The 113,858-nt window shown below is 72.9% G+C and carries 102 protein-coding genes, 1 tRNA gene and 1 pseudogene (2 of these 104 only partly in view); 59 read left to right on the top strand and 45 right to left on the bottom strand.

Annotation, left to right across the window (positions count from 1 at the left end):
- Both ACFYON_RS20255 and rsrA read left to right on the top strand, forming a co-directional pair.
- Positions 1-293, top strand: the 3' portion of a protein-coding gene (locus ACFYON_RS20255) for a sigma-70 family RNA polymerase sigma factor (RefSeq protein ID WP_354871559.1). The gene continues 517 nt to the left of window position 1, outside the view; 293 of the gene's 810 nt are visible here — the last part of the coding sequence; the start codon falls outside the window, past its left edge; the stop codon is at positions 291-293.
- Positions 294-295: 2 nt separating this feature from the next.
- Complete coding sequence (rsrA, locus tag ACFYON_RS20250; protein WP_354871556.1) at positions 296-583, top strand: mycothiol system anti-sigma-R factor; 288 nt, start codon at positions 296-298, stop codon at positions 581-583.
- 82 nt (positions 584-665) lie between these two features.
- Here the strand turns inward: rsrA and ACFYON_RS20245 are convergent, their stop codons facing one another.
- A complete protein-coding gene (locus tag ACFYON_RS20245) occupies positions 666-740 on the bottom strand; it encodes a 50S ribosomal protein bL37 (RefSeq protein WP_369752275.1) in 75 nt (24 codons plus the stop codon).
- A gap of 240 nt (positions 741-980) precedes the next feature.
- Between ACFYON_RS20245 and ACFYON_RS20240 the strand changes: the two genes are divergently transcribed.
- Both ACFYON_RS20240 and ACFYON_RS20235 read left to right on the top strand, forming a co-directional pair.
- Complete coding sequence (locus tag ACFYON_RS20240) at positions 981-1,196, top strand: biotin/lipoyl-binding carrier protein (RefSeq protein ID WP_043328500.1); 216 nt, start codon at positions 981-983, stop codon at positions 1,194-1,196.
- Positions 1,193-1,705, top strand: coding sequence for a GNAT family N-acetyltransferase (locus tag ACFYON_RS20235; protein ID WP_387189150.1), 513 nt, complete (start codon positions 1,193-1,195; stop codon positions 1,703-1,705). The genes ACFYON_RS20240 and ACFYON_RS20235 overlap by 4 nt, the downstream gene beginning before the upstream one ends.
- Positions 1,706-1,712: 7 nt before the next feature.
- On the opposite strand, the gene ACFYON_RS20230 is transcribed toward ACFYON_RS20235, so the two are convergent.
- Positions 1,713-2,288 (bottom strand): TetR/AcrR family transcriptional regulator, encoded by a 576-nt coding sequence (locus ACFYON_RS20230; RefSeq protein ID WP_387189151.1) that lies wholly within the window; start codon positions 2,286-2,288, stop codon positions 1,713-1,715.
- Between the two features lie 119 nt (positions 2,289-2,407).
- On the opposite strand from ACFYON_RS20230, the gene ACFYON_RS20225 reads away from it, so the two are divergent.
- On the top strand, positions 2,408-4,000 hold the full coding sequence (locus ACFYON_RS20225) for an MDR family MFS transporter (protein ID WP_357708235.1): 1,593 nt from the start codon (positions 2,408-2,410) through the stop codon (positions 3,998-4,000).
- Between the two features lie 89 nt (positions 4,001-4,089).
- On the opposite strand, the gene ACFYON_RS20220 is transcribed toward ACFYON_RS20225, so the two are convergent.
- On the bottom strand, positions 4,090-5,691 hold the full coding sequence (locus ACFYON_RS20220) for a tetratricopeptide repeat protein (RefSeq protein ID WP_354871545.1): 1,602 nt from the start codon (positions 5,689-5,691) through the stop codon (positions 4,090-4,092).
- Positions 5,692-5,875: 184 nt separating this feature from the next.
- Between ACFYON_RS20220 and ACFYON_RS20215 the strand changes: the two genes are divergently transcribed.
- Positions 5,876-6,904 carry an SIS domain-containing protein gene (locus tag ACFYON_RS20215; RefSeq protein WP_354871713.1) on the top strand — a complete coding sequence of 343 codons (1,029 nt, stop codon included), beginning with the start codon at positions 5,876-5,878 and terminating at the stop codon, positions 6,902-6,904.
- Between the two features lie 25 nt (positions 6,905-6,929).
- A complete protein-coding gene (locus ACFYON_RS20210) occupies positions 6,930-8,492 on the top strand; it encodes a histidine kinase N-terminal domain-containing protein (protein WP_354871543.1) in 1,563 nt (520 codons plus the stop codon).
- Here ACFYON_RS20210 and ACFYON_RS20205 read toward each other — a convergent pair.
- A complete protein-coding gene (locus ACFYON_RS20205) occupies positions 8,467-10,338 on the bottom strand; it encodes a glycosyltransferase family 39 protein (RefSeq protein ID WP_387189152.1) in 1,872 nt (623 codons plus the stop codon). The two genes, ACFYON_RS20210 and ACFYON_RS20205, sit on opposite strands and share 26 nt — an antisense overlap.
- Positions 10,339-10,738: 400 nt before the next feature.
- Between ACFYON_RS20205 and ACFYON_RS20200 the strand changes: the two genes are divergently transcribed.
- The 4 genes from ACFYON_RS20200 to ACFYON_RS20185 are packed head-to-tail and all read left to right on the top strand — an operon-like array spanning position 10,739 to position 14,080.
- Positions 10,739-12,448: a nitrite/sulfite reductase gene (locus ACFYON_RS20200; protein WP_354871541.1), complete on the top strand. Its 1,710-nt coding sequence runs from the start codon at positions 10,739-10,741 to the stop codon at positions 12,446-12,448.
- Entirely contained in the window at positions 12,445-12,603 is a 159-nt protein-coding gene (locus ACFYON_RS20195; protein ID WP_349880492.1) for a hypothetical protein, read from the top strand. The genes ACFYON_RS20200 and ACFYON_RS20195 overlap by 4 nt, the downstream gene beginning before the upstream one ends.
- Positions 12,600-13,349, top strand: a complete 750-nt coding sequence (locus ACFYON_RS20190; protein ID WP_354871538.1) for a phosphoadenylyl-sulfate reductase — start codon at positions 12,600-12,602, stop codon at positions 13,347-13,349. Before ACFYON_RS20195 ends, ACFYON_RS20190 begins: the two co-directional genes overlap by 4 nt.
- Positions 13,331-14,080: a sirohydrochlorin chelatase gene (locus ACFYON_RS20185; protein WP_387320980.1), complete on the top strand. Its 750-nt coding sequence runs from the start codon at positions 13,331-13,333 to the stop codon at positions 14,078-14,080. The genes ACFYON_RS20190 and ACFYON_RS20185 overlap by 19 nt, the downstream gene beginning before the upstream one ends.
- A gap of 62 nt (positions 14,081-14,142) precedes the next feature.
- Here ACFYON_RS20185 and ACFYON_RS20180 read toward each other — a convergent pair whose 3' ends face one another.
- Both ACFYON_RS20180 and ACFYON_RS20175 read right to left on the bottom strand, forming a co-directional pair.
- Positions 14,143-14,400: a WhiB family transcriptional regulator gene (locus ACFYON_RS20180; protein ID WP_013288358.1), complete on the bottom strand. Its 258-nt coding sequence runs from the start codon at positions 14,398-14,400 to the stop codon at positions 14,143-14,145.
- A gap of 444 nt (positions 14,401-14,844) precedes the next feature.
- Positions 14,845-15,795 carry a diacylglycerol kinase family protein gene (locus ACFYON_RS20175; RefSeq protein WP_354871532.1) on the bottom strand — a complete coding sequence of 317 codons (951 nt, stop codon included), beginning with the start codon at positions 15,793-15,795 and terminating at the stop codon, positions 14,845-14,847.
- A 43-nt stretch (positions 15,796-15,838) separates the two neighbouring features.
- Here ACFYON_RS20175 and ACFYON_RS20170 point away from each other — a divergent pair, with 43 nt between their 5' ends.
- On the top strand, positions 15,839-16,240 hold the full coding sequence (locus ACFYON_RS20170) for a hypothetical protein (RefSeq protein ID WP_354871529.1): 402 nt from the start codon (positions 15,839-15,841) through the stop codon (positions 16,238-16,240).
- A 55-nt stretch (positions 16,241-16,295) separates the two neighbouring features.
- Here ACFYON_RS20170 and ACFYON_RS20165 read toward each other — a convergent pair whose 3' ends face one another.
- The 3 genes from ACFYON_RS20165 to sodN form a co-directional block, all read right to left on the bottom strand.
- On the bottom strand, positions 16,296-16,703 hold the full coding sequence (locus ACFYON_RS20165) for an ATP-binding protein (RefSeq protein WP_354871527.1): 408 nt from the start codon (positions 16,701-16,703) through the stop codon (positions 16,296-16,298).
- 32 nt (positions 16,704-16,735) lie between these two features.
- Positions 16,736-17,191: a GNAT family N-acetyltransferase gene (locus tag ACFYON_RS20160; RefSeq protein WP_354871708.1), complete on the bottom strand. Its 456-nt coding sequence runs from the start codon at positions 17,189-17,191 to the stop codon at positions 16,736-16,738.
- Positions 17,192-17,259: 68 nt separating this feature from the next.
- Complete coding sequence (sodN, locus tag ACFYON_RS20155) at positions 17,260-17,664, bottom strand: superoxide dismutase, Ni (protein WP_013288353.1); 405 nt, start codon at positions 17,662-17,664, stop codon at positions 17,260-17,262.
- A 78-nt stretch (positions 17,665-17,742) separates the two neighbouring features.
- Here sodN and ACFYON_RS20150 point away from each other — a divergent pair, with 78 nt between their 5' ends.
- From ACFYON_RS20150 to ACFYON_RS20140, 3 genes are all read left to right on the top strand, one after another.
- Positions 17,743-18,081: a S24 family peptidase gene (locus tag ACFYON_RS20150; RefSeq protein WP_354871523.1), complete on the top strand. Its 339-nt coding sequence runs from the start codon at positions 17,743-17,745 to the stop codon at positions 18,079-18,081.
- Between the two features lie 157 nt (positions 18,082-18,238).
- A complete protein-coding gene (locus tag ACFYON_RS20145; RefSeq protein WP_354871520.1) occupies positions 18,239-19,414 on the top strand; it encodes an NADP-dependent malic enzyme in 1,176 nt (391 codons plus the stop codon).
- 83 nt (positions 19,415-19,497) lie between these two features.
- Positions 19,498-20,451 carry a zinc-binding dehydrogenase gene (locus ACFYON_RS20140; protein WP_354871518.1) on the top strand — a complete coding sequence of 318 codons (954 nt, stop codon included), beginning with the start codon at positions 19,498-19,500 and terminating at the stop codon, positions 20,449-20,451.
- 53 nt (positions 20,452-20,504) lie between these two features.
- On the opposite strand, the gene ACFYON_RS20135 is transcribed toward ACFYON_RS20140, so the two are convergent.
- The 3 genes from ACFYON_RS20135 to ACFYON_RS20125 all read right to left on the bottom strand — a co-directional run bounded on the left by ACFYON_RS20135 (position 20,505) and on the right by ACFYON_RS20125 (position 23,277).
- Entirely contained in the window at positions 20,505-21,470 is a 966-nt protein-coding gene (locus ACFYON_RS20135) for a chlorophyllase (RefSeq protein ID WP_354871516.1), read from the bottom strand.
- A gap of 40 nt (positions 21,471-21,510) precedes the next feature.
- Positions 21,511-22,044, bottom strand: coding sequence for a nucleotidyltransferase domain-containing protein (locus tag ACFYON_RS20130; protein WP_354871513.1), 534 nt, complete (start codon positions 22,042-22,044; stop codon positions 21,511-21,513).
- A 123-nt stretch (positions 22,045-22,167) separates the two neighbouring features.
- Complete coding sequence (locus ACFYON_RS20125) at positions 22,168-23,277, bottom strand: alpha/beta hydrolase (RefSeq protein WP_354871511.1); 1,110 nt, start codon at positions 23,275-23,277, stop codon at positions 22,168-22,170.
- 157 nt (positions 23,278-23,434) lie between these two features.
- On the opposite strand from ACFYON_RS20125, the gene ACFYON_RS20120 reads away from it, so the two are divergent.
- Entirely contained in the window at positions 23,435-23,608 is a 174-nt protein-coding gene (locus ACFYON_RS20120; RefSeq protein WP_354871509.1) for a hypothetical protein, read from the top strand.
- 37 nt (positions 23,609-23,645) lie between these two features.
- Here the strand turns inward: ACFYON_RS20120 and ACFYON_RS20115 are convergent, their stop codons facing one another.
- Positions 23,646-24,764, bottom strand: coding sequence for an acetate kinase (locus ACFYON_RS20115; protein WP_355094970.1), 1,119 nt, complete (start codon positions 24,762-24,764; stop codon positions 23,646-23,648).
- On the bottom strand, positions 24,761-26,836 hold the full coding sequence (pta, locus tag ACFYON_RS20110; RefSeq protein WP_355094967.1) for a phosphate acetyltransferase: 2,076 nt from the start codon (positions 26,834-26,836) through the stop codon (positions 24,761-24,763). The genes ACFYON_RS20115 and pta overlap by 4 nt, the downstream gene beginning before the upstream one ends.
- Before the next feature lie 94 nt (positions 26,837-26,930).
- Between pta and ACFYON_RS20105 the strand changes: the two genes are divergently transcribed.
- Together ACFYON_RS20105 and ACFYON_RS20100 are read left to right on the top strand one after the other, a co-directional pair.
- Entirely contained in the window at positions 26,931-27,467 is a 537-nt protein-coding gene (locus tag ACFYON_RS20105) for a hypothetical protein (protein ID WP_357708251.1), read from the top strand.
- Complete coding sequence (locus ACFYON_RS20100; protein WP_355094463.1) at positions 27,460-29,769, top strand: bifunctional polysaccharide deacetylase/glycosyltransferase family 2 protein; 2,310 nt, start codon at positions 27,460-27,462, stop codon at positions 29,767-29,769. Before ACFYON_RS20105 ends, ACFYON_RS20100 begins: the two co-directional genes overlap by 8 nt.
- 6 nt (positions 29,770-29,775) lie before the next feature.
- On the opposite strand, the gene ACFYON_RS20095 is transcribed toward ACFYON_RS20100, so the two are convergent.
- From ACFYON_RS20095 to ACFYON_RS20075, 5 genes are all read right to left on the bottom strand, one after another.
- Positions 29,776-29,955, bottom strand: coding sequence for a DUF6104 family protein (locus ACFYON_RS20095; RefSeq protein ID WP_030503218.1), 180 nt, complete (start codon positions 29,953-29,955; stop codon positions 29,776-29,778).
- 63 nt (positions 29,956-30,018) lie between these two features.
- Complete coding sequence (locus ACFYON_RS20090; protein ID WP_387189157.1) at positions 30,019-33,762, bottom strand: multifunctional oxoglutarate decarboxylase/oxoglutarate dehydrogenase thiamine pyrophosphate-binding subunit/dihydrolipoyllysine-residue succinyltransferase subunit; 3,744 nt, start codon at positions 33,760-33,762, stop codon at positions 30,019-30,021.
- A 257-nt stretch (positions 33,763-34,019) separates the two neighbouring features.
- Positions 34,020-34,844 (bottom strand): ABC transporter permease, encoded by an 825-nt coding sequence (locus tag ACFYON_RS20085; RefSeq protein ID WP_387189158.1) that lies wholly within the window; start codon positions 34,842-34,844, stop codon positions 34,020-34,022.
- A complete protein-coding gene (locus ACFYON_RS20080) occupies positions 34,841-35,782 on the bottom strand; it encodes an ABC transporter ATP-binding protein (RefSeq protein ID WP_387188214.1) in 942 nt (313 codons plus the stop codon). The genes ACFYON_RS20085 and ACFYON_RS20080 overlap by 4 nt, the downstream gene beginning before the upstream one ends.
- Before the next feature lie 138 nt (positions 35,783-35,920).
- Positions 35,921-36,577: a hypothetical protein gene (locus ACFYON_RS20075; protein WP_387189159.1), complete on the bottom strand. Its 657-nt coding sequence runs from the start codon at positions 36,575-36,577 to the stop codon at positions 35,921-35,923.
- A 229-nt stretch (positions 36,578-36,806) separates the two neighbouring features.
- Between ACFYON_RS20075 and ACFYON_RS20070 the strand changes: the two genes are divergently transcribed.
- From ACFYON_RS20070 to ACFYON_RS20040, 7 genes are all read left to right on the top strand, one after another.
- Positions 36,807-37,637 carry a DUF4097 family beta strand repeat-containing protein gene (locus ACFYON_RS20070; protein ID WP_354871487.1) on the top strand — a complete coding sequence of 277 codons (831 nt, stop codon included), beginning with the start codon at positions 36,807-36,809 and terminating at the stop codon, positions 37,635-37,637.
- Positions 37,634-38,254, top strand: a complete 621-nt coding sequence (locus ACFYON_RS20065; RefSeq protein ID WP_354871484.1) for a PadR family transcriptional regulator — start codon at positions 37,634-37,636, stop codon at positions 38,252-38,254. Before ACFYON_RS20070 ends, ACFYON_RS20065 begins: the two co-directional genes overlap by 4 nt.
- A gap of 64 nt (positions 38,255-38,318) precedes the next feature.
- The gene (locus tag ACFYON_RS20060) at positions 38,319-39,020 is read left to right on the top strand and encodes a response regulator transcription factor (protein ID WP_043328553.1); all 702 of its coding nucleotides are present in this window, start codon (positions 38,319-38,321) and stop codon (positions 39,018-39,020) included.
- Positions 39,017-40,579, top strand: coding sequence for a HAMP domain-containing sensor histidine kinase (locus ACFYON_RS20055; protein WP_354871481.1), 1,563 nt, complete (start codon positions 39,017-39,019; stop codon positions 40,577-40,579). The genes ACFYON_RS20060 and ACFYON_RS20055 overlap by 4 nt, the downstream gene beginning before the upstream one ends.
- Positions 40,580-40,641: 62 nt before the next feature.
- On the top strand, positions 40,642-42,153 hold the full coding sequence (locus ACFYON_RS20050; RefSeq protein WP_387320977.1) for a trypsin-like peptidase domain-containing protein: 1,512 nt from the start codon (positions 40,642-40,644) through the stop codon (positions 42,151-42,153).
- 134 nt (positions 42,154-42,287) lie between these two features.
- Entirely contained in the window at positions 42,288-42,959 is a 672-nt protein-coding gene (locus tag ACFYON_RS20045) for a BON domain-containing protein (protein ID WP_354871476.1), read from the top strand.
- A gap of 131 nt (positions 42,960-43,090) precedes the next feature.
- Complete coding sequence (locus ACFYON_RS20040) at positions 43,091-44,152, top strand: glycosyltransferase family 4 protein (protein WP_354871706.1); 1,062 nt, start codon at positions 43,091-43,093, stop codon at positions 44,150-44,152.
- 4 nt (positions 44,153-44,156) lie between these two features.
- Here ACFYON_RS20040 and ACFYON_RS20035 read toward each other — a convergent pair whose 3' ends face one another.
- Complete coding sequence (locus ACFYON_RS20035; RefSeq protein WP_354871473.1) at positions 44,157-45,653, bottom strand: protein kinase; 1,497 nt, start codon at positions 45,651-45,653, stop codon at positions 44,157-44,159.
- 181 nt (positions 45,654-45,834) lie between these two features.
- On the opposite strand from ACFYON_RS20035, the gene ACFYON_RS20030 reads away from it, so the two are divergent.
- From ACFYON_RS20030 to ACFYON_RS20015, 4 genes are read left to right on the top strand one after another with little or no spacing between them, the layout of a single operon-like run.
- Positions 45,835-46,668 (top strand): patatin-like phospholipase family protein, encoded by an 834-nt coding sequence (locus tag ACFYON_RS20030; RefSeq protein WP_354871470.1) that lies wholly within the window; start codon positions 45,835-45,837, stop codon positions 46,666-46,668.
- Positions 46,669-47,691 carry a 1-acyl-sn-glycerol-3-phosphate acyltransferase gene (locus ACFYON_RS20025; protein WP_355094460.1) on the top strand — a complete coding sequence of 341 codons (1,023 nt, stop codon included), beginning with the start codon at positions 46,669-46,671 and terminating at the stop codon, positions 47,689-47,691.
- 58 nt (positions 47,692-47,749) lie between these two features.
- A complete protein-coding gene (cutA, locus tag ACFYON_RS20020) occupies positions 47,750-48,070 on the top strand; it encodes a divalent-cation tolerance protein CutA (RefSeq protein ID WP_354871465.1) in 321 nt (106 codons plus the stop codon).
- Positions 48,071-48,117: 47 nt separating this feature from the next.
- Complete coding sequence (locus tag ACFYON_RS20015) at positions 48,118-51,540, top strand: SCO7613 C-terminal domain-containing membrane protein (RefSeq protein ID WP_387320975.1); 3,423 nt, start codon at positions 48,118-48,120, stop codon at positions 51,538-51,540.
- Positions 51,541-51,590: 50 nt separating this feature from the next.
- Here ACFYON_RS20015 and ACFYON_RS20010 read toward each other — a convergent pair whose 3' ends face one another.
- Positions 51,591-52,370, bottom strand: coding sequence for a glucose 1-dehydrogenase (locus ACFYON_RS20010; RefSeq protein WP_355096053.1), 780 nt, complete (start codon positions 52,368-52,370; stop codon positions 51,591-51,593).
- Positions 52,371-52,655: 285 nt separating this feature from the next.
- Between ACFYON_RS20010 and ACFYON_RS20005 the strand changes: the two genes are divergently transcribed.
- A complete protein-coding gene (locus ACFYON_RS20005) occupies positions 52,656-53,708 on the top strand; it encodes an acyl-CoA desaturase (RefSeq protein ID WP_354871456.1) in 1,053 nt (350 codons plus the stop codon).
- Positions 53,709-53,827: 119 nt separating this feature from the next.
- Positions 53,828-54,976 (top strand): FHA domain-containing protein, encoded by a 1,149-nt coding sequence (locus ACFYON_RS20000; RefSeq protein ID WP_355096055.1) that lies wholly within the window; start codon positions 53,828-53,830, stop codon positions 54,974-54,976.
- Between the two features lie 61 nt (positions 54,977-55,037).
- On the opposite strand, the gene rocD is transcribed toward ACFYON_RS20000, so the two are convergent.
- From rocD to ACFYON_RS19975, 5 genes are all read right to left on the bottom strand, one after another.
- Positions 55,038-56,252, bottom strand: coding sequence for an ornithine--oxo-acid transaminase (gene rocD, locus ACFYON_RS19995; protein ID WP_354871704.1), 1,215 nt, complete (start codon positions 56,250-56,252; stop codon positions 55,038-55,040).
- Complete coding sequence (gene ddaH / locus ACFYON_RS19990; protein ID WP_355096059.1) at positions 56,252-57,067, bottom strand: dimethylargininase; 816 nt, start codon at positions 57,065-57,067, stop codon at positions 56,252-56,254. The genes rocD and ddaH overlap by 1 nt, the downstream gene beginning before the upstream one ends.
- 287 nt (positions 57,068-57,354) lie before the next feature.
- The gene (locus ACFYON_RS19985; protein WP_357708261.1) at positions 57,355-58,269 is read right to left on the bottom strand and encodes a thrombospondin; all 915 of its coding nucleotides are present in this window, start codon (positions 58,267-58,269) and stop codon (positions 57,355-57,357) included.
- 135 nt (positions 58,270-58,404) lie between these two features.
- A complete protein-coding gene (locus ACFYON_RS19980; RefSeq protein WP_355095968.1) occupies positions 58,405-59,862 on the bottom strand; it encodes an RICIN domain-containing protein in 1,458 nt (485 codons plus the stop codon).
- A gap of 5 nt (positions 59,863-59,867) precedes the next feature.
- Positions 59,868-60,611, bottom strand: a complete 744-nt coding sequence (locus tag ACFYON_RS19975; RefSeq protein WP_355095964.1) for a cellulose binding domain-containing protein — start codon at positions 60,609-60,611, stop codon at positions 59,868-59,870.
- Between the two features lie 244 nt (positions 60,612-60,855).
- Here ACFYON_RS19975 and ACFYON_RS19970 point away from each other — a divergent pair, with 244 nt between their 5' ends.
- The gene (locus ACFYON_RS19970; protein WP_354871446.1) at positions 60,856-61,665 is read left to right on the top strand and encodes a DNA-formamidopyrimidine glycosylase family protein; all 810 of its coding nucleotides are present in this window, start codon (positions 60,856-60,858) and stop codon (positions 61,663-61,665) included.
- Positions 61,666-61,693: 28 nt separating this feature from the next.
- Here ACFYON_RS19970 and ACFYON_RS19965 read toward each other — a convergent pair whose 3' ends face one another.
- The 4 genes from ACFYON_RS19965 to ACFYON_RS19950 form a co-directional block, all read right to left on the bottom strand.
- Positions 61,694-62,566, bottom strand: a complete 873-nt coding sequence (locus ACFYON_RS19965; RefSeq protein ID WP_354871444.1) for an aminoglycoside phosphotransferase family protein — start codon at positions 62,564-62,566, stop codon at positions 61,694-61,696.
- A gap of 97 nt (positions 62,567-62,663) precedes the next feature.
- Entirely contained in the window at positions 62,664-64,085 is a 1,422-nt protein-coding gene (locus tag ACFYON_RS19960; protein ID WP_357708264.1) for a WGR domain-containing protein, read from the bottom strand.
- A gap of 70 nt (positions 64,086-64,155) precedes the next feature.
- Positions 64,156-65,532 (bottom strand): FAD-dependent oxidoreductase, encoded by a 1,377-nt coding sequence (locus ACFYON_RS19955; RefSeq protein WP_354871439.1) that lies wholly within the window; start codon positions 65,530-65,532, stop codon positions 64,156-64,158.
- Between the two features lie 41 nt (positions 65,533-65,573).
- Positions 65,574-66,722, bottom strand: a complete 1,149-nt coding sequence (locus ACFYON_RS19950) for a glutamate--cysteine ligase (protein ID WP_354871436.1) — start codon at positions 66,720-66,722, stop codon at positions 65,574-65,576.
- A 184-nt stretch (positions 66,723-66,906) separates the two neighbouring features.
- Here ACFYON_RS19950 and ACFYON_RS19945 point away from each other — a divergent pair, with 184 nt between their 5' ends.
- The 4 genes from ACFYON_RS19945 to ACFYON_RS19930 all read left to right on the top strand — a co-directional run bounded on the left by ACFYON_RS19945 (position 66,907) and on the right by ACFYON_RS19930 (position 71,272).
- Positions 66,907-67,182 carry a DUF6412 domain-containing protein gene (locus ACFYON_RS19945; protein ID WP_091422448.1) on the top strand — a complete coding sequence of 92 codons (276 nt, stop codon included), beginning with the start codon at positions 66,907-66,909 and terminating at the stop codon, positions 67,180-67,182.
- Positions 67,183-67,316: 134 nt separating this feature from the next.
- On the top strand, positions 67,317-68,063 hold the full coding sequence (locus ACFYON_RS19940; RefSeq protein WP_354871434.1) for a membrane protein insertase YidC: 747 nt from the start codon (positions 67,317-67,319) through the stop codon (positions 68,061-68,063).
- A 78-nt stretch (positions 68,064-68,141) separates the two neighbouring features.
- Entirely contained in the window at positions 68,142-69,566 is a 1,425-nt protein-coding gene (locus tag ACFYON_RS19935) for a carbohydrate-binding protein (RefSeq protein WP_354871431.1), read from the top strand.
- Between the two features lie 140 nt (positions 69,567-69,706).
- Positions 69,707-71,272, top strand: a complete 1,566-nt coding sequence (locus ACFYON_RS19930) for a cellulose binding domain-containing protein (protein ID WP_354871429.1) — start codon at positions 69,707-69,709, stop codon at positions 71,270-71,272.
- A 13-nt stretch (positions 71,273-71,285) separates the two neighbouring features.
- On the opposite strand, the gene ACFYON_RS19925 is transcribed toward ACFYON_RS19930, so the two are convergent.
- Together ACFYON_RS19925 and ACFYON_RS19920 are read right to left on the bottom strand one after the other, a co-directional pair.
- Positions 71,286-71,948, bottom strand: coding sequence for a DedA family protein (locus tag ACFYON_RS19925; protein ID WP_354871427.1), 663 nt, complete (start codon positions 71,946-71,948; stop codon positions 71,286-71,288).
- 57 nt (positions 71,949-72,005) lie between these two features.
- On the bottom strand, positions 72,006-72,611 hold the full coding sequence (locus ACFYON_RS19920; protein ID WP_354871425.1) for a DUF1349 domain-containing protein: 606 nt from the start codon (positions 72,609-72,611) through the stop codon (positions 72,006-72,008).
- 53 nt (positions 72,612-72,664) lie between these two features.
- Here ACFYON_RS19920 and ACFYON_RS19915 point away from each other — a divergent pair, with 53 nt between their 5' ends.
- On the top strand, positions 72,665-74,317 hold the full coding sequence (locus tag ACFYON_RS19915; protein WP_354871422.1) for an alpha-amylase family protein: 1,653 nt from the start codon (positions 72,665-72,667) through the stop codon (positions 74,315-74,317).
- A gap of 60 nt (positions 74,318-74,377) precedes the next feature.
- Positions 74,378-75,136, top strand: a complete 759-nt coding sequence (gene fabG / locus ACFYON_RS19910) for a 3-oxoacyl-ACP reductase FabG (protein WP_354871419.1) — start codon at positions 74,378-74,380, stop codon at positions 75,134-75,136.
- Between the two features lie 26 nt (positions 75,137-75,162).
- On the opposite strand, the gene ACFYON_RS19905 is transcribed toward fabG, so the two are convergent.
- Both ACFYON_RS19905 and ACFYON_RS19900 read right to left on the bottom strand, forming a co-directional pair.
- Entirely contained in the window at positions 75,163-75,579 is a 417-nt protein-coding gene (locus ACFYON_RS19905; RefSeq protein WP_354871417.1) for a hypothetical protein, read from the bottom strand.
- Positions 75,572-75,982 carry a hypothetical protein gene (locus ACFYON_RS19900; RefSeq protein ID WP_355094357.1) on the bottom strand — a complete coding sequence of 137 codons (411 nt, stop codon included), beginning with the start codon at positions 75,980-75,982 and terminating at the stop codon, positions 75,572-75,574. The genes ACFYON_RS19905 and ACFYON_RS19900 overlap by 8 nt, the downstream gene beginning before the upstream one ends.
- A 131-nt stretch (positions 75,983-76,113) precedes the next feature.
- Between ACFYON_RS19900 and ACFYON_RS19895 the strand changes: the two genes are divergently transcribed.
- Positions 76,114-77,010 (top strand): Gfo/Idh/MocA family oxidoreductase, encoded by an 897-nt coding sequence (locus ACFYON_RS19895; protein ID WP_354871413.1) that lies wholly within the window; start codon positions 76,114-76,116, stop codon positions 77,008-77,010.
- Between the two features lie 441 nt (positions 77,011-77,451).
- A pseudogene (erm, locus tag ACFYON_RS19890) lies at positions 77,452-78,237 on the top strand (ErmE/ErmH/ErmO/ErmR family 23S rRNA (adenine(2058)-N(6))-methyltransferase); the annotation flags it as partial.
- 239 nt (positions 78,238-78,476) lie between these two features.
- Here erm and ACFYON_RS19885 read toward each other — a convergent pair.
- Positions 78,477-79,259 (bottom strand): class I SAM-dependent methyltransferase, encoded by a 783-nt coding sequence (locus tag ACFYON_RS19885; RefSeq protein ID WP_354871411.1) that lies wholly within the window; start codon positions 79,257-79,259, stop codon positions 78,477-78,479.
- A 46-nt stretch (positions 79,260-79,305) separates the two neighbouring features.
- On the opposite strand from ACFYON_RS19885, the gene ACFYON_RS19880 reads away from it, so the two are divergent.
- The gene (locus tag ACFYON_RS19880; RefSeq protein WP_354871408.1) at positions 79,306-79,878 is read left to right on the top strand and encodes a TetR family transcriptional regulator; all 573 of its coding nucleotides are present in this window, start codon (positions 79,306-79,308) and stop codon (positions 79,876-79,878) included.
- 80 nt (positions 79,879-79,958) lie between these two features.
- Here ACFYON_RS19880 and ACFYON_RS19875 read toward each other — a convergent pair whose 3' ends face one another.
- Positions 79,959-80,120 carry a DUF2795 domain-containing protein gene (locus tag ACFYON_RS19875; RefSeq protein ID WP_354871406.1) on the bottom strand — a complete coding sequence of 54 codons (162 nt, stop codon included), beginning with the start codon at positions 80,118-80,120 and terminating at the stop codon, positions 79,959-79,961.
- 90 nt (positions 80,121-80,210) lie between these two features.
- Here ACFYON_RS19875 and ACFYON_RS19870 point away from each other — a divergent pair, with 90 nt between their 5' ends.
- Positions 80,211-81,467 (top strand): erythromycin esterase family protein, encoded by a 1,257-nt coding sequence (locus tag ACFYON_RS19870; RefSeq protein WP_354871404.1) that lies wholly within the window; start codon positions 80,211-80,213, stop codon positions 81,465-81,467.
- A 36-nt stretch (positions 81,468-81,503) separates the two neighbouring features.
- Here the strand turns inward: ACFYON_RS19870 and ACFYON_RS19865 are convergent, their stop codons facing one another.
- The 3 genes from ACFYON_RS19865 to ACFYON_RS19855 form a co-directional block, all read right to left on the bottom strand.
- Positions 81,504-83,684 (bottom strand): MMPL family transporter, encoded by a 2,181-nt coding sequence (locus ACFYON_RS19865; RefSeq protein WP_354871402.1) that lies wholly within the window; start codon positions 83,682-83,684, stop codon positions 81,504-81,506.
- A 26-nt stretch (positions 83,685-83,710) separates the two neighbouring features.
- Positions 83,711-84,256 carry a TetR/AcrR family transcriptional regulator gene (locus tag ACFYON_RS19860; RefSeq protein ID WP_354871400.1) on the bottom strand — a complete coding sequence of 182 codons (546 nt, stop codon included), beginning with the start codon at positions 84,254-84,256 and terminating at the stop codon, positions 83,711-83,713.
- Positions 84,257-84,347: 91 nt separating this feature from the next.
- Positions 84,348-84,938, bottom strand: coding sequence for a PadR family transcriptional regulator (locus tag ACFYON_RS19855; RefSeq protein ID WP_354871397.1), 591 nt, complete (start codon positions 84,936-84,938; stop codon positions 84,348-84,350).
- A 56-nt stretch (positions 84,939-84,994) separates the two neighbouring features.
- On the opposite strand from ACFYON_RS19855, the gene ACFYON_RS19850 reads away from it, so the two are divergent.
- The gene (locus ACFYON_RS19850) at positions 84,995-86,173 is read left to right on the top strand and encodes an FAD-dependent monooxygenase (RefSeq protein WP_354871395.1); all 1,179 of its coding nucleotides are present in this window, start codon (positions 84,995-84,997) and stop codon (positions 86,171-86,173) included.
- Between the two features lies 1 nt (position 86,174).
- On the opposite strand, the gene ACFYON_RS19845 is transcribed toward ACFYON_RS19850, so the two are convergent.
- On the bottom strand, positions 86,175-86,576 hold the full coding sequence (locus ACFYON_RS19845; RefSeq protein ID WP_354871393.1) for a helix-turn-helix domain-containing protein: 402 nt from the start codon (positions 86,574-86,576) through the stop codon (positions 86,175-86,177).
- Positions 86,577-86,665: 89 nt separating this feature from the next.
- Here ACFYON_RS19845 and ligD point away from each other — a divergent pair, with 89 nt between their 5' ends.
- Positions 86,666-87,625, top strand: a complete 960-nt coding sequence (gene ligD / locus ACFYON_RS19840) for a non-homologous end-joining DNA ligase (RefSeq protein WP_354871390.1) — start codon at positions 86,666-86,668, stop codon at positions 87,623-87,625.
- Positions 87,626-87,712: 87 nt separating this feature from the next.
- On the opposite strand, the gene ACFYON_RS19835 is transcribed toward ligD, so the two are convergent.
- Both ACFYON_RS19835 and ACFYON_RS19830 read right to left on the bottom strand, forming a co-directional pair.
- A tRNA-Arg gene (locus tag ACFYON_RS19835) sits at positions 87,713-87,784 on the bottom strand.
- Between the two features lie 75 nt (positions 87,785-87,859).
- The gene (locus ACFYON_RS19830) at positions 87,860-88,555 is read right to left on the bottom strand and encodes a winged helix-turn-helix domain-containing protein (RefSeq protein WP_354871387.1); all 696 of its coding nucleotides are present in this window, start codon (positions 88,553-88,555) and stop codon (positions 87,860-87,862) included.
- 244 nt (positions 88,556-88,799) lie between these two features.
- Here ACFYON_RS19830 and ACFYON_RS19825 point away from each other — a divergent pair, with 244 nt between their 5' ends.
- From ACFYON_RS19825 to ACFYON_RS19805, 5 genes are all read left to right on the top strand, one after another.
- Complete coding sequence (locus ACFYON_RS19825; protein ID WP_354871385.1) at positions 88,800-89,309, top strand: hypothetical protein; 510 nt, start codon at positions 88,800-88,802, stop codon at positions 89,307-89,309.
- Between the two features lie 38 nt (positions 89,310-89,347).
- The gene (locus tag ACFYON_RS19820) at positions 89,348-91,159 is read left to right on the top strand and encodes an ABC transporter ATP-binding protein (protein WP_357708275.1); all 1,812 of its coding nucleotides are present in this window, start codon (positions 89,348-89,350) and stop codon (positions 91,157-91,159) included.
- Positions 91,160-91,169: 10 nt separating this feature from the next.
- Positions 91,170-91,712: a MauE/DoxX family redox-associated membrane protein gene (locus tag ACFYON_RS19815; protein ID WP_354871380.1), complete on the top strand. Its 543-nt coding sequence runs from the start codon at positions 91,170-91,172 to the stop codon at positions 91,710-91,712.
- Entirely contained in the window at positions 91,709-92,197 is a 489-nt protein-coding gene (locus ACFYON_RS19810) for a S26 family signal peptidase (RefSeq protein WP_354871377.1), read from the top strand. The genes ACFYON_RS19815 and ACFYON_RS19810 overlap by 4 nt, the downstream gene beginning before the upstream one ends.
- A gap of 96 nt (positions 92,198-92,293) precedes the next feature.
- Entirely contained in the window at positions 92,294-92,494 is a 201-nt protein-coding gene (locus tag ACFYON_RS19805; RefSeq protein ID WP_354871374.1) for a hypothetical protein, read from the top strand.
- Between the two features lie 340 nt (positions 92,495-92,834).
- On the opposite strand, the gene ACFYON_RS19800 is transcribed toward ACFYON_RS19805, so the two are convergent.
- The 3 genes from ACFYON_RS19800 to ACFYON_RS19790 form a co-directional block, all read right to left on the bottom strand.
- Positions 92,835-94,742 carry a BTAD domain-containing putative transcriptional regulator gene (locus ACFYON_RS19800; RefSeq protein ID WP_354871371.1) on the bottom strand — a complete coding sequence of 636 codons (1,908 nt, stop codon included), beginning with the start codon at positions 94,740-94,742 and terminating at the stop codon, positions 92,835-92,837.
- Between the two features lie 160 nt (positions 94,743-94,902).
- Positions 94,903-95,568, bottom strand: coding sequence for a DUF305 domain-containing protein (locus ACFYON_RS19795; protein ID WP_354871369.1), 666 nt, complete (start codon positions 95,566-95,568; stop codon positions 94,903-94,905).
- Between the two features lie 9 nt (positions 95,569-95,577).
- Positions 95,578-96,402 carry a DUF3105 domain-containing protein gene (locus ACFYON_RS19790; protein ID WP_387320973.1) on the bottom strand — a complete coding sequence of 275 codons (825 nt, stop codon included), beginning with the start codon at positions 96,400-96,402 and terminating at the stop codon, positions 95,578-95,580.
- Positions 96,403-96,501: 99 nt separating this feature from the next.
- On the opposite strand from ACFYON_RS19790, the gene argS reads away from it, so the two are divergent.
- The 10 genes from argS to ACFYON_RS19740 form a co-directional block, all read left to right on the top strand.
- Positions 96,502-98,169 carry an arginine--tRNA ligase gene (gene argS, locus ACFYON_RS19785; RefSeq protein ID WP_354871364.1) on the top strand — a complete coding sequence of 556 codons (1,668 nt, stop codon included), beginning with the start codon at positions 96,502-96,504 and terminating at the stop codon, positions 98,167-98,169.
- Positions 98,170-98,173: 4 nt separating this feature from the next.
- Positions 98,174-99,583: a diaminopimelate decarboxylase gene (gene lysA, locus ACFYON_RS19780; RefSeq protein WP_387320971.1), complete on the top strand. Its 1,410-nt coding sequence runs from the start codon at positions 98,174-98,176 to the stop codon at positions 99,581-99,583.
- Entirely contained in the window at positions 99,580-100,884 is a 1,305-nt protein-coding gene (locus ACFYON_RS19775; RefSeq protein ID WP_354871359.1) for a homoserine dehydrogenase, read from the top strand. Before lysA ends, ACFYON_RS19775 begins: the two co-directional genes overlap by 4 nt.
- A gap of 112 nt (positions 100,885-100,996) precedes the next feature.
- The gene (gene thrC / locus ACFYON_RS19770) at positions 100,997-102,046 is read left to right on the top strand and encodes a threonine synthase (protein ID WP_354871357.1); all 1,050 of its coding nucleotides are present in this window, start codon (positions 100,997-100,999) and stop codon (positions 102,044-102,046) included.
- Between the two features lie 125 nt (positions 102,047-102,171).
- Entirely contained in the window at positions 102,172-105,411 is a 3,240-nt protein-coding gene (locus ACFYON_RS19765) for an efflux RND transporter permease subunit (RefSeq protein ID WP_354871355.1), read from the top strand.
- 115 nt (positions 105,412-105,526) lie between these two features.
- A complete protein-coding gene (locus tag ACFYON_RS19760) occupies positions 105,527-106,348 on the top strand; it encodes a polysaccharide deacetylase family protein (protein ID WP_354871353.1) in 822 nt (273 codons plus the stop codon).
- 10 nt (positions 106,349-106,358) lie between these two features.
- Positions 106,359-107,603 (top strand): MFS transporter, encoded by a 1,245-nt coding sequence (locus ACFYON_RS19755; RefSeq protein ID WP_354871350.1) that lies wholly within the window; start codon positions 106,359-106,361, stop codon positions 107,601-107,603.
- A gap of 64 nt (positions 107,604-107,667) precedes the next feature.
- Positions 107,668-108,570, top strand: a complete 903-nt coding sequence (thrB, locus tag ACFYON_RS19750; RefSeq protein WP_354871347.1) for a homoserine kinase — start codon at positions 107,668-107,670, stop codon at positions 108,568-108,570.
- Between the two features lie 335 nt (positions 108,571-108,905).
- A complete protein-coding gene (rho, locus tag ACFYON_RS19745; protein WP_387320969.1) occupies positions 108,906-110,978 on the top strand; it encodes a transcription termination factor Rho in 2,073 nt (690 codons plus the stop codon).
- Positions 110,979-111,117: 139 nt separating this feature from the next.
- A protein-coding gene (locus ACFYON_RS19740; RefSeq protein WP_355094752.1) for a phosphodiester glycosidase family protein crosses the window boundary here: on the top strand, positions 111,118-113,858 show its 5' portion. Its footprint extends 706 nt past the window's final position; only the first 2,741 of its 3,447 coding nucleotides appear in the window; it begins with the start codon at positions 111,118-111,120; its stop codon lies off the right edge, out of view.

The raw sequence follows: 113,858 nt of genomic DNA, 5'->3' as shown, positions 1-113,858 counted from the left end.
TGCGCTCGGCCGAGACGGAGGCGCTCGACCGGCTGCCGGACAGTGACGTCAAGGAGGCCCTCCAGCAGTTGCCGGAGGAGTTCCGCATGGCCGTCTACCTGACCGACGTCGAGGGCTTCTCCTACAAGGAGGTCGCCGACATCATGGGCACGCCGATCGGCACCGTGATGTCCCGTCTGCACCGTGGCCGACGTAATCTGCGAAAGCTGCTGGAGCAGTACGCGGCGGAGCGGGGTTTCAGCGCCGCCTCGTCGAAGAAGGGTTCGACCGCCGCCGCCGGCCGGGAGGTGTGACCGTGAGCTGTGGACGACCGCACGAGACGGACTGCCACGAGGTCCTCGCCGAGGTCTACCTCTACCTCGACCTGGAGTGCGCCGAGGAGCGCCGGGTACTGATCCGGCACCACCTGGACGAGTGCGGGCCGTGCCTGCGCGAGTACGGCATCGAGCAGGAGGTCAAGGCGTTGGTTGCCCGGTGCTGCGGCAACGAGGCGGCGCCGGAGAAGCTGCGGGAGCGGCTGCGCCTGCGGCTGACCGAGCTGGTGGTCTTCGAGACCACCCAGTCCCGCGAACTGGCCGACTGAACGACAGACGCGACGGCCCGGGTCCGATCACGGACCCGGGCCGTCGCGCATGTCCGGCGCCTGCGCCGCGCTGATCCGATGATCAGGAGTTGGGGCGCTTGCCGTGGTTGGCGCTGCTCTTCTTACGGGCCTTCTTCTTGCGGGCCTTCTTCGCCATGCTCTGCCTCCTTGTGCTGGTCACGGTTCCGTCCGCGGCTGGGCGCGGCGGAGGTCGCGGGTGCGGCCCTCCGGGCTCGCCGATGGCCGACCCGCACGATGCTAGTGCCGTGGCCGCCCGCCGGGGCGCGGTGGGGCGGATCGCGCGCCGGTGGTGCGCGGGCCGGCGTGACCGGCGTCATGATTGGATACCGTTCGCAGGATTGTCGGGGAGCTGTCGGGGGAGAGGGAGGGCCGCAAGATGGCCGAGGAGATCCGTGCCGAGATGGTGGCCAACGTCTGGAAGGTCGTCGTGTCGGCCGGCGACACGGTGTCCGAGGGCGACACCCTCGTCATCCTGGAGTCGATGAAGATGGAGATCCCGGTTGTCGCCGAGTCCGACGGCGTGGTGCAGAGGCTCGCGGTCAACGAGGGTGACGTGGTGCAGGACGGCGACCTGATCGCGGAGATCGGTTGACCGGCCTGCGGGTGCGTCGCGCCGAGCCGGCGGACCTACCGGCCGTGGCCCGGCTGACCGTTGCCGCGTACGAGGCGGACGGCCAGCTCAAGGACGAGACCGGGTACACGTCGGTGCTCGCCGACGTGGCCACCCGCGCCGAGACCGGCGAGGTGCTGGTGGCCGTCGACGACGCCACCGGCCACGTGCTCGGCGCGGTGACGTTCGTGCTGCCCGGCACCCCGTACGCCGACCTCGCCGGCCCTGGCGAGGGCGAGTTCCGGATGCTCGCGGTCGATCCGGCCGCCCAGGGCCGGGGCGCGGGCGCGGCGCTCGCGTCCGCGTGCGTGGCGCGCGCGACGGAGCTGGGCTGCACGGCGGTGGTGATCTGCGTACGCGCCGGGATGGCGGCGAGCGCACACCGCCTCTACGAGCGGCTGGGTTTCGTCAGGTGCCCGGAGAAGGACTGGATGCCGATGCCCGGCATCGACCTGCGCGGCCTGCGGCTGGACCTGACCGCGGCCCGCTGAGCGCGGCTCAGGAGTCGCTCTCCGCGCCGATCTTGGCGAGCAGCTCGTCGGCGACCTCGAGCGCGATCCGCTTGCGCTCGTCGTCGGTGATGCCGGGCGCGCGTACCGCGAACCAGCTGGTGTGCACCGCGAACAGGGTGAGCGCGGCGCGGAGCTGGGCGGCGGGTGAGTTGTCGCCCCGGCACAGCTCGTGCGCCAGGCGCATCATCCGGTCCCGCATCTGCTGGCCCGCGACGAGGCTCTTGAGCACCGTCTGGTTCTGCTCGAAGAAGCGCATCACCTGGGGCAGGTCGCCGGCGAACATGCTGTCGGCGTACCGGCCGAGCAGGGTGCGCCGGGTCGCGAGGGTGGGCGGCTGGTCGGCGGCCCAGGCGATCAGCTCGTCCATCCGGCGCAGCCGGTCGTCGACCAGGCTGGTGACGATCTCGTCCTTGCTCTTGAAGTGGTAGTAGAGCGCCGCCTTGGTCACGCCGAGCCGCTCGGCGATCTCCCGCAGGGACGTCTTCTCGTAGCCCTGCTCGGTGAAGAGTTCCAAGGCGACGGCCTGGATTCGCTGCCGCGTGCCACCTGTGGTCTCCCTCACCAGCCGACATCCTTTCAAAGCGCTTGACGTGTGCCCGTCGTCAGCTTACCGTCCGGCTAGTAAGTGAACTAGCCGGGCGGCAAGTAAGTTGATCACGTGACCTGCGGGGGAGCCTACCGATGAGTCAACCAGCCCAGGTGACCACCAGACCCAATGTCCGGGTCGTCCTGTTCGGCCTGATGATCGCGATGATGCTCGCGATGCTCGACAACATGATCGTCAGCACCGCGCTGCCGCGGATCGTCTTCGAGTTCGGCGGCGCCGACCACTTCACCTGGGTGGTCACCGCGTACGTGCTGGGCACCACGGTCTCCACGCCGATCTGGGGCAAGCTCGGCGACCTCTACGGCCGCAAGTCGGTCTTCCTCACCGCCGTCGTCGTGTTTCTGGTCGGCTCCGCGCTCTGCGGCATGTCCGGCTCCGGCGTCTTCGGCGGCACGGACACCGGCATGATCGAGCTGATCGCGTTCCGTGCCGTGCAGGGCCTCGGCGCGGGCGGCCTGATGGTCGGCGTCATGGCGATCATCGGTGACCTGGTCCCGCCCCGTGAGCGGGGCCGCTACCAGGGCATGATCGCCGGCATCATGGCCATCGCCATGGTCGCCGGCCCGCTCGTCGGCGGCTTCATCACCGACAACCTCTCCTGGCGCTGGGCGTTCTACGTCAACCTGCCGTTGGGCGGCGCGGCGCTGCTGGTCCTCGCCACCACCATGCACCTGCCGAAGTACCGCACCGAACACAAGATCGACTGGCTGGGCGCCGCGCTGCTGTCCGTCGGCATCACCGCGATCGTGCTGGTGACCACGTGGGGCGGCAACGAGTACGACTGGATCTCGCCGCAGATCCTCGGCCTCGCCGCGCTGGCGGTGCTCGCGCTCGCCGCGTTCGCGCTGGTCGAGCGGCGCGCGCCGGAGCCGATCCTGCCGCTGAGCCTGTTCGCCAACCGCAACTTCGCGCTGATCTCGGTGATCGGTTTCCTGCTCGGCTTCGCCATGTTCGGCGCGATGAACTTCCTGCCGCTCTACCAGCAGACCGTCCAGGGGGCGTCGGCCACGAACAGCGGTCTGCTGCTGCTCCCGCTGATGTTCGGCATGCTCGTGGTGTCGCTCGTGGTCGGCCGGACCATCACCAAGACCGGCCGCTACCGGATCTTCCCGATCGTCGGCGGCGTGGTGATGACCGCCGGCCTGGCCCTGCTCAGCCTGCTGGACGTGGACACCAGCAAGGCGCAGTCCTCGCTCTACATGATCGTTCTCGGCGTCGGCATGGGCTTCCTGATGCAGACCTCGATGCTCATCGCGCAGAACAGCGTCGAACAGAAGGACCTCGGCGCGGCCAGCGGCGCGGCCACCTTCTTCCGGTCCATCGGCGGCTCGTTCGGCGTCTCCCTCTTCGGCGCGATCTTCGCCAACCGCCTCGCCGACTCCGCGGCCGGCCCCGCGTTCGCGGGCTCGGGTGGCGGCGAGGGCGGCGCGATGAACCTGGAGGCGCTCAAGAAGCTCACCGGCCCGGTGCGCGAGGCGGTGCTCGGCGGCCTCTCCGACGCCATCTCGCACGTCTTCTTCTGGGCGGTCCTGTTCACGGTCGCCGTACCGGTGCTCGCCTGGTTCATCAAGGAGGTGCCGCTGCGCGCGACGAACGACGCACCGCCGGCCGGCGCCACACCGGAGGACGAGGCCGAGGCCGCGCTCGGCCGGGCCCCCGTCGCCTGACGCACGCACGGTCGCGGCCCCGCCGCCCCCGAGGGGGTACGCGGGGCCGTGCCGCGTCTGGCCGCGCCGCGTCTGGCCGCGCCGCGCGGTCAGCCGCGGCGGAACAGGGCGGTGAGGCGTCGCCAGAGACGCCGCAGCGGTCCGCCCTCGGCGTCGGCGATCAGCCCGTCGGCAGTGGCGCGTGCCGCCGGGTCGAGTGCCGGGGTGGCTCGCGCCAGGTACGCCAGCGACACCGCCACCGGGGCACGCCGAGCGGATCCGGCCGCCACCTCGGCGATCCGCCCGGCCACCAGCGTGGCCACGTCGGCCCGCGTGTCCGGGTGCACCCAGGCGGCGGTGACCAGGGCGAACAGTGCCGCGTCGGCGGCCGGGCCGAGATCGCCGACGGCCAGTTCCCGCAGCACCCGACGGCGGGCGGACCGTTCCCACGGCTCGTCGGTGCGGTGGTGCAGCAGGCCGAGGCAGGCCCAGACCTGCGCGCAGCGCGTCCACAGTGCCGGGTCCTGCCCGCCGAGCACCCGGCCCAGCGCGGTCGCCGGCGCCTCCGGCGGGTGTGCCAGAAGGGCGAGCAGGTCGGCGAGGTCCAGTGTGGCCAGCCCGACGGCGGCGTCGTACGCGGCTGGTGGGTGCGGCCACGCCGGGTGCGCGAGCTGCTGGAGCCGCCGTACCGCCTCGGCCGAGGGGGCGGGGCCGTCCGGGGCCGGGGCGTCGTCGCCGGCCGCCGTCACCTGCCCGAGCCAGGGGCGTCCCCGGCAGCACTCGGCGAGATCACCGTGCTCGTGCGTGTCGTCCGGGTGGTCGCGGACGAAGTCGGCGAGCGCCACCAGGTGGTCCACGTTCCCGTCGCGCAGGTAGCGCAGCCGGTGCGCGGTGTGCACCGCGCAGTCGAAGTCCGGATCCTTCGCCAGCGCCCGGTCGACCCAGCCCAGTGCCGCGTCGAGCCGGCCGTGGTCGGCCAGCGTCCCGGCGATGTCCGCGTAGACCGCGAGGTCGTCCGGGTCGAGCGCGACAGCGCGTTCCAGCGCGGCGAGCGCCTCGCCGGTGCGGCCGGCGCTGCGGTACGCGTACCCGAGCCACACCTCGCCGAGTTTGGTGGGCTGTGCGCGTACCCCCCGGGTGGCCCAGGTGACGGCGAGGGTGACCTCGCCGAGACGCCGGGCCAGCGCGGACGCCGCGCCGAGCAGCAGCGGATGGGCCGGATGGACGGTGATCGCGTTGCGGGCCAGCGTGAGGTACGGCTCCAGCGGCTCGCGCAGCCGGCGCGGCGCGGGGTCGGGCGCCGCCGCGCAGACCTGCATGAGGATCCGGGCGGTGCGTTCGGGATCGAGGCGTTCCGGCAGGTCGGCGGCGGTCACCCAGGGTACGGCGGCCCACGGGGCGACGGGCGCGTAGCCGGTGGCGGCGGCGAGCAGGTCGAGCCCTTCGGCGGGGCGGCCGGCGGCGGCGAGCAGGTGCGCGCGGGCCACCACGGCGCCGACGAACGCCTGCTGACCGAGCGGGAAGAGGTCCAGGTCGCCGCCGCTCGCCGCGTTCAGCCGGGCGAGCGTCTCGTGCGCCTCGGGCAGCGTGGGGGAGCGGACCAGCGCGGCGGCCACGTGGTCGGCGGCGTGCCGCAGGTCGCCCTCGTCCAGCGCCAGCCGGGCCAGCGCGAGTTCCTCCTCCGCCGAGAGCGCGGCGTCGTCCTCGGGCACGTCGTCCTCTCGCCGGTCGGGTCGGTCAGCCGGGCAAGCCTAGGGGATCTTCCGTCGATTAGTGATCCACTGCGCACTCCTGTTCGTTGCGTTGATCTAGATCGTCGAAACGTGCAAGACTGAGCATCGAACGCGCGGGAAACGCGCAGAAGGAGGTTCTGGAGTGACGCGAGCAGGGGCCGGTATGGCCGCCGACATCGACGAGCAGCCGGCCGGTTACGAGCGTCTGCTCTCCACCGAGCACGCGGCGGCCGTCGCCGAGGTGGCGGCCGTCGTCGCCGAACGCCGCCCCCGGCACGTGGTCTTCACCGCCCGGGGCACCTCCGACCACGCCGCGCTCTACGCGGCCTACCTGACCGAGATCCGCCTCGGGCTGCCCGCCGGACTGGCCTCACCGAGCGCGATCACCGTCTTCGGCGCCCGGCCCGACCTCTCCGACGCGCTCGTCGTCGGCGTCAGCCAGAGCGGCGGCTCGCCCGACCTGGCCGAGGTGCTGCGGGTCGCCCGCGCCTCCGGCGCGCTCACCCTCGCCGTCACCAACAACCCCGGCTCGCCGCTCGTGGAGACCGCCGAGCTGAGCGTCGACATCGCCGCCGGCCACGAACGCGCGGTCGCCGCCACGAAGACCTACACGGCCGAGCTGCTCGCGCTGCTCATGCTGATCGAGGGCGTACGCGCCGGCGACGGCGTGCTGCCCGCCGAGGAACGCGCCGCCCTGAGCCGCCTGCCCGAGCTGGCCGCGCAGACGCTCGCCGACGACACCCCGGCCCGGCTCGCCCCGCGCTACCGGTTCGCCGCCCAGCTCGTCACCACCGGCCGGGGCTACGCCTACCCGACCGCCCGGGAGGCGGCGCTGAAGCTGATGGAGACCTCGTACCTCCCGGCGCTCGCCTTCTCCGGCGCCGACCTGCTGCACGGCCCGCTCGCCATGACCGACCCGGACGTCCCGGTGCTCGCCGTGGTCGGCTCCGGCCCCGGGGGCACGTCGATGCGCGAGGTGCTGCCCCGGCTCGGCGAGCGCCGCGCCGACGTGGTGGTGGTCGGCTCCGCCGACGTCGGCGAGACCCGGATGGCGGTGCCCGAGGTCGACGAGCGGTACGCGCCGCTGCTCGACATCCTGCCGCTGCAACGGCTCGCGCTGTCCCTGGCGCTGGCCCGGGGCGAGGACCCGGACGCGCCGCGCGGCTTGAAGAAGGTCACGGCGACGATGTGAGGCCCGGCGTGGCACGCTGTGTGGCGTGTCCACCCTCCGTGACCTCGCCGAGGAGCACACCGCGCTCCGTCCGGCCGACATCGACCACCTGCACCGGATCGCCGGCGACTGGCAGTTGCTGTCCGACCTGTCCTTCGCCGACCTGCTGCTCTGGGTGCCGGTGGACGGTGACGGCACGTTCCTCTGCGTGGCCCAGGTCCGTCCCACCACCGCGCCGACCGCCTACCTGGACGACCAGGTCGGGCGCATCGTCGGCGGGGCCGAGGTGGCCCACCTGGAGGTGGCCCACCGCCAGGGACGGATCTGGCGCGAGGGCGACCCGGTCTGGTACGGCGACGTCCCGGCCCGCCACGAGGCGATCCCGGTCCGGCTGCGCACCGGCGACGGTGAGGCCGGCGAGGTGATCGCCGTGGTGGGCCGGGACACCAACCTGTCCACCGCCCGCACCCCCAGCCAGCTCGAACTGAACTACCTCACCACCGCCGACGACCTGGCCCAGATGATCGCCGACGGCACGTTCCCGCCGCCCCGGCACCCGGGCGAGACCACCTCGGCGCCCCGGGTCGGCGACGGCCTGGTGCGGCTCGACGCCAACGGCAAGGTCACCTACGCGAGCCCGAACGCGCAGTCCGCGTACCGCCGCCTCGGCTACGCCTCACATCTCGTCGGGGAGGACCTCGCCAAGCTGCACCGCCGGCTCGCGGGCGATCCTCTGGAAGGCACCGACGCGGGCAACGCCGTGCTCGCCGCGCTGCGCGGTGAGGCGCCACCCCGCCGGGAGATCGACGCCCGTGGCGCCACCATGCTCACCCGGGCGCTGCCGCTGATGCCCGCCGGAGTGCCGATCGGCGCGCTGGTCCTGGTCCGCGACATCACCGAGGTACGCCGCCGCGACCGCGCTCTGATCACCAAGGACGCCACCATCCGGGAGATCCACCACCGGGTGAAGAACAACCTCCAGACCGTCGCCGCGCTGCTGCGCCTCCAGGCCCGCCGGGTGGCCATGCCCGAGGCGCGGGTGGCGCTCGAAGAATCGGTACGCCGGGTCGCCTCGATCGCGCTGGTCCACGAGACGCTCTCCATGTCCAGCGACGAGGCGGTCGAGTTCGACGGCATCGTGGACCGGGTCGCCAGCGCCGCCACCGAGGTCGCCGCCACCGAGGTGAGCGTCGGTATGCGCCGCCGCGGCACCTTCGGCGTACTGCCCGCCGAGATCGCCACCTCGCTGGTGATGGTGCTCAACGAGTTGCTGCTCAACGCCGTCGAGCACGGCTTCCCGCCGGCAGACGAGGACGCCGGGCCCGCACCCGCGGACGCGCCCCGGCCCGAGGTGGTGGTCTCCACGCACCGGGCCCGCAAGCAACTGCACGTCGCGGTCACCGACAACGGCCGGGGACTGCCCGAGCAGTTCGACGCCGAGCGCGGCGGAAACCTGGGTCTCCAGATCGTCCGGGCGCTGGTGACCGGCGAGCTGCGCGGCACCATCGCGCTGCGCAACGGCGCCGACGGCGGCACCGAGGCGACCATCGTCGTACCGCTGGCCCGCGGCACCACCGACCGCCTCACCGGACGAGCAGGGCCACCGTGATCCCCGGGCGCGGCCACACCTGCCGCACCGTGTAGCCCGCGCGCAGCGCGTCGCCCTTCGCGCCCGGCACCGCCGCCAGCGGGTCCGCGCGCCGGCCGGTGACCACCAGCCAGACCCGGTCCACCCCGGCCAGGCAGCGCGCCGGATCGTCGCACTCCACGGCCCAGAGGCTCGCGTTCCGACGCTGGTCGCGGACCACGAGCACGTCGCGCGGCAACCTCGACCCCAGGTGGTACGCCATGCCCAGATCGGGGAACAGCCAGCCGTTGCGGGACGCGTAGACGATCGCGTCGCCCGGCCGCTGCTCGGCGCGGACGACCCCGGCGGCGCCCGCGTAGTCGACCGGTGCGCCGCGCGGCCACTCGTGGGTGCGGCGCAGGGCCGCCTGATCGGGCAGCCCGAGCAGCCCGGCCAGGACCACCACCGCGATTCCCGCCGCGATCCGTACGCGTGGCGACGTCGGCCCTTGCTCTGCTTCCCTGGGCGCGGCAGTGCGGCCGGCTGCGGCGGGTGTCGCCGTGCGCTCGGGTTTGGCGGGCGTCGCTGTTCCCGGTGTCCGGGCCGGCGCGGGAGTGACCCGCGCGGCAGCCAGCGCGGCGCCGGCCAGCACGCAGGCGAACGGCACGGTGAAGACGAGGTAGCGAGTCACCCAGAGCGGCACCGTCGTTCCGGCGGCGAAGACCAGCACCACCGGCAGCAGCACAGCGGCGGTGGGCAGCAGCGCCCGGCGACCCAGCCGGGCCGCGCCGAGCGCCGCGAGCGCGAGCACGAACCCGCCGACGACGCCGCTCTGCGACAGCGCGCCCGGTAGTGCCGCCAGGTCGGGCAGCCGCGCCGGGTCCACCCAGTCGAGCTGTCGACCGCGCTGCCCCCGGGCGACCAGCGCCAGCGGGGTGACGAGCACGACGACCGGCACCAGCGCCAGCAACCACCCGGCCAGCACCCGTCGGCCGGGCGCCGACGCCTCCCGAGCCTCGCCGGTCACGTCCTGCGGTTCCGCTTCCGGCGCGTCCGTGCCGTGCTCCCTTCTCCCGGGATGCGGTGACACCCGTGGCGTTCCACCGGCGCTCGATCTCGTGGCTGGGTGGAACGCTGTGGGTGTCTGCGGGGCGCCGTGACACCCGTGGCGTTCCACCGGCGCTCGATCTCGTGGCTGGGTGGAACGCCGTGGGTGTCTGCGGCGTGGCCGGCTCGCGTCGGGCATCTCGGCTCGGAACTGGCCGGGCGGATCGACGACCGCCGCGGGGCCACGTGCGGCGGTCAGCAGCACCACCACGGCGTGGGCGGCGAGCAGCGTGAGCGCGAGCAGGTGGAACAGGCCGAGCGCGGCGACCGCTGCGGCGTACCCCGCCCAGCGCCACCGCCCTCCTCGGCGCAGCGCCTCGACCAGCAGCAGCGTGGCCAGCACGGCGAGCAGGGTCGCGAGGGCGTACGGGCGGGCCTCCTGCCCGTACCGGGAGGTGACCGGCAGGACCGCGAACAGCAGTCCGGCCAGCAGCCCGGCGCGGCGGCCGACGAGCACCGCGCCGAGGCGGGCGGTGAGCGCGGCGGCCACTGCCATGGCCAGCGCCGACGGCAGCCGCAGTGCCGTCGGCGATGTGCCGGCAATCGCCGTCCAGGCATGCATGAGCAGGTAGTACGGCCCGGTGGCGGCGTCGATGGTGCGGGTCATCCGGGCCAGGTCGGAAAGCGGGCGGGTGGCCGCGCTCCAGGTGGCCAGCTCGTCCCGCCAGGGTTGGGCGTGCCCGATCCCGGCCAGCGTCACCACGAGCGTGAGCAGCCCCGGCACCACCCACACCGCCCAGCCGGGAAGGGCGCGAACAGACGCGGGCGGGAACCTTCTCACCCCCGTAGCGTCACACGCCCGCTCCCGCTCACCCGCCCGCTCCACCATTTCCCAATCAACGGTGCGGGGGCAGGGAGGGCGGGAGGGGGAAAGGTGTGAGTCGATCTCGGGGGGCCCGTGATGTGGGATCACAGTGCGGAGCTGTGGTCGCGCGGGGTGTGGTGTGGCAGCATGAGGCACATGACCGCCGCTGTCGTCCGCCGCTTCGTGGCTCGCCGCCACGTCGATTACGGCCGCGTGCGCAGCGCGATCTGTCCGGCCCACTGACGACGCCCGACCCTTCCGTCTCGGGCGCGTACTCGCGCCGGCCGTCAATCGACATCGCCGTCCACGGCCCTCTCCCGGGCCGGCCGCCGCGTCCGCGCTCGCAGCACCGCAGCAAGCAATGGAGGACGCCGCGATGGCGGTCAGCAGCACCCCGACCCGTCCCGACAGCCCGGCGCCTGCCGCCCGTGCGCCCCGCCGGCCACGCGGCGAGGGGCAGTGGGCGCTCGGGCACCGTGAGCCGCTCAACCCCAACGAGCGGATCAAGAAGGACGACGACCCGCTGAACGTGCGGGACCGGATCGAGAACATCTACGCCCACCGGGGTTTCGCCTCGATCGACCCGCAGGACCTGCGCGGCCGGTTCCGCTGGTGGGGCCTCTACACCCAGCGCAAGGCCGGCATCGACGGCGGGCGGACCGCGGTGCTGGAGCCGCACGAGCTGGAGGACGAGTTCTTCATGCTCCGGGTCCGGGTGGACGGCGGCCAGCTCAACCTGGCCCAGCTCCGGGTGATCGCGGACATCTCCCGCGAGTTCGCCCGGGACACCGCCGACATCACCGACCGGCAGAACATCCAGTACCACTGGATCCGGGTCGAGGACATGCCGGAGATCTGGCGCCGGCTGGAGGCGGTCGGCCTGCAGACCACCGAGGCGTGCGGCGACTGCCCCCGGATCGTGCTGGGCAGCCCGGTCGCCGGTGTGGCCCGGGACGAGGTGCTCGACCCGACCCCGGCGATCGACGAGATCGTCCGCCGGTACGTCGGCGACAAGGCGTACTCCAACCTGCCCCGCAAGTTCAAGACCTCGATCTCCTGGCTGGTCGACACGCCGTACGAGGCGAACGACATCTCCTTCCTCGGCGTGGAGCACCCGGAGCACGGACCCGGGTTCGACGTATGGGTCGGCGGCGGGCTCTCCACCAACCCGATGCTCGCCAAGCGGCTCGGCGTCTGGGTGCCGCTGCACGAGGTGCCGGACGTCTGGGCCGGTGTGGTCGGCATCTTCCGCGACTACGGCTACCGCCGGCTGCGCAGCCGGGCCCGGCTGAAGTTCCTGGTCGCCGACTGGGGCGTGGAGCGCTTCCGGGAGGTGCTGGAGAAGGAATACCTCGGCCGCGCGCTGCTCGACGGTCCGGCCGCTGACCTGCCGGCCAAGCCGGTCGACCACATCGGCGTGCACCAGCAGAGCGACGGCGCGAACTACGTGGGCGCCGCCCCGGTGGTGGGCCGCGTGTCCGGCACCCAGCTGGCGCAGCTCGCCGACGTGGTCGAGGCGCACGGCAGTGACCGGGTGCGGCTCACCCCGTACCAGAAGCTGCTCGTGCTGGACGTGGCGCCGGAGCGGACCGACTCGCTGGTGGCGGCGCTGCGCGGGATCGGCCTGGAGGCCCGGCCGTCGGCCTGGCGGCGCGGCACGATGGCCTGCACCGGCATCGAGTTCTGCAAGCTCGCCATCGTCGAGACCAAGCGGCGCGGCGAGGAACTGGTCGCGCGCCTGGAGGAGCGGCTGCGCGACTTCGACGCGGACATCTCCATCCACCTCAACGGCTGCCCGAACGCCTGCGCCCGCACCCAGGTCGCTGACATCGGGCTCAAGGGCCAGCTCGTGGTCGGCCCGGACGGCCGGCAGGTCGAGGGCTTCCAGGTGCACCTCGGCGGGGGCCTCGGCATGGCCCAGGGGCAGACCGCCGGCTTCGGCCGCAAGCTGCGCGGTCTGAAGACCACAGCCGATGAGCTTCCGGAGTACGTGGAACGGCTCGCCCGCCGCTACCTGGCCGGCCGGACCGAGGGTGAGACGTTCGCCAACTGGGTGATCAGAGCCGACGAGGAGGAGTTGCGATGAGCGACGCCAGATCTGCGCCTCTCTACTGCCCGTACTGCGGGGAGGAGGACCTGCGACCGCACGAGGCCGGACACGGCGCCTGGGAGTGCCACGCCTGCGCGCGGGTCTTCGCGGTGAAGTTCACCGGTCTGCTGAGCCGGGCGGTGAACCGGTGACCGGCCTCGTCTCCGCCGCCGGCCTCGGCCTGATCGGCCCGGGCGGGCCGGCCCGCCGCGACCCGGAGGAGTTGCGCGCGCTGGCCGAGGAGGCCGGCCGGGAACTGGCGGACGCGTCCGCGCTGGAGATCGCGCGCTGGGCGGTGGAGACGTTCGGTGAGCGGTTCTGCGTGACCAGCTCGATGGCCGACGGCGTGCTGGCGCACCTGGTCTCCCGGGTAGCGCCCGGCGTCGACGTGGTGTTCCTGGACACCGGGCTGCACTTCCCGGAGACGCTGCGGGTCCGCGACGAGGTGGCCCGGCGGATGCCGGTGCGGGTGCGCTCGATCCGGCCCCGGATGACTGTGGGCCAGCAGGACGGCCAGTACGGTCCGCGTCTGTTCAACAGGTCCCCGGACGACTGCTGCCAACTGCGCAAGGTGGAGCCGCTGGAGCGGGCGCTGTCCGGTTACGACGCCTGGGCCGCCGGGCTGCGCCGGGACGAGTCGCCGACCCGGGCGAACACGCCCGTGGTGGCCTTCGACGCGCGGCGCGGCAAGGTCAAGGTGAACCCGATCGCGGCCTGGACGCAGCGGGAGGTGGACGCCTACGTGGCCCGGTACGACATCCCGGTGAACGAGCTGTTCGCCCGCGGCTACGGCTCGATCGGCTGCTGGCCGTGCACGCGGCGGACCAGGGCGGGGGAGGACGCGCGCGCGGGGCGCTGGGCGATGTTCGAGAAGACCGAGTGCGGCCTGCACACCTGAGCGCGGGGCCACCGGTGGTGCTGGTGGCCCACGGCAGCCGTGACCCGCGAGCGGCCGAGGCGACCCGGGCGCTGGCCCGGGCCGTGGCGGCCACCTGGCCGGGCCGCCCGGTGCTGCCGAGCTGGCTCGACCACACCGATCCCGGGCCGGCCGAGGTGCTGCGCGGGCTGGCCGCCGCCGGTCACTCCCGGGCGGTCCTGGTGCCGCTGCTGCTGACCGCCGCGTACCACCGGAAGGTGGACATCCCGGCGGCGGTCGCGGAGGTCGGCGCGGACATCGAGGTACGGGTGACCGACGTGCTGGGGCCGACCGGCGACGGGGTGGACGGCGGGCTGCTGGACGGACTGCGCCGCCGCCTGGCGGAGGCGACCGGCGACGGGCCGGGCGGGCTGGACGCGGTGGTGCTGGCGGCGGCGGGTACCCGGGATCCGGCGGCGCGATCCTCCGTGGGCCGGGTCGCCGCGGCGTTCGGTGCCGGGCTGGGTGTGCCCTGCCGCGTCTCGTACGCCTCGGCGGCACCCCCGGAGGTCGGCGGCGCGGTGGCGCGCCTGCGCGCGGCGGGCGCCCGCCGGGTCGCGGTGGCCGCCTACTTCCTGGCCCCGGGCCGGTTCCACGACGGGGTACGCGCGGCGGCCCGGTCAGCCGGCGCGGTGGCGGTGGCGGATCCGCTGACCGACCTGCCGGAGCTGGCCGACCTGGTCCGGCGGCGGGTGGACGCGGTGCCGGGCTGACCGGTCCGGAAACAGCAGAACGCCCCGGCCGGAATCCCGGCCGGGGCGTCAGCGTGTACGGGTCAGGCGGAGTGAGCGCGCAGCACCCGGAGACCGCCGCGGCGCTTCACCGCGCGACGCTCCTCCTCGCTCATCCCACCCCAGACACCGGCGTCCTGACCGGACTCCAGCGCCCACTGCAGGCACTGGTCGGTCACGGGGCAGCGCCGGCAGACGGCCTTCGCCTGCTCCACCTGCAGGAGGGCCGGACCGGACGTCCCGATCGGGAAGAACAGCTCCGGGTCCTCGTCGCGGCAGACCGAATCGTGGCGCCAGTCCATGGCGGCAACACTCCTCATTCTTGGTGGCTGGTCAATAACGCTTCGTTGCTATTCCTATATGCGTCCGCATTGCCGAATGGTGACGGTCAGCATCCATCAATTCGGCGCAGCGTGAGCAGGCTGTGGGGTGCCGGACCTGTTGGAACAGCTCAACCGAACGAGCATATCCAGGCAATGTCCCGGCAACACGAGTTCGCTTGTGAATACTTTCACGAACGACAGCGATGTCAAGGGTGACGCTCGGAAAAACTCCGAACAGTGAGCGGGCTCACCACCCATTTGTCCGGGTTTGCCAGTGCCCTGGTTACCCGGCGTGCCACAGTCGATAATCAATGTAGTACGTTCCGCGTGACGTTGCTGACATTTCCGGCACCTTCCTCGGCGTGGCGGCCACCGCACCCGCGCGGCGGGGGGTCCGCGTCAACCGACAGGGATACCCGAGGCCTAGCAGATTACTCTCAGTGCGGCCGGAACGGACGTGAACCGGACTTTCTCCCGCTCGCCGAGATAGTCCCCGTCCAGCTGGAACGACAACGGGCGCTCCGAGACGAGCGTGAACTCCGCCACGTCGTGCAGCCGCAGCACCTGCTTACCGTGCGGATCCGGTCGCTTCGAGAAGAACTGGGTCGCCGTACGGGCCGTGCTGGCCACCCGCAGCCGCCGCAGCGCGAGCACGTCGAGCCCCAGGTCGAAGGACGCCTCCGGGTTCGGATTGATCTCCCGGTCGCCCAGGTACGTCCACGGCGCGGTGTTCTGGATGATCGCGGTGGCCAGCCCCGTGGCGGGCGCCTCACCCGGGCGCTCCAGCGTGATCGACGGGTGGCGGCGGTCCGAGCCGACGAAGTACTGACTCGCGGTGGAGCGGAAGTAGAGCGCCGGTGTGGAGACGCGACCCCGCTTGCGGGCCTGTTCCACCCGGCGGATGACCGCCGCGTCCAGCCCGAAGCCGGCGCAGAACGTGAAGTAGCGGTCGTCCGCCCGGCCCAGCCCGATCGTGCGGGAGCGGCCCAGCCGCAGCCCTTCCAGGATCATGCTGGTGCCGTCGGGCCACTCCCGGGGCAGCCCGAGCGCGCGGGCGAAGACGTTCGTCGAACCGCCCGGCACGGTGGCCAGCGCGGGCAGCCGCTCGGCCGAGGTCTGCCCGGTACGGAACGTCGGCGGCTCCGCCGCCATCAGGCCGTTCACCACCTCGTTGACGGTGCCGTCACCGCCGAGCGTGACGACCAGGTCGACGCCCTCCTGGGCGGCCTCCCGGGCGAGATCCGTGGCGTGGCCCCGTCGGCGGGTGTAGCGCACCGACAGGTCGACTTCACTGCGCAACGCCCGGACCAGCACGTCCCGGCTGCGCTCGCTGGTGGTGGTGGCCTTCGGATTGACCACCAGGACGGCCCGCATGGGCGGCACAATACCGCGCCTACCCACCGGTATCGTGGCGGCCGTGACGATCGACTCCGACCCGCTCCCCGGCACGCTGCGCGCGGCGGTGCTCCTGCTACGTGCCCAGGCGGTGGCGCTGGGGCTGATCGCGGTGTGGCTCATCTGGTCCGACCTCACCGCCGAGACGACGGATCTGACCTCGGCGCTGCTGGTGACCGTCTTCGCCGTCGGCGGCGCGGTGGCGCTCTGGGCGCTCGGCGGCGCGCTGTCCCGCCGCCGGGCCGGAGCCCGCGCACCGGCCATCGTGCTCCAGCTCATGCTGCTGCCGGTCGGCTGGTTCATGATCGAGGGCGGGATGGGCTGGCTCGGGGTGCCGTTGATCGCGCTCGGGATCGGCATGGTCGGGCTGCTGGTGAGCGGTCCGACCAACCGCGCGCTGGGCTTCGGCGAGCCGGCCCGCTGAACGCGATCCGCCTCGGTCCGGCCCCTGTCGGCAGGCGAGGACCGGGCCGAGCCGGTCAGTAGCCGCCGGCGCGGCGGGTCAGCAGCGAGATGGTGGCCCGGCCGCCGGACGCGTGGGCGTTCGCCCCGGTGGTCAGTGCCGTCAGCACCTTCCACGCGAACGACGACTCGGACGGGAGCGTGGCGCCCCGGACCGTCGGCACCGTCACCTCGACGGCGAGCGCGTCCTCGGTGACCGCGAACCGGCACTCCAACTCGGCGTCGCGGGTGGCGATGGCGAGCAGCATGGCGCACGCCTCGTCGACGGCGATACGCAGATCCTCGATCTCGTCCAGGGCGAACTGGAGCCGGGCCGCGAGGCCGGCCGTGGCGGTGCGGAGCACGCCGAGGTAACCACCGTCGGCGGGCACGGTGAGATGGACGACGTCGTCGTCGGTCGTCGGGTGCCCGGTCAGTTGAGTCACGGCTCCTCCCCCCGGAGCGGAACTCTACCCGGTCAGGGGGCGGGCCGCGTGGGCGCGGCCGTCGCGTGCGTGGCGAGCTCGCGCAACGCCGGCCCGGCCAGGCGGTACGGGGTCCACTCGTCCATCGGCGTGGCGCCGATCGCGGCGTAGAAACGGGCCGCCGGGTTCCAGTGGATCATCCACCACTCCAGCCGCTGGTAGCCGCGCTCGACGCATATCGCGGCGAGCGTGGCGAGCAGCATCCGGCCCGCGCCGGTGCCTCGGGCGGCCGGGCGGACGTAGAGGTCCTCCAGGTAGATGCCGTGCACGCCGGCCCAGGTGGAGAAGTTGAGGAACCAGAGCGCGAAACCGACCGGCCGGCCGGACGCGTCGACGGCGACGTGGCCGTACAGCGCCGGGGAGGGGCCGAACAGGGCCGCGTCGAGCTGCTCGGAGGTGAGGTGGCACTGCTCGGGGGCGCGCTCGTACTCGGCGAGTTCGTGCACCATGACGACGACGGCCGGTACGTCCTCGGGACGTACCGGCCGGATCGTCGGAGTGCCGTCGGGCGACGACGTCACGCCTGCTTGGTCTCCCAGAAGATCTTCGAGATCTCGTCGATCTTCGCCAGCAGCTCGTCGGCCTTCGCCGGGTCGGTGCCACCCTTGGCGCCGGCTGCGCCGGCCAGCTTGGTGGCCTCGTTGAACAGCTGGTGCAGGTGCGGGTACTTCTCGAAGTGCGGCGCCTTGAAGTAGTCGGTCCAGAGCACCCACAGGTGGTGCTTGACCAGCTCCGCACGCTGCTCCTTGATCAGGATGGCGCGGGTACGGAACTCCGGGTCGGTGTTGGCCTGGTACTTCTCGCAGATCATTTTGACCGACTCGGCCTCGATCCGGGCCTGGGCCGGGTCGTATACGCCGCAGGGCAGGTCGCAGTGAGCGCTGGCCGTCACCCGGGGCGTGAGGATGCGGGGAAGGCGCATCAGGGTCCTCCATGGGTTGTTTGCGATGATCCAAGACGACATTACTCCTGGAGACGCCTTCCGGGGCTGGGAGGTGACATGACGCCCACCGGTGAACCTCCGGCTCTGCGCGGCCCGCTGGTGCCGGTGCTGGTGACCGGCCCGTCCATGTCCCCGACCCTGCGTCACGGCGACGCGGTGCTGGTCCGCACCGGAGGCCGGCCGGTACGCCCCGGGGACGTCGTCGTCGCGGTGTTCCGCAGCCGTCCCGACCTGCTCGTCGTCAAGCGGGCGGTGGAACCCCGCGACGGCGGATGGTGGTTGCGCGGCGACAACGAGTTCGTCACCGACGACTCCCGGGCGTACGGCGTGGCCGACGTCCGGGGCCGGGTGGTGGCACGCTGGTGGCCGCGTCCGGGACGGGTCAGGGGACGGTGACGACCGGAGCGGATATGACCCCGCTCACATACTGGGTGCCGAAGCGTGACTATGCTCGAAAAGTGCCCGGGTGACCCCCGCACCGCCGCGCCGACGGTCGCTGACCAGCGCTGACCACGCCGGCCGGTCCGTCTGCTCGACAGATCCTGGAGTCACCATGTCTTCGTCCACCCCGGACCCCGCCGATCCCGTCTTCCGCCTGCACGTGGGCGGCAAGATGGCAGTCGCCTCCACCGTGCCGCTGACCAGCCGCGAGGACCTCTCCCTCGCGTACACCCCGGGTGTCGCCCGGGTGTGTGAGGCGATCGCCGCCGACCCCGCGCTCGTCGACACCTACACCTGGGTGTCGCACACCGTCGCCGTGGTCACCGACGGCTCCGCCGTACTCGGTCTGGGCAACATCGGCCCGCGCGCCGCGATGCCCGTGATGGAGGGCAAGGCGGTGCTGTTCAAGCAGTTCGGCGGCGTGGACGCGGTGCCGGTCTGCCTGGACACCCAGGACGTGGACGAGATCGTCGCGACGGTCAAGGCGCTCGCGCCCTCGTTCGGCGGCATCAATCTGGAGGACATCAGCGCCCCGCGCTGCTTCGAGGTGGAGCGCCGGCTCGACGAGGCGCTGGACATCCCGGTCTTCCACGACGACCAGCACGGCACCGCGATCGTGGTGCTCGCCGCGCTGCGCAACGCCGCGACGCTGCTCAACCGCAAGCTCGGCGACCTGCGGGTGGCGGTCAGCGGCGCGGGCGCGGCCGGGGTGGCGGTCACCAAGATGCTGATCGCCGGTGGCGTCGACCCGGACCGGGTGGTGGTGTGCGACTCGCGCGGCATCATCGGCCGGCACCGCGAGCTGACCGGCACCAAGGCCGAGCTGGCCGAGATCACCAACGCCGAGGGCCGGCAGGGCGACATCACCGAGGCGCTGCGCGACGCGGACGTGCTCGTGGGCGTCTCCGGCGGCCAGATCCCGGAGGCGGCGGTGGCCGGCATGGCCCCCGGCGGCATCGTGTTCGCGCTGGCCAACCCCACCCCCGAGGTGCACCCCGAGGTGGCCGCCCGGCACGTGGCGGTTGTCGCCACCGGGCGCAGCGACTACCCGAACCAGATCAACAACGTGCTCGCGTTCCCCGGCGTCTTCCGGGGCGCGCTGGACGCCGGGGCCACCCGGATCACCGACTCGATGAAGGTGGCCGCCGCCGACGCCATCGCCGGCGTGGTGGCCGAGTCGCTGACCGCCGACGCGATCGTGCCCTCGCCGCTGGACCCGCGAGTCGCCCCGGCGGTCGCCGAGGCGGTCGCGGAGGCCGCCCGCCGCGACGGGGTCGCCCGCCGCTGAGAGGTAGGGAAGGGCCCTTCTCCACGCCTCCGGCGGCGGAAGGGCCCTTCTTAACTGCTGCTCAGCTTGTTACCGTGCCGATCATGCGTGCTGCCTTCGCCTCGGCCTTCGACCCCGACAACCCGCTCGCCGCGCTCGCCGTCGGCGACCGCCCCGAGCCGACCCACCAGCAGGACGACTGGGTCACCGTGCGGGTCCGGGCCAGCTCGCTGAACCACCACGACCTCTGGTCGCTGCGCGGCGTGGGCCTGACGGCCGACCAGCTTCCGATGATCCTCGGCTGCGACGCGGTCGGCACCGACCCGGACGGAAACGAGGTGGTCATCTACCCGGTCGTGCCCACCCCGGGTGACCCGCGCGGGGTCTCCATCCTCTCCGAGCACTACCAGGGCACGTTCGCCGAGCTTGTCGCCGTACCCCGGATGAACCTGCTGCCGCTGCCCGACGGCCTGTCGGCGACCGACGCGGCGTGCCTGCCCACGGCCTGGCTCACCGCCTGGCGGATGCTGACCACCAAGGGCCGGGTCGCCGACGGCGAGTCGGTGCTGGTCCAGGGCGCCGGCGGTGGCGTGGCCACCGCGGCGGTCGCGCTCGGCGTCGCGCTCGGCAAGCGGGTGTACGCGACCAGCCGCGACGCGGCCAAGCGGGAGCGGATCACCGAGCTGGGCGCGACCGCGCTGGAGCCCGGCGCGCGGCTGCCGGAACGGGTCGACGTGGTGGTCGAGACGGTCGGCGCGGCCACCTTCGACCACTCGCTGAAGTCGGCCGCCCCGATGGCCCGGATCGTGGTCTCCGGCGCCACCGCCGGGCACGAGCCGAAGGTCAACCTGCGCCGGGTCTTCGCCATGCAGCTGGAGATCCTCGGCACCTCGATGGGCACGCCGGGCGAGCTGACCGAGCTGCTCGCCTTCTGCGCGGAGCACGAGGTGCGCCCGGTGGTCGACCGGGTGGTGCCGTTCAGCGAGATCTCCGAGGCGTTCGCCCGGCTGCACTCCGGCGACGTCTTCGGCAAGGTGGTCGTCGACCACACCGCCTGAGGTGGACCGCTTGTGAGGGAGGGCCGCTTCTCTACGGAGTAAGGGGCCCTTCCTCACAGGCGGTCGTCGAGGGTGGCCAGGCCGCCCCGGGTCGCGTCGGCGGGCAGGCGCTTCTTCGCCGCCGGGTCGCCGTAGAGCGTCCAGCGGAGGAACTCGACAGTGGTGTCGGCGACCACGCCGATCGCCTTGCCGTCGCCGAGCAGTGCCCGGCCGTGGTCACCCTTGGGCAGGCTGAGCATCGCCTTCGGCCACGGCACCGCGTCGTACACGGCCTTGCCCGCCGCGTACGACACCACCTCGTCGGCCTCGCCGTGCACGAACAACTGCGGCGCGGCGGCGCCGGCGAACGCGGTGCCCACGCCGAGGGCGGTGCCGGCGAAGACGATGCCCGCGTCCAGTCGCTCGTCCCGGCTCGCGGTGAACAACCCGATAGTGGTCACGCCGCCGGCGCTGTGCCCGGTCGCGGCCACCCGCTCCGGGTCCAGCCGGCCGCGCAGCGGGTCGCCCGCCTTCTCACCGAGCGCGAGCACCCGGGTCAGCACGTACGACACGTCGGCCGGCTGGTTGAGCACGTCCAGCGGGTTTCCGTCGCCGCCCCGCGAGGTGTGCGGGAAACGTGGCGCGGCGACCACGAAACCGGCAGCCACCCAGCGGGTCAGCAGCGCCTGGTAGTCCTCCGGCCGGGCACCCAGCCCGTGGCTGAACAGCACCACCGGGAACTTCCCGTCCGCTGCCGGGGCGGAGCGCTCGACCGCGCCACCGGCGGCGCCCGCCGCCGGGTACCAGAGCGTCACCGGCAGCGGCCGGTCGCCGTCGCGGTTCAGCTTCACCTGGCGTACGCCGACCGCGAAGCGCTCCGCGGGCGCCTTGCCGGCGGGCACCTGCGGGGCGGCTGAGCTCGTCGTCGGCGGGGTGTCGGGAGTGGGCCGCTCGGCGGGGGTGGCCGGCCGCTCCGAGCAGCCGGTGAGGGCGGCGGAGAGCAGAGCGGCGGTGACGAGGGCGGCGGGACGACGGCGCATGGACTCGATTGTGCCTCGCGATCCCGGCCACCAGTCCCGGTCAGCGCAGCGGGTGACCGCCCGTTGACGCCCGGAGACGGGCCAGGTCGGCGGCGTCCTTGGCCCGGCGGGGGCGCTCCGGCATCCAGACCGGGAACATCTCCTTGAACTCGATCTGAGCGGCAGCGCTGATCACCGGCGCCGACAGCGCGCCGATCCGCCCGGGCGGGCCGCCCAGCATCCCGTCGGGCAGGGGGGTGCCGGCCCACGGTCCGGCGCCGACGACGACCCGGCCGTCCGCGTCCAGGTCCAGGTACGCGAAGCTCAGCTCGACGTCGCCGCGGAGCAGGTCGAGCTGTGTGGCCGGCGGCATGCGGGGGTCGGGCCGCCAGCCGAGCGCGCCGAGCCGGTCGGCCAGCGGTTCGGCGTCGCGCCGCCAGCAGTACCAGTCGACGTCGACGTGCGGCCGGGTCACCTCGCCGAGGTGCAAGTCCATCGCCCAGCCGCCGCGCAGCCACACCTCGATCCCACCGGCGCGGCTGACGCCGACGACCTCCCGGATCGCGCCCAGTTGCCGCCCCTCCAACCCGTCCACCCCGCGCACGCTACCGGTCGCTCTCCCCCTCCCGCCCACACCCGGTCGATCAATGGGTTGGCGGCGCCGGATGTCCGGATTGTCCCATCAACTTCATGATGGAGGGGGAGGGACGGCGGTGCGTCAGGTGGGGAGGGAGCGGGTCGTGAAGGTGGTGGTGTCCGGCGCGGTCGCGCCGGTGGGGAGGCGGTGCAGGGCCTCGCGGTCGGCGTAGAGCGTCCAGCGCAGGAAGTCGGTGGTGCTGGTCAGCACCTGGGCGAAGCCCGGCCGCCCCGGCGTCAGGTACTCGCCGTGGCCCTGACCGGTCAGGCTCAGGAAGGCGGCCGGCCCGAGACAGCGGGCGTACGCGGCCCGGCCGATCGACTCCGGCACGATCCGGTCGGCGCTTCCGTGCACGAACAGCATCGGCGCGAGCGGCCGGGAGAGGCCGGCGACCATCCGGCCACCGGCGATCACGATTCCGGCCCGCAACGGGGACGGGTGCCCGGAGGCGAACATGCCGAGCGTGGTGTGACCGCCGGCCGAGTGCCCGGCGGCGGCGAACCGGTCCACCGCCATGTGCGCCCCGAGCGGGTCCCCGGGACGGGCGCCCAGCCGGACCAGGTGGCGGACCAGCCGCCAGGCGTCGGCGGGCTGGTTGCGTACGTCCTCGCGGGTGAAGTTGCGGGCGCGCTGGTTCGTACGCGGATACGTGGGCGCGACCACCACGAAGCCGGCGGCGGCCCAGCGGCTGGTCAGCGCCGCGTGCAGGGCGGGCAGGCTGCGCAGGCCGTGGCTGTAGAGGACCACCGGGAACCGGCCGGCCGCGAACGGCGCGCCCGGCCGGACGCGCGGTCCGCTCTCCGGGCGAGGGCCGTCCGGTACGGCGTGGCCGGAGCCGGCGGGAACCGGGCCGGCGGACGGGCCGGGCGGCACGGCCGAGGTGGCGCCCGATCGACCGATCGCGGCTCGTGCGCGACCGGGCGCGACGGCAGCGGAACCGGTCGAGACGGGTGTGCGCGGCGGTCTGACCGTGTCCGGCGGCATGCCCGGCAGGTCGGCCGGGTACCAGACGGTGACCGGCAGCGGCCGGATGCCGTGCGGGTCGAGCGTGAACTGTCGCATCCCGACCGCGTACGGGCGGTCCGGCGCGGGCCGGATGCCGGCCGGGGCCGGGTCGGGGGCAGGGGCGGCCGTGCCGCAGCCGGCCAGCAGCGCCGTCGTCAGCACGGCGACCAGCCGTAGTCCCCTCACACCTGCACGGTAGGCGGCCGGACGGGCCATCCGCGCCCGCCGTCCGGCCGGGCCGTGCCTCCACCGGCCGGACCGGATCCGCGCGCGACCGGACGGCCGGCACGACACCGGCCCGGCGGGACGGTGCCGGTCGGCGGGCTTCGCTAGGGTCACGCCCATGGCTGAGAACCAGACGGACCCGAGCGGCAACACGGCGCAGTTCCGTGCCTTCGTCAACACGCCCGAGCCGGCTGCGGCGGCGTCACGTCCGTCGCGCCTGCCCCTGATCGCAGGCGTCGCCGTCGCCGTCGTGGTGGTCGTCGCCCTGGTCGTCTGGCTGGCTCTCCGCTAGCCGCCAGGGCCCGTCGGCCTCCTGCTTGCCGCCGCGGTCAGCGGTCGGCGGCGAGCACCTCACGGGTCTCGCGGGCGATCTCCCGCTCCTCGTCGGTGCCGACCACGAGCACCGCCACCTCCGCGCCGTCCGGGGAGACGACCCGGTCGCCCCGGCCGTCGTTGCGCGCCGGGTCGACGGCGATGCCCAGCCGCTCCAGCCCGGCCAGCGACGCGGCACGGACCGGTGCGGCGTGCTCCCCGACCCCGGCGGTGAAGGCGATCGCGTCGACCCGGCCGAGCAGCGCGTAGTACGCGCCCACGTAGCCGGTGATCCGGCGGCAGTAGACGTCGAACGCCAGCGTCGCGTCCGGGTCACCGGCGTCGCGGCGGGCCAGTACCTCCCGCATGTCGTTGACGCCGGTCAGCCCGAGCAGGCCGCTGCGGTGGTTGAGCAGGTCGTCGATGTCGTCCACGACCATGCCGCCCTCGCGGCGCAGGTGGAAGATGACGGTCGGGTCGAGGTCGCCGCTGCGGGTGCCCATCACCAGGCCCTCCAGCGGGGACATGCCCATCGAGGTGGCCACGCTGCGCCCGCCCTGTACGGCACACGCGCTCGCCCCGTTGCCCAGGTGCAGCGTGATGGTGTTGATCTCGTCGTACGGGCGGTCGAGCAGGTCGGCGACGCGACGCGAGACGTACGCGTGCGAGGTGCCGTGGAAGCCGTAGCGGCGTACGCCGTAGCGCTCGGCGGTGTCCTTGTCGATCGCGTACGTGGCGGCGGCCTCGGGCAGCGTGTGGTGGAACGCGGTGTCGAAGACCGCCACCTGCGGGGTGTCCGGCAGCGCCTCCAGTGCGACCCGGATGCCGGCGAGGTTGGCCGGGTTGTGCAGCGGGGCCAGCGGCACGAGATCCTCGATCGCGGTGACGACAGCGTCGTCGACGCGTACCGGCGCGCTGAACTTCCGCCCGCCGTGCACCACCCGGTGACCGACGCCGGCCAGCCCGGTCAGGTCGAGCCGGCCGATGATCTCCCGGACCGCGCTCTCGTGGTCGGCCGGCCCGCCGCCCGGTTCGCCGATCCGCTCGACAGTGCCCTTGTCCAGGACGTCGTCGCCGTCGTACAGCCGGTACTTGACCGACGAGGATCCGCTGTTGAGGACCAGGATGCGGCTCATTCCGACGCCTCCACGGCGGCCTGGATGGCGGTGATCGCCACCGTGTTGACGATGTCCGGAACGGTAGCGCCCCGGGACAGGTCGTTCACCGGCCGGCGCAGGCCCTGCATGACCGGCCCGACCGCCACCGCCCCGGCCGACCGCTGCACCGCCTTGTACGTGTTGTTGCCGGTGTTCAGGTCCGGGAAGATGAACACGGTGGCCTGCCCGGCGACCGGGCTGTCCGGCAGCTTGGTGGCCGCCACCTGCGGGTCGATCGCCGCGTCGTACTGGATCGGCCCCTCGACGAGCAGGCCGGGCCGGCGTTCCCGGACGAGCGCGGTGGCCGCTGCGACCTTCTCCACGTCGGCGCCGGAGCCGGAGCTGCCGGTGGAGTACGACAGCATCGCCACCCGCGGCTCGATGCCGAACCGGGCCGCCGTGTCGGCCGACGAGATGGCGATGTCGGCGAGCTGGTCGGCGTCCGGGTCGGGGTTGACGGCGCAGTCGCCGTACACCAGCACCCGGTCGGCGAGCAGCATGAAGAAGACGCTGGAGGCGACGGAGACGCCGGGCACGGTCCGGATGATCTCGAACGCGGGCCGGATGGTGGCGGCAGTGGTGTGGGTGGCGCCGGAGACCATGCCGTCGGCGTGGCCGGTCTGCACCATCATCGTGCCGAAGTAGTTGGGCTGCGCCACGATGTCGTGCGCCAGCTCGACGGTGACGCCCCGGTGGGCGCGCAACCGCGCGTACGCCTCGGCGAACTCGTCCCGCCACGGACTCGTCAGCGGGTCGACGACCTGGGCGTCACCGAGGTCGACGCCCAGTTCCCGGGTCCGCCGGGCGATCTCGTCCGGGCGGCCGAGCAGTGTGAGTTCGGCGACGCCCCGGCGCAGCAGCACCTCCGTCGCGCGCAGGATCCGCTCGTCGGCGCCCTCGGGCAGCACGAGCCGGCGGCGCTGGGCGCGGGCCCGGTCGATCAGGTCGTTCTCGAACATCAGCGGGGTGACCCGCGCGGAGCGGCTGACCCGCAGCCGGCGGGCCAGGTCGTCGGTGTCCACGCAGCGCTCGAACGCGCCGAGCGCGGCCTCGACCTTGCGCGGGTTGGCGGTGCTGGGGCGACCCTCGATCCGGCTGGACGCGGACACCGTGTCGTAGCTGTCGCTCGGCACCGACAGCACGGGCAGCCCGGTGTTCATCCGTTCGACCAGCCGCATCGCGCGCGGGTCGGGCTGCTCGCCGAGCGTGAGCACCAGCCCGGCCAGCGACACCTGCCCGGCCACGTGCGCGGCGCCGGCGGCCACCAGCAGGTCCGCCCGGTCGCCCGGGGTGATCACCAGCGCCCCGTCGGTGAGGTGGTCCAGCAGCGTCGGCACGTGCGCCGCGCCCACCACGTAGTCGAGCACGTCGCGGTCGAGCGCGGTCTCGTCGCCGGTGAGCACCGTGCCGCGCAGCGCCGCCGACACCTCGGCCACCGTCGGCGCAGACACGGTCGGCACCTCCGGGATCGCGTACGCGGGCACCGGCAGCTCGGGCAGCGTCATCGGCTCCGGCACGCGGTTGGCCAGCGCCGCGATCACCGTCGCGCCGAGGTCGACCAGATCGTGGTACGCGCCACGCAACGCCGCCGCGATCGTGTCGGGCGTCTGCCCGAACCCGTCCACCACGGGCACCACGACGCTGCCGAACTCGGTCGCCAGCCGGGCGTTGAAGGCCAGCTCGCGCGGGCCGGTGCCGTCGCCGTAGGCGAAGTCGCTGCCGACCACCACTATCGCCGGGCAGCGCCGCTCGACCTCCCGGTAGCGGGTGACGATCCGGGAGATCAGCTCCTCCCGCCGGCCGTCCGCGACGAGCGCGCTCGCCTCGGCGTACGTGGCGCCGTACAGCTCGTCGACCGGCAGTTCCATCCGGTAGCGCTCGGTGAGCAGGGCGAGGATCGGGTCGGCGCCGTCGCCGGCGACGAGCGGCCGGAACGCGCCTATCCGTTCCACCTGTCGGGACAACAGCTCGGCCAGCCCGAGCGCCACTGTCGATTTTCCCCCACCCGAACCAACGCCGGTCAGGTACACGCTGCGCGCCACGGCACCCAACCTACAAGATCGCGGTCAGTGTTGCCTGTTCTGCCTGGTCATACCGGCTAGCCGGGGGAGAAGGCGGAAATTTTTCGCATCTACACTTGGTCGCGTGGAAGGCCCGACCGCGCTGATTCCCGTCGTACCGGAATCGCCCCCCGTCTTCGTCGACCCCAGCGGGCGGCGACGCCGGCGGCTGCGTCGTCTCGCCTACTGCGCCGGCGCGGCGGGTGTGATCTACACGATCATGGTCGGGGTCAGCTTCGCCGGTGGGCCGATCACCCCGGCCACCGTGATCCCGTTCGTCGAGGAGACCACCGAGCAGCGGCTGCCGTCGCCGAAGCCACCCGCGTCGCCGGCACCCGCTGTCACCCGCCCCACGCCGGACACCCCTGCCGGCATCCGTACCGCCCCGGCGCGGGCGCCGGTCCCCTCCGTCACCCCCGGCGGCACGGTCCCGCCGAGCCCTCGGTCCGCACGGCCGACCCGGAGCGCCCCGAGCGCGCCCACAGTCACCCGCCCCGCGCCGGCCACCACCGCGCCGCCCACCGCCCCCACCGCCGGGGTGCCGCCGCCGGTTGTCGATCCGCCGCCCGCCGTCGACCCGCCCGCCGATCCCGTCGCGCCGGCCGCGCCCGCCGATGACTGACCAGGCGCCCGCCCGGCAGCCGACAGGTGACCAGCCCACCGTTCCGCTCGACGCCCGACACGTGCACGCCGTCCGCCGGCACCGGGCCGGAGCGCGGCCGGACGACGAGCCCACAGTCGTCCTGGACGCCCGGCGGATCACCGGCCCGCGCCGCTCCCGCCGGCGTCTGCTGCCCCGGCCGAGCTGGACCCTGGTCGTCATGGTCATGGTGATCCTGGCCGGCCTGCTGTTCGTCGAGGCGTACACGAACGCCGCGTTCGTGCCCGACAACCGGGTGAAGCCCGGCAGCCAGCGGGAGGTCCCCAGCTCGGTGATCGGGGGCGGCCCGATCGTCAACGTCAGCCCCGAGGGCCGGACCCAGTCGCACCGCCTGCCGGCACGTACCGTCGCGCTCACCTTCGACGACGGGCCCGACCCCCGCTGGACGCCCGAGGTGCTGCGCGTCCTGGACAAGTACCAGGTGAAGGGCACCTTCTTCGTCATCGGCTCGCAGGTCGTCCGCAACCCGGACGTGACCCGCCGGCTGGTGGCCGAGGGCCACGAACTGGGCGTGCACACATTCACCCACCCCGACCTGGCCGCGCTGCCGGAGTGGCGGCGGGAACTGGAGTACGCGCAGACCCAGCTCGCCGTCGCCAGCACCACAGGTGTCCGCCCGTCGCTGCTGCGCTTCCCGTACTCGTCCCGCGCGGACGCCTACAGCGACCGGGACTGGCCGATGCTGCGGCAGGCGGGTCAGCTGGGCTACCTCACAGTGGTCAACGACGTCGACAGCCGGGACTGGGAACGTCCCCCGGTCGAGGAGATGGTCGCCAACGCGACGCCGGCCGGCACGGCCGGCACCGTCGCGCTCTGGCACGACTCGGGCGGCGACCGGTCCGGCACCGTGGCCGCGCTGGACCGGTACATCCCGATGATGCTGGAACGCGGCTACCGCTTCACCACAGTCAGCGAGGGGCTCAACCAGACATTCGCGGCGGCCGGCGTCTCCGGCCCGGTCGGCGGGCAGACGGCGGCCCCGCTCGGCGAGCGGTGGCGGGGGCACATGCTGGTCGGCGCGGTACGCGTGGCCGACGGCATGTTCGGAGTGCTCGGCGTCTTCTTCCTGCTCGTCGGCGTGCTCACTGTGGGCCGGGCGCTGCTGCTGTTCGTCGTGGCGCCACGGCACGCGCGCCGCCGCCGTCGCCGCGACTGGTCGTGGGGTCCACCGGTCACCGAGCCGGTCTCGGTGATCGTGCCCGCGTACAACGAGCGGGAGGGCATCGCCGCGGCGGTCCGCTCGCTGGCCCTGGGTGACCACCCCGGCGGCATCGAGGTGGTGGTGGTCGACGACGGCTCGACCGACGGCACCGCCGACCTCGTGGCGGCGCTGCGCCTGCCGAACGTCCGGGTCGTGCGCAAGCCCAACGGCGGCAAGCCCAGCGCGTTGAACACGGGCGTCGCGCTGGCCCGGCACGACCTGATCGTCATGGTCGACGGCGACACGATCTTCGAGCCGGACTCGGTCCGCCGGCTGGTCCAGCCGTTCGCCGACCCCCGGGTGGGCGTGGTCGCCGGCAACGTCAAGGTCGGCAACCGCCGCGGCCTGATCGCCAAGTGGCAGCACATCGAGTACGTCATCGGCTTCAACCTCGACCGCCGCCTCTACGAGACGCTGCGCTGCATGCCCACCGTCCCCGGGGCGATCGGCGCGTTCCGGCGTCAGGCGCTGGAGCAGGCCGGCGGCATGCCCGACGACACGCTGGCCGAGGACACCGACGTCACCATCGCCATCGGCCGGGCCGGCTGGCACATCGTGTACGAGGAGAGCGCCCGCGCCTGGACCGAGGCGCCGACCACGATCGGCCAGTTGTGGAAGCAGCGCTACCGGTGGAGCTACGGCACCATGCAGGCGATGTGGAAGCACCGGCGCTCGGTGACGCAGAGCGGTCCGTCGGGCCGCTTCGGCCGCCGGTGCCTGTCGTTCCTGACCCTGTTCGGCGTGCTGCTGCCGCTCGCCGCCCCGGTGATCGACCTGCTCGCCGTCTACGGGCTGGTCTTCCTGGACCGCAGCGACACGGTGGTGGCCTGGCTGGCGATGCTGGCGCTCCAGTTCCTCACCGCGGTGCTGGCCTTCCGGCTGGACCGGGAGAAGCTCGGCGTGCTCTGGGTGCTGCCCCTGCAGCAGTTCGTCTACCGCCAGGTGATGTACCTGGTGCTGCTCCAGGCGGTCGGCACCGCGCTCACCGGCGGCCGGCTGGGCTGGCAGAAGCTGCGGCGTACCGGAGGCCTCCGGGTCACCGGGCAGGGCGCGACCGGCTGAGACCGGTCAGTCGTCGTCCGGATCGTCGAGCCGGGCCAGCCAGGTGGCGAAGCGCTCGATCGGGGTCTCGAACTCCGGGTTCAGGTCGACGAAGTCACGCAGCCGCTCGCCCAGCCACTCCAGGCTGACCTGCTCGTCGCCCCGGCGCTCGACCAGCTCCTCGATGCCACGGTCGGTGAAGTACACGGTGTTCCTCTCGTCGTACGGCAGCGGCCCGCCCCGGGTCGGGGCGGGCCGCTGCCGGTGGTGTCACGGGCGGGGGAGAGCCGCCTCGATCAGCGCGTTCTGCTCGACCTCGTGCATCTTCGCCGAGCCGACCGCCGGAGCGGCGGCGGCCGGCCGGGAGATGCGGCGCAGCCGCACCTCGGGCAGGTGCTCCAGCAGGTTGAGCGCGACGAACGACCAGGCGCCCTGGTTGGCCGGCTCCTCCTGGACCCAGGCGAAGTCCTCGGCGTTCGGGTACTGCGCCAACGCGGCCCGGACCTCTTCGACGGGCAGCGGGTAGAGCTGCTCCATCCGGAGGATCGCGGTGTCGGTCACGCCCCGCTCCTGCCGGGCCTGGAACAGGTCGTAGTAGACCTTGCCCGAGCAGAGCAGCACCCGCTTCACCTGCTCCGGCGCCGGAGCCGCGGGGTCGGCCAGCACCGGCTGGAACGTGCCGGTGGTGAAGTCCTCCACCGGCGACACGCAGAGCTTGTGCCGCAGCAGCGACTTCGGCGTGAACACCACGAGCGGCTTGCGCTTGGGCGACATGGCCTGGCGCCGCAGCAGGTGGAAGTAGCTCGCCGGGGTGCTCGGGATGGCCACCCGCATGTTGTCCTCGGCGCAGAGCTGGAGGAACCGCTCCGGGCGGCCGGAGGTGTGGTCCGGGCCCTGGCCCTCGTGGCCGTGCGGCAGCAGCAGCGTCACCGCGGAGCGCTGGCCCCACTTCACCTCGCCGGAGGAGATGAACTCGTCGATCACCGACTGGGCGCCGTTGACGAAGTCACCGAACTGGGCCTCCCAGGCCACCAGCGCGTCGATGTTCTCCACCGAGTAGCCGTACTCGAAGCCCATGGCCGCGTACTCGGAGAGCAGCGAGTCGTGGACGAAGAAGCGCGACCGCTCGCCGTCGGCGGTGAGCGACGCCAGCGGCAGGTAGTCCTCGCCGGTCTTGGCGTCGACCACCGCGGCGTGCCGCTGGACGAACGTGCCGCGGCGGGAGTCCTGCCCGGCGAGCCGGACGGTGACCCCGTCGTGCAGCAGCGTGCCGAACGCGATGATCTCGGCGAAGCCCCAGTCGATGCCGCCCTCGACGGACATCTTGCGGCGCCGCTCCAGCAGCTGCTGGATCCGCTTGTGCGGGGTGAAGCCCTCCGGCAGGTTGATGTGCGCCTCGCCGACCGCCTTGATCACGTCGGCGTCGGTGGCGGTCTCGACCTGCGGCTCCGGCTCATCCGTCCGCGCCGGGCGGCTGAGCTGGCGCGGCGTGGTGGCCGCGTCCCGGGTGGCCTTGAAGACCCGCTCCAGCTGCGACTGGTAGTCGTGCAGCAGCTCCTCCGCGTCCTCCACGGTGATGTCGCCGCGCCCGATCAGCTCCTCGGTGTAGAGCTTCCGGACCGACCGCTTGGAGTCGATGATCTGGTACATCTGCGGGTTGGTCATCGACGGGTCGTCGCCCTCGTTGTGCCCGCGCCGCCGGTAGCAGACCATGTCGATCACGACGTCCTTGTTGAACGCCTGCCGGTACTCGAACGCGAGCCGGGCCACCCGGACCACTGCCTCCGGGTCGTCACCGTTGACGTGGAAGATCGGCGCCTGGATCATCCGGGCCACGTCGGTGCTGTAGAGGCTGGACCGGCTGTACTCCGGGGCGGTGGTGAAGCCGACCTGGTTGTTCACGACCACGTGCACGGTGCCGCCGGTGCGGTAGCCACGCAGCTGGGAGAGGTTGAGCGTCTCGGCGACCACGCCCTGGCCGGCGAAGGCGGCGTCACCGTGCACCGCCAGCGGCAGCACGGTGTAGCCCTCCAGCTTGAGGTCGATGCGGTCCTGCTTGGCCCGGACGATGCCCTCCAGCACCGGGTCCACGGCCTCCAGGTGCGACGGGTTCGCCACCACCGACACCTTGACCGCGTACTCGCCGTCCGGGGTGGTGAACTTGCCGTTCTGGCCGAGGTGGTACTTCACGTCGCCCGAGCCCTGCGTGGACCGCGGGTCGAGGTGCCCCTCGAACTCGGAGAAGATCTTCTCGTACGGCTTGCCGACGATGTTCGCCAGCACGTTGAGCCGGCCGCGGTGGGCCATGCCGATGACGACCTCGTCCAGCCCGGCCTCGGCGGAGCACTCCAGCACCTCGCCGAGCAGCGGGATCAGCGACTCGCCGCCCTCAAGCGAGAAGCGCCGCTGGCCGACGTACTTGGTCTGGAGGAACGTCTCGAACGCCTCGGCGGCGTTGAGCCGGTTTAGCACGTGCTTCTGCTCGTCGGTGCTGGGCTTCTCGTACTTGCGCTCGACCCGCTCCTGGATCCAGCGCCGCTCCTCCGGGTCCTGGATGTGCATGTACTCGATGCCGACCCGGCGGCAGTACGAGTCGCGCAGCACGCCGAGGATCGAGCGCAGCTTCATCCGCTGCTGGCCGGCGAAGCCGTTGACCGGGAAGACGCGGTCGAGATCCCAGAGCGTGAGCCCGTGCTGGAGCACGTCCAGGTCCGGGTGCTTGCGGATGGTGAACTCCAGCGGGTCGGTGTCGGCCATCAGGTGGCCGCGCACCCGGTACGCGTGGATCAGCTCGTGCACCCGTGCGGTCTTGTTGATCTGGCCTTCGCTGTCGACGGCCACGTCGCGCATCCAGCGCACCGGCTCGTACGGGATGCGCAGCGAGGTGAAGATCTCGTCGTAGAAGCCGCGCTCACCGAGCAGCAGCTCGTGCATGACCTTCAGGAACTCGCCGGACTGCGCGCCCTGGATGATCCGGTGGTCGTACGTGCTGGTCAGCGTGATGACCTTGCTGACCGCGTTCTCGGCCAGGGTGGCCTCGCTCATGCCCTGGTAGGGGGCCGGGTATTCCATCGCGCCGACGCCGATGATGGCGCTCTGCCCCTGCATCAGGCGCGGGATCGAGTGCACGGTGCCGATGCCGCCCGGGTTGGTCAGCGAGATCGTGGTGCCGGCGTAGTCGTCCATGGTCAGCTCGTTGCGGCGGGCACGCCGGACCACGTCCTCGTACGCCTGCCAGAACTGCCGGAAGTCCATCTGCTCGCAGCCCTTGATGGACGGCACCACCAGGTTGCGCGAGCCGTCCGGCTTGACCAGGTCGATCGCGATGCCCAGGTTGACGTGCTCCGGACGGACCATCGCCGGCTTGCCGTCCACCTCGGCGAAGGAGTTGTTCATCTCCGGGTGCTCGACGACTGCGCGCACCAGCGCGTACCCGATCAGGTGGGTGAAGCTGACCTTGCCGCCGCGACCGCGGGCCAGGTGGTTGTTGATCACTATGCGGTTGTCGACGAGCAGCTTGGCCGGGACGGCGCGCACGCTGGTCGCGGTCGGGACCGACAGCGACGCGTCCATGTTCTGCACGATCTTGGCGGCGACGCCGCGCAGCGGCGTGGTGCCCGCGGCGCTCGCGGTGGGCGCCTTGGCGGCCGGCTTGGCCGGGACCGACTTCTTGGCCGGCTCGGGCGTCTTGGCGGCCGGCTTCGCGGCGGGCTTGGCGGCGGGCTTGGTCGGGGCGAGGGCGGCCTTCGGCTCGGACTTGGCCGGCTGCGCGGTGACGGTGGCCGCGGCCTCCTGCTGCGCGGCCGGCTCCGGCTTCGCGGCCGGCTTGGCCTGTCCCTCGGGGCGCGGTGTGGCGGCGCCCGGGGCCGGACGGTAGTCGGCGAAGAAGTCGTGCCAGGCCGAATCGACGCTCGAGGGGTCGGTGAGGTAACGCTGGTACATCTCCTCGACGATCCACTCGTTCGGGCCGAAACCCGCCAATGGGTTCTCCTGCGAAGTCTGCTGGGTCGACACGGCCGCTAATCGCCTCTTTCACGCGGTTGTGAATGTCACGGTGGCCCCCGGTGACCCCCGGTTGCCGACGCTGGGTAAACCGATGCCAAGGCTACGCCGTGCGCTACGCGCAGGCATTCTCGCCTCCGGCTGGTGGTCCGTTTCACAGAAGATGCCAGAAGTTCGGCAAACGCTGCGTGACCCGCCCGCTGCTGCTAGACGACGAACCCCGGCCGATGACGTCGGTCACCGGCCGGGGTCCGCCCCGGACCGTCAGGTCAGGAGATGTCGCGCTTGCGGATCGTGGCCACGCCGACCGCGCCGGTCAGCACCGCGTATCCGATCAGCACCGCGGCGCCGGCCCAGCGTGGCGGGTTGCCGGGGATCTCGGTGCCGGCGACCATCAGGCTGGACGCGAGGGACGGCACCAGCAGCTGGAGCTGGTTGATCCAGTCGCCGAAGCGCCCCGCCAGCAGGCCGATGGCGATCGCGGCGCCGATGGTGCCACCCAGGTAGAGCAGGATGCCGGTCACCGTCGCGCCGATCTGGCTGCGGATCAGCACGCCGAGGCCGACGCCGAGCACCGACCAGAGCAGGTAGGCCAGCCCGTTGAGCGCGATCGCCCCCCAGACCTCTCCGCTGCCGAGCTGGCTGCCGATGTCCGACGCGCTCAGGATCATCGGCGCGAAGATCAGGTTGAGCACGGTGGTGACGAGCCAGAACAGCAGCGCCAGCACGCCGGCCGCGGCCAGCTTGGCCAGCATCACCGCGGTGCGGTGCGGCGCGGTGAGGAACGTGGTGGTCACCGTCTGGTGGAAGAACTCGCTCGTCACCACGACGATGCCGAGCAGCAGCACGATGAGCAGGCCGAAGAACTGGCCGTTCGTGTAGAGGTTGGCGGCGATGCTGTCGGCGCTGGAGATCGCCTGCACCTGGTCGGCCTGCTCGGCCGGAATCTCGCCCAGGTTGTCGCTCGCCAGCGCGTCGGTCTGCAACCAGTTGAACAGCAGCGCCAGCACCCAGAGCGGCAGGCTGATCAGCCCGAAGATCCACCAGGTGCTGGTGGTACGGATCTTGAGCAGTTCGGATCGGACAAGCGTCATCGGATCTCCGCCTTTCCGGCCGTCAGCTCCAGGAAGACCCCTTCGAGGTCGGGTCGCTCGGTGGTCAGCTCGTGCAGCTCGACCTTCGTGGCCAGCGCGACCCGGCCCACCGTCGGCGCGTCCACGCCGCTGACCAGCAGCGCGCCGTGCGGATCGGTGTCGACGGTGGCCGACTGCTCGCGCAGCGCCGCGGCCAGGTCGTCCGCCTGCGGCGTGCGTACCCGCACGCGGACATCGTGTGTCATCGAGGCCATCACCTGGTCGACCGGGCCCTGCCGGACCAGCTTGCCGGCCGCGATGATCACCACGTCGTCGGCGAGCAACTGCATCTCGGACAGCAGGTGGCTGGAGACCAGCACGGTGCGCCCCTCGGCGGCGAGCCCCTTGAGGAAGCCGCGCATCCAGCGGATGCCCTCCGGGTCCAGGCCGTTGGCCGGCTCGTCCAGGATCAGCACCTGCGGGTTGCCGAGCATCGCGGCGGCGATGCCGAGCCGCTGCTTCATGCCCAGCGAGTAGCCCTTGAACTTGCGCTTCGCCGCGGGGGTGAGCCCGACCAGGGCCAGCGCCTCGTCGGCGCGCTCCTTCGGCAGGCCCGCCGCCGCGCAGATCACCCGCAGGTGGTTGACGCCGGTGCGGCCCTTGTGCGCGCTGGACGCCTCCAGCACGGCGCCGACCGTACGCAGCGGGTCGGCCAGGTCGGCGTACCGGCTGCCGCCGATGGTGGCCGTGCCGGCGTTCGGCGTCACCAGGTTGAGCAGCATGCGCAGCGTGGTGGTCTTACCGGCGCCGTTCGGGCCGAGGAAGCCGGTGACCCGGCCCGGCTCGACCGTGAACGACAGGTCGTCCACCGCGCGGACGTTCTTGTACTGCTTGGTCAGGCCGGACACGGTGATCTGGCCGGTCCCGGCACTGGGGCGTGGCTGCCCGTCGGACATCATTCTCCTCTCCTGCCCCGGCGGGCTCGTCGCACGCCGGTGGGGGCGCCGTTGCGGGGGCACCCGGCAACAGCCTTCCAACCCGGCGCAAGGGGGTCAATCAGGCGGGACGCGTATGCGCCGTCCCCCTCCGGGATGAGATCATCCGGTCGGCAGCGCCACCCAGGTGGCCCGGGCGCGGCCGAGCAGTGCGCCGTCCGAACCGTACAGGCTGGTGTGCACCTCGGCCCGGCGCCCCTCGACGCCGACCGCGAGGCCCGTGACCACGCATTCCTCGCCCGGCTGTGGCAGTGCCGTGACCTGCGCGGCGATCCGCCCAAGCACGTACGGCCGGCCGGGCGCGAGCACCGCCCAGCCGCCCGGGCAGTCCAGCGCCGCCCACACGGTCGCGGGTGCCACGGCGGCCGGCGCGTCGAACGGCGCGGCGGTCCGCCCGTCCGGCAGCCGCCCGGGGAAGATCCGCAGCCCGTCCGGGTGCGCTGGGCCGCAGACGTAGCAGCGGGGGAAGGGGTGGTCCACCAGACCGGGGTACGCCCGCGCGGCGTCGGCCGCCGTCGCCCGGTCCACCGGTGGCACCACCGCGTCGACCGGCTCGACCCGGCGTACCTGGGCGACCAGGTGACCGTCCGGGTCGCGTACCTCGCCGTCGGCGGCGGTCAGCGGGGTGTCCAGCGGCGGCGGCCGGCGCAACGTGACCTCCACCGGGCCCCGGTCGTCGATCAGCGCGGCGAAGATCCCGGCGCTCCAGCCGCCGTTGCCGGAGCCGTCCGGCCCCTGGAAGCGGGCCTCGACCAGCATGTGCACCTCCGGTTGACCACCGCCGGCGCCGTCGCGGGCGGTCCGACCGGCAGCCTCGCACACGCCTGTGGCGACCGGGCCGTCCCGGTTCGCACGCCGCGTTCACCCCGCTCTCGTCGGGGACGCGACATAGTCGCGATAGTTTCTTGTTCAGTCGCGATGTATCGCGTTATGCTCCTCGCAGCATCTGGCGGGCCGTGGGTCGGCACGCCGACGAGGGGAGCGCGCCATGGCCAGTTGGACCGTCGAGAGCCCGCAGCGGATCACCGTGGACGAGCCGATCACCCGGCTCGACGCCGAACTGGTCAGCGGCCGGCTGAACGTGGTCGGCGCCGACGGTCCGGCCCGGGTCGACGTGACCCGGATCGGCGGCCGGCCGCTCCTCGTCGAGGTCCGCGACGGGCGGCTGACGATCCGGCACAAGCGCAAGCCCGGCTGGCTCGGCGTCTTCTCCTGGTTCGGCAACCGGATCCGGGCCGAGGTGTCGGTCGCCGTACCGCCGGACGTGCTCGCCAACCTGTCGGTGGTCAGCGGCGCGCTCGTCGCCTCCGGGCTGCGCCGGGAGACCCGGGTCGACGTCACCTCCGGCCAGGTCACGCTGCGCGGACTGCGCGGGCGCACCATCGCGAAGGTCATCTCCGGTCCGGTCGAGGCGCTCGGCATCGGCGGCGACCTGGACCTGGAGACGGTCTCCGGCGAGCTGATCCTCGCCGACAGCGCGCCCGAGCGGGTCCGCGCCCACGCCGTCTCCGGCTCGATCACCTGCGACCTGGACAACCCGCGCGGCAGCGAGATCCGGCTCAGCGCCATCTCCGGCAGCATCACCGTGCGGGTCCGCGAGGACAGCGACCTCACCGTGCACCTGCACACCACCTCCGGCAAGATCACCAGCGGCTTCCCGCAGGTGGACGGAGGCGGGCGCGGGCTCGGCTCGATCAAGGACAGTCACGGCGTGCTCGGTGGCGGTGCGGGTAGGCTCTGGGCCTCCGCGACCTCCGGCAGCATCGCCCTGCTCGCCCGCCCGGTCGCGCCCGCCGACCACGTGGAGGACGTGCCGTGACCGCCGTGTTCAGCCACGGCCGGCTCCGGCTCTATCTGCTGAAGCTGCTCGACGACGGCCCGAAGCACGGCTACGAGTTGATCCGCCTGCTGGAGGAGCGCTTCCTCGGCCTGTACGCGCCCAGCGCCGGCACGATCTACCCGCGGCTGCAACGGCTGGAGGCGGAAGGGCTGGTCCGGCACACCGCCGCGGGCGGGCGGAAGGTCTACGAGATCACCGAGGCGGGCCGCGCCGAGCTGCGCCAGCGCGCCGACGAGCTGTCGACGCTGGAGAGCGACATCGGCGCCGCCGTCGAGGATCTCTCCGCGCTGGCCGGGGAGATCCGCACCGAGGTACGCGGATCGGTGCGCGACCTGAAGCGGGAGCTGCGCGAGGCGACCCGGCAGACCCGGCAGGGCGGCTGGGCGGCGTCCGCCAGCGCCCGGCCCGCGACCGGCGAGGGCTCGGCCCGTCCCGACGACCCGCCGCTGCTCGCCGAGTTCGACCAGCGGCTGGCCGCGTTCACGGTCGAGGTCGGTGCGCTCGTCCGGTCCCGGGGCCTGAGCGACAACCAGCTCCGTACCGCGATCCGGCTGCTCGACGGCGCGCTGGACGGGCTGCGGCGGCTGCTCCGCTGATCTCACAGGTTGTTTCCAGCCGGCACGCAGCGCGGTGGCAGCCGGAGCACGGATGATGGGTGCCATGGCGGCTACCCAGACCGAGGCTCGGCTTCTCGTCGTCGAGGACGACCCCAACATCCTCGAACTTCTCTCCGCGAGCCTGCGCTTCGCGGGCTTCGACGTGGCCACCGCGACCAGCGGCAGCGCCGCGCTGAACGCCGCCAAGGACCACCGGCCCGACCTGGTGGTGCTCGACGTGATGCTGCCCGACCTGGACGGCTTCGAGGTCATCCGGATGCTGCGCGAGGGCGGCACCCGTACCCCGGTGGTCTTCCTGACCGCGCGCGACGCCACCGATGACAAGATCCGCGGGCTCACCCTGGGCGGCGACGACTACGTCACCAAGCCGTTCAGCCTGGAGGAGCTGACCGCGCGGATCCGGGCCGTGCTGCGGCGTACCGCGACCGGCGACCAGACCCCGTCCCGGCTCACCTTCGCCGACCTGGAGCTGGACGAGGAGACGCACGAGGTGCACCGCGCCGGTCAGCGGGTGCAGCTCTCGCCGACCGAGTTCAAGCTGCTGCGCTACCTGATGCTCAACGCCAACCGGGTGCTCAGCAAGGCGCAGATCCTCGACCACGTCTGGAACTACGACTTCCGCGGTGACGACAACATCGTCGAGTCCTACATCTCCTACCTGCGGCGCAAGGTCGACAACACCCAGCCCCGGCTGATCCACACGCTCAGGGGAGTGGGATACGTGCTCCGCAAGCCGGCGGCGTGAACGTCGTCCACGACGCGAAGGGCAGGCTGCGCAGCGTCCCGCTCCGGCTGAAGCTCGTCGCCGCCGTCCTCGCGCTCGTGGCCGTGGCGCTCGTCGTGATCAGCGGCCTGACGGCGTTCCTGCTGCGCAACTATCTGATCGGGCAGGCGGACGACCAACTCCGCGGCGGCGCGTACACGGTGGCCAACACGCTCGACAAGGCCGACGGCGGCCCGATCAAGATCACCATCCCGTCCGACTACGTGGCGTCCACCGTGGCTCCCGACGAGCCTCCGGATCCGGCCGGGCCGTACCGCTACCAGGGCCTGCGCGACGAGGAACTGCCGCGGTTCCCCGTCGACTACGCGGGCTACAAGGAGCGGGTGGGCGAACCGTTCACGGTGCGCTCCGAGGACGGCCGGAGCCGGTGGCGGATGCTCTACGCCGACCTGCCCGACGGCCGGATCATCGCCTTCGGGCAGCACCTCACCGGCGTCGACTCCGCGGTCGGGCGGCTGGTGTGGATAGACCTCCTGGTCGGGGGCGCGGTGCTGATCTCGCTGGCGTCCGTCGGCGCCGGGATCGTCCGTACCAGCCTGAAGCCGCTGGTGGAGATAGAACGCACGGCGGCGGCCATCGCCGGCGGCGACCTGACCCGGCGGGTGCCCGACCCGGAGGAGGGGCGGTCGTGCCCCACCTCGGAGCTGGGCCGCCTGTCCCGGGCGCTGAACGCGATGCTGGCGCAGATCGAGGCCGCGTTCACCGCGCGGGCCGCCTCCGAGGCGGCGGCGCGCAGCGCCGAGATGGGCGCGCGGGACGCCGCCGCGTACGCGCAGGCCTCGGAGGCACGGGCCCGCCGGTCGGAGGAACGGATGCGGCAGTTCATCGCCGACGCCTCGCACGAGCTGCGGACGCCGCTGACCACCATCCGGGGCTTCGCCGAGCTGTACCGGCAGGGCGCGGCGCGCGCGCCGGAGCAGACCGCGGACCTGCTGCGCCGCATCGAGGACGAGGCGTCCCGGATGGGTCTGCTGGTGGAGGATCTGCTGCTGCTCGCGCGGATGGACCGGGAACGGCCGATCGCGCTGGCGCCGGTGGAGCTGCCGGTACTGGCGTCCGACGCGGTGGAGGCGGCCCGGGTGGTCGACCCGGACCGGCGGATCGAGCTGGAGCGGGAACCGGGCTCCGGCCCGCTCGTGGTGCTCGGCGACGACGCCCGGCTGCGCCAGGTGATCGGCAACCTGATGGCGAACGCGCTCACCCACACCCCGTCCGACGCATCGGTGACGCTGCGGCTGCGGGCGGAGGCGGGCAACCTCGCCGTGGTGGAGGTGGCGGACACCGGCCCGGGCCTCACGCCGGAGCAGGCCGAGCGGGTCTTCGAGCGGTTCTACCGGGTGGACGCCGCCCGCACCCGCCGGGTCGGCGGACCGATCAGCACGGGCCTCGGCCTGGCCATCGTCGCCGCGCTCGTCGCCGCGCACCACGGCACCGTCGAGGTCGCGGAGACGCCCGGCGGTGGAGCGACGTTCCGGGTGAAGCTGCCGCTGCTCACCGAGGCGACCGATCCGGGCGAGTGACATTCAGAAAACTTCCAGGTCGATCCCAGGCTGGTGACAGTGCTACGGGGAAAGCTGGTGACATGACCGACCACGAGACCGATCCGCAGCGGTCGCCGGCCCCCGCCGACGCCGAGCCGTCGCACCACACCGCCGAGCTGCCCCGCGTCGAGAGCGGGACGTCGGACTCCTCGAACAACCCGGCCCCCGCGTCGGTTCCGGCCGACTCCCCGGCCGCCGGAGCCACCACGCCCGCCGGGAACACGAACCCGGCGGGCGGCGCCGGAAACACCGCGCCCGCCGGGCCGTACCCGCCGCAGCCCGCGACGCCGTACCCGGCCTCGGGGCAGCCGCAGCAGCCCCACCCCTGGTACGGGGGGCAGCACCAGCAGAGTGGCTGGAACCAGCAGGGCAACGCGGGCTACCCGTCCACGCAGCACGGTGGGCCGGTGCCGTCCTACCAGGCGCAGCCGTACCAGGGGCAGCAGGGCTACCAGCCGTACCAGCCGGGGCAGCCGACGCCGCAGTGGGGCCCGCAGCAGCCGGCGCGGCCCAGCCGGGCCGGCAAGTTCGTCGGCGCGGGCGTGCTGGCGCTGGCACTGATGTTCGGCTCCGGCGTGGCCGGTGGCACGCTGGCCCTCGCGCTCGACGAGGGCGGCCCCACCCGCACCTACTCCGCCGCTCCGGTGATCAACAGCGCCGACCTGCCCAAGATCGCGGCCTCCGTCCAGGACAGCATCGTCACGATCATGACGGGCAGCGGTGAGGGCTCCGGGGTGATCCTCAGCGCCGGCGGGTACGTGCTCACGAACAACCACGTGGTCGCCGGCGGCGGCGACACCGTCCGGGTGGTCTTCGCCGACGGCAAGAGCGCCTCCGCCAAGGTTGTCGGCACCGACCCGAAGACCGACCTCGCGGTGGTCCAGGCCGAGGGCGTGAGCAACCTGAAGGCGGCCAAGTTCGGCGACAGCAACGCCATGCAGGTCGGTGACCAGGTGCTCGCCCTGGGCAGCCCGCTCGGCCTCCAGGGTTCGGTCACCGCCGGCATCCTCAGCGCCCGCGACCGCACCATCCAGGCGGGCGGCGGCGGCCAGCAGCAGAACCCGCAGCAGGGCGCCAGCTCGATCTCCGGCCTGCTGCAGACCGACGCCCCGATCAACCCGGGCAACTCCGGCGGCGCGCTGGTCAACACCCGGGGCGAGGTGATCGGCATCAACACCGCCATCGCCACCGCCGGGCAGGGCAGCACCGGGAACATCGGCGTCGGCTTCGCCATCCCGAGCAACAAGGCCAAGGACGTGGCCGAGAAGCTCCAGCGCGGCGAGAAGATCAGCCACCCCTCGCTCGGGGTGAGCGTCAACGGCGCCGAGGACGGCGGGGCGCTGGTCGCCGCCGTGACGCCGGGCAGCCCCGCCGAGAAGGCCGGGATCCAGCGCGGCGACGTGATCACCAAGTTCGGCGACAAGGTGATCAACGACTCGAACGACCTGGTCGGCGCCGTGCAGGCCGGCAAGGTCGGCGACCGGGTCGAGGTGGAGTACAAGCGAAACGGATCCAACGAGAGCGCAACCGTGACGCTCGCCGAGACGTCATAGTCCCGAGAACCTGCCTCCCTCCCGGGCGGCGGACGACGGAGCCAAGGGGGTGGTTCCGTCGCCCGCCGCCCCTCCTCGTTTCTCACCCGGTACGGGTGAGCGCGCCTCACCCGTACCGACGGCAGGCTCGGGGCATGACCACCACGTCCGCCGTGCGTACCGACCAGGAGATCCAGCGCGACGTCCTCGCCGAACTGGACTGGGACGCGCAGACCCGGGCCACCGAGGTCGGCGTGACGGTCGCCGACGGGGTCGTCACGCTCACCGGGCAGGTGGACGGCTACGCCCGGCGGTGGGCCGTCGAACGCTGCGCCCACCGGGTACGCGGCGTGCGCGCGGTCGCCAGTGACCTGGCGGTCGACCTGCCCGCCACGGCCCGGCGTACCGACGCCGACATCGCGATCGCGGCGAGCCGGGCGCTGGAGTGGGACAGCTTCGTGCCCGCCGAGCGGCTGGACGTGACGGTGGCCGACGGCTGGGTCATGCTCCGCGGCGAGGTCGAGTTCGGATTCCAGCGCCGTACCGCCGAACGGGAGCTGCGCCGGCTGCGCGGCGTACGCGGTGTGACGAACCTGGTCGAGGTGCGGCCCCCGACCCCGCCGAGTGACGAGCAGAGGCGGCTCGACCTGCGCCGCCTGCTGGCGCGGCGTACCGGAACCAAGCGGATCGACGCCCGGGTCGACGGCGACACGGTGGTGCTCGACGGCGTGGCGAGCGCCTGGTGGCAGCGGGAGGACGCGGAACGGGCCGCCTGGGCGCTGCCCGGCGTACGGGAGGTGCACGTCGGGATCGAGGTGTCCGGCTGACACGGTCGTTTACCGCTGACCGGGCCGGGAACCCGCGCGCGGCGGGGCACGCCGGGGACAGACGGGGAGGACGCGTAGCCGTGAACCAGCAGTCCCCGGAGCGCGGGTGGGCCGGGCCGTTGCGGATCGCCATGGTGGTGCCGCCGTGGCTGTCGGTGCCGCCGCCCGGCTACGGCGGGCTGGAGACCGTGGTGGCGGGCCTCGTCGACGCGCTGGTCGAGCGGGGGCACCGCGTCACGCTGTTCGGCGCCGGGACCGCGCACGGCACCGCCGCCGAGTTCGTCTCCACCTGCGCCGACCTCCAGTACGAGCGGATGGGGGAGGCGCTGCCCGAGCTGGCGCACCTGGCGCATGTGGACCGCCTGGTCGGCCCGGCCGGCTTCGACCTGATCCACGACCACACCACGATCGGCCCGATGGTGGCCGGCCGCCGCCGGGTGCCCACAGTGGCCACCGTGCACGGCAACCCGGTCGGCGAGTACGGCACGGCGTTGGGCGCCACCGACCCGGGCGTCGGGCTGGTCGCGATCTCGCACGCCCAGCGCCGGGCGAATCCGGGGCTGCCCTGGGCCGGCACCGTGCACAACGCGATGCCGCTGCGGGACATCCCCCGTAAGCGCAGTCCGGGCGCGGGCCCGGTGCTCTGGCTGGCCCGGTTCAGCCCGGACAAGGGCCCGGATGTGGCGATCGCGGCCTGCCGGGCGGCCGGGCTGCCGCTCACGCTCGCCGGCAAGAGCAACGAACTGGCCGAGCGACGCTACCTGGAGCAGGTGGTCCGGCCGTTGCTCGGCGACGACGTGACACTCGTGGTGAACGCGGACCGGGCGACCGCGCTGCGGCTGATGCTGCACGCCCGCTGTCTGATCATGCCGATCCAGTGGGCGGAGCCGTTCGGCATGGTGATGGTGGAGGCGATGGCGACCGGTACGCCGGTGGTGGCGCTGGGCCGCGGCGCGGTGCCGGAGCTGGTCCGCGACGGGATCACCGGTTTCGTCTGCGAGCAACCCGGCGAGCTGCCGGCGGCGTTGCGGGCGGCGGCGGACCTGGACCCGGCGGACTGCGTCGCGCACATGGCGGAGAGCTTCTCGGTGGAGCGGATGGCCGCCGACTACGAGGGGGTCTACCGGGGCTTCCTGGCCGCGCGGGCGGGCACACGGACGGCCCGCGCGGTGGTGCCGGCCGTCGCCGGCTGATCCGTCAGGTCTGCCCGGCCACGAGTTGCGCGGCGGCGGCGTCGAGTCGCCGCGCGTACCCCGGGCTGATGCTGCCCTCACGGCGGCGTTCGTCGATCTTGCCGCGGAGCCGGTCCACGGCGGCGGTCACCGCGTCCTCGCCGTTCGCGGCGACCGCGTTGCGCAGCAGGTTACGCAGGTCCACCCCGACGTCCTCGCGGATCTGGCCCTCGGTCAGCCCGGCCTCGATCAGTCCGTCCACCCGTTCGGCGGCGTCGGCCTGACCGGCGACCGGCGGCCGGGCGCCCCCGGTCGGCGGCGGGGGCGTCGGCGTGGCCGGCGGCGTGGTGGCCGGCTCGTCGGTCACCGGCGGCTCGGCGGGCGACGGCTGCACCGGCCCGGTGGTCGGCAGCACCCGGGGTTCGGTGGGCCGGTCCGGCGTCAGCGCGGGCGCCAGCAGCGCCGCGGCGGCGACAACGGTCACCCCGGCCGCCGCCAGCGTGAGGGTGCGCCGCCGGCCCGGCGGGGCAGCCGGAATCGGCTGCGCGGCGGGGGACGGCTCCGGCACCGGCTGCACCACGGGGATCCGGCCCGCAGCCGGCTGCCCGGCCGGGTCGGCCGGCGGCGGCGGCGAGGTCAGCGCGGGCAGCGTCATGGTGGGCGCCAGCATGGTGGCCGCCTGCGGGTCGGCGGGCAGCAACTGGTCGCGCAGCACGGCGGCGACCCGGCGCGCGGTGGGCCGCCGACGCGGGTCGCGGGCCAGGCAGCGCAGGCAGATCTCCGCGACCGGTCCGGGCAGCCCTGGTACGTCGTCCAGTGTGGGCTCCGGACTGTCCGCGAGCGCCGCGCTCAGTTGCTCCCAGGTCTCCGCCGGGTACGGCGGCTGCCCGGTCAGCGTCTCGAACAGCAGCACGCCGAGCGAGTACACGTCGGTGGCCGGCTGGGCGGGCGCACCGTCGAGCCGTTCCGGGGCCACGTACGCGGGCGTGCCGAACGTGCCGCCGTCCTCGTCGTCGTCCGGCGTGCCGATCCGGGTGGCGATGCCGAAGTCGAGCACCTTCGCGCCGGTGGCCGTCATCATCACGTTGGCCGGTGTGACGTCGCGGTGCACGATGCCGAGCCGGTGGGCCGCGGCCAGCGCCTCGGCGACCTGCGCGCCCGTCTCCACCGCCGCCGGCCAGGGCAGCGGCCCTCCGGTGAGCCGGTGCTCCAGTTCCTCGCCGCTGAGCAGTTCCATCACCACGAACGAGGTGATCGAGCCGTCCGGGGCCACCGTCTCGCCGTAGTCGTGCACGGCGGTGACGTGCGGGTGGTCGAGCTGCGCGGCGGAGCGGGCCTCCTCGCGCACCATGTCGCGGAACCGCGCGTCGGCGGCGAGTGAGGGGGCGAGCACCTTCACCGCCACCACCCGGTCGAGCACCTCGTCGCGGGCACGCCAGATCACCGACATGCCACCGGCGCCGATCCGGTCGATGAGCCGGTACCGACGGGCCAGCAGACGGCCGGCCTGGAGTGTCGCCATCAGCTCGCACCTGCCCTGGGCTCGGGAGCGCTATCAGGTTGCGGGAATGTGTCTGACCTGTCAACAGTCGTCCGGTTGACGATAGCGCTGCGTAACAATGCGGGTGGGTGCCCGTGACGCTCCGGGCCGCGGGCGGGGCGGCCGGCCGGCCGGTTGTGGGCCGCGTGCCAGGATGAACGGCATGGCAGCAGGTCCGGTGGCGTTCGTGCTCGGCGGCGGGGGAGTGCTCGGCGCGGTCGAGGTGGGGATGCTGCGCGCCCTGTTCCGCGCCCGGATCAAACCCGACCTGGTGCTCGGCACGTCGATCGGTGCGGTGAACGGCGCCCTGGTCGCCGCCGACCCGACCGAGGCGGTCACCGACCGGCTGGTCCGGCTGTGGGCGTCGCCCGAGGCCAGCGAGGTGTACGGCGACTCGGTCGCCCGGCAGTTGCGCCGGTTCGCCGCCCGTACCCACCTGCACTCGCCCCGGCCGCTGCACCGCCTGCTGGAGAGCACGCTCGGTGAGGAGACCACCTTCGCCGACCTGGCCGTGCCGTTCCGCTGCTGCGCCGCGAACATCGAGCGCGCCGCCGAGCACTGGTTCCACACCGGACCGCTGGTGCCGGCGGTGCTCGCGTCCGCCTCGGTGCCCGGGCTGCTGCCACCGACCCAGATCGACGGCCAGCACTACATCGACGGCGGGGTGGTCAACTCGATCCCGGTCGGCGAGGCGGTGGCGCTCGGCGCGAAGCAGATCTTCGTACTCCAGGTGGGCCGGATCGAACGCGAGCTGAGCCCGCCCCGGCGGCCCTGGGAGATCGCCCAGGTGGCGTTCGAGATCGCCCGCCGGCACCGGTTCGCGCGGGAGATGGCGGCGCTGCCAGCGGACGTCGAGGTGCACGTGCTGCCGACCGGCGGGCTGGAGCCGCGCGACGACAGTCCGTGGGCGTACCGGGACACGGCGGCGGTTGGGCGACGGATCAGTCGGGCGTACACTGCCTCCCGCCGATATCTGGACACCGCGCTGGAGCGCTGAATGCCGCTGCCGCCCCGCTGGCTACGCCGGCTGGTGCTCGCCCCTGGAGTGGTGCTGCTGGCCTTCTTGGTGGTGACCACGCTGCCCGGCTGGGCGCTGCTGGCGCTGGCCGTGTCCCCACTGGTGCCGGGGCGGCTGCGTCCGCTGCGGCTGCTCTGGATCGGCACGGTCTACCTGGTCTGGGACGCCGCCGCGCTGCTCGCGCTGTTCCTGCTCTGGCTCGCCTCGGGCTTCGGCGCGTACAAGCGTGCGCCGGCCTTCCAGCGGGCCCACTACGTGCTGGCCGGCTGGTTCCTGCGGATCATGTTCTGGCAGGCCCGCTGGACGCTGCGGCTGAGCATCGACGTGGTCGGCACCGACCCGGACACCGCCCTGCCCGGCCGCCCCGAGCTGGTGGTCTGCCGGCACGCCGGGCCGGGCGACTCGTTCATCCTGATCCACGCGCTGGTGAACTGGTTCAACCGGGAACCCCGGATCGTGCTCAAGGAGACGCTCCAGTGGGATCCGGCCATCGACGTGCTGCTCAACCGGCTGCCCAACCGGTTCATCGCGGCCGGCCCGGACGGGCGTGATTCGGTGGCCCGGCAGGTCGGGCACCTGGCCACCGGCCTGGACGAGAACGACGCCTTCGTGATCTTCCCGGAGGGTGGCAACTTCACCCCGTCGCGGCGGCTGCGCGCGATCGACCGGCTGCGCTCGCTCGGCCTGGAACGGATGGCGCGGCGGGCCGAGCGGATGCGGCACGTGCTCGCCCCGCAGCCGGGCGGGCTGCTCGCCGCGCTCGACGCCGCGCCGGACGCCGGCGTGATCTTCGTGGCGCACACCGGCCTGGACCAGATGCTCACCGTCGCGGACGTGTGGCGCGAGCTGCCGATGGACAAGCGGATCGTGATGCGGTTCTGGTCGGTGCCGCCGGAGGAGATCCCGGCCGGCAAGCAGGAACGCATCGACTGGCTGTTCGACTGGTGGGCCCGCATCGACAGGTGGATCGCGGACAACCGCAACGGCGCGGCCGACGCCTGAGCCGAATCACCCGAGCTCCTGTTCGGCGCGGTGGCGGCTGGCGACGTAGGGTGCGCTGGTGGACCAGATCTGCGTGGTGACGACTGTGGTGGACGCCCGCGGGGTCGCGGACGTGCTGGCGGCCGCGGCCGTCGCCGGCCGGCTGGCGGCCTGCGCTCAAGTCGACGGCCCGGTGGACAGCACCTACTGGTGGCAGTCGGCGATCCAGACCACCGCCGAGTGGCAGGTGCGGTTCAAGACCGCGCCGGACCGGGCGGACGCCCTGGTCGACCAGATCCGGGCCAACCACCCGTACGAGGTGCCGGAGATCCTGGTCAGCCGGGAGGACAGCGGCAACCCCGGCTACACCGCCTGGGTACACGAGCAGACCCGGCCCTAGGTACTCCTACTCTGTCCGTCCGCCCGGCCGGTGAGGAAGCTGACCGGGTGGAGAACACCGGCTACCCCTGCCCCGGTTGCGGCGCCCCGGCCGACCTCGTCGCCGGATGCCGAGGTTGCGGCCGTCCGCCCTACCCGCCGGCCGCCGAGGTGATCCGGCTGGACCGGGAGATCATCGAGCTGGCGCCGCGCGTCGAGGCGGCCCGGCTCGCGTACCAGGATCTGTCCGGCCGGCTGGTCACCGCCCGGCAGCAGCGGGCGGCGCTCGCCGCCCGGGTCCGCCAGGAGATCCCCGCGCCGCGGGCCGCCGGTCCCGCGCCGCACCCGGCGGTGATGCCGCCGCACCCGGCGGTGATGCCGCCGCGTCCGGTTCCCTCCACCCCTCCGGTACGCCCCGGCGGCGCGGAGACCTCCACCCGCGCGGTCCAGGGCGTGCTGTTCGTCCTCGGTGGACTGCTGCTCGGCACCGCCGCGGTGGTGTTCACCGCCGTCGCCTGGACCACGTTCGGGGTGGGCGGCCGGGCGCTGATCCTGCTCGCCGTGACCGCGTTGGCCCTGGTCGCGCCGCTCGTCGCCCGGGCGCGCGGGCTGCGCGGCACCGCCGAGACGCTCGCCTCGGTGGCGTTGCTGCTGGTGGTCCTGGACGGGTACGCCGCCTGGTCGGTGGACCTGTTCGGGGTGACCGCCCTGCCCGGCAGCCGGTACGCGGCGCTTGTCGCGGCGGCCGGCACTGCGGTGGCGGCCGGGTACGGCCTGGTCAGCCGGCTGACCGCGCCCTGGTTCGCGGCGTGGCTGCTCGCCCAGCCGGTGCTGCCGCTCGCCGCGGCGGACTTCCGGCCCACCGCGGCCGGCTGGGCGCTGGTACTGACCGCTGTGGCGCTCGGCGACCTCGCGGTGGTGCTCGCGCTGCGCCGCCGGATCTCCGGCACCCGTACGGCGCCGGCGGTCGGGCGGGTGCTGGGCTGGACCGGGCACGGCGTGGCGCTGGCCCTGGCGGCCGGCTGCGCGCTGGTGCCGCTGGTGGTCGGCCGCGCGGCGGGCACCCCGCTGCTCGCCGGTGGCCCGTTGCTGGTGGTGGCGCTGGCAGTGGTCGCCGGCGCGCTCGCGGCGGGTGGCCGCCTCTGGCGCGCGACGACCGCCGGGCTGCTGGTGCCGGCGCTCGCCCTCGCGCTGATCCGGCCGGTCGGCGAACTGCGCCCGGGGCTGCTGCTGCTCGCCGCCGGCCTCGTGGTGGCGGCGCTCGCCGGTGCGGTCCGGGCGCTGCCGGCGCCGGTCCGGACCGGTCCGCTCGTGGGGGCGCTCGCGGTGGCCGCCGCGCTGGGCCAGGTCGCGGTCGTGCTCGTCGGCGTGGTCGGCGCGGCCACCGCCGGCGCCTCGTTCCCCGCCTGGCAGGGCGGGCGGGACGTGCCGGTTCCGTCCTGGGGCTGGCAGCTCCCGGTGGCGCTGCTGCTGACCGCCGGCGCGGTGGCGCTGCTGACGCCCCGGGCCGTCCGGCCGCTCGCCGGGGTGGCCGCCGCCGGGCTGGTCGCCCTCGCGGCGCCGGCCGTGACGGCGACGCCGTGGCCGCTGGTGCTGGTCGTGGACCTCGCGGTGGCCGTCGCGCTGCTGCTGGCGGCCGTGGTCCGGCCGCGCGGGGGACGGGTGGTCGTCCCGGTCACCGCGGCGGCCGGTGCGGTGCTGCTCGGGCACGCGCTGCTGGTGGGCTGCGCCGCCCCGGCCGGTGCCGTCGCCGTACTCGCCGTGACGGCGGTGCTCGGCGTGGTGCTCGCGGCGCTGGGCCGGCGCGGGCAGGGCACGCAGCCGGTCGTCGGCGGCGTCGCGCTGGCGGTGGCGCTGCTCGCCGTACCGGCGGGGGTGGCCGTCGCGCTGCTGGGCCTGGGCGTGCCGGTCTGGTGGCAACTGCGCGGCGCGACCGCCGCCGTCGTGGTGCCGGTTGTCGTCCACCTCGTCGTCCGTCGCCTGTGGACCGACCTGAGCGGGTACGCCTCGACGGGGCTCGCCGTGGCGCTCGCCGGGGTCGGCCTCGGCCCGGTCGTCGCGCCGGGCGGGGAACCGGTGGCGCCGTACGCCGCGGTGGGGGTGCTGCTGGCGCTCGCCGCCGGGGCGGGTGTCCGGCCGTCGGTCGCGCCGCGGGTGGTGGGTGCCGGGCTGGCCGTGCTGGCGTTGCTGGCCACCGCGCGGCCGGTGCTGGTGGTGCTCTTTAACCTGCCGGTGCTGCCCTGGTCCGGGGTGCCCGCCGCCGCGGCGGCGTCCGCCGGGACGGCCCGTGCCGGGCTGGTGCTGCTGGTCCTGGGCGCCGCTGCCGGAGCCTGTGCCGCGACCGATCGCCGCATCGCGTGGTGGCTCGCCGCGCTGCCGTTCGGCGCGGTGGCGCTTCCGGTGCTGCTGACGGCGGCGGGTGCGCCCTGGCCGGTGGTGCCGGCGGTCGCGTTCGGGATCGGGCTGGCCGCGCTGCTGGCCGCCGCGCTCACCGGCGTCCGCCCGGTGGTGCTCGTGCCGCTCGGGGCGGTGCTGGCCGTACCCGGGTTCGGTGGCCTGCTCGCCACCCGGGCCCTGACGCTCACCGCGCTCGGTGTGCTGGTGGTGGCCGGGGTCGTGACCGGGATGGCCGGACGGTCGACGCCGGTCCGGATCGCGGGGTGGCTGGGTGCTGTGGCGGCGGCCACCGGCTTCGCCGTCACCGCGTCGATCGCGGCCGGGCAGCCGATGCGGACCGGGGCGTTCGCGGTTCTGGCCGTCGCGGCGGTGACGTTGCACGCGGCGCCGCTGCTGCGCGCGGGCCGGCCGGGGGGTGTCGGCGTGAGGCGGGCCGGCGCGTGGGTGCTGGAGGCGGCGGCGCAGGCCGTGGCGCTGCTCGCGCTGCTGCTCGCCCTCGGCTCGTTGCGGCATGCGGCGGCGGTCTGCGTGCTGTGGGGCGTGGCCGTCGGGGTCCGGGTGCTGCGCCGGGGCGAGTCGGCGGCCGGGCGTCGCGTGCTGGCGGCGGTTGCCGCGGGTAGCGAGCTGGTCGGCGCCTGGCTGCTGCTGGCCGCGCGCGGGGTGACGGTGCCGGAGGCGTACACGTTGTCGGCGGCGGCGCTCGCCCTGGGCGCCGGGCTGCTGGCGCTGCGGCGCCGGCCCGGGCTGACCAGTTGGCTGGCGCTCGGCCCGGGACTCGGCGCGGCGTTCCTGCCGAGCCTCGTGTCGGTGCTGTTCTCCGGCGAGCCGCAGCCGTGGCGGCGGCTGGCGCTCGGCGTGGCGGCGCTGGCGGTCGTGCTCGGCGGGGCGGCCCGGCGCTGGCAGGCGCCGGTGGTGCTGGGCGCGGCCACGCTGGTGCCGCTGACGCTGCACGAGCTGGCCCGGGGCTGGGACCTGATGCCCCGCTGGATCTTCCTGGGGGTGGGTGGGCTGCTGCTGATCGGGCTGGCCGCCACCTACGAGCGGCGCCGGCGCGATCTGGTCCGGCTGCGCGACGCCGTCGCCCGGCTCGGCTGACGCACGCGGCGAGCCCTCTCACCCAGTGGTGAGAAGGCTCGCCGTTCGCCTCACCTGATCGGCGAGCCGCCGTCGACCGGGATGGTGTGGCCGTGGATGAAGGACGCGTCGTCGCTGGCGAGGAAGCAGACCGCGCGGGCGATCTCGTGCGGCTCGCCGTACCGGCCGGCGGGCGCCTGCGTGGTCAGGTCGTAGAACGGGAAGTCGCTGGTGATCTCCGCGCCCTCGAAGGCGGCGGTCTTGATCACGCCGGGGCCGATGCCGACCGCGCGGATGCCCTTGTGGCCGTAGTCGTAGGCGATCTGCTTGGTGAGCCCGATGACGCCGTGCTTGGCGGTGGTGTACTCCGCGCCGACCTCGCTGGCGACCAGGCCCGAGGCCGACGACACGTTGATCACGACGCCCTTGCCGCGCTCCAGCATGTGCGGCAGCGTCGCCTTCGTCACCAGGAAGACGCCCTTCAGGTCGACCTCCATGACGAGGTCCCACTGCTTGTTCTCGATCTCCAGCAGCGGCACGTACGCGCCGAACACGCCCGCGTTGTTCACCAGCACGTCGATGCGCCCGTACGCGTCGAGGGCGGCGCTCACCATGGCGCGTACCGAGTCCTCGTCGGTGACGTCGGCCGCCACCGCCACGGCGTCGCCGCCGGCTTCCTTGACGCGCGTGACTGTCGCCTCGGCGCGTTCCAGGGAGAGGTCGGAGACGACGACCTTCGCGCCTTCGGCGGCCAGCTCGACGCACATGGACATGCCGAGTCCGGAGCCGACCTGGTCGGGGCTGAAGCCGCCGCCCGTCACGAGAACCACCTTGTCTGTCAATCCACGCACCGCGCTGTCTCCCGTCTGTCGATGACCGTGCGGCCTGCACCTGTCCGTTCGGATGAATGGCACTCATCTTTACGTATAGGCTAGCTGGTCAGAGTGGGTGCGCCCACTGGCGAGCGGGACCGCTACGGTGTGACGAAGATCGTTTGCCCTGCTCCGGCCCGGCGGGGTAGGGACAGCACCACCATCGGGCCGGGGGTTTGCGGGATTACCCACGGCGACGATCATCGGCAAAATTGGTGACGGAGAGTCGCGTACGAGAGCGTGGCTCGTGGCATCGGGGGCGACATGACTACTTCCACGTCGACGGAACCCGCGGCACGTCGGGGCAGCGACTACGCGCGGCTGTCCCGCCGGATCGCCGAGGCGGGGCTGTTCGAGCGGCGGCCCGGCCGGTACGCGCTCCGGATCGCGCTCACGCTCGGCGCGTTCGTGGCCGGCTGGGTGGTGGTGGCGCTCGTCGGCGACTCGTGGTGGCAGATCCTCCTGGCGGTGGTGATGGCGGTGGCCACCACGCAGGTGGCGTTCCTCGGCCACGACGCCGGGCACCGGCAGATGTTCCGCCGACGCGGACCGAGCGAGGCGGCCGGACTGGTCGCCGGCAACCTCGCGGTCGGGCTCAGCTACGGCTGGTGGGTGGACAAGCACAACCGCCACCACGCCAACCCGAACCACACCGACGAGGACCCGGACGTCGGCGCGGGCGCGCTGGTCTGGACGTACGAGCAGGCGACTGCCACGCGCGGCCTGAGCCGGTGGATGGCCCGCCGCCAGGCGTGGCTGTTCTTCCCGCTGCTCCTGCTGGAAGGGTTCGCGCTGCACGTGGCGAGCGTGCAGGCGCTGGTCGGCCGGGAGCCGGACGGCCGGAGGCGGGTGCCGATGCGGCACCGGGCCGTGGAGGCGCTGCTGCTCGCCGCGCACGCCGCCGGCTATCTCGGGCTGCTGTTCGCGGTCATGTCCCCGGCCAAGGCGCTGCTGTTCGTCGCCGTGCACCAGGGGCTGTGGGGCCTCTACATGGGCTGCTCGTTCGCCCCGAACCACAAGGGCATGCCGATGCCGACCGCCGACGACGACCTGGACTACCTGCGCAAGCAGGTGCTGACCGCACGCAACGTCCGCGGCGGCCGGTTCGTCGACCTGGCGCTGGGCGGGCTCAACTACCAGATCGAGCACCACCTGTTCCCGAACATGCCGCGCGCCAACCTGCGCCGGGCCCGGCCGCTGGTGATGGCGTACTGCGCCGAGCAGGGCGTCCCGTACGCGGAGACCGGGCTGGTCGAGTCGTACCGGCAGGCTCTGGCACACCTGCACGACGTGGGCCGGCCGCTGCGCGCGGCCTGAGCCGATCGGCTGCCGGTAGGGTCGTCGGATGGTGGAGGGCGCGCCGCGGTGGTGGCGCGCGGCGCGGCGGGGCGAACGGGCCCGGCCGCGTCACTGACGACATCGTGCGGAGCTGCGGCATGAGATTCGAGATCAGCAAGGTGCTCGACGCCATCGAGGGGCGGGTCTGCACCGACCCGTCGCTGGCCCGGGCCGTCGTCGACCTGGCCGAGGTCATCCGGTGGCAGAACCTGGACGGCGGCCGTCCGGCCAGCCTGCTGCGGCTCGGCATGGTGATCGACGCGCTGTCCCGGCAGATCGGCGAGGACAGCGTCCCGGTCTACGCGATCGTGCACCGGGCGCTGCTGTCCGACGCCGACCTGACCTCCAACGAGCGGATGGTGGTGCGCCGCTGGGCCGACGACGGCCTGGTGGAGGTGCTCGACCAGCCCGGTGACCGGATGCTGGAGGTGGCCGATCTGCTCGGCCTGCCGGTGCTCACCCGGGCGCGGCTGGACGGGCTCGTCGGGCGGTACCAGTGGATCGGGCAGGCGGGCCGCGTGCTCGCCCCGGTACCGGGGGCCGGCGGGCCGGTCTTCATCGCGCACGTCGGCGGCGGCCAGGACCCGGCCACCGGCAGCCGCTCCCCGGCCGGGGTCAAGCTGCTCTCCCGGAAGTGGCGCTGCCCGGAGCCGGGGTGCGCGCTGTTCGGCGGCGGCGGGGGCGGTGGCGCCTTCGCCGACCTGGCCGCCGTGGACCGGGTGCCGGCCGAGCAGCCGCCGCCCACGCTGCGCACCGGGGCGCCGACCTGCCCCCGGCACGGCACGCGGCTCTCCGACGCCGGCCCGCGCCCGCGTACCGCTGTGCTCGCGGCGCGCATCGGCGGGCTGGTCCGCAAGCGGTTCGTGCTGACCGAGACCGATCCGGTGGCGATCGGCCGGGCGCCCGACGGCCCGGGCGGGGTGACGCTCGGCCAGTGGCTCAACGACGAGGCCCGGCGCTGGATCAGCCGCAGCCACATCCGGCTGGAGCTGCGGGTGGGCGAGGTGGTGGTCACCGACACCAGCACCAACGGCTCCGGCGTACGCCCCGGCGGCTCGATGGCGGAGCACGAGCGGATCGCGCTGGCGCCGCAGCAGTCCCGGGTGCTGGCCGAGGGCGACCTGATCGAGTTGTACCCGGGCGTGCAGGTGGGCCGCGCCGACGACATGAGCAGCGACGCGAAGTACACCCCGAACTCGGTGATGGCCGAGGCGCCGACCATGGCGATGCGACTGCCGCGTCAGTGACGGGCACGTGCGTGCGAAGGCGCCGGGACCGTCGCGGTCCCGGCGCCTTCTCGCGTACGGCTCAGCCGGCCAGCACGGCGGCGAGCTGCGCCACCGCGTGGTCGATCTCCTCTTCGGTGATCACCAGCGGCGGGGCGAGCCGAATGGTCGAGCCGTGCGTGTCCTTCGCGAGGACGCCCCGCTCCATCAGCCGCTCGCACGCCTGCCGGCCGGTCATCAGCGCCGGGTCGATGTCCAGCCCGGCCCACAGGCCGCGGCCGCGTACCGCCACCAGGCCCTTGCCGATCAGGCCGCGCAGTCCGGCGTGCAGCCGCTCGCCCAGCTCGGCCGAGCGGCGCTGGAACTCGCCGGTGGCCAGCAGCCGGACCACCTCGGTCGCGACCGCGCAGGCCAGCGGGTTGCCACCGAAGGTCGAGCCGTGCTGGCCCGGCTGGAGCACACCGAGCACGTCGCGGTTCGCCGCCACCGCGGAGACCGGCACGATGCCGCCGCCGAGCGCCTTGCCGAGCAGGTACATGTCCGGCTCGACGCCCTCGTGCTCGCAGGCGAACGTGGCCCCGGTACGCCCCAGGCCCGACTGGATCTCGTCGGCGACGAACAACACGTTGCGCTCGGTGCAGACCCGGCGCACGCCCGGCAGGTAGCCCTCCGGCGGCACCACGACGCCCTGCTCACCCTGGATCGGCTCCAGCAGCACCGCCACCGTGTTCTCGTCGATCGCCTCGGTCAGCGCGGCCAGGTCGCCGTAGGGGACCACAGTGAAACCCGGCGTGTACGGGCCGAAGTCGGCGCGCGCGTCGGAGTCGGTGGAGAAGCTGACGATGGTGGTCGTACGGCCGTGGAAGTTGCCCTCCGCCACCACGATGTTGGCCTGGCCCGGGGCGACGCCCTTGACCTGGTAGCCCCACTTGCGGGCGACCTTGATGCCGGTCTCCACCGCCTCGGCGCCGGTGTTCATCGGCAGCACCAGGTCCTTGCCGCAGAGCGCGGCCAGCTCGCGGCAGAAGTCGGCGAACTGGTCGTGGACGAACGCGCGGCTGGTCAGTGTGAGCCGGTCGAGCTGCGCGTGCGCGGCCTCGATCAGCTTCGGGTGCCGGTGGCCGAAGTTCAGCGCCGAGTATCCCGCCAGGCAGTCCAGGTAGCGGCGGCCGTCCACGTCGGTCAGCCAGGCGCCCTCGGCCGACGAGATCACCACGGGCAGCGGGTGGTAGTTGTGCGCCGTGTGACGCTCCGCGTCCCGGACCGCGGACGGAGTCCGCAGCATGTCGTCGATGATCACTTGCTCGCCTTTCCCTGACGGAGTCGCAACGTGCAGCACTTCGGTCCGCCGCCGGCCTTGCGCAGCTCGGACAGGTCGATGCCGATGGTCTCGTAGCCTCGGCCGCGCAGCTTCGCGGCGAGGTCGGTGGCCTGCGCGGGCAGCACCACGTGCCGGCCGTCGCTGACCGCGTTCAGGCCCAGCACCTCGGCGTCGGCCGTGGTGGCGTGGATCGCGTCCGGGAACAGCCGGCGCAGCACCGCCTGGCTGCCGGGGGAGAACGCCTCCGGCAGGTACGCCACCGTGCGCTCGTCGAGCACCGTCAGCGCGGTGTCCAGGTGGTAGAAGCGGGGGTCCACCAGCTGCATGGTCACCACCGGGTAGCCGAAGACCTCCTGGAGCTGCGCGTGCGACGCGTGCGCGGTGCGGAACCCGGTGCCGGCGAGCAGGTGGTCGCCGGTCAGCAGGACGTCGCCCTCGCCCTCGTTCACGTGCTTCGGGTCGTACATCTCGAAGCCGGCGTCCTCGAACCAGGCCCGGTACGCGGGCGCCTCGTCGGCGCGCTGCGGGTCGCGGAACTGCACCGCCATGGCCCTGCCGTCGATCACGGTGCCGCCGTTGGCCGCGAAGACCATGTCCGGCAGGCCGGCGACCGGCTCGATCAGCTCGACCTCGTGGCCCAGGTCCAGGTACGTCCGGCGAAGCTGCTCCCACTGCCGGATCGCCAGGCCGGGGTCGACCGGGGCGGTGGGGTCCATCCACGGGTTGATCGCGTAGTCGACGGCGAAGTACGTCGGCCGGCACATCAGAAAGCGCTGGCGGATGGCGTCCATCGTCATGTCGTGCTCCCAGGTTCGGGCGCGCCCGGCCACCGTCGGCCCACGGGCTGGCGCCGTGGTCCAACGTTATGCGGCCCCGGTAGACGACATCCACCGCGAGAAGTTGCGTTCAGCGGCGAATCGTTGCGTTGAATCGGTCACGGGTGGGCGATCATTGCGCCAATGCCCGGACACACTTCGGGGGCGGCGAACCGCCGCCCCCGAAAGAGGTGTTGCCCGGCCGGTGAACCACCAGATCTGATCGGGCTGGCCGGCGCTGCCGGCGATCGGGACAGTGCCCGCTAGAACCAGGCACCAAACTGTGAGTCAAGCCACTCGCGGAAGCGCCCCACCCAGTCGCCGTCAGTGGTCGGCCAGTCGAACTGGCCGGTCATCGCCACGATGCCGAGCACCACGGCGGCCAGGCCCACAGCGATGCCGATCAGCGCGTCGGTCTTGCCCGCCACGTGCCGGCGACGGGTGGCGATCAGGCCCAGGACAGCCAGCACCGCGCCGGCCGCGCCGAGCCCGATGCCGTACCCGGCGAGCGTGCCGGAGAGCACGAACAGCGCCCCGGCCACCGAGACGATCAGGCCGAGCGTGGCGAGCAGGCTGGCCCGGGGACGCTTGGTGGTGTACGGCTCCGGCCGGTCCACCCGGCCGTCGCGGTCGGCATCCGTGCCGTCGGGGCGGCCGTCCCGGTCGAGGTCGGTGTGGTCCGGGCGGCCGTCGCGGTCCAGGTCCGCGGTGCGCTCGGCGACGGGCGCCGCGACGACGGGCGTCGCACCGGCGGTCCGGGCGTCGGTCACCGGGGCGGTCCGCGGGTCGGCGTCGACCCGGCGGCCGGTGACCGCACGCGCCGCCGCGCCCCGGTCCGCGGCCCGGCGCCGCGCCTCCGCGTCCGGCTCGTCATCGGCCGCCGCGTTCCGGCCGTCGGTCGTCGTGGCCGCCGTCGGGCCCTCGGCGGTGGTGGCCGGCCGCCGGTCGCCGGTCGCCGCGCCGAGGTCGCGTGCGTCCCGGTCGCCCGCCACGTCCCGGGCACGCTCGCCCTCGGTCGCGGTGGCGGCGCTGCGGTACGTGGTCCGCTCCTCGTCGCGGTCGGTGACCACGGGCCGGTCGGCCGGCTCCTCGGCGGTCCGGTCGCGCTCGTCGACCACGCCGTCGCCGTTGGTATCGGTACTGGTCGCCGGAGGGTTCCGGCGGGACAGAATCTTCACGATGGCACCTCCTGATCCAGGCGCGGAGGCCGCGCATGACAGGAAGGAAGTACCCAGGTGCGCCGAGATCGACACCCGTCGGCCGCTCCGCACGCTCCGGCACCCGGCATCGGAGCGTGCGGAGATCGCCGCCGGTCAGGACACGGTGCGTGACCACTGCTGGTTGGTGCCGGCGCCGCAGGTGTACTGCTGGACGTCCGCGCCGTCGCCGGTGCCGGCGTTCACCACGTCCAGGCACTTGCCACTGTGCCGGGCCCGCAGCTGGAACCAGCCGTCGCGCGCGGCCCACTGCCACTGCTGGTTGGCGCCGCCGCCGCAGGTGTACTGGATGATGTTGGCGCCGTCGGCGGTGGACGCGTTCGCGACGTCGAGACACTTGCCGCTCGCGGCGTTCACCAGGCGGAACCAGCCGCCCCCGGCGTCCTGGAACTCCCACCGCTGATTGCCGCCGCCGTTCCAGCTCCACTGCTTGACCTCGGCGTTGTTCGCCGTGGAGCCGTTGATCACGTCGAGCACCCGGCCGCTGTGCCGGGCGGTGACGCGGTAGGACGCGGGCGAGTCACCGGTGACGGTGCCCGCGGCCGTGTCGATGGTGACTGAGGGATACCAGGTCAGGTTCATGCTGGTGGCTGTCGGGAAGGTGATCGGCAGCCACACGTACTGGGAGTCGTTGGCCGGGCCGCCCCAGGCGCCCGCCCACCGGTCACCCAGGTAGAGGTAGCTGGTGCCGGACGTGCCCTGGATCGGCAGCACGAAGGCCGGCTGGGAGTTGAAGGTGGTGCCGTTGCCCACGTCGGTCCAGCCGCTCCACGGCCCCGAGATGCTCGGCGCGGTGGCGTACCGGGCCTGGTTCGGGCTCCAGCCCGTCGCCCCCGAGGTCAGCAGGAAGTAGGTGGAGCCCCGCTTGAACATCGCGGGCGCCTCGCGGTGCGCGCCGTCCCAGAAGTTGCCGACCAGTCCGGCCACGTTGAGGTAGTCCGGCGTGAGCCGGTAGATGTTCAGGTCGTAGTTGTCGTCCGCGGCCGAGATCATGTAGGCGGTGCCGTTGTCGTTGTAGAGCGTGATGTCGCGGGACATGTGCTGCCCGAGCGGCCGGAAGCTGCCGTGGTAGGTGTAGTCGCCGTCAACGGTGGCCGACGAGGCGACGGCGGCCCGCGCCTCGTTGTAGTCGGACCCGTTCTCCTTGTGCATCCACATCACGAACCGGCCGGTGCTCGCGTTGTAGACGACCTTGGGCCGTTCGATGTTGGCGACCCGCAGCTCGGCGGCCGACGACTGGGTGAGTACGTTCCTGCGGAACTCCCAGGTGCGCAGGTCCGTGGAGCGGTAGACCGACACCGCCCGGAACGTGTTGTCCGGGTTGCGGTTCTCGCCGAACCAGTAGTAGTAGTCGCCGACCTTGAGCACACCGCCGCCGTGGGCGTGCACCACGGCGCCGCTGGTGTCGGTGAACTGGGTGCCGTTCGTGACGGCCACCGGCGCGGCCAGCGCACTCGCGGCCGGTCCCACCACGGGCGCGGTCAGGGCCACGGCGAGCGCCAGCCCCGCCGCCAGGAGGCGGTTGCTGCCGCCGTGTCGTGCCGCCCACCGCATGCCGGTCACTGCCCGCAGATTGGCGTGACGGAGGCGGGCGTGGCGCTGGCCGCCACGAGCAGGCCGAACGTCGCCGAACCACCGGGCGGCAGCGTCCCGTTCCAGGAGGCGCCGCGGACCACGACGTCCTGGCCGGTGCCCTCGGCCACCCCGCCCCAGACCAACTGGATGCGTTCGTCACCGGACCACCGCCACGAGACGAGCCAGCCCGGCAGCGTCTCGGTCCCGCCGTTGCGCACTGTCACGGTGGCGACGAAGCCACCGCCCCACCTGCTGTCGATGGTGGCCGTCGCGGAGCAGAGCGACAGCGTGCGCGCCGGTCCGCCGATCAGGTACGGACCCCGCGCGCCCTCCGTGTCGCCGAAGCGGAACCAGTAGGCGGTGCCGGGGGTCAGCCCGCCGACGGTCACCGTGCCCGAGCGCTCCGGCCCGGAGACCGCCTCGGCCACCGGGTCGCGCCGCTGGATGGCGTCCTCGCGGCTGGCGAAGAGGCTCACGACGATGGGCGGGTCGTACCCGCAGGGCGGGCTGAGCACCATCCAGTAGGCGAAGGTGATGCTGGTGGTGGTGGCCCCGGTCACCTGGCCGCTGACCGGCAGCGCCGGCGGGCAGGTGGGCGCGGGGGTGGGCGTCGCCGCCGTGGCGGGCGTCATCGCCGTGGTGGCGAGGGACGGGCCGGCGTCGGCCGAGGCGGCCAGGCCGGTCAGGGCGAGCGCGGCGGCCAGTGCCGCGCCGAGCGTACGGAGCATCTGCTTCTCCCGAGCTGAGGGCGCCGAGGGCACTCGGCGCGGCGGCACGGTGGACTGCCGGAGAGGACTGCCCGGCACCGGGGCGGCGCATCACCCCGCGCTTGTCCCTCCGGCGAGATCGAGCGGCTCGCGCTGGCTCCCGAGCGCTAGCGCCACCAGTCTGTCAGTCGACGGTCATCGATTCAATGCCGTACCACGGCCCGAAGTCGCCGGCCGTGCGATCTGCTGGCTACGCTTGGCGGTCGTGCCAGAGGGACACAGCATCCACCGCCTCGCCGCCCGGCACGCCGAGCTGTTCGCGGGCGACAAGGTGCACGCCGACAGCCCGCAGGGGCGCTTCGCCGAGGGCGCTGCCCGCCTGAGCGGCACCGTCCTGGACGGCACCGAGGCGTACGGCAAGCACCTGCTGCACCACTACGCGGGCGAGCTGACGCTGCACATACACCTGGGTCTGTACGGGAAGTTCACCGACGGGCCGGGGGAGCCGCCGTCGCCGGTCGGGCAGGTACGGCTGCGGCTGCACAGCGACCGGCACTGGCTGGAGCTGCGCGGCCCGACCGCCTGCGAGCTGCTGACCCCGCCCGAGGTGGCGGCGCTGCGCGATCGGCTCGGGCCCGATCCGCTGCGCGCCGACGCCGACCCGGACCGGGCGTACGCGCGGATCCGCCGGAGCCCCACCCCGCTGGCCGCGCTGCTGCTCGACCAGTCGGTGGTGGCCGGCACCGGCCTGATCTTCGTGACCGAGGCGCTGTTCCGGGCGGGGCTGCCGCCGCTGCTGCCCGGGCGGGAGCTGACCCCGGCCGGCTGGACCGAACTCTGGGCGGACCTGGTCGCGCTGATGACCCGCGCGGTCGAGCGGGGCCGGATCGACACGGTGCGCGACGCCGACCTGCCGGAGGTGACCGGCCGCGCGCCGCGCGTCGACCGGCACGGAGGCGAGGTGTACGTCTACCGCCGCCCGACCGCACCCTGCCACGTCTGCGGCACCCCGGTCAGCCGGGGCACACTGGCCGGCCGCAACCTCTACTGGTGCCCCACCTGCCAGGCGGGCTGACCGTCCCGGTGTGGCCCCGGCGGTCCGCTCACATCTCGTCGAGCAGCCAGCGGGCCACCTCGACGTTGCCGGGAAAGACCTGGTCGCCGCCGATGCTCCAGGCCACCGTCTGACCGATCGCCCAGCCGCGTACCCGCTCCCGGTCCAGGTCCAGCCCGGCGGTGAGCCGGTCGAGCCGGTGCCGTACCGCCGCGGGAGAGTGACCCAGCTCCGCGCCGCGCACGAGCGGCACCACCGCGAACTCCCGCTCGCCGACCAGCGGCTTCGGGTCGATCACCAGCCACGGCTCGCGTGTGGCGGCCAGGACGTTGCCGGCGTGCAGATCCTGGTTGACCAGCACCTGCTCACCCTGGCTCGGCGTCAGCTCGGCGAGCAGCCCGAGCGCGGCGTCGAGCACGCGCCGCTCGTACGGGCGGCCGGCCCGTCGCCAGTTACCCGGCATCCGCTCCGCCCAGCCGGCCGCCTCCTCGGCCAGCGGCGTGAACGGCGCACCGGCCGGCACCGCGAGCCCCGGCAGCAGGCCGACCGCGGCGTCGAGCGCCGCGTCGGCCGCCAGCGCGTGCAGCGGCGTACCGGGGTCGCACCGCTCCACGAGAAGCGCGCGCTTGTCGGCGTCGTGGGCGAGCAGCCGGATGGCGCCCCGGCCGTCCCAGTGCGCCAGCGCTGTCGCCTCGTGGACGCTGTCGTCGTCCGGGTACTGGAGCTTCAGCACCGCCCGGGTGCCGTCCGGCAGCGTCGCGGGCAGCGCCAGCGAGGCGAACGCGTACGGGAACGGCGGGCCGACCGTCAGCTCCCACCGCGCGACGCACTCGGCCAGCCGGCCGGGCAGCTCCGCGAGCCACGCCCGGCCGGCCTCGGTCCGCTCGACCCAGCGCAGCCCTTCGGGAATGTCGCACCGCATCCGGACATCCTGCCCGGTACGGCGACGATCCGCTGTCCCCGGCCGCGGCGGTGCGGCTCCCGGCCTCGCTGGTGCGGCCCCCGCCCGGCGGCGCCCGTCAGCGCAGCCGGCGGATGTCCCCGTACGCCCGGTAGAAGCCGCCCCGGCCGGACTGGCGGACCTCGGTGACCAGGTAGCGGGCGCCCGGCTCGCGGATGCCCTTGGGGAACTGCACCGACCAGTCCCGCCGGTAGCCGTCGGCGAGGACGTGCACGCGCAGCCGGCCGCCCTGCTCGACGCACTGCACCAGCACGCCGTCGCGGTCGTCGGTGGTCACCTCGACCGAGGTCCAGGCGGCCGTCTCGGGCATCCGGGCCGGCGCCTTGACGTCGACCACGTCGGGCACGCTGCCCGCCTCGGCCGCCCGGATCGCCGCCTCGCTCGCGTCGATGCAGGCCAGGTGGCCGCTCGTGGTGACCACGTAGAGCCGGTTGTCGTGGTACTGCATCGAGTACGCCGAGCCGCAGCCGGTGCCGAGCTTCCACAACCGGTTGCCGGCCCGGTCGAAGCAGTAGATCGAGGAGGCGCTGTCGCCGGCGAACACGTACCGGCCGCCCTCGGCGGTGGCGCAGGAGAAGACCGCCGAGTCGCAGCGGTAGACCTGCTCGGCCCGGCCGTCCTTCCGCAGGCGGACCACCTCACGGGTGCCGGTGCCGGCGAAGACCGCGTTCCGTTCCTGCCAGCCGAACAGCACCGCGCCGGTGCCGGTGTGCCACAGCTCCCGCCCGGTGCGCCAGTCGTAGCCGGTGACGCCCTGCGAGTGGCCGTGGTAGAGCGCGTCGGCGTCGCAGCGCACCATCCACGCCGACCGGCCCCGGCCCGGCCGGCGCCAGAGGAACTCGTCCTCGTGGTCGATCGCCGAGATGCCGCCGTCGCGGTCGGACACACCCAGCACGCCGTCGTGGATGTCCAGCCAGTAGATGTCGATCTCCGGGGCGATCGCGTACGCCGCGCGCGGCACCTTGCCGGACAGGTCGTAGACGTTGCCGTCGTCGCAGCCGGCATAGACCCAGGCGTCGTCGGCGACGATGCACTTCACCCCGTCGGGCAGCCGGACCTGGTTGACCAGCCGGGCGTCGTGGTCGAGCGTGGTGATCACGCCGTGTTCGTTGCCGACCATGCAGTGCCGGTCGTCGACGAAGATGCCGAAGGCGGGCGCGCCCGAGGCGTACCGCCAGAGGACCGGGGCGGTGCGGGCGGTCGAGCGGGTGCTGACGATCTGCCGGCGCGAGACCGTGCGCTTCTGGCGTACGCCGGGCACGGCCGGGGCGTACCCCTTGCGGATCTTCTCGCCGATCTTCTTCGCCGCGGCGGCGCGGGCGCGGGTGTTGTCCGGGTAGGTGCTGGTCTTCACCTGGCCCTGGTCGCCGATCCGCCCGAAGCGCACTGTCATCGCGGTGTCGTCGACCACCACCTCGTAGAACTTGTGCGCTCTACCGTCCACTTCGGACAGTTCGAGGTAGGTCGTCTCCTGGGACATGGGGGTTACCTCCGAGGGGAAGTGCCGGACCGGCAGCGCGCACACGCTAACCGGCGGCACCGACACTTCCTTACGTGCCGGCGAGGGCGTCGACGGCCTTGCGGGCGGCGATCAGCACCGGATCCCACACCGGGGCGTACGGCGGCGCGTAGCCCAGGTCGAGCGCTGTCATCTCGTCCACTGTCATGCCGTTCCACAGCGCCACCGCGAGCGTGTCGATCCGCTTGGCCGCCTCGGACCAGCCGACGATCTGCGCCCCCAGCAGCCGCCCGCTGGGCCGCTCGGCAATCAGCTTGATCGTCATCTCCCGCGCGCCCGGGTAGTACCCGGCCCGGTTCGTCGACCGGGTGTGCACGGTGACGAACTCGAAGCCGGCCTCCCGCGCGTCCCGCTCGCGCAGCCCGGTCCGGCCCACCTCCAGCTCGCAGACCTTGGTGACGGCGGTGCCGACGACGCCCGGGAAGGTGGCGTACCCGCCGCCGATGTTGATGCCCGCCACGCGGCCCTGCTTGTTGGCGTGCGTGCCGAGCGGGATGTGCACGGGCATGCCGCTGACCCGGTGCAGGGACTCCACGCAGTCGCCCGCGGCCCAGACGCCGGGCACGCCCGGCACCCGCATCCGCCGGTCCACCCGGATCGCGCCGGAGGGGCCGATCGGCAGGCCGGCGGCCTCGGCGAGCGCGGTGTTGGGGCGTACCCCGAGACCCAGCACCACGACGTCGGCCGGGATCGGCCCCTCGTCGGTGAGCACCGCGCGGATCCGGCCGTCCCGCTCGTCCAGGCCGGTGACGGTGATGCCGGTACGGACGTTGATCCCGGTGCCGCGCATCGCCTCGGCCACCAGTTCGCCCATGTCCGGGTCCACAGTCGACATCGGCTGGTCGGCCTGCTCGACCAACTGGACCGAGAGCCCGCGTTGCACGAGCGCCTCGGCCACCTCGACGCCGACGTAGCCGCCGCCGACCACCACCGCCCGCCGGGGCTTGGGCTCGCGTTCGAGCCAGTCGATCAGCGCCGCCCCGTCGTCGAGCGTCTGCACGCCGAACACCCCTGACACGTCGTCGCGCGCCCAGTCCGGCTGGATCGGGGACGCGCCGGTGGCGTACACCAGGGTGTCGAAACCGGCGCGGACCTCGCCGCCGCCGTCCAGGTCCCGCGCGACCACTTCGCGACGGTCGAGGTCGATGGCGGTGACCTCGTGCCGGGTGCGGACGTCGATGCCGAACTCGTCGCGGAAGGTCGCCGGGTCGCGGGAGATCAACTCGTCCCGCTCCTCCACCAGGCCGCTCACCCAGTAGGGGATACCGCAGGCCGAGTAGGAGGTGAAGTGCCCGCGCTCGAACGCGACGATCTCCAGGTCGGAGCGGTCGCGGCGGCGGCGCCGGGCCTGCGACGCCGCCGACATGCCGGCGGCGTCGCCGCCGATGACGATCATGCGCTCGGCCACGTCGCCCATCCTGTCACGCCGGGCCGCGGCCGCACTGCCGCTCAGCCACGGGTCTGCCGCGCCACGTCCGCGACCACGTCGACGAGGCTGCCGGTACGCGCGAACACTGCCCGCTGCCGCGCCGCGCCGCTGCCGTGCCGGCGCAGCCCGCCCAGCAGATCGGTGACCCGGTCCAGGTCGCCGTGCCGTTCCAGTTCCGGGCGCAGCCGGTCGACCAGCCGGTCCAGCAGTTCCCAGGCCGGCCGCAGCTCACCGTCGGTGAGGTCGACGCCCTCGCCCTCCAGCCCGTCGTGAGCGGCCCGCCAGTGTGCCGCCACCAGCAGGTGGTGGTCGGTGTTGACGGCCGGACGGCCGGCGGCGATGTCGGTGAGCGCGGTCGCGACGAGCGCGCGGACCAGCGCCGCCACCAGCACCGCGTCGTCCACGGACGGGCAGACGTCACCGATCCTGATCTCCACGGTGGGGTACTTGGCGGAGAGCCGGGCGTACCAGTAGAGCATTCCCTCGTCCAGCATCACGCCACTGGCGATGAGCTGGCGGATCAGCCGCTCGTAGTGCTCGTGCGACTCCAGGTACGGGGTGGGCGCGACCGACGGCCAGCGCTCCCACTCCACCGAGCGCCAGCTCGCGTAGCCGGTGTCCTCGCCCCGGGCGAACGGGGAGTTCGCGGTGGCCGCCTGCAGGATCGGCAGCCACGGCCGCACGTGGTTGAGCACCTGCACGCCGGTGTCCGGGTCGGGGATGCCGACGTGGATGTGCATGCCGTTGTTGCCGGGGCCGGGCACCAGCAGACGGAACCGCTCGATCATCCGGTCGAAGCGCGGCTTGTCCACCACCGGCGGCACCGGCCCGTCGACCGGCCCGGTGCCGATCGCCAGCAGCCGTACGCCCGCCCGCTCGGCCGCGTCGGCCAGTTCCCCGCGCAGCATCGACAGCGAGTGCCGGATCGAGGACAGGTCCAGCCCCGGCGGGCTGCCGATCTCGATCTGGCTGGTCTGGAACTCGCGTTCCACCTGGCCCCGCAGCTCGGCCGGCACCTGCTCCATCACCAGGTCGACGGCGGGTACGGCGGTGCCGGTGTGCGGGTCGGCGAGCAGGAACTCCTCCTCGACGCCGACTGTCAGCAGGTCGGTTCCGCCCGGTGAGGCGCTCCGCTCCCGCTCCGCCACTGAGCCACTCATCGTCACCACCGTCTCTCCGGACCGCTCACGGCACCGTGCCGCGTGGTCGAGGCCCTGTTACCCACCGTGTCCGTTTCGGGAAACGTGCCGGTGGGCGTGTCGGCGCCGGTTCGCCCGTTCGGGTCGGCCGGGTGCGTTAGCGCATGGGCCCGTAGGGCGTGACAACGCGGGCTAGGATGGTCCCGTGGCGGGGATGCTGGCGGTGCTGACGGGGGCGTGGGCCTACGCCCTCGCCCTGTTCGCCGACCGGCCGGCCGGGCTGCTCGCCGGTGCGGCGGTGGTCGCCGCGCTGCTGCTGGCCACCCTGCTCGCGCTGCGGGTCCGCGCGCTGCCCACGCCGCCCGGCACCCGGTTCGCCGCCGCCCTGCGCGCCCGCGCCCGCCGTCGCGGGGTGCCCCGGCAGGTCGACCCCGACGCGCCGGGGCGTCCGCGCCCCCGCGCACCCGGCCTGCACCCCTCGGCCGCGTAGCCACCTGCCGGCCCGCGCCCGCGGGTCGCCGGTCCCTCCGTACCGGCTTTCGCGGCCGATTCCGTCGTCATCCGTCCCGCCGCGCGGCACGTCGCCGCCCGGGACACCCGGAATCGCCATCGAGGGGTCCACCCATGCTTGCCTTCGCACCGCTGCACTCCGCGGCCTCGGCCGCGGCCACCGTCGTCACCTGGCTCGCCGACGTGCTCGCCCCGCTCACCGGCGGCGCCGCGACGGCCGCCGCCATCGTCCTGTTCACAGTCGCCGTCCGGCTGCTGATCTCGCCGCTGACAGTGGCCCAGGTACGCGGGGAGCGGCGTCGCACGGCGCTCGCCCCCGAGGTACGGGAACTCCAGCGCCGGTACGCCGACGATCCGGCCCGCCTCCAGAGCGAGGTGTTCGCGCTCTACCGCGACGCCGGGGCCAGCCCGGTCGCGGGCTGCCTGCCGGCCCTGTTGCAGGCGCCGTTCTTCCTGGTCGTGTACCGCGTGTTCGCGACCGGGGACGGGGCGCCGGAGCTGCTGGGGGAGCGGCTCGCCGGCGTACCGCTGGGGTGGCACCTCGGCGACGGGCTGGCCGGCCCGGTGCCGCTGGTGTTCGGGGTGCTGCTGGCCGCGCTGCTCGCGCTGGCCTGGTGGTCCTCGCGGCGGACGCGCCGGGCGGCGGCCGCCACCGGCGCCGTGGCCGGTACCCCGGCCGAGGGGCCGGGCGCGGCGGTGCTCGGGCGGCTGCTGCCGCTGCTGCCGTACGGCACCGTGCTCGTCGCGCTCGTGGTGCCGCTGGCGGCGGTGCTCTATCTGGTCACCACCACGGCGTGGACGGCGCTGGAGCAGGTGGTGCTGCGGCGGCCGCAGCCGGCGGCGGCCATCGACAAGCGTTGACAAGTGCGGGGGCGGGCGCGTAGAAATCGCTCTCAGAGAGCGCTCTCCCGGACCCGTCCCCGCAGAGAGGCACCCCGCATGAACCCGATCCTGGCGGCCCTGGCCGCCTCCGCCACCGTGCCCCGACCGCGCCGCCGGCTCGCCCTGGTCGCCGGCGTCCTCGCGCTCACCACAGCCCTCGCGGGCGTCTCGATGACCGCCCAGGCGGCGGTGCCCCCGACGCCGTCCGGCTGGAGCCTGGTGTGGAGCGACGACTTCACCGGCTCCGCCGGCACTCTGCCCTCGTCCGCCAACTGGATCATCGACACCGGCACCAGCTACCCGGGCGGCCCGGCCAACTGGGGCACCGGCGAGATCCAGACCTACACCTCCAGCACCGCCAACCTGGCCCACGACGGCTCGGGCAACCTGCGCATCACGCCGCTGCGGGACTCGGCCGGCCGCTGGACCTCGGCCCGGATCGAGACGGTGCGTTCGAACTTCAAGGCGCCGTCGGGTGGCGTGCTGGCCCTGGAGGGCCGGATCCAGATGCCGAACGTCACCGGCGCGGCGGCGTCCGGGTACTGGCCGGCGTTCTGGGCGCTCGGCTCGCCGTACCGGGGCAACTACCAGAACTGGCCGGGCATCGGCGAGTTCGACGTGATGGAGAACGTCAACGGGATCAACTCGGTCTGGGGCGTGCTGCACTGCGGTGTCGCGCCGGGCGGCCCGTGCGGGGAGTTCAACGGCATCGGCGCGTCCCGGGCCTGCCCGGGCAGCACCTGCCAGTCGGCGTTCCACACCTACCGGTTCGAGTGGGACGCCTCGGTGAGCCCGCAGCAGCTGCGCTGGTACGTCGACGGCCAGCTCTTCCACACCGTCGGGCAGAACCAGATCGGTGAGCCGTACTGGAGTCAGATGACCAACCACGCCGGCTACTTCCTGCTGCTCAACGTGGCGATGGGCGGCGGCTTCCCGGACGGCGTGGCCGGCTCGGCGACGCCCACCGCGGCAACCGTGCCCGGCCGGTCGATGCTCGTCGACTACGTGGCCGTCTACACCCGGGGTGGCGGGAGCAACCCGTCGCCCACGCCGACCACGCCACCGCCGGGCGGGGTGCGGGACGCGTACGCGACGATCCAGGCCGAGTCGTTCAACGCGCAGAACGGCGTGCAGGTGGAGACGTGCGCCGAGGGCGGCCAGGACATCGGCTGGCTCGCCAACGGCGACTGGGCCCGCTACGACAACGTCGACTTCGGTTCGACGCCGCCGCGCGACTTCGTGGCCCGGGTCGCGTCCGGCGCAGCGTCCGGGGTGAGCGGGCTGGTGGAGGTCCGGGTGGACAGCCCGACCGCGCCGCCGATCGGCAGTTTCGCGGTCGGCAACACCGGCGGCTGGCAGACCTGGCGCTCGGTGCCGGGCAACGTCAGCGCGGTGACCGGGCGGCACACCGTCTACCTGACGTTCAGCAGCGGCCAGCCGTCGGACTTCGTCAACGTCAACTGGTTCACCTTCCGCCGCTGAGGCGCGGCCGGGGCGCGGCCCGGACGTACCGGGCCGCGCCGAACCGGTGCTGGACAGAAACAGTTAACACTCTTAATAATAGGCGCACGTCGACGGTTGTGAATCCCCTCTCCACCCCCGCCCGTCCCCTGGAGGACGCCGTGAGACTCCGCCCCCGCCTGGCGACGCTCGCCGCCGCGCTGACCACCGCCGTGGTCGCCGGTGCCCTGCTCGCCGCGCCACCCGCCTCTGCCGCCACCGCCGCCTTCGTCCGCACCTCCAGCTGGAGCAGTGGGTACGAGGCCCGGTTCACCGTCACCAACGACAGCTCCGCCGCGATCTCCTCGTGGAACGTCCAGTTCGACCTGCCGTCCGGCAGCACGCTCGGCTCGTTCTGGGACGCCCGGCTGACCACCTCCGGCCAGCACGTCACCGCCGTCAACCAGTCCTGGAACGGCGCGCTCGCCCCGGGCGCCAGCACCAGCTTCGGCTTCGTCGTCAGCGGCACCGGCGACCCGGTGAACTGCACGGTCAACGGCGCCTCCTGCACCGGCGGCGGCAACCCCGGCAACCCGGGCGCACCGGCCACGCCGGGCGGGCTGCGGGTCACCGGCACCACCGCGTCGTCGGTCTCGCTCGCCTGGAACGCGGTCTCCGGCACCGTCACCGGCTACCGGGTGTACGAGGGCAGCACGGTCAAGGCCACCGTCACCGGCACCTCGGCCACCGTCTCCGGGCTGGCCGCGTGCAGCGGGCACAGCTACACGGTGACCGCGTACAACGGGACCGGTGAGTCGGCGAAGTCGGCGGCGGTCGCGGCCACCACCAGCGGCTGCACCGGTGGCGGCGGTGGCGTGATGGCCGCCGCGCCCTACCTCTACCCGGGCTGGGGCGACCCGCCCGCGCCCGCGACCGTGATGGGCGCGACCGGGATCAAGTGGTTCACCATCGCGTTCGTGCTCTCCGGCGGCGGCTGCACCCCCGCCTGGGACGGCACCGGCCCGCTGACCGGGGGCGCGCACGCCGCCACCATCGCCGCGATCAAGGCGGCCGGCGGCGACGTCATCCCCTCCTTCGGCGGGTGGAGCGGCAACAAGCTCGGCCCGAACTGCTCGTCCGCCGCCGCGCTGGCCGGCGCGTACCAGCAGGTCATCAACGCGTACGGGCTGAAGGCGATCGACATCGACATCGAGAACAGCGACGAGTTCGAGAACGAGGTGGTGCAGGACCGCATCCTGGACGCCCTGAAGATCGTCAAGCAGAACAACCCGGGCATCAAGACGATCATCACGTTCGGCACCTCGACCACCGGGCCGTCGTACTACGGCACCCGGCTGATCAACCAGGCCGCGGCGAAGGGCGCCGGGATCGACGTGTTCACCATCATGCCGTTCGACTTCGGCGGTGGCGCGAACATGTACCAGAGCACCGTGAACGCGGCCGAGGGCCTGAAGACCGCGCTGCGCAACGCGTTCGGCTGGTCCGACGCCACCGCGTACGCGCACATGGGGCTGTCGGGCATGAACGGACTCTCCGACCAGCAGGAGCTGACCTCCCCGGCCACCTGGACGCAGATCCGCGACTGGGCCAAGGCGCGCGGCCTGGCCCGGTTCACGTTCTGGTCGGTCAACCGGGACCGGCCCTGCCCCGGCGGCGGCGTGGTCGCGAACTGCTCCGGCATCGCGCAGAACACCTGGGAGTTCACCGGCATCACCGCGGGCTTCTGAGCCCGCGCGGCGGTCAGCGCCCGGTGGTCACCGACTGCCGGGCGCGCCGCCGGCGCACCTTCTTCACCGCCCAGCTCACGATCATGAAGCCGAAGACCGCGAAGATCGCGTAGTTGAACCACTGGCTGTACTTGTCGACGTCCTCCCAGCGGGACCCGAGGGTGAACCCGGCGCCGACGATCAGGGCGTTCCACACCCCACTGCCGAGCGTGGTGAGCAGGATGAACTCGCCCAGCGGCATCCGGTTGGCGCCCGCCGGGATGGAGACCAGGCTGCGCACCACGGGCACCACCCGGCCGATCAGCACCGCCCACCGGCCGCGTCGCTCGAACCAGCGGTCGGCCTTCTCCAGGTCCTCCAGGTCGACCAGTGGAATGTGGTCCAGCCAGCGCTTGAGCCGGTCCTCGCCGAGCGCCGCGCCGAGCCAGTAGAGCACCAGCGCGCCGAGCAGCGAGCCGACTGTCGCGGCGACCACGATGACCACCAGGTTGAACCGGCCCTCGGCGGACAGGTAGCCGGCCATCGCCAGCACGATCTCGCTCGGGATCGGCGGGATGATGCTCTCCAGCGCCACCAGCAGCGCCACGCCGACCGCGCCGAACGAGTCGATCACGTCCGCCACCCAGCCGGTCAGCCCGGTGAACTGGTTCGGGTCGACATCCTGGGCCAGGGCCATGGCGGTCCTTCCACGCGAGATCCGGAGATCCGAAGGTGTTACCCGGACCGCCCGGTGTCACACCTGTGACTCAGCCTCCGGGTGCAGCGCGGCGTCCGCCGGACCCCGCCGCCAGCCGGTGAAGCGGACCAGCAGGCCGCCCCGGCTGGGCGAGCAGCAGTACGGCCCGGCCGAGGCCTCCGCCGCCGGGTCGAGCGGGGCGACGCGGACCAGCCGCCACGGCTCGTCCGCGCACCGGGCCCGCACGGTGAGCGCGTCGCCGGCCCGGCTCACCCGGACCGTCACCTCCCGGCCCGACCACTGCTGCACCGGTGCCACCGACCAGTCGGAGAACTCGTCGGTGACCACGGCGCCCACCTGCGGAGCGCCGTCGCTCACCTCGACCCCGGCCTTGGTCCACCGCCGCTCGTCCACCCGGACCAGCACGCCGGCCTGATCGAACTGGAACGAGTAGTCGAGGAGGAACGACACCTCCACGGCGCTGCCGACCGGGAAGGGCGCCAGCAGCGCCGAGCCGTCGTCGTGCACGAAGCCGTAGCTGGTGCGTCGCCAGAAGTCGCTGCCGCCACGCGGCTCGACCAGCAGGCCGCCGTCGACCGGCTCGGCCCGCTCGGGCGGGTTCAGCCAGGAGCCGGCGGACCAGTCGTACGCCTCCTCGTCCATCCCGGCACCGTACCGGGTTTGCCGCCGCGCGCGTTCGGAGAAGTAGTCCTCGCATGGGTGACAGGTGGTATCAGGAGGCGGTCGTCTACTGCCTCGACGTCGACACGTTCGCGGACTCCAACGGCGACGGGGTGGGTGACTTCCAGGGGCTGATCGGGCGCCTGGACTACCTGGCCCGGCTCGGGGTGACCTGCCTGTGGCTGAACCCGATCCACCCCTCGCCCAACGAGGACGACGGGTACGACGCGACCGACTTCTACAACGTCGACCCGCGCCTGGGCACGCTCGGTGACTTCGCCGAACTGCTGCACCAGGCGAGTAACAGGGGCATCCGGGTGATCATCGACCTGGTGGTCAACCACACCTCCGACCAGCACCCGTGGTTCCAGTCCGCCCGCTCCTCGCCCGACTCGCCGTACCGGGACTGGTACGTCTGGGCCGACCACGAGCCGGCCGACCGCCACCAGGGCATGGTCTTCCCCGGCGAGCAGCACGAGACGTGGACCTACGACCGGACCGCGAAGGCGTGGTACTACCACCGCTTCTACAAGTTCCAGCCGGACCTGAACATCGAGAACCCGAAGGTCCGGGCGGAGATCAAGAAGATCACGTCGTTCTGGCTCCAGCTCGGCGTCGCCGGCTTCCGGATGGACGCCGTGCCGTTCATCATCGAGCGCACCGAGCCGGGCAACCCGAACTCGCCGAAGGACTTCGACTTCATCACCGACCTGCGCCAGCACGTGCAGTGGCGGCGCGGCGACGCGGTCCTGCTGGCCGAGGCGAACGTCGAGCCGGACGAGCTGCCCGTCTACTTCGGCGACGGCGGCGGCTCGGGCAACCGGATCCACATGCTGTTCGACTTCATGCTCAACGGACGGCTGATGCTCGCCCTGGTCCGGGAGGACCCGGAGGTGATCATCCAGGCGTTGCGCGACACCCCGAAGCTGCCCACCGGCGGCCAGTGGGCCACGTTCCTGCGCAACCACGACGAGATCGACCTGTCCCGGCTCACCGCCGACCAGCGCAACGACGTGCTGGCGAAGTTCGGGCCGGACGAGAACATGCAGCTCTACGGCCGGGGCATCCGCCGCCGTCTCGCCCCCATGCTCGGCAACGACCGCCGGCACATCGAGCTGGCGTACTCGCTCCAGTTCTCGCTGCGCGGCACGCCGGTGCTGCGCTACGGCGAGGAGATCGGCATGGGGGAGAACCTGGCGCTGGACGGGCGCGACGCGATCCGTACGCCGATGCAGTGGTCCTACGCCGACAACGCCGGCTTCTCCACGGCCGAGCCGGAGAAGCTGATCCGCCCGGTGATCGACAAGGGCGAGTACGGCTACCAGCACGTCAACGTCACCGCCCAGCGCAAGGACCCGCGGTCCCTGCTCGGCTGGTTCGAGCGAATGATCCGGACGCTGCGGGAGGCGCCGGAGACCGGCTCCGGCAGCACCACCCACATCGACGTGCCGATGCCGCCGGGCGTGCTCGCGCACCGCGCCGACGGGCGTACCGGGATCATGGTCTTCCTGCACAATCTCGGCACCGAGGACGTCGAGGTGGACCTGAGCACGCTGGCGCCGGAGGCGGACCTGCCGATCGACGTGCTCAGCGACCGCAACTACGAGGACGTGGGCAAGCTCGACCGGCTCAAGCTCGGTGGGTACGGCTACCGGTGGATCCGGCTCTGCCGGGCCCACGAGCGGTAGGCACGGCGTACCGGCGGGTTAAGCTCCTTCGATCGAGCCACAAGTTACCGGGAGGTAAGCATGTCGGAGGAGACCCGCGTCGCCATCGTCACCGGAGCCGCGCGCGGCATCGGGGCGGCGACCGCCCGCCGGCTGGCGGCCGACGGCATGGCCGTCGCCGTGGTCGACATCGACGAGTCCGCCACCAAGGAGACGGTGGACGCCATCGGCTCGGCGGGCGGCCGGGCGCTCGGGGTCGGTGCCGACGTGTCCGACCGGGCCCAGGTCGAGGCCGCCGTGGCACGGGTCGCCGCCGAACTGGGCGCCCCGACGGTGCTGGTCAACAACGCGGGCGTGCTGCGCGACAACCTGCTGTTCAAGATGACCGAGGGCGACTGGGACACGGTCATGGGCGTGCACCTGCGTGGCGCGTTCCTGTTCAGCCAGGCCGCGCAGAAGCACATGGTCGAGGCGAAGTGGGGCCGGATCGTCAACCTGTCCAGCACGTCCGCGCTCGGCAACCGGGGCCAGGCGAACTACTCGGCCGCCAAGGCCGGCCTCCAGGGCTTCACCAAGACGCTGGCGATCGAGCTGGGCCCGTTCGGGGTGACAGTCAACGCGGTCGCGCCCGGCTTCATCGTCACCGACATGACCGCTGCCACCGCGGCCCGGATGAAGGTCGACTTCGACGACCTCCAGAAGCACGCCGCCGCCGAGATCCCGGTGCGCCGTCCCGGCCGCCCGGAGGACGTCGCGCACACCATCTCGTTCCTGGCCGGCGAGGGCGCGTCGTTCGTCTCCGGCCAGGTCATCTACGTCGCCGGCGGTCCGAAGGACTGACCGGCAGGTGCCCGGCGCGGGCCCGCTCAGGCGGGGTCGCGCCGGGTGCGCCAGAGCCAGAGCAGGCCGAGCACCGGCAGCACCAGCGGCACGTAGCCGTAGCCGCTGCCGAAGTCCGACCAGACCGTCTCGTCCGGGAACAGCTCCTTGTCGGCGATGCTCAGCACGCCCACCCCGAGCACTCCGACCAGTTCCACAGTGCAGCAGGCGAGCGCGATCCGGCGGCCGGTGTGTCCGGCCCGGGCCAGCCCGACCGCTGCCACGATGTAGATCAGCGCGGCGAGCGCGGAGAGCAGGTACGCCACCGGCGCCTCGTCGAACTTCGTGGCGATCTGCAATGCCGCCCGCGAGGTCGCGGCGATGGCGAAGACGATGTAGACGGCGATCAGCAGCCGGCCCGGCCCGCGGTTGGTGACGGGTTGCTCGGTCGTGGTGTCAGCCACCGAGGACCTCCCAGGTCTGCTGGAGCCGTACCGCCACCACCGGTGTGACCAGGCAGATCGCGCAGACGATGCCCGAGCCCCAGCGGGTCGGCTCCATCCGGGCCAGCACCCAGGCCAGCGGCGGCAGGCAGACGAGCGTCGCCAGGTAGCCGAAGAACGCGCCCGGCTCGCCCGGCCGCTCGCCGCCGCCGAGCGCGACGATCGCCATCACGGTGATCGCGAGCAGCGCCACCTCCAGCACGGCCAGGCCGACGAACTGGATCCGGTCCGGCGGGCGGTGGCGTACCGCCGCCACCAGGGCCCAGACGGCGACGGCCAGCGAGATCACGATCGCGACCGTGGCGAGTGGCCCGTCCACCGGGGAGGAGGCCGCCGCGCTGGTCGTCGACACGGTGTCGTTCACCGGCACAGCCTACTAACCGGCGTAGTAGCGGCTCGCCCACCGGGTCGGGGCGCGCCGGACGGGTCCGGGGGCTAGCGTGGATCACGGTCCCGGCGTACGCCGGTGGCGGACGTCGACGGCAGGGGGCCGGGGTGCGGTTCGGGTTGTTCGGCACGGGTTACTGGGCGGCGGAGACGCACGCCGCGGCCATCGAGGCGCATCCACGGGCGCGGCTCGCCGGCGTCTGGGGGCGCAACCCCGCCAAGGCGGAGGAACTGGCCACCCGGCACGGCGTACCCGCCTTCACCGACGTCGACGCGCTCATCGACGCCTGCGACGCGGTCGCCGTGGCGCTCCCGCCGGACGTGCAGGCCGACATCGCCGTCCGGGCCGCCACCGCCGGGCGGCACCTGCTGCTGGACAAGCCGTTGGCGCTCGACCTCGCCGACGCCGACCGGGTGGTCGACGCGGCGCAGGCGTCCGGGGTGGCCTCGGTGGTCTTCTTCACCCAGCGCTTCCACCCGAACGTCACCGGGTTCCTCGCCTCGACCGCGGCGGCCGCCGGCTGGCAGCACGCCCGCGCCACCATGTTCGCCTCGATCTTCCAGCCGGGGAACCCGTACGGCGACTCGACCTGGCGACGGGAGCGCGGCGCGCTCTGGGACATCGGCCCGCACGCGTTGTCGCTGATCCTGCCGGTGCTCGGCCGGGTCACCCGGGTCGCCGCGATGGACGGCCCGAGCGGCCTGGTGCACCTGCTGCTCACCCACGACGGCGGCGCGACCAGCTCGCTCTCGCTCACCCTGGACGCGCCGCCGGAGGCGGTCACCCGGGACTTCGTCTTCTTCGGCGAGAACGGCACCGAAACCGTCCCGCCCGGCGACGGGAGCGCGCTCCAGGCGTTCGGCGCCGCGCTCGACCAGTTGCTGGAGGAGGCCGACGCGGGCACCCGCGACCACCGCTGCGACGTACGGTTCGGCCGCGAGGTGGTGGCGGTGCTCGACGCCGCGCAGACCGCCCGGGCGCAGGGACGCACCGTCGACCTGTAGAAAACCGGTCGCCCGGGCCGGACCCGGTCGCTAGCGTGGCCGCATGTTCACGCATGCCCTGATCCGCGTGGCCGTCGCGCCGGCCGCGTGTGGGCTCCTCCTGGTCGCCCGTCCGCGGTTCCGGCGCCCGGCCCTGGCCGGCCGGTACGCCGCCCGCGTCTGACCCGACCGCCGGTCCCCGACCCGCCCAGGTGGCGCGTCGGTCGCCACCTCGCGAGGTGGCGGTGTCAGCGGTCCGTCGACCACGCCACCTCGCCGAGGTGGCGTTCTCCGGCATGCGCCGTTCCCCGGCGCCGCGTCCCGGCTACTCCCCAGGGTCGTCCGAGTCCCGATCCGCTCGGACCGCCCGCCCGATCCGCCCTCGCGCCGCCTCGACGGCGGGGGTGACACCCGCGCAGCGGTCCGTACCCGTCGCCGTCCGGCGACAGACAGGACGAACCCGTGGCGCCCCGCCGAATCACCGCACGCGACCGGTCGCGTCGCGTACTGTCCCAGAACTTTCTCGCCGACCCGGCCGCCGTCGCGCTGATGGTCCGCGCGGTCCGGCCCGGCCCGGACGACCTGCTGCTGGAGGTCGGCGCCGGGCGCGGCCGGCTGACCCGGCCACTCGCCGCGCGGTGCGGGCGGCTGATCGCGTACGAGGTCGACCCGGCAGTGCTGCCGGAGCTGACGGCGGCCTGCGCCCCGCTGCCGAACATCGAGGTACGGGCGGCCGACTTCCTGGCCGCGTCCCCGCCCGCCGGGTCGTTCTCGGTGGCCGGCAACATCCCCTGGTCACTCACCGCGGCGGTGGTCAGATGGTGCCTGGCCGCACCCGGACTGCGTACCGCGACGCTGCTCACCCAGCTCGACTACGCCCGAAAGCGCACCGGCGACCACGGCCGGTGGAGCAGGCTCACCGTGCTCACCTGGCCCGAGTACCACTGGCGGCTGGGCGGGCGGGTGCCCCGGGCCGCGTTCCGGCCGGTGCCGGGCGTCGACGGGGGCATCCTGCGGCTGGAGCGCCGGAGCACGCCCCTCGTGGCGCCGGCCGCGCTGCCCGCGTACCGGCGGATGGTGGAGCTGGGCTTCGGCGGAGTCGGCGGCTCGCTCGCGGCCTCGCTGCGCGCGGCCCATCCCCGGCGGCCCGTCGACGGCGCGTTGCGGGCCGCGCGGATCGCGCCGGACACCCCGGTCGGGCTGGTCTGGCCGGAGCAGTGGCTGGTGCTGTTCCGCCTGCTGCACGCGCGGAAGGGCCCCTACTCCACGCCTCCGGCACAGGGGCCGCGCACCTGCCGGTCAGGCGTCGGCCAGCACGATCAGCGCCTCGCCCAGCTCGGCGGCGGAGTGGATCCAGCCCCGTGAGTTCGATCGTGCTCGCCCCATTCGTCCGGCATTACCGGCTGCCGTGACGCCCGGATCTGGCCGATGTGAATGTACTTGAGGTGTGACTGGCGCTCTCTGTTGCGGCGAGCGGCGTCGACGGGTTACCTGCGGACAGCGGTCAGGCACCAGGTGGCATAGGTAAGGGTGACGTCGCCGTCGACCGCGGCGGCGACCGTCGACAGGATCTCGGCGAGTTTGTTTGGTGGCATGCTCGCGAGGCCGCCGGAAGTCGGGATGAGTTCGAGTAGTTGGTCGCGGGTGTAGGTGCGCTGCCAGTCGTAGCGGCGGATCTCGGGTTCGGCGAAGCAACTGGACGTGCGGACTCCCTCGGCGGCGCGGTCGTAGAGGGCGCGATAGCCGTCGAGGATGGAGCCGGACGGTTGGCGGTAGGGCAGGTCGGGCGCGGCTCGTCGCAGCCCTTCAGCGAACGCTACGGCAATCGGCGGCGGCAGTTCGTAGACGTGGCCGAACGGTGCGAGGACGCCGCCCGGGCGCAGTATCTCGGCTGCCTTGGCGGCTCCGGCGGCGGGGTCGACCCAGTGCCAGGCTGTGCCGGAGACGATCGCGTCGAAGGTGCGGCCGGCCGGTTCCCACGTCTCGAACGTCGCGACCTCGACGTCGATGCCGCTCGCGCGGGCGAAGTCGGCCATCCGGGGGTCGGGCTCGACGCCGAGGACCGTGCGCCCGGCAGCGCGGAACTGGCGGGCTTCGATCCCGGTTCCGCAACCGGCGTCGAGGAACGCGGGGCCCGGTGCGGCGGCGACGATGTGCTCGATCAGCGCGTTCGGATACGGCGACCGACTGCGGTCGTAGCGTCCTGGATCGCTTCCGAACGACTCTGCGATGCGGCGTGCTTCGTGAGGGTGCGGCGGTAGAGTGGCCATGTGCCCACTCTAGTGGGCGATTGCCCATTAGAAAGCTGGAGCATTCATGCCGACCGGCGTAGCTCTACGCGATCCGCGTCAGCAACTGTTCGACGCGGCCGCGAGGGTGCTCACCCGCGGCGGCGTCACGGCGCTGACCAGCCGCGCGGTCACCGACGAGGCCGACGTTGCCAAGGGCGTGCTGCATCGGCATTTCGCCGACTTCGACGCGTTCCTGGTCGATCTGGTGCTCGACCGCATCGCGCGAGTCGAGGCGCAAGGTGCCGCGCTTCGCGAGGCGGCCGGGACCGGGACCGTTGCCGGCAACCTCACCGACGCGATGTTCGAGCTCTTCGAGCCGGTCATGTCCGCGATCATCGTGCTCACCATCGCCCGCGACGAGCTGCGCAACCGCCTGCGCGCAACTGGCACCGCCCGGTTCCCCCTGGTCGGCGAGGCGGTCGCCGCGGTGGCCGGCTATTTGGCAGCCGAACGCGACCGTGGCCGGCTCGCCGCCGACGCGGAGGTGCAGGTGCTGGCGCCGAGCCTGATCGGCGTCGTGCAGTTGCTGTTCACCGAGCACCGCGGCGAGCCGCCAGTCGAAGAGGTGTACAACGTCGTGGCGAGCGTCCTGCGCTGACGCAGTATGCCGCAGCGGACATCGGCTCACTCTCGTGTCGCGATCCGGTGCGCTACCAGGCGGTCACTCGTGACTCATGGTCAACGGCGGCATTGGAGTACTTGGCTCTGCATCGAGACCCGTACGCCGACACCGGGTAGTGCAGAGAACGTTCTCCTGGCCCAGCGGATCAGGTCCTCCCGGGAGACCGGGTAGTCCAAGCCGGCCAGGAACTCCCGCAACTGCGCACCGGTGACGGGCATGCCGCCGGGCTACCCGCTGGGCCCGGCGGCATGCCCCGCCGCCGGGTCCGGGCCGCGGTTTGTCGCGGCGGGGCCCGGGTAGCCGCGAACATGCTGGTACAGCGGCTCGGCGCGCCGAGCGACTTCGACCCCTTGCTGGACCGCGTGCGGGACGCCCGGGTGGTGATGATCGGCGAGGCGACGCACGGCAGCTACGACTACTACCGGCTGCGGGAACAGCTGACCCGGCGGCTCGTCGCCGAGCAGGGGTTCGACTTCGTGGCGGTGGAGGGGGACTGGCCGGACTGCGACCGGGTGCACCGATCGGTGGTGGGCGCGCCGGGCGGACTCGCCGATCCGCTCCTCGCGCTGGAACGGTTCGAACGCTGGCCCACCTGGATGTGGGCGAACGCCGAGGTGGCCCGCTTCTGCCGCTGGATGCGGGCGTGGAACCTGGAACGCCCGGAGGGGGAGCGGGCCGGTTTCCATGGTCTGGACGTGTATTCCCTCTGGGAGTCGATGCAGGCCATCTTCGACTACCTCGGTGAGGAGGACCCGACCTCGCTGGAGGCTGCCCAGGAGGCGTACCGCTGCTTCGAGCCGTACGGCAGGCGGGCCGAGGAGTACGCGTCGGCCAGCCGGTTCGTCTCCGCCCGGTGCGAGGAGGAGGTGGTCCGGCTGCTGGCGCGTACCCGGGAACAGGCCGTCGCGGACGGTGCGGACCGCTTCTCGGCCTGGCAGAACGCGGAGGTCGTGGCCGGCGCGGAGCGGTACTACCGGGCCATGCTCGGCGGCGGCCCCGAGTCGTGGAACGTGCGGGACGTGCACATGGCCGACACGCTCGACCGCCTGCTCGACCGGTACGGGCCGGGCTCGCGGGGCATCGTGTGGGCGCACAACACACACGTCGGCGACGCCCGGGCCACCGACATGGCGGCCGACGGAATGGTCAACATCGGGCAGCTCGGCCGGGAACGGCACGGCCGGGAGGCGGTGGCGCTGATCGGCTTCGGCAGTTGGCGCGGCAGCGTCGTGGCGGCGCCGCGCTGGGGCTCACCCGCCGAGACGATGGTGGTGCCACCGTCCCGGGCGGGTTCGGTGGAGCACCGGCTGCACGAGCTGATGCCGGACCGGGCGGTGCTCGTCTTCGGCGGTGACGACCAGCCGGAATGGGTGACCGAAGAGGCCGACCACCGGGCGATCGGGGTGGTGTACGAGCCGAGCTTCGAGTCGTGGGGCAACTACGTGCCGACCCGGCTGGGTGAGCGGTACGACGCGTTCATCTGGTGTGACGAGACGACGGCGCTGCACCCGCTGCCGACGCGCGTGACCCCGGGCGAGATGGAGACGTATCCGGCGGGGATGTGACCGGGTGGGGCCACGTCGGACCCCACCCGGTACGGCTCACACCTGCGCGTGCCGCTTGTCGGCGAGGTGGGCGCGCAGCCCCTCACCCTCGATGTCCACGTTGGGCAGGATCTTGTTCAGCCAGCGCGGCAGCCACCAGGCGGCGTTGTTGAGCAGCGACATCACCGCCGGCACGATCGTCATGCGGACCACGAACGCGTCGATGGCGACACCGATCGCGAGCGCGAAGCCCATCGACTTGATGATCGGGTCCTCCAGGAAGACGAAGCCGCCGAACACCGAGATCATGATGAGCGCGGCGGCGGTGACCACCCGGGCGCCGTGCCCCATGCCGTTGATGGTGGCCTGCTGGGCGGTGTCGCCGTGCACGAAGTCCTCGCGCATCCGGGAGACCAGGAAGACCTCGTAGTCCATGGCCAGGCCGAACAGGATGCCGATGAGCAGGATCGGCAGGAAGCTGACCAGCGGGGCCGGGGTGTCCAGGCCGACCAGGTCGGCCAGGTGGCCCTGCTGGAACACCGCGACGGTGATGCCGAACGTGGCCGCCACGGTGAGCAGGAAGCCCAGCGCCGCCTTGACCGGCACCAGAATCGACCGGAACACCAGCATCAGCAGCAGGATCGACAGGCCCACCACCAGCAGCAGGTAGACCGGCAGCGCGTCGGAGAGCTTCTCCGACACGTCGATGCCGACCGCTGTGACGCCGGTGAGCAGCACGTCGACGTCCTGGATGCCGGAGACCTGCTTGCGGATGTCGTGCACCACCGTCTCGGTGGCCTCGTCGGTCGGCCCGGACTTCGGGATCACCCCGATCAGCGCGGTACGCCCCGACGGGTCGACCTGCGGCGGGGCCACCGCCAGCACCCCGTCGGTCTTCTGGATCAGCGCGGTCACCTGCGGGATGGCGCCCTGGGTGGCCTGCGGCGAGTCGGCAGTCACCACGACGGCGAGCCGGCCGGTGAAGCCGGGACCGAAGCCCTCGCGGATCAGGTCGCTGCTGACCCGGGCCGGGGTGCCCTCGGCGGCGGCGGAGGCGTCCGGCAGCGCCAGGCGCATGTCCTGCGCCGGGAGCGCGAGCAGGCCGAGGCCGAGCAGCCCGACCAGGATCACCGGGATGCGCAGCCTGGTCACCCACCGCGCCCAGCGGAAGCCGAAGCCGGAGCGGTCCTCCGAGCCGGTGGTCGGGTCCTCGACCGCCTTGCGGTCACGCAGCTTGCGCGGCAGGACCTTGTGGCCGGCGAAACCGAGCAGCGCCGGGGCCAGCGTGATCGCCACCAGCACGGCCACGGTGACCGTGCCGGCGGCGGCCAGGCCCATCACGGTGAGGAACGGGATGCCCACCACGGCCAGGCCGGCGAGCGCCACCACGACCGTCGCGCCGGCGAAGACCACAGCCGAGCCGGCCGTGCCGACCGCGCGGCCGACCGCCTCCTCCGGAGAGAGGCCGTCGAGCAGGTTCTGCCGGTGCCGGGAGGTGATGAACAACGAGTAGTCGATGCCGACAGCGAGGCCGAGCATCAGCGCCAGGATCGGCGCGGTGCTGGTCAGCTCGACCGCGCCGCTGAGCGCGAACAGGCCGGCCATGCCGACGCCGACACCGATCAGCGCGTTCAGCATGGTCATCCCGGCCGCCACGAGCGAGCCGAACGTGATCACCAGGACGATCGCCGCGACCAGCACGCCGATCGCCTCGGTCGAGCCGACCTCCGGCTCACCGTTCAGCACCTCGCCGCCGGGGGCGATCTGCCAGCCCTGCGCCTCGGCCTGCGCGCCGACCTTCTCGTACGCGTCGCGCTGCTCGTCGGTGACCTCGTCCGCCCCACCGGCGAACTGCACCTGGATCAGCGCGTACCGGCCGTCGGGGGTGAGCGCCTGCGCCTGGTACGGGTCGACCGCGCCGACCACGCCGGGCAGCGTGGCCGCCTCCTGCGTGACCTGCGTGACCACCGCTTGTCCGGCGGGTGAGGTGAGGGCGCCGTCCTGCGGCGCCTTGATCGCGATCGTGCCGGTGGCGCCACTCGCCGCCGGGAAGCGGTCGGCGAGCAGGTCGATCGCCTTCTGCGACTCGGTGCCCGGCATGGTGAAGTTGCTCGCCGTCGGGCCCCTCAGCGTGGCCGCTGCCAGGCCGAGTCCGACGAGTACGACGAGCCAGACGACGGCGACGAGTCGCCGTCGGCGCAGGGATGCCCGGCCGAGCCGGTACAGCAGGGTCGCCATGGACCTTCCTTGTCCTCGGGTTCGGATCAGGTGGTGACTTCGAGCGCGCGGTACGCCACGGCGAGCAGCGCGGGACGGAGCTGCTCGTCGGGGATGTCCAGGAACTCGCCGCAGGTCTCGGCGATGCCGGCGAGCACGACCAGGGCCGCGACGCGGGCCTCCGGACGGTCGGAGAAGCCGGCGAACGCCGCGACCAGCCGTTCGGAGATCTGCTGGATGTGCGTGAACGTGGGTTGCTGGAGCAGGTCGGAGAACTCGCCCCGGAGCAGCGCGATCTCGCGGCGGAAGCGGACCGCCAGGTCGACGAAGCCCTCGGCCGCGACGCCTTGGGCCTCGGCGCCGGTGTGCGCGGCGATCCGGGCGTCCAGCTCCTCCAGCATCGCGATGGCCGGGGCCATCAGCTCGCAGAGCAGGGCGTCCTTGCTGGCGAAGTGGTAGAGCACCGTCGCCTTGGAACAGCCGACATCGCGGGCGATGTCCTGCAGTGAGGTGCCCTTGTACCCGGTGAGGGCGAACCGGCGAGCGGCCGCTGCCAGCAGCTCGTCGTGGGTGGCGGTGGTCGGTCGCGCCATGTCCTCCAGCATGCCTGACCGATCGGTCAGGTGCTGACCGATCGGTCAGATCCGGTCCGTGGTGTTCGCCACAATGACCGGTCTGTGCAGGTCAGGACGGTGTGCCGGTCCAGTCGGCGAGCCATTCCCCGGACCAGGTGAGCGCGCCGGAGCGCAGGTCGGCGACGAGCCGGCGTACCCAGTCCAGCTCGGCGCGGAGCAGCGCCAGCTGGTACTCGTCCTCGATCAGGAAGAGCCGGGGCAGCTCTACCCCGGCCAGCGTCGCCTCACGCTCGCGCAACCGTGCCTCGATGGCGCCGACCCGCTGGTCGAGCCGCCGGGCCGCCTCCTCGGGCGGCAGGATCGGCAGGAACGACAGGGCGGCGGGGAACTCCGGGAACTCCCGGGCGGGGGTGGCGAGCGCGTCGGTGAGCCACTCGTCGAGCGTGCGCCGGCCGGCCGGCGTGAGCGCGTACACGGTGCGCTCCGGCCGCCCCTCCTCGCGCCTGGTCTCGGCCACCCGGATCAGTTCGTCGCGGCGCAGCCGCTCGATGGTCTGGTAGATGCTGTTGCGCTGCGCGACGTTCACCACGTCCTGCTTGTCCCGCTCCCGGATGAGCTGCTGCATCCGGTACGCGTGCATCGGCTCCTCGACCAGGAGGGCCAGCACCATCATCGCCAGCGGCGAGCGACGAACCGTCATGGCACCACCCTAGGTGCCCCCTGTCGCGCCATAGTCATTTTATGTATAGTCATGGAATGACTAACTCTCTCGTCGTCGGTGCCGGACTGGCCGGCCCGGTTGCCGCCATGGCGCTGCGGCGCGCCGGCATCGACGCCTCCGTGTACGAGGCTTATCCGCGGGACGCGATCGGGGTGGGCGCGTTCCTGACGCTGTCGGCCAACGGGCTCGACGCGCTGCGCGCGATCGAACTCGACGGCCTGGTGGCCGGGCTCGGACACCCGACGCCCCGGATGCTCATGCACAACCACAGAGGGCGCCGGCTCGCCGAGTTCGGGGTGCCCGGCAGCCGTACGGTCGGCCGCTCCGACCTCTACCGGGCGCTGCGCGACGAGGCGCTGCGCCGGGGCGTCGAGTTCGTCCACGGCGCGCGGCTGACCGGCGCCGAGACGACTGACGGCGGGGTGACGGCCCGGTTCGCCGACGGCCGTACCGCCCGCGGTGACCTGCTGGTCGGCGCCGATGGGCTGCGCTCCCGGGTCCGCACGCTGATCGACCCGGCCGCGCCCGCGCCGCGCTACGTGCCGCTGCTGAACGCCGGTGGCTTCGCCCGGGGGCTGCGCCTGCCCGACGAGCGCGGCGTGATGCAGATGATGTTCGGCCGGCGCTGCTTCTTCTGCTGGATCGTGGTGGGGGAGGACGAGGTCTGGTGGTTCGCCAACCCGCCGCAGCCGGTCGAGCCGAGCCGGGAGCGGCCCGCGGCGACCGACCCGGACGAGGCCCGGTCCCGGCTGCGGGCGCTGCTCGCCGGCGACCCGGGACCGGCGACGCGGATCCTCGACCACACCGAGCGGATCGAGTACGGCTGGCCCACGTACGACCTGCCCTCGGTGCCGGTCTGGCACCGCGACCGCATGATCGTGATCGGCGACGCGGCGCACACCGCCGCCCCCTCCTCCGGCCAGGGCGCGGCGATGGCCTTCGAGGACGCCGTCCAGCTCGCCCGCTGCCTGCGCGACCTGCCGGACGTGCCGGCCGCGTTCCGGGCCTACGAGCGGCTGCGCCGCGACCGGGTGCAGCGGGTGGTCGCGCAGGGGCGGCGGACCAGCACCACGAAGGTCGCCGGCCCGGTCGGGCGGCTGATCCGGGACCTGGGCATGCCACTGGCCGCCCGTTACCTGGCGCGCGACGGCGGCGCCGCCCAGGCCTGGCTGTTCGACCACCACATCGACTGGGCCGAGCGGGTGCCGGACTGAGTCAGGCCGGTGGGCGGCCGTGCGTGCGGTCGTACTCGGCCCGGGCCGCGCTGATCGCCTCGCGGTGCCGCTCGGCCCAGCTCGTCAGCGCCACCAGCGACTCGTACAGCTCCCGGGCCATCGGGGTGGCGGTGTACTCCACCTTCGGCGGCACGGTGGGATGCACCTGCCGGTGCAGCAGCCCGTCCCGCTCCAGGTTGCGCAGCGTCAGCGTCAACATCCGGCGGCTGATCCCCTCGACCCGGCGCTCCAACTCGGTGAAGCGGATCGGGCCGGCCGAGGCGGCGATCAGGATGCCGATGGCCCACTTGCCGCCGACCCGGTCCAGCGCCTCCCGCACGGTGCAGGCGCTCGCCTGCTCCGCAGGGCCTGCTCCGCACCGGTCCGCCTCCGCCTCACCCACCTCCCGATCGTCTCAGGTGCGGGCCGCCGGGACGCGCGGGACGCCGTGTCGGGGTTGCCGAGCCGGGCCCGGCCCGGGATGGTGGTCCGATGGCCGCCGCTGACGAGACCCGTGCCGGAGTGTCGCTGACCAACCTCGACCAGCCGCTGTTCGACGGCGCCGGGGCGACCAAACGCGACCTGGTCGACTACCTCGACGCGGTGGGCGACCGGATCCTGCCGGAGCTGCGGGACCGGCCGTTGTCGGTGCTGCGGGTGCGGCCCGGCCAGGAGCCGTTCATGCAGAAGAACCTGCCGAAGTACACGCCCGACTGGGTCCGCCGCACCGAGGTGTGGGCGGAGGCGTCGCACCGGAAGATCTCGTACGCCCTCTGCGACGACCGGCGGACGCTGCTCTGGTTCGCCAACCAGCGGGCGGTGGAGTACCATCCGACGCTGGCCCGCACCGGGGCGCCCGAGCACCCGACCCACCTGGTGCTCGACCTCGACCCGCCGGAGGGGGACGCGTTCGGCGCCGTGGTGCGGGTCGCGCTGCTGGTGCGCCAGGCGCTCGCCGACGCCGGGCTGGCCGGCGCGGTGAAGACGAGCGGGGCGAAAGGACTGCACGTGATCGTGCCGGTGGATCCGGCCACCACGGCGGAGGAGGCCGCCGCCGCGACCCGGGCGCTCGCCGCCCGTACCGAACGGCTCGACCCGGCGGCCGCGACCACCGCGTTCATCGTCGCCGACCGCGGCGGCCGCGTCTTCGTCGACTCCACCCGGGCGTACGGGGCGACAGTGGTGGCCGCCTACAGCCCTCGGATCCGGCCCGGCGCCCCGGTGTCGTACCCGGTGGGCTGGACCGACTTGGAGAGCGCGAGCCCGGCCGACTTCACCGTGCGGACCGTGCCCGCGCTGCTCGGTGACCGGGATCCCTGGGCGGAGGCGCTGCCCGCGCCGCAGCGGCTGCCTGCGGACCTGGTCGAGCAGGGTCGGACGATTCCGGTGGCCCGGGTGCAGGCGATGCACGAGGGCAAGCGCCGCGCGAAGGCCCGCCGCGAGGCCGGGTGAGGGTTGCTCAGGTGGCCCGGGACACGACGAAGGCCCTCGACCGGGCTGGTCAAGGGCCTTGCGGTGATCGCGGTTTGCTGGCAAGTGTGCCCCCGGCAGGATTCGAACCTGCGCCCCCGCCTCCGGAGGGCGGTGCTCTATCCCCTGAGCTACGGGGGCTCAGCGACCCGAGAAGAGTAGCAAACCCCCTCCCGGATCACCGAATCGGTACCCCTGCGAGTCGATCTTCGTCGGTCAGGCGGCGGCGACGGCGCGACCGCAGCTCGGCAGCGGGTGCAGCACGACCCGCCGGGGCAGCCGGCGCGGCCACTCGTTGCGCGGCCACGAGCCGTCCACGATCAGGTGCACCGTGCGTTCCTCGGCGCCGCTGAGCCGCAGGACGAAGTCCCGGGGCAGTGGCGGGTCCACCGACGGTGTGGTGACCATGAACCGCACCCGTCCCCGTGAGGAGACCGCCGAGACCACGTCGGCGGCGGGCATGGTGCCGCGCAGGCGTACCCGGCCGATCCAGTAGACCTCGGCGGCGTGCTCCTGGGCCGCCCGCGTGATCGCCGGGTACTCGCCGCGTACCCAGCGCTCGACCGCGCCGACGCACAGGCCGCAGGCCCGCTCGCGCGGCTCGCGGGGCCCGAGCCCCCAGGCCCGCAGGTACGCCCCGACGGTGCCGGCGTCCATCGTCAGCCCGAACCGGCGCTCGATGAGGACGGTCAGGCTCTGCCGTGTCCAGAGCTCCTCGTCGAGGCCGAACTCGTCGGGGTGGATCCCCCGGAGCACGTCGATGAGTTCGAGTTCCTGTTCGCGGCTGAGCGTTCCCGGCTCGCCCTGCCGCAGTCCGCGACGGACGGCTGCCACCGCTCCGTCACCGCCGATGGTGTGGCGTCGGCACCAGCTGGTCACCGACCGCCCTGCGTCTCTGAGTGCAACCCCCACGTCTTGGGCAACGAGCCCGAATCACAACTGGTCACGCATAAGGCAGCAACCTTCTCGTTCCTAACTTAGGACTCATATAGAAGCCAACGGACAAAAGGGGCATTCTACCCGGCCGTACATGACGACGTGTACGACGCTCGTAGCTCCGGGTGTAGCGGATGTGCCTAGCGTGTCTCCACTGCACTGAGGAGGTCACCCGATGCCATACATCGTTGGAGCGGTAGTCCTGGTAGGGGCAATCGCGATGCTGAACCTGATCTTTACCCTTGGCGTCGTTCGTCGCCTCCGGGAGCACTCGCAGCTGCTCGCGCAGCCACACGGCGGCACCGGCTCGAACGAGGGCCTGTTCCCGGCGGGCGAGCGGATCGACGACTTCACCGCCCACACCGTGCAAGGTGCGGTGGTCAACCGGGCCATGCTCCCCCGGGGGGCTGTCGTCGCCTTCTTCTCACCGAACTGCCAGCCGTGCATCGAAAAGGTGCCCGACTTCATCGAGTACGCGTCCGCGCAGCCGGACGGCCCGTCCCGCGTCTTCGCCGTGGTCGCGGCGGCGGACGACTTCGAGACGAAGGACATGGTCCGGCAGCTGTCGCCCGTCGCGACGGTGCTGGCGGCCAAGGGTGGGCAGCCGATGCTCGACGTCTTCAAGGGCAGCGGCTTCCCTGCCATCTACGTGATGGGCGACGCCGGGGTCGTGGAGTCGGGCGGGCACACGCTCTCCCACCTCCCCGTGCTGGCGTCCGCGCGACGCTGACCACGGCCCCCGGTGCTCGTGGGAACACGGAAGACCCGGTGAGGACATCACTGGCGGCGGTGCGGCTCGCGTGGCGGGCCGCACCGGCGTTCGTCCTCTGTTACGGATGCGTGGTTTTCGGACAGGCCGGCGTGCCGGTGGCAGCCGCCTGGCTGATGAAGCAGTTGATCGACGAGATCGATCCGCGCTTCGGCGCGGGCGACCACACGGTGGCGGTGGCCCTGGCGCTGACCGGGGTCGGAGTGCTGGCGGCGCTCCTGCCGCAGCTCGAACGGTTTCTCGGCGAGCACCTCGGCCGCGCGACCGGCCTGCTGGCGCAGGACCGGCTCTATGCTGCGCTCGACACCTTCTCGGGATTGAGACGCTTCGAGGATCCCGCGTTCCAGGATCGATTGCGGCTGGCCCAGCAGGCGGCCGGCGTCACGTCGACCCAACTTGTCAGCGACCTGTTCGGCATCGTCGCCAAGGTGCTGACCCTCGCGGGTTTCGTCACCGCTCTCTCCCTGATCAGTCCCATGATGGTCGGGTTCGTGATCGCCGCTGTCGTCCCGGTGCTGCTGGCCGAGCTGAAACTGGCCCGCCAGCGGGCGGTCCTGGCATGGGGGCTCAGCCCGGTCGAACGGCGGGAACTGTTCTTCAGCGGGCTGCTCTCCAGCCTGGAGGCGGCGACGGAGATCCGGTTGTTCAACATCGGGTCGTTCCTGCGTCGACGGATGCTCGGTGAGCGGACGATCGCCAATCGGGCCCGGAGCGCTCAGGAGAGACGTGAGCTCCGCACCCAGGCCCTGCTGGCGGTCCTCGCCGCTGCGGTCTCCGGTGGGGGACTGCTGTGGGCCGTCGCGCGGGCGCGCGCCGGTGTGTTCTCGGTCGGCGACCTGACGCTCTTCGTGACCAGCGTCGGCGGTGTCCAGACCGCACTGAGCGCGGCGGTGCTGGTCGTCGCCAGGAGCAATCAGCAACTGATGCTGTTCCGGCATTACCAGGACGTCATCGATGCGGAGCCCGACTTGCCGGTGCCGGCCGGCCCCGTCCCGATCACCGCACTACGTCGGGGCATCGAACTGCGCGACGTCTGGTTCCGATACGCCGACGACCACCCGTGGGTCCTCCGGGGCGTCAACCTCTTCATCCCACAGGGCGCTGTGCTGGGTCTGGTCGGCCGCAACGGGGCGGGCAAGAGCACCCTGGTCAAACTTCTGTGCCGGTTCTACGACCCGACGAGGGGAGAGATCCTCTGGGACGGCGTCGACCTGCGCCAGTACGACCCGCGGGCCCTGCGTGAGCGGATCTCCGCGCTGTTCCAGGACTTCATGCACTACGACCTGTCGGCGGCGGAGAACGTAGCCATCGGTGACATACGGCGGCTCGGTGACCGGGATGCGATCCAGGAGGCGAGCCGCGTGGCCGGCTCACACGCGGCCCTCGCCGCACTGCCCCGTGGTTACGACACGCTGCTCACGCGGATGTTCCGCAACTTCGGTGAGGAGGAGGAAGCGCAGAGCGGCGTGCTTCTCTCCGGCGGCCAGTGGCAGCGGATCGCGCTGGCGCGCGCCATGTTCCGGGGCCGGCGCGACCTGATGATCCTCGACGAGCCCAGCGCGGGTCTGGACGCTGTCGCCGAACACGAGGTGAACGATCTGGTGAGACGGCACCGGACGGGCGCAACCGCAGTGCTGATCTCGCACCGCATGAGTTCGCTACGCGACGCCGACGTGCTGGCGGTGCTGCGTGACGGGTGCATCACCGAACTCGGTAGCCACGAGGAACTGGTCGGCCGGGGTGGCGAATACGCGGAGCTCTACGAGACGCAGGCGTCGGGCTACTCGGACATGCAGAGATCTCCTAGTTAGGACACGACACATGCAGTACGTAGAAGTTCTCGGACGAACGGTCCTGGCGCTCGTGTTCGTCGCATCGGCAGTCGGCAAGATCAAGAGTGGTGCCGCCTTCGTGGCCTTCCGGAAGGGCCTGGCGGACATGCGCGTGTTGCCGAAGGCCGTCGTGCCGACCGTGGCTGTCGCGGTAGTGGTCGGCGAGATCATCACCGTGGTGCTGCTCGGCCTCCCGAGCGCTGGCACGGGCACGGCGGGGTTCGTGCTCGCCATCGTTCTGCTCGCGTCGTTCACCGCGGCGATCGGTCTGGTGCTGGCCCGCGGCACTCGCGTCGCCTGTCCCTGCTTCGGCGGCTCCGCTGTCGACTTCGGCCGCCGGCACCTCGTCCGGAACGGGCTGCTGCTGGCCATCGGGTTCGCCGGGCTGGTCGGCGGGGCGAGCGACGCGCCGCTCGCACTGCCCGCCGTGCTGCTCTCCATCGGTGGCGCGGTGGTGATCGCGGTGGTCGTGGTGGCGTTCGAAGACATCGCCGAGGTCCTGGCGCCGTCGCCCGGAGCGGGAGCCCGATGACCGGGCTGTGGCTTGCGGTGCCGGTGTGCGTCGCAGTGGGCGCAGTCGTCCTCGCTCGCCGGCGGCTGCTGCTGGTGCAGGTGCAGGGCCAGAGCATGGAGCCGACGCTTCGGGCAGGCAGCCGCGTTCTGGCGCGTCGGATGCGAGGCGCCAGGCCGGTGGCGGGCCAGGTCGTGGTGGTAGGCCAACCGCCGCCCTGGCGTTCGGTCGACTCATGGCAGGCAGGTGTTCGGGTCGGTCCGGAGGGATTCTGGCCGGCCGGCGAGTCCGAGCCGGACAAGAAGTGGATCGTCAAGCGAGTGGCGGCCACCGAAGGGGAGCCGGTGCCGCCGGAGTTCCGTCAGTGGCGCTCGGCGCTCGGCGCCGTGGTGCCCGCCGGGCAGATGTTGGTGCTCGGTGACAATCCGGATCGGAGCTTCGACTCACGTCGATTCGGCTACGTGGCGACCGAATCAGTGCTGGGCGTTGTCCTCGGATCGCCTTGATGGACCGAATACAGAAGGCTCTGTGCATTTGCTGGCGCAGTCGTTGTACCAAGCCCGTCTAATCTCGAGGAAATCCCCCAGGAGAAGGAGGAAAATGTGAGGAATACCCTGGAGCGTCTCGGCGCGCGAATGCTCGGCCGGGTCGTCCCGAAGGTTCCGGCGCAGGCGAAGGTCTGTGCCTGCGACCCGGGGTCCTGCTACTGCCGCAACTACTCGCTCCGCGAAGCCTGCTGCTGCAAGGCGGACTGCCTGACCCACTACTGCAAGTGCCTGACGTCGGTCTGCGGTCCCTGGTAGTAGGCAGAAAAGAAGCGGGCCGCTCATCCGATGGAAGGAGCGGCCCGCTTCCTTTGCTCGTCAGCGGCAGCCGTTGATGGGGCAGTAGCAGTAGGTCGTCACGCAATCGCTGTTGCACCTGCACCGGACGGTGCCACTGGTGCACCACGTCGACCCCGGATCGCACCCGCACACCTTGGCGACGGCCACGACGCGGGGGACTACCCGGCTCAGTGCCTGGTCCGCCATCCGGGTGAGCATTGCGGTCATTGTGGCCTCCATCTGATCGCGGATGTTGATGCCGACAGGCTATTCCTTTCCCATACAGCGATCGTGACAGATGTCGTACATTCAGCTGTCGTTAGCTGACCTTGTGCTTGGAGAGGTCGGAGGCGAAAACCCGGACGAGATCCGGCAGGTCGAAATAGCCGGGTGCCGGTGTCTCCAGCAGGTGGAAATCGATAAGGGTTTCCAGCTCCGAGGGGCCGATCTGGAGCGTGGACCGGGAGCCTCCCGGCCTGAACAGATGGGCGATGTCCGACTGCCGGAAGCGCGTGGGAAACAAGGCCAGCCGGCTCAGCAATTCGATGGCGGCCGGCTGCTCCGCTGCCAGTTCGTCGAGCGCGGAACGGAGATATTCCCGCAGCGAGGACTCGCCGAGCCGGAGGCCCTCAAGGCGGCCACAGCCATCTTTCAGGCTGTCCCGCAACATGGCGACCGACCAATTCGGCCGGCTGGCCAGCCGCGCTGCTGCGGCGCGGAGCACCAGCGGGATCCCGCCGCAGAGTCGTACGATCTCGGCCGCCGCTCGTTGATCGGCACGTATCACGGCGGGGTCGACCAGTGATCCGAGCAGCCGAAGGCCGTCGGCGTCGTCCAGTGGACCCAGTCGCGTCTGGCGACCCGCCTGGGTGAGCGCGAACTCGCGTGAACTCGTGACGATCGCGGACGAACCCGGGTACGCGGGCAGCAGCGCGACCACTGAGCTCTCGCAGACGGCGTTGTCGATCACGATCAGGAGACGATGGGAGGCGAGGACGGATCGAAGCAGGCAGGTCGCTTCGGAGAGGGTGGCGTCGGATGGGACGTCCCGACCGAGGCTCCTCAGCAGATGCCGGACGGCGTGAAGCGTCGTGGTCGAGGTGTGCGGCGAGCCGCATTCCCGGAGATTGACGTACAACTGGCCGTCCGGAAACGCGTCGCGCAGCCCGTGAGCGACGCGGCTGGCCAGCGCCGACTTCCCGGTCCCGAGCGGCCCCCGGATCAGGGCGACCATCGGCGCGTCGGTGTCGGCTGCCGTCATCGCCTCCCTCAGCAGCCGCTCCTCCTTCTCCCGCCCGACGAAGGGAACGGGCGGCGCTGGCACCTGGAGCGGTATGGGGCGTGAACCTTCGTCCGCGGCGGGCCGGCCGGCGCTCTGCCGCCCCCGCGCGTGATCCGGCGGAGTCCCGTACCGTCCGCTCGCAGCGTCTGCGGGCGGCCCGACCGATGTCTGATCAGCGAGCGCCGAGGCGGCGGGCAGGTCCCTCCGCAGGATCGAACGCTGCAGCTCGACCAGTTCGTCGCCGGGCTCGATACCGAGCTGATCGACAAGTGTCCGGCGTGCCCTCGCGTAGGTCTCGAGCGCCTCGCCGGCCGCGCCACTGCAGTACTGGGCCAGCATCAACTGCTGCCAGAGCCGTTCCCGCAGCGGGTGCTCAGCAGTCAGCCGGAGAAGCTCGGGGATGAGCTCGGCGTACCGGCCCAGGCCCAGCCAGGCATCGGCGCGTTCCTCCAGGGCGATCGTCCGTGACTCGTCAAGCGAATCCAGCGCGCTGCCGAGCCAGCCGCTGCGCGGCAGCCCTTCCCCGGCCGCTCCGGTCCAGAGCTGCAGAGCCTCACCGAGGGAACTCGCGGCGTCCGACAACCTGCCCGAGGCGGTAGCCGCCCGGGCGCGAGCCGTCAGTTCCTCGAACTGGCTGAGGTCCAGCAGGTGAGGCGGCACATTGAGCCGGTATCCGAGGCGGATGGTGGTCAGGCTGATGCCCGCGTTCCCGGTGGATCGCAGCGAATGCCGGATCGCTGTGGCGTATGTCCGCAGATTTTCCAAGGCCGAAGCCGGCCGTTCTTCGGGCCACAGCGCGCTTACCAGGCGATCGGTTGGCATGACCGAGTTGGGATCCAGCATCAACGCCGCGAGCAGCTGTTTCGGCTTGATGCCTGCGGGGGCGGATGACGTGCCCTCCACGAGCACGTCGATCGGCCCCAGAATTTTTAGTTGAACGTTCACTTGCCCCCCGTTGCGTCCGGCCCTCTGTAAGCGGCCAGCTACAGGATAGGTCAGGATCGACGTCCGGTGGGGGCGTGAATGATCGACATATGGGACTGCCCGGGATGACAGACGCCGATGCCGGCTGACCCGAACGGTCAGCCGGCATCGGCGTCCGACCTCAGCCCTTCGCCTGTCGCTGCAGGTCGAGCAGGCTGTTCAGTTCGTTCTGCTGGGTGGCCTTCATGGTGCCGGCCACGCGCACCACCTCGCTGTTGTCGCTCGCCTTGAGGATGGCGTCGGCCATGTGGATGCCGCCGAGGTGATGTTCGATCATGAGGGCCAGAAACTGCCGGTCCACCTCGATGCCCTGCGCCTCGCGCAACTGCTTCATCGCCGCGCTGCTGGCCATGCCTGGCATGAGCCCGTCGCGCATCGACGCCCGGCCGTCCGGCATCCAGGACATCGGCGGCTCGGAGCCGGTCGGGCTCAGGCCCCACTCGCGAAGCCACGTCTGCATCGCACCGATCTCACCCTGTTGCCCGGTCGCGATGTCGACGGCGATCTGGCGTACGCCCGGCAGGGTGGCGGACCGGTAGGCGGTGAGGCTCATCTCCACGGCCTGGGAGTGGTGGGTCGTCATGTCCCGGGCGAAGCCGGCTTCGGCGGAGTTGTCCCCGGGCCGGGTGAGCTGTGGGGTGAGGAAACCGCCGGCGTACCCGAGTAGGAGGCCGACCACGAGGGTCACCGTCAGCGCCAGGGCGCCGAAACGACGGGGAACGTGGACGTCCTGGTCGACGTCCGGGGCCGCCGCCGGTTCGACGTCGGTGGTGTCGGTGGCATTCATGCTGACCCCTTACTGAGTCGGCATCTGCGGGCCGAGGTCACGAGGGGTGGTGCCCGTCGCCGTCACGCCCTGGTTGCACAGGGCGGTCGGGCCCTCGACCGAGGCGTTGACCCGCAGATCCTTGATGAACTCGTCGATCCGCTTGTCGTCCGCGTTGTCCACCTTCAGCTGGTAACCCCAGGCCTGGAGGGAGATCGGCTTGTCGAGGCCCTCGTACGGGCTCATCATCATCTTCTCCGTGCCGCGGACCTTGCTGGCCAGTTTCTCGACCTGGTCCTGCGGCAGATCGCTGCGGTAGGTGATCCACACCGCCCCGTGCTCCAGGCTGTGCACCGCGTGCTCGTTGGCGATGGGGGCGTCGTAGACGTCGCCCATGCAGTTCTGCCAGGCGTCGTTGTGCACGCCGCCGACCGGCGGGAGGTACTTGTACTTCAGGGGGCCCGACTGGTGCTTCTCGTACTTCAGGCTCTCGGGGTCCTTGTCGCGGTAGTTCACGAGGCCGTCGATCGCGTCGGCCCGCTTCTGCCAGGGCTGGGCGCCCTGGTAGACCGCCCAGGCGCCGACGCCGATGATGCCCACGGCCAGTACGCCGACCGCGACGAACAGGGCGATCGGGCCCCACGAGCGGCCCTGGCTGACCTTCACCGGGGCGATCGGCTTGCGGCCCTTGCCCCCGGCGCCCTGCCGTGGCGTGCCCTTGCCGCCCTCGGCCTTGCCCGAGCCGGCCTTCGCGGCGGGCTTGTCGGCAGCCGCGGGCCGGCCGGCGGCCGGCTTCTTGCCGGTGCTGACCACGGTGGGACGGCGTTCCGGGCCGCCCGGGGTGCTGATGCTCATCGTGCCTCGTCAGGTCGGTCGGTCAGGGGGAGTGCGGGACCGGTTCACATGCTGGGTCGCCGCCGCGGTGGCCGAGTCTACCCCCGATAACATGGATCAGTGACTCCCGCAGAACTCGCCGAGGTCGTCCTCGCCGCAGCCCACGCCGTCTTCGACGAGCGGGGACTGGACCGCGCCGCGCTGCCCGCGCAGACCACCGTCGAGCGACCCCGTAATCCCGATCACGGTGACTACGCCTCGACGCTGGCGCTCCAGCTCAGCAAGAAGGTCGGTGTGCCCCCGCGGGAGCTGGCCACCGCGCTGGCCGACGAACTGGCGAAGGCGCCGGGGATCAAGTCGGTGGAGATCGCCGGGCCCGGCTTCCTGAACGTCCGCCTGGACGCGGCCGCCGCCGGCCAGCTCGCCAAGGTCATCGTCGAGGCCGGTCCGGCGTACGGGCGCAGCGACACGCTCGCCGGTCAGCGGATCAACCTGGAGTTCGTCTCGGCGAACCCGACCGGCCCGGTGCACATCGGCGGGGTCCGCTGGGCGGCAGTCGGCGACGCGCTCAGCCGCCTGCTCCGCGCCACCGGCGCCGACGTGGGCACGGAGTACTACTTCAACGACGCCGGCTCCCAGATCGACCGGTTCGCCCGGTCGCTGCTGGCCGCCGCGAAGGGCGAGCCCGCGCCGGAGGACGGCTACGGCGGTGCGTACATCGCGGAGATCGCCGCCGCTGTGGTCCGGCTGCGGCCGGATGTGCTGGACCTCACCGACGACGCCGCCGAGGAGGTGTTCCGGACCGAGGGCGTCCAGCTGATGTTCTCGGAGATCAAGTCCTCGCTGCGCGACTTCGGTGTGGAGTTCGACACCTACTTCAACGAGAAGGACCTGCACGACCGGGGCGCGCTGGACGCCGCGCTGGACCGGCTGCGCGAGCAGGGGCACGTCTTCGAGTCCGAGGGCGCGACCTGGCTGCGCACCACCGAGTTCGGCGACGACAAGGACCGGGTGCTGCGCAAGTCCAACGGCGAGTGGACGTACTTCGCCGCCGACTGCGCGTACTACCTGGACAAGCGGGAGCGCGGCTTCGACCGGGTCGTGATCATGCTGGGCGCCGACCACCACGGCTACATCGGCCGGATGAAGGCGATGTCCGCGTGCTTCGGCGACGACCCGGCGCACAACCTGGAGATCCTCATCGGCCAGCTGGTCAACCTGGTCCGCGACGGCGCCCCGGTGCGGATGAGCAAGCGGGCCGGTACCGTGGTCACGCTGGAGGACCTGGTCGACGCCATCGGCGTGGACGCCGCCCGGTACGCGCTGGCCCGCTACTCGGCCGACTCGCCCATCGACATCGACGTCGAGCTGTGGACCCGGGCCAAGAACGACAACCCGGTCTACTACGTGCAGTACGTCGCGGCGCGTACCGCCGGGGCGGCCCGCAACGCGGCCGAGATCGGGCTGACCCGTGGTGACGCCGCCGCGTTCCAGCCGGAGCTGCTCGGCCACGACAAGGAGAACGAGCTGCTCAAGGCGCTCGCCGAGTTCCCGGCCGTGGTGGCCACCGCCGCCGAACTGCGCGAACCGCACCGGGTGGCGCGCTACCTGGAGGAGAGCGTGGCGCAGGCGTACCACCGGTTCTACGACAACTGCCGGATCGCCCCGCAGGGCGACGAGGAGATCACCGACACCCACCGGGCCCGGCTCTGGCTCAACGACGCCACCCGGGTGGTCATCGCCAACGGCCTGCACCTGCTCGGGGTGTCCGCGCCGGAGCGGATGTAACGGCATGCGGGCTCACGAGGCGGGAGCGCTGCACGGCGAGATCGGCACCAGGGGGCCGGCCTGGCTGCGTACCCCGGTCGACGTCAACGCCCTGGTGCCGCAACTGTGGCCGCGCAACGTGGCGCGCGGCCCCGGCGGCGCGCTGACCGTCGCGGGCGTGGACGTCCGCGACCTGGCCGCCGACTACGGCACCCCGGCGTACGTGCTCGACGAGGACGACCTGCGGGAGCGCTGCCGCGAGTTCCGGGCGGCCTTCCCGGACGCGGACGTGTACTACGCCGGCAAGGCGTTCCTGTGCCGCGCCGTGGTGCGGATGATCGCCGAGGAGGGCCTGTTCCTCGACGTCTGCACCGGCGGTGAGCTGGCCATCGCGCTGTCGGCCGGGATGGAGCCTGCGCGGATCGGCTTCCACGGGAACAACAAGTCGGTGGCGGAGCTGACCCGGGCGGTGGACGCCGGCGTGGGCCGGATCATCGTCGACTCGTTCGCCGAGATCGACCGGCTCTCCGAGCTGGCCCGCGAACGCGGGGTACGCCCGAAGGTGCTGGTCCGGGTCACCGTCGGCGTGGAGGCGCACACCCACGAGTTCATCGCCACCGCGCACGAGGACCAGAAGTTCGGGTTCTCGCTGGCGGGCGGCGCCGCCGCGGCGGCCGCCTTCAAGATCCTCGACGAGGACGTGCTGGAGCTGCGCGGGCTGCATTCGCACATCGGCTCGCAGATCTTCGACGCCAGCGGCTTCGAGGTGTCCGCCCGCCGGGTGCTCGAGCTCCAGGCGCGGATCCGCGACGCACGGGGCGTGGAGCTGCCCGAGCTCGACCTGGGCGGCGGCTTCGGCATCGCCTACACCACCCAGGACGACCCGGCCTCGCCGCACGAGCTGGCGAAGCGGCTGCGCAAGATCGTCGACGGGGAGTGCGCGGCGGAGAACCTCGCCGTGCCGCACCTGTCCGTCGAGCCGGGCCGCGCGATCGTCGGTCCGGCCGTGTTCACGCTCTACCAGGTCGGGACCGTCAAGTCCGTGCCGTTGGGCGCCGGCGGTGACGCAGCGGAGGGTCGTGCTTATGTCAGCGTGGACGGGGGGATGAGCGACAACATCCGGACCGCCCTCTACGACGCCTCGTACTCGGCCACCCTGGCGAACCGCACGTCGGCCGCGCAGCCGAAGCTCGCCCGCGTGGTGGGAAAGCACTGTGAGTCCGGGGACATCGTGGTGAAGGATGAATTCCTGCCCGGTGACGTGCAGCCCGGAGATCTTGTCGCGGTACCCGGCACCGGGGCCTACTGCCGGAGCATGGCGAGCAACTACAACCATGTCCCGCGGCCCCCGGTTGTCGCCGTCCGCGAAGGTCGGGCGCGGCTGATCGTCCGCCGGGAGACCGAAGACGACCTGCTGGCATTGGATGTGGGATGACCTCACCGGTTCGCTTGGCGCTGCTCGGCTGCGGCACTGTCGGCAGCGACGTGGTCCGGCTGCTGCACGAGCAGTCGGCAGACCTCGCCGCCCGGATCGGCGCCCCGCTGGAGATCGCCGGGATCGCCGTACGCCGGATCGGCCGTGACCGCGGCGACCTGCCGGTCGACCCGGCGCTGTTCACCACCGACGCGCTCGGGCTGATCAAGCGCGACGACGTGGACGTGGTGGTCGAGGTGGTCGGCGGCATCGAGCCGGCCCGGGGCTGGCTGGTCGAGGCGCTGCGCGCGGGCAAGAGCGTGGTCACCGCCAACAAGGCGCTGCTCGCCGAGGACGGCGCGTCACTGCACGACGCCGCCGCCGAGGGCGGCGCCGACCTCTACTACGAGGCGAGCGTCGCCGGGGCCATCCCGCTGCTGCGCCCGCTGCGCGAGTCGCTGCACGGAGACCGGATCACCCGGGTCACCGGCATCGTGAACGGCACCACGAACTTCATTCTCTCCGCCATGGACGCCACCGGCGCCGGGTTCGCCGATGCGCTGGAGGAGGCCACCGAGCTGGGGTACGCCGAGGCCGACCCGACGGCCGACGTGGAGGGCTTCGACGCCGCGGCCAAGGCCGCCATTCTCGCCTCGCTGGCGTTCCACACCCGGGTGACCGCCGCCGACGTGCACCGCGAGGGCATCACCGAGGTGACCGCCGCCGACGTGGCCAGCGCGAAGGCCATGGGCTGCACGATCAAGCTGCTCTGCATCGCGGCCCGGGGCGTCGGTCCGGACGGCCGGGAGACCGTGAACGTTCGGGTGCACCCGGCGATGATCCCGCTGACCCACCCGCTCGCCAGCGTCGGCGACGCGTTCAACGCGGTCTTCGTCGAGGCCGACGCCGCCGGGCAGCTCATGTTCTACGGCCGGGGCGCCGGTGGCGCGCCCACCGCCAGCGCGGTGCTCGGCGACGTGGTGGCGGTGGCCCGCAACCGCCTCGCCGGGGTGCGCGCGGCGAGCGAGTCGGCGTACGCGGACCTGTCGGTGCGGCCGATGGGCGAGGCGCTCACCCGCTACCACATCAGCCTCGACGTGGCCGACCGGCCGGGCGTGCTGGCCGGGGTGGCCAGCGTCTTCGCCCGGCACGAGGTGTCCATCGCCACGGTCCGTCAGGGCCCGGCCGGCGGTGACGCGGAACTCGTTATCGTCACCCACGTCGCGCCCGACGCCGCGCTCGCGGCCACCGTGCGGGAACTGCGCGGACTCGACATCGTCCGGTCGGTGACGAGTGTGCTGCGGGTGGAGGGCGGCGCGTAACCCACGCGTCCCGCCTGATGGTTAGGTCAGGGTGTGCCGGTGACCGGCCGGGCCGGCTGGGTCACGCTGGTGGCAGGCCCCGGTGCGGGGCGACAGAGGCGAGGAGCGCGACATGTGGCGGGGACTGATCGAGGCGTACCGGGATCGGCTGCCGGTCACCGAGGCGACGCCCGTCGTCACCCTGCACGAGGGCAACACCCCGCTGCTGCCGGCGCCGGTGCTCTCCGCCCGGGTCGGTGCGGACGTGTGGCTCAAGGTCGAGGGCGCCAACCCGACCGGCTCGTTCAAGGACCGGGGCATGACGGTCGCGGTCTCCAAGGCCGTCGAGGCCGGTGACAAGGCGATCATCTGCGCCTCCACCGGCAACACCAGCGCCTCCGCCGCCGCGTACGCGGCGCGCGCCGGGATCACCTGCGCGGTGCTGGTGCCGCAGGGCAAGATCGCGCTGGGCAAGCTCGCCCAGGCGCTCGTGCACGGCGCGAAACTGCTCCAGGTGCAGGGCAACTTCGACGACTGCCTCGGGCTCGCCGGCAAGCTCGCCCAGGACTACCCCGTCGCGCTGGTCAACTCCGTCAACATCGACCGGCTGCACGGCCAGAAGACCGCCGCCTTCGAGATCGTCGAGGCGCTCGGCGACGCGCCGGACATCCACTGCCTGCCGGTCGGCAACGCCGGCAACATCACCGCGTACTGGATGGGCTACTCCGAGGACCTGCGTGACGGCAACGCCACGAAGGCCCCCCGGATGTACGGCTTCCAGGCGGCCGGCGCCGCCCCGATCGTCACCGGGCAGGTGGTGCCGGAGCCGTCGACCATCGCCACCGCCATCCGGATCGGCAACCCGGCGAGCTGGACGAAGGCCATCGACGCGCGGGACGCCTCCGACGGCCTGATCTCGGCGGTCACCGACCGGGAGATCCTGTCGGCGTACCGGCTGCTGGCCCGCGAGGTGGGCGTCTTCGTCGAGCTGGGCAGCGCGGCGAGCGTCGCCGGTCTGCTCCAGCAGGCCGACGCCGGCCGGGTGCCGGCCGGATCACGGGTGGTCTGCACGGTCACCGGGCACGGCCTGAAGGACCCGGAGTGGGCCATCTCCACCGCGCCGGCGCCGGTGACCATCGCCAACGACGCGCTGGCCGCCGCGCGTTCCCTCGACCTGGTCTGAGGTCGAGGCGTCGGCGGACGACGTCGGCGGGAGTGTGATCGGCCGGGGCGGATGTTGGGAGTGCCGGGGCGTGCGGCAGACTCAGACGCCCCCGCCGGACACCTCTCCAGGAGTGAGTAACGCCGATGTCGCTGCTCGCCAGATTCAGCCTCGCCAACCGGGGCCTGATCGCCCTCGTCGCGTTGGTGACCACGGCCTTCGGCCTGTTCGCCGTGCCGTCGCTGAAGCAGCAGCTCCTGCCGTCGCTGGAGTTCCCCGCCGCGTTCATCGTGGCGACGTACCCGGGCGCCGCGCCGGAGATCGTGGAATCCCAGGTCGCCGAGCCGATCGAGAAGGGCCTCCAGGGCATCCCCGGCCTGGACAAGGTCACCTCCACCTCGCGCGAGGGCGCGGTCACGGTCCAGGTGCAGTACGAGTTCGGCACCGACCTGGACGACGTCGTGAACAAGATGGAGACCGCGCTCAACCGGATCGACTCCCAGCTCCCCGAGGGCGTCGACCCGCAGGTGATCGCCGGTAGCACCGACGACCTGCCCGCCCTGGTGGTCGCCGCGACCGGCGACGGCGACGAGCGGGCGCTGGCGGAGAAGCTGCGCAGCGCCGTCGTACCGGAGCTGGAGGCGCTGGACGGGGTCCGCTCGGTGGACGTCACCGGTGCCCGGGACCAGGTCGTGACGATCACGCCGGATCCGGCGAAGCTGGCCGCCGCCAAGGTGGCGCCGACCGCCATCGCCTCGGCGCTCAAGAGCAACGGCGTGGCCGTGCCGGCGGGCGCGCTCGCCGACGGCGACCGGTCGCTGCCGGTGCAGGTCGGCACCCCCATCCGCACGCTCGACGACCTGCGCGGCATCGTGCTGACCACCGCTCCCGCCGCCCCGGTACGCCTCGGCGACGTGGCGGCGGTGGAGCAGCGGCTCGCCCCGGCCACCTCGCTGACCCGTACCAACGGCAAGCCCAGCCTGGGCATCGCGGTGACCGCCGCCCCGGACGGCAACGCGGTGGAGATCTCGCACGACATCCGGGACCGGCTGGACGAGCTGGGTGACGCCGCGGGCGCCGAGCTGACAGTGGTCTTCGACCAGGCGCCGTTCGTCGAGCGGTCCATCGAGAGCCTGACCACCGAGGGCCTGCTGGGCCTGGTCATGGCGGTCGTGGTGATCCTGGTGTTCCTGCTGTCGGTGCGTTCCACGGTGGTCACCGCGGTGTCCATCCCGCTGTCCGTGCTGGTCGCGCTGATCGTGCTCTGGTCCGGCGACTACTCGCTGAACCTGCTCACCCTCGGCGCGCTGACCATCGCCGTCGGGCGGGTGGTGGACGACTCCATCGTGGTGCTGGAGAACATCAAACGCCACCTGGAGTACGGCGAGCCGAAGCGGGACGCCATCCTGACCGCGGTCCGCGAGGTGGCCGGCGCGGTGACCGCGTCCACGCTCACCACTGTCGCCGTGTTCGCGCCGATCGCCCTGGTGGGCGGCTTCGTCGGGCAGTTGTTCGCCCCGTTCGCGATCACCGTGACGGTGGCGCTGCTCGCCTCGCTGCTGGTGTCGCTGACCGTCATCCCGGTGCTGGCGTACTGGTTCCTGCGGCCGCGCGCCGGTGCCGACGCCGCCGCCCGGCGGGCCGCCGAGGAGAAGGAGCTGCGCAACCCGTTGCAGCGGGCGTACCTGCCGGTGATCGACTTCGCGACCCGCTCGCGGAAGACCCGCTGGGCCACCGTCGGCCTCGGCCTGCTCGTGCTGCTGGGCACGTTCGGCCTGGCGCAGAAGCTGGAGACGAACTTCCTGGACGACTCCGGCCAGGACACGCTCGCCATCCGGCAGGAGATGCCGGCCGGGACCTCGCTCGCCGGCACCGACCGGGCCGCCGCGCGGGTCGAGGAGGTGCTGCGGCGTACCTCCGGGGTGGAGACCTACCAGGTCAGCGCCGGTGGTGGGGACAACCCGTTCGCTGGCGGCGGCAGCGACCGGGCCACCTGGTCGCTGTCGCTGTCCGACGACACCGACGCCGCGACGGTACGGCAGGCTCTGCGCAAGGAGTTCGACGCGCTCGGCCCGGAGGTGGGCGAGTTGACGTTCGGCGGCGGGCAGAACGCCTCCGCCAGCCAGGTCGAGGTGGTGGTGCAGGCCGCCGACCAGGAGACGCTGACCCGGGCGGCCGAGGCGGCACGGGGCGCGCTGGCCGGCACGCCGGGCGTGGAGGACGTGACCACCAGCCTGGCCACCCAGGTGCCGCGCGTCGAGGTGACAGTGGACCGGCTGGCCGCGGCCCGCGCGGGTCTCACCGAGGCGGCCGTCGGGCAGCTCGTCGCGCAGACGTACCGGGGTGCGCCGCTCGGGCAGGTGACGCTGGACGGGACCGCGCAGACCGTGGTGCTGAGCAGCGGCGCCCGGCCGCCGCTCACCGTCGGGGAACTGCGGGCGCTGCGGGTCGGCGCGGTGCCGCTGGACGCGATCGCCGACGTCAACCAGGTCGACGGCCCGCAGCAGGTGACCCGGATCGACGGGGAGCGCAGCGTCTCGGTCACCGGCACGGCGACCGGCTCGAACCTCGGCGCCACCACGCAGGAGCTGCAGAAGCGGCTGGACGCGCTGGACGTGCCGGGCGCCACGTACGTGATCGGCGGCGTCAGCGCGGACCAGGCCGACGCGTTCGCGGATCTCGGTCTCGCGGTGCTGGCCGCCATCGCGATCGTCTTCCTGATCATGGTGGCCACGTTCCGCAGCCTGACCCAGGCGCTGATCCTGCTGATCTCGGTGCCGTTCGCCGCGACCGGCGCGATCGGGCTGCTGCTGGTCACCGGCACACCGCTGGGCGTGCCGGCGCTGATCGGCGTGCTCATGCTCGTCGGCATCGTGGTGACGAACGCGATCGTGCTGCTGGACCTGATCAACCAGTACCGGGCACAGGGCATGGGCGTGACCGAGGCGGTGGTCGAGGGCGGCCGGCGCCGGTTGCGGCCGATTCTGATGACCGCGGTGGCCACCATCTTCGCGTTGCTGCCGATGGCGCTCGGGCTGACCGGCGAGGGCGGCTTCATCTCCAAGCCGCTCGCGATCGTGGTGATCGGCGGCCTGCTCAGCTCGACGCTGCTGACGCTGGTGCTGGTCCCGACGCTCTACACCATGGTCGAGCACACAAAGGGCTCGTTGCGGGCCCGGCGCCGGGGCGGCGCTCCCGAGCCGGTCGAACTCCAGCCGGATCCGGTGCCGGTGCCGGCCGGCGGGGCCGAGGAACGGTCCGAGGAGCGGTCCAGGGTCGCGCCGCCGCCGGCCCGCCCGTCGGGCGCGCTGGTCGACGGCACTGATCAGTTCGAGGTGCTGCGCCTGCCCAAGAGCCGCAGCTCGCCGCTTCCGCCGACTGAGTGACGGGCCGGGACGGGGCCCGTGGGCCCCTCCCGGCGCCTCGGCGCGCGGGACACACCGCAGTGACATCGAGCGGTACGCTCAGTGAACTTTTGCACACTTTCGGTTCGGGGGCGTGATGGCGGGGGGCATAGGCCGGTGGGATCGGCGGAGCCTGCTGCGCCGCTCCGCGCTGTTGCTCGGCGGTGCGACGATCGGCTCCGCCGCGACGGCCGAGAGCACCTGGGTGGCCGACCGCCGGCTCCCGATCGCGGGCGGGCCGGCCAGCACCACTGTCGGCAACCGCCACCAGGAGGTCGGCGCCGGCGGGGTGCAGGTGGTCTGGGGGGTACGCACCGAGGAGCGCCTGGTGGCGCTCACCTTCGACGACGGCCCCCGCCCACAGTGGACCCCGATGGCGCTCGACACGCTCGCCGAGCACCGGGTGCCGGCCACCTTCTTCCTGGTCGGTGAGCGGGCCCGCGAGCACGCCGCGCTGCTGCGGGGCCGGATGGACGCGCACGAGGTCGGCAACCACAGCTGGGCGCACCGCGACCTGGCCCGGATGGACGCCGCAACCGTCTACGACGACCTGCGCCGCAGCCACGACGCGATCACCGCGGCCACCGGGTCGGCGCCCCGGCTGCTCCGCCCGCCCTGGGGGCACCTCGGTGGTTCGGTGCTGTACGCGTCGGCCCGGCTGGGCTACCGCGTGGTGCTCTGGACGCTCCAGATGGTCGAGGGCGCCTTCCCGCACGACCCGGCCGGGCACGCCCGGCGGATCGTCGCCGACATGCGCCCCGGCACGATCCTGCTCGCCCACGACGTGGGCAACGACTCACGGCTGGTGGCGCTTCGCGGCCTGCCCGACATCATCGACGGGCTTCGGGCCCGGGGATACACCTTCGTCACGGTCTCCGACCTGCTGCGCCGCGCTGCCGCGCCGGGGGCGGCCCGGTAGGGTGCCCCGCGTGTCGCCCACCCTCTCGGTAGTCGTCCGCAACCGCGACTTCCGCCATCTGTTCCTCGCCGAGCTGGTGGTCTTCGGCGCGGACTGGTTCGTCATGGTGCCGCTGCTGGTGCTGCTGCCCGACCTGACCGGCAGCGGCGTCTGGGGCGCGCTGGTGCTGGCGGTGGACACCGGCACGACCGCGTTGCTGCTCCCGTACGCCGGGACCGTCGCCGACCGGTTCGACCGCCGCACGGTGATGATGGTGGCGAACGTGGGCGCGCTCGCCGGTGTGCTGCTGCTGCTCGGCGTGCGCAGCGCCGGTACGGCCTGGCTGGCGCTGGCGGCGATCGCGCTGGTGGCGGTGGCGAAGGCGTTCTACTCGCCCGCCGCCCAGGCCGCGCTGCCCAACGTGGTCGACCCGGAGGACCTGGCGGCGGGCAACGCGGTCGCCGGCTCGGCCTGGGGCACGATGACAGTGGTCGGCGCCTCGCTGGGCGGCATCCTGAGCGCCGCCGCCGGCGCGTACGTCAGCTTCTGGGTGGCGGCCGTCGGCCTGGTCGCCGCCGCGGGCCTGGCCGCGCTGATCCGCCGGCCGTTGCAGGCGCCACGGGACCCGGCGGCGGCGGTGCCGCGCACCTGGGCGGCGATCCGGGAGGCGCTGCGCTACATCGCCCACCGCCCGCGGGTGCTGGCGCTGGTGACCGTCAAGTCGGCGGTCGGCCTGGGCAACGGCGTGCTCACCGTCTTCCCGCTGCTCGCCGGGGTGTACGGGGTCGGCGCGGTCGGCGCCGGCCTGCTCTTCGCCGCCCGTGGCGCCGGGGCCCTGGTCGGCCCGATCATGATGCGCCGGGTGCTGAGCAACCGGGCCTGGCTGCTCACCGGCCTGGCGCTGTCCATGTCGATGTACGGCCTGGCCTACCTGGGCGCCTCCATGGTCACCTGGTTCCCGCTGGTGCTGGTCCTGGTCTTCCTGGCCCACCTGGGCGGCGGCAGCAACTGGGTGCTGTCCAACTACGCGTTGCAGGGCGAGGTGCCGGACCGGCTGCGCGGCCGGGTCTTCGCCACCGACATGATGCTGGCGACGCTCGCCATCGCGGTGAGCCAGCTGGTGGTGGCGCTCGTCGTGGACCGGGTGGACGAGCGCACCGTGCTCGCCGGCTGTGGCCTGGTCACAGTCCTGTACGCGATCGGCTGGCGGTTCGCCACCCGGCGGCTCTCGCTCACCGACCCGGTCGACGTGCCGACACCGGAGCGCACCGGGTGACGCGCCGGTCCCACGGTCCGGGCGGTCCGGCCGGGCGGTCGCTGTGACGTCCTAGCATGAGCCGGTGCCGATCACATTCACCTCCGGCCCGGTACGGGTCCGGGTGCCCGCGACCAGCGCCAACCTGGGCCCCGGCTTCGACGCGCTCGGGCTGGCCCTCGGCCGCCACGACGACGTCACTGCCGAGGTGACGGACGGCGGCGTACGGGTGTCGGTCACCGGCGAGGGCGCCGGCGAGCTGCCGTCGGACGAGCGGCACCTGATCGTCACCGCCATGCGGGCCACCTTCGACGCGCTCGGCGCGCAGCCGGCCGGCTTGGCACTGGAGTGCGTCAACCGCATCCCGCAGGCCCGCGGGCTCGGCTCGTCGTCGGCGGCGATCGTGGCCGGGGTGCTGGCGGCCCGCGCGCTGGTAACCGACGGCGAGCGGCGGATGGACGACGGCGCCGCGCTGCGGCTGGCGGCCGAGCTGGAGGGGCATCCGGACAACGTCGCGCCCTGCCTGCTCGGCGGCTTCACGATCGCCTGGACGGAACCGGGCGGGGCGCGGGCGGTCTCGCTGCCGGTGGCGGCGGCCGTGCGCCCGACCGTGTTCGTGCCCGCCGAGCGGGGCCTGACCTCGGTGGCCCGGGCGGCGCTGCCGGCCACCGTGCCGCACGCCGACGCGGCGTCGAACGCCGGCCGGGCGGCCCTGCTGGTGCACGCGCTCACCACCGACCCCGCGCTGCTGCTGCCCGCCACCGTCGACCGGCTGCACCAGGACCAGCGGGCCCCGGGGATGCCCGCCTCGGCGGCGCTCGTCGCCGCGCTGCGTGCGGCGGGTGTGGCGGCTGTGGTCAGTGGGGCGGGGCCGACCGTGTTGGCGCTCTCCCAGGTCTCAGCGGGCTTTCAGGCGGGAACAGATTGGCGGCGCTGGGAGTTGCCGATAGATGTCAGCGGTGCCCGGGTCATCCGGGGTAGACTTTGACACGCCGAGCGGGGCCCTGTTGCCGCAGGTCGGACAAGGCGATTACGCTCTAGACCTAGCACAGCCGCGAAGCATGCGATCTTCCTGCGGTTCGGCGCACCCCCGAAGCTCTCGGCGGTAGCCCGTCACCCCTGCTCAAGGCCCACGCCGCGCCGCAGTTTCCACAGGTCGCCGCAGACGGCGAGACCTGCTCACCGACGGTGGTGAGTCGGGAAACCACCGGCTGCTGTGTCACAGACTCCCGCGACGCGTCATGCGAGGCGGGTGCACCGAGGCCGCCCGGCCACCTGGTTCCACGACCCCGGGCAGCCCGGCCTATCGAGGGAAGGAATCCATTGAGCGACACCACCGACGTGACGTCGGATGTTTCCAACGTCGCTGGCGATGCCACCACCGCCGCCGCCCCCACGCGTCGCCGGCGTAGCGGCACCGGTCTGTCGGCGATGCTGCTTCCGGAGCTGCAGAGCCTGGCCGCGTCGCTCGGCATCTCTGGCACCGCTCGCATGCGCAAGGGCGAGCTGATCAGTGCCATCACCGAGCGGCAGCAGGGCGGCGCCGCGGCCGGAACCCCTCGACCGCGAGCCGAGGTGGCGGCAGCGGCCGCGCCCGCCCGTGAGGAGGTGCACGCGGAGGTCCGTGAGGAGCGGGCCGAGGCACGCCCCGCCGAGCAGGCGCCGGCCGCCGAGGTGACCGAGGGCCGTACCCGTGGTCGCCGTAGCCGGACCGCCGCCGCGACCACCGAGGCCCGACCGGCCGAGACGCCGGCTGCCGAGGCGGCGCGGCCGGCCGAGACGACGCGCGTCGACGAGGCACCCGCCGAGACCGGCGAGCGGGCCGAGCGTGGCGGTGACCGGGCCGAGCGCGGTGAGCGTAACGAGGGCCGGGGCCGTGAGCGGGGCGAGCGCGGCGGCGAGCGGGCCGACCGCGGCGAGCGCGGCGGCGAGCGGGCCGAGCGTGGCGGTGACCGCAACGACCGTGGTGACCGCGGCGAGCGGGCCGAGCGCAGCGACCGCAACGAGCGGAGCGACCGTGGCGAGCGGGCCGAGCGTAGCGACCGGAACGAGCGCGGCGACCGTAACGATCGTGGCGAGCGCAACGACCGTGGTGACCGCAACGACCGAGGCCAGCGCGCCGAGCGGGACAACGACGGCGACGACGACGAGGCCGGCGGCCGGCGCGGCCGGCGCAGCCGGTTCCGGGACCGCCGTCGCGGCCGTGGCGAGCGGGGCGAGGTCGGCGACAGCGGCAGCGGTCGCGAGCCGCAGGTCGGCGAGGACGATGTGCTCGTTCCGGTCGCCGGCATCATCGACGTGCTCGACAACTACGCCTTCGTCCGGACCACCGGCTACCTGGCCGGCCCGAACGACGTGTACGTCTCGATGTCCCAGATCAAGAAGTACGGCCTGCGCCGCGGTGACGCGATCACCGGCGCCGTGCGGGCCGCGCGGGACGGCGAGCAGCGGCGCGACAAGTACAACCCGCTGGTCCGGCTGGACACCATCAACGGGATGGAGCCGGACGAGGCGAAGCGCCGGCCGGAGTTCTACAAGCTCACCCCGCTCTACCCGCAGGAGCGGCTGCGGCTGGAGACCGAGCCGCACATCCTGACTACCCGGGTGATCGACCTGGTGATGCCGATCGGCAAGGGCCAGCGGGCGCTCATCCAGTCGCCGCCCAAGGCGGGTAAGACGATGGTGTTGCAGGCGATCGCGAACGCGATCACCCGCAACAACCCGGAGTGCCACCTGATGGTGGTGCTGGTGGACGAGCGGCCCGAAGAGGTCACCGACATGCAGCGGTCGATCAAGGGCGAGGTCATCGCGGCCACGTTCGACCGGCCGCCGCAGGACCACACCACGGTGGCCGAGCTGGCGATCGAGCGGGCGAAGCGGCTGGTCGAGCTGGGGCACGACGTGGTCGTGCTGCTCGACTCGGTGACCCGGCTCGGTCGGTCGTACAACCTGGCGGCGCCGGCCAGCGGCCGGATCATGTCGGGTGGTATCGACTCCACCGCGCTGTACCCGCCGAAGCGCTTCCTCGGTGCCGCTCGCAACATCGAGAACGGCGGCTCGCTGACCATCATCGCCACGGCGCTGGTGGAGACCGGTTCGATGGCGGACACGGTCATCTTCGAGGAGTTCAAGGGCACGGGTAACGCCGAGCTGAAGCTCGACCGGAAGATCGCCGACAAGCGCGTCTTCCCGGCGATCGACATCAACCCCACCGGTACGCGTAAGGAAGAGGTCCTGCTCGCGCCGGAGGAGTTGGCGATCATCCACAAGCTCCGCAAGGTGCTGCACTCGCTGGACTCGCAGGCGGCGCTCGACCTCCTGCTGGACCGGCTCAAGCAGTCCCGCACCAACATCGAGTTCCTGATGCAGATCGCGAAGTCCACCCCGGGCGAGTGAGCTGACGGATCCGACGAACGAGGGGCACGGCCACGCGGCCGTGCCCCTCGTCGCGTTCACGGCCGGTGTGTTGAAGTTTTTCTACGGTTAAGCCGCGAGGTATTGAAACTTCTGTTCACCATCGGGTTGACTGTCGTCCATGCGAACCCGCAGTCGACCCGCCCACCTCGCCGGCGTCCTGCTGCTGACGCCGTTGCTGACCCTCACCGCGCCGGCGCCGTCCGCCGCCGGGCCGTCGGCTGTCGGCCCGCCGGCAGCCACCGCCGCCGAGGACGCGCCACGCGCCTCGTCCCGGCCCGACTCCGCCGTCGCGCTCGCCGGTGTCGAACCGGCCGGCGGCCTGGATACCGCCAAGACCACCCGGCCGGTCGCGCCCGGTCTCGACCTGACCTCCTTCGACAGGTACGACGCGGCCGGCTGGTTGCGCGCCGACGCCCTCACCGCCGACCTGGCCGGCGGGCTGACAGTGGACTACGTGAACTCCGGCGAGGTCACCAGGGACGAGCCGCTGCGCGCCGCGGCGGACCGGTCCCGCGCCGTCGCGGCGGTGAACGGCGACTTCTTCGACATCAACAACTCCGGGGCCGCCCAGGGCGTCGGCGTCCGCTCCGGTGAGCTGGTGCAGTCGCCGGTCGCCGGGCACCCCAACGCGGTCGGGATCAGCGCTCAGGGCGTCGGCCGGGTGGTCCAGGTCGGCTTCGAGGGCACCGCCACGCTGCCCGCCGGGCCGGTGTCGCTCACCCAGTTCAACAACATGGTGCAGCGCGACGGCGTGGGTGTGTTCACCCCGCTCTGGGGCTCGTACACCCGCAAGCGGGCGGTCGAGGACGCGGCCCGGACGGTCGAGGTGACGGTGACCGGCGGCCGGGTGGCGAGCGTGGCCACCACGGCGGGCGAGGGGCCGATCCCGGCCGGCAGCACCGTGCTGCTCGGCCGCGAGGCCGGCGCCGACGCGCTCGCCGCGCTGCGTCCCGGCGACACGGTGGACCTGACCTGGCGGCCGCGCGCCTCCGACGGCGGTGACCTGCGCGCGGCAGTGGGCGGCGGCAACGTGCTGGTCCGCGACGGCGTGGTGCAGAGCATCGCCGACGAGTCGCTGGCCCCGCGTACCGCTGTCGGCTTCTCCGCCGACGGCCGCAAGATGATCATGTTGACGGTGGACGGGCGGCAGGTGGACAGCCGCGGCGTCACCCAGACCGAGATGGGCCGCATGATGGCCGAGCTGGGCGCCGCGAACGCGCTCAACCTCGACGGCGGCGGCTCCTCCACGCTGCTCGCCCGGGAGCCGGGCGCGGCGGCGGTCCAGGTGGAGAACAGCCCGTCCGACGGCAGCGAGCGGCCGGTGCCGAACGGGCTCGCCGTCTATGCGCCGAAGGGCAGCGGCCGGCTCACCGGCTACTGGCTGGAGGCCGCCAGCGACCCGACCGCCGCGCCCGGCGTCGCGCCGGTGCGTGGCGGCCGGCCGGACCGGGTCTTCCCCGGCCTCACCCGCCGGCTCACCGCCGCCGGATACGACGAGACGTACGGTCCGGCCGCGGGCGAGCCGCGCTGGCACGCCACGCACGGCCTGGTGGACGGCGACGGCGTGTTCCGCGCCGTCGTCCCCGGACGCAGCACCGTCACGGCCACGCGGGGACGCGCCCGGGGCGCCATCGAGCTGACGGTGCTCGGCCCGCTCGCGCGCATCGACGGCACCGTCGACCGGGTCGGCCTGGACCGGGCCGGTGACAGCGGCCTGTTCGGCGTGGTCGGCTTCGACGCCGAGGGCAACACCGCGCCGATCGAGCCGGCCGACCTGAAGCTGGAGTACGACAGCGACCTGCTCTCCGTCACCCCCACCGCCGACGGCAACCTCTCCGTCAAGGCGCTGGCCGCGACCGGTTCGGCGCTCGTCACCGCCCGGGTCGGCAACCGCAGCACGGTCCTGCCGGTGACCGTCGGGCTCACCGACGTGCCGGTGGCCGGGTTCGACGACGCCGCGTCCTGGAAGTTCAGCCAGGCCCGCGCCGCCGGGTCGGTCGCACCGGCCGAGGGGCACACCGGCACTGGGCTGCGGATGTCGTACGACTTCAGCCAGTCCACCGGCACCCGGGCCGCGTACGCCGACCCGCCCGCCTGGATCGACGTACCCGGCCAGCCGCAGGCGTTCGGGATGTGGATCAAGGCGAACGGCACCGGCGAGTGGCCCAGCCTGCACCTGCACGACGCGCAGGACACCCAGTTCGTGCTGCGCGGGCCCTACCTGGACTGGACCGGCTGGAAGTACGTCGAGTTCGCCGTACCGCCCGGCGTGCAGTACCCGGTGCGGGTGCGCCGGTTCTACGTGGCCGAGACCGACCCGGCCAAGCAGTACCGCAGCGAGGTGGTGATCGACGATCTGGTGGCCCGGGTGCCGCCGGACGTGCAGGCGCCGCCGGAGCCGAACCGCACCGACCGGGTGGTGGTGCGCGACGGCACGGTGGACGGGGCGCCCTGGCGCTTCGCGGTGCTCTCCGACGCCCAGTTCGTCGCCGCGAACCCGGACAGCGACCTGGTCGCCCAGGCCCGCCGTACGCTGCGCGAGGTCCGCGCCGCCCGGCCGGACTTCCTGATCATCAACGGCGACTTCGTGGACACCGCCTACCCGGCGGACTTCGCCCTGGCCAAGCGCATCCTGGACGAGGAACTGGGCGGCGAGGTGCCGTACCACTACGTGCCGGGCAACCACGAGATCATGGGCGCGCCGATCGACAACTTCCGCAGTGTCTTCGGCGACACCTCACGCGTCTTCGACCACCGGGGCACCCGGTTCCTCACGCTGAGCACCGCCACCGGATCGCTGCGCGGCGGCGGGTTCGACCAGGTGGAGCTGCTGCGCCGGACGCTCGACCAGGCGGCCGC

The organism is Micromonospora sp. NPDC005686 (genome assembly GCF_042871665.1).
Taxonomy (GTDB): Bacteria; Actinomycetota; Actinomycetes; order Mycobacteriales; family Micromonosporaceae; genus Micromonospora.
Note: the sequence above shows the minus strand (reverse complement) of the source record. Positions and strands in the feature narration are given on the sequence as shown.

What these genes read in the sequence shown, in the direction of transcription:
- ACFYON_RS20240 (WP_043328500.1), top strand. Translation starts at nt 981, where the DNA reads ATGGCCGAGGAGATCCGTGCCGAGATGGTGGCCAACGTCTGGAAGGTC.
- ACFYON_RS20225 (WP_357708235.1), top strand. Translation starts at nt 2,408, where the DNA reads ATGAGTCAACCAGCCCAGGTGACCACCAGACCCAATGTCCGGGTCGTC.
- ACFYON_RS20215 (WP_354871713.1), top strand. Translation starts at nt 5,876, where the DNA reads ATGGCCGCCGACATCGACGAGCAGCCGGCCGGTTACGAGCGTCTGCTC.
- ACFYON_RS20200 (WP_354871541.1), top strand. Translation starts at nt 10,739, where the DNA reads ATGGCGGTCAGCAGCACCCCGACCCGTCCCGACAGCCCGGCGCCTGCC.
- ACFYON_RS20195 (WP_349880492.1), top strand. Translation starts at nt 12,445, where the DNA reads ATGAGCGACGCCAGATCTGCGCCTCTCTACTGCCCGTACTGCGGGGAG.
- ACFYON_RS20180 (WP_013288358.1), bottom strand. Translation starts at nt 14,400, where the DNA reads ATGGACTGGCGCCACGATTCGGTCTGCCGCGACGAGGACCCGGAGCTG.
- ACFYON_RS20175 (WP_354871532.1), bottom strand. Translation starts at nt 15,795, where the DNA reads ATGCGGGCCGTCCTGGTGGTCAATCCGAAGGCCACCACCACCAGCGAG.
- ACFYON_RS20160 (WP_354871708.1), bottom strand. Translation starts at nt 17,191, where the DNA reads ATGGTGCACGAACTCGCCGAGTACGAGCGCGCCCCCGAGCAGTGCCAC.
- sodN (WP_013288353.1), bottom strand. Translation starts at nt 17,664, where the DNA reads ATGCGCCTTCCCCGCATCCTCACGCCCCGGGTGACGGCCAGCGCTCAC.
- ACFYON_RS20150 (WP_354871523.1), top strand. Translation starts at nt 17,743, where the DNA reads ATGACGCCCACCGGTGAACCTCCGGCTCTGCGCGGCCCGCTGGTGCCG.
- ACFYON_RS20145 (WP_354871520.1), top strand. Translation starts at nt 18,239, where the DNA reads ATGTCTTCGTCCACCCCGGACCCCGCCGATCCCGTCTTCCGCCTGCAC.
- ACFYON_RS20140 (WP_354871518.1), top strand. Translation starts at nt 19,498, where the DNA reads ATGCGTGCTGCCTTCGCCTCGGCCTTCGACCCCGACAACCCGCTCGCC.
- ACFYON_RS20135 (WP_354871516.1), bottom strand. Translation starts at nt 21,470, where the DNA reads ATGCGCCGTCGTCCCGCCGCCCTCGTCACCGCCGCTCTGCTCTCCGCC.
- ACFYON_RS20120 (WP_354871509.1), top strand. Translation starts at nt 23,435, where the DNA reads ATGGCTGAGAACCAGACGGACCCGAGCGGCAACACGGCGCAGTTCCGT.
- ACFYON_RS20115 (WP_355094970.1), bottom strand. Translation starts at nt 24,764, where the DNA reads ATGAGCCGCATCCTGGTCCTCAACAGCGGATCCTCGTCGGTCAAGTAC.
- ACFYON_RS20100 (WP_355094463.1), top strand. Translation starts at nt 27,460, where the DNA reads ATGACTGACCAGGCGCCCGCCCGGCAGCCGACAGGTGACCAGCCCACC.
- ACFYON_RS20085 (WP_387189158.1), bottom strand. Translation starts at nt 34,844, where the DNA reads ATGACGCTTGTCCGATCCGAACTGCTCAAGATCCGTACCACCAGCACC.
- ACFYON_RS20080 (WP_387188214.1), bottom strand. Translation starts at nt 35,782, where the DNA reads ATGATGTCCGACGGGCAGCCACGCCCCAGTGCCGGGACCGGCCAGATC.
- ACFYON_RS20075 (WP_387189159.1), bottom strand. Translation starts at nt 36,577, where the DNA reads ATGCTGGTCGAGGCCCGCTTCCAGGGGCCGGACGGCTCCGGCAACGGC.
- ACFYON_RS20070 (WP_354871487.1), top strand. Translation starts at nt 36,807, where the DNA reads ATGGCCAGTTGGACCGTCGAGAGCCCGCAGCGGATCACCGTGGACGAG.
- ACFYON_RS20060 (WP_043328553.1), top strand. Translation starts at nt 38,319, where the DNA reads ATGGCGGCTACCCAGACCGAGGCTCGGCTTCTCGTCGTCGAGGACGAC.
- ACFYON_RS20050 (WP_387320977.1), top strand. Translation starts at nt 40,642, where the DNA reads ATGACCGACCACGAGACCGATCCGCAGCGGTCGCCGGCCCCCGCCGAC.
- ACFYON_RS20045 (WP_354871476.1), top strand. Translation starts at nt 42,288, where the DNA reads ATGACCACCACGTCCGCCGTGCGTACCGACCAGGAGATCCAGCGCGAC.
- ACFYON_RS20040 (WP_354871706.1), top strand. Translation starts at nt 43,091, where the DNA reads ATGGTGGTGCCGCCGTGGCTGTCGGTGCCGCCGCCCGGCTACGGCGGG.
- ACFYON_RS20035 (WP_354871473.1), bottom strand. Translation starts at nt 45,653, where the DNA reads ATGGCGACACTCCAGGCCGGCCGTCTGCTGGCCCGTCGGTACCGGCTC.
- ACFYON_RS20030 (WP_354871470.1), top strand. Translation starts at nt 45,835, where the DNA reads ATGGCAGCAGGTCCGGTGGCGTTCGTGCTCGGCGGCGGGGGAGTGCTC.
- ACFYON_RS20025 (WP_355094460.1), top strand. Translation starts at nt 46,669, where the DNA reads ATGCCGCTGCCGCCCCGCTGGCTACGCCGGCTGGTGCTCGCCCCTGGA.
- ACFYON_RS20005 (WP_354871456.1), top strand. Translation starts at nt 52,656, where the DNA reads ATGACTACTTCCACGTCGACGGAACCCGCGGCACGTCGGGGCAGCGAC.
- ACFYON_RS20000 (WP_355096055.1), top strand. Translation starts at nt 53,828, where the DNA reads ATGAGATTCGAGATCAGCAAGGTGCTCGACGCCATCGAGGGGCGGGTC.
- ddaH (WP_355096059.1), bottom strand. Translation starts at nt 57,067, where the DNA reads ATGGACGCCATCCGCCAGCGCTTTCTGATGTGCCGGCCGACGTACTTC.
- ACFYON_RS19980 (WP_355095968.1), bottom strand. Translation starts at nt 59,862, where the DNA reads ATGCGGTGGGCGGCACGACACGGCGGCAGCAACCGCCTCCTGGCGGCG.
- ACFYON_RS19975 (WP_355095964.1), bottom strand. Translation starts at nt 60,611, where the DNA reads ATGCTCCGTACGCTCGGCGCGGCACTGGCCGCCGCGCTCGCCCTGACC.
- ACFYON_RS19965 (WP_354871444.1), bottom strand. Translation starts at nt 62,566, where the DNA reads ATGCGGTGCGACATTCCCGAAGGGCTGCGCTGGGTCGAGCGGACCGAG.
- ACFYON_RS19960 (WP_357708264.1), bottom strand. Translation starts at nt 64,085, where the DNA reads ATGTCCCAGGAGACGACCTACCTCGAACTGTCCGAAGTGGACGGTAGA.
- ACFYON_RS19945 (WP_091422448.1), top strand. Translation starts at nt 66,907, where the DNA reads ATGCTGGCGGTGCTGACGGGGGCGTGGGCCTACGCCCTCGCCCTGTTC.
- ACFYON_RS19940 (WP_354871434.1), top strand. Translation starts at nt 67,317, where the DNA reads ATGCTTGCCTTCGCACCGCTGCACTCCGCGGCCTCGGCCGCGGCCACC.
- ACFYON_RS19935 (WP_354871431.1), top strand. Translation starts at nt 68,142, where the DNA reads ATGAACCCGATCCTGGCGGCCCTGGCCGCCTCCGCCACCGTGCCCCGA.
- ACFYON_RS19925 (WP_354871427.1), bottom strand. Translation starts at nt 71,948, where the DNA reads ATGGCCCTGGCCCAGGATGTCGACCCGAACCAGTTCACCGGGCTGACC.
- ACFYON_RS19920 (WP_354871425.1), bottom strand. Translation starts at nt 72,611, where the DNA reads ATGGACGAGGAGGCGTACGACTGGTCCGCCGGCTCCTGGCTGAACCCG.
- ACFYON_RS19915 (WP_354871422.1), top strand. Translation starts at nt 72,665, where the DNA reads ATGGGTGACAGGTGGTATCAGGAGGCGGTCGTCTACTGCCTCGACGTC.
- fabG (WP_354871419.1), top strand. Translation starts at nt 74,378, where the DNA reads ATGTCGGAGGAGACCCGCGTCGCCATCGTCACCGGAGCCGCGCGCGGC.
- ACFYON_RS19885 (WP_354871411.1), bottom strand. Translation starts at nt 79,259, where the DNA reads ATGGCCACTCTACCGCCGCACCCTCACGAAGCACGCCGCATCGCAGAG.
- ACFYON_RS19880 (WP_354871408.1), top strand. Translation starts at nt 79,306, where the DNA reads ATGCCGACCGGCGTAGCTCTACGCGATCCGCGTCAGCAACTGTTCGAC.
- ACFYON_RS19875 (WP_354871406.1), bottom strand. Translation starts at nt 80,120, where the DNA reads ATGCCCGTCACCGGTGCGCAGTTGCGGGAGTTCCTGGCCGGCTTGGAC.
- ACFYON_RS19870 (WP_354871404.1), top strand. Translation starts at nt 80,211, where the DNA reads ATGCTGGTACAGCGGCTCGGCGCGCCGAGCGACTTCGACCCCTTGCTG.
- ACFYON_RS19865 (WP_354871402.1), bottom strand. Translation starts at nt 83,684, where the DNA reads ATGGCGACCCTGCTGTACCGGCTCGGCCGGGCATCCCTGCGCCGACGG.
- ACFYON_RS19860 (WP_354871400.1), bottom strand. Translation starts at nt 84,256, where the DNA reads ATGGCGCGACCGACCACCGCCACCCACGACGAGCTGCTGGCAGCGGCC.
- ACFYON_RS19855 (WP_354871397.1), bottom strand. Translation starts at nt 84,938, where the DNA reads ATGACGGTTCGTCGCTCGCCGCTGGCGATGATGGTGCTGGCCCTCCTG.
- ACFYON_RS19850 (WP_354871395.1), top strand. Translation starts at nt 84,995, where the DNA reads ATGACTAACTCTCTCGTCGTCGGTGCCGGACTGGCCGGCCCGGTTGCC.
- ligD (WP_354871390.1), top strand. Translation starts at nt 86,666, where the DNA reads ATGGCCGCCGCTGACGAGACCCGTGCCGGAGTGTCGCTGACCAACCTC.
- ACFYON_RS19825 (WP_354871385.1), top strand. Translation starts at nt 88,800, where the DNA reads ATGCTGAACCTGATCTTTACCCTTGGCGTCGTTCGTCGCCTCCGGGAG.
- ACFYON_RS19815 (WP_354871380.1), top strand. Translation starts at nt 91,170, where the DNA reads ATGCAGTACGTAGAAGTTCTCGGACGAACGGTCCTGGCGCTCGTGTTC.
- ACFYON_RS19810 (WP_354871377.1), top strand. Translation starts at nt 91,709, where the DNA reads ATGACCGGGCTGTGGCTTGCGGTGCCGGTGTGCGTCGCAGTGGGCGCA.
- ACFYON_RS19795 (WP_354871369.1), bottom strand. Translation starts at nt 95,568, where the DNA reads ATGAATGCCACCGACACCACCGACGTCGAACCGGCGGCGGCCCCGGAC.
- ACFYON_RS19790 (WP_387320973.1), bottom strand. Translation starts at nt 96,402, where the DNA reads ATGAGCATCAGCACCCCGGGCGGCCCGGAACGCCGTCCCACCGTGGTC.
- lysA (WP_387320971.1), top strand. Translation starts at nt 98,174, where the DNA reads ATGCGGGCTCACGAGGCGGGAGCGCTGCACGGCGAGATCGGCACCAGG.
- ACFYON_RS19775 (WP_354871359.1), top strand. Translation starts at nt 99,580, where the DNA reads ATGACCTCACCGGTTCGCTTGGCGCTGCTCGGCTGCGGCACTGTCGGC.
- thrC (WP_354871357.1), top strand. Translation starts at nt 100,997, where the DNA reads ATGTGGCGGGGACTGATCGAGGCGTACCGGGATCGGCTGCCGGTCACC.
- ACFYON_RS19765 (WP_354871355.1), top strand. Translation starts at nt 102,172, where the DNA reads ATGTCGCTGCTCGCCAGATTCAGCCTCGCCAACCGGGGCCTGATCGCC.
- ACFYON_RS19760 (WP_354871353.1), top strand. Translation starts at nt 105,527, where the DNA reads ATGGCGGGGGGCATAGGCCGGTGGGATCGGCGGAGCCTGCTGCGCCGC.